This is a genomic window from Flavobacterium phycosphaerae (assembly GCF_010119235.1).
GTDB lineage: Bacteria > Bacteroidota > Bacteroidia > Flavobacteriales > Flavobacteriaceae > Flavobacterium > Flavobacterium phycosphaerae.
The window spans coordinates 2226347-2341689 of the sequence record NZ_JAAATZ010000001.1 but is presented as its reverse complement, the minus strand read 5'-3'; the positions used below and the strand labels follow the sequence as shown (position 1 = coordinate 2341689).

At 37.7% G+C, this 115343-nt stretch carries 93 protein-coding genes, 1 other RNA gene and 8 pseudogenes (2 of these 102 running past the window's edge); 61 read left to right on the top strand and 41 right to left on the bottom strand.

The features are described from left to right. From ccoN to GUU89_RS10355, 3 genes are all read right to left on the bottom strand, one after another. Positions 1-1276, bottom strand: the 5' portion of a protein-coding gene (gene ccoN / locus GUU89_RS10365) for a cytochrome-c oxidase, cbb3-type subunit I (RefSeq protein ID WP_162127838.1). It extends 908 nt beyond the left edge of the window; only the first 1276 of its 2184 coding nucleotides appear in the window; it begins with the start codon at positions 1274-1276; the stop codon falls past the left edge of the window. Positions 1277-1279: 3 nt separating this feature from the next. Then, a complete protein-coding gene (ccoS, locus tag GUU89_RS10360) occupies positions 1280-1501 on the bottom strand; it encodes a cbb3-type cytochrome oxidase assembly protein CcoS (protein WP_162127837.1) in 222 nt (73 codons plus the stop codon). 371 nt (positions 1502-1872) lie between these two features. Beyond that, positions 1873-4242, bottom strand: coding sequence for a heavy metal translocating P-type ATPase (locus GUU89_RS10355; protein ID WP_162127836.1), 2370 nt, complete (start codon positions 4240-4242; stop codon positions 1873-1875). Positions 4243-4350: 108 nt separating this feature from the next. Between GUU89_RS10355 and GUU89_RS10350 the strand changes: the two genes are divergently transcribed. The 3 genes from GUU89_RS10350 to GUU89_RS15135 all read left to right on the top strand — a co-directional run bounded on the left by GUU89_RS10350 (position 4351) and on the right by GUU89_RS15135 (position 7277). Next, positions 4351-5031, top strand: coding sequence for a Crp/Fnr family transcriptional regulator (locus GUU89_RS10350; protein ID WP_162128667.1), 681 nt, complete (start codon positions 4351-4353; stop codon positions 5029-5031). A gap of 108 nt (positions 5032-5139) precedes the next feature. After that, entirely contained in the window at positions 5140-5937 is a 798-nt protein-coding gene (locus GUU89_RS15140) for a DPP IV N-terminal domain-containing protein (RefSeq protein ID WP_262886110.1), read from the top strand. Further along, a complete protein-coding gene (locus tag GUU89_RS15135; RefSeq protein WP_262886109.1) occupies positions 5934-7277 on the top strand; it encodes a S9 family peptidase in 1344 nt (447 codons plus the stop codon). The genes GUU89_RS15140 and GUU89_RS15135 overlap by 4 nt, the downstream gene beginning before the upstream one ends. Before the next feature lie 142 nt (positions 7278-7419). On the opposite strand, the gene GUU89_RS10340 is transcribed toward GUU89_RS15135, so the two are convergent. The 9 genes and pseudogenes from GUU89_RS10340 to tgt all read right to left on the bottom strand — a co-directional run bounded on the left by GUU89_RS10340 (position 7420) and on the right by tgt (position 17709). Next, entirely contained in the window at positions 7420-7560 is a 141-nt protein-coding gene (locus GUU89_RS10340; RefSeq protein ID WP_162127835.1) for a hypothetical protein, read from the bottom strand. A gap of 196 nt (positions 7561-7756) precedes the next feature. Further along, positions 7757-8488, bottom strand: coding sequence for a LytR/AlgR family response regulator transcription factor (locus GUU89_RS10335; RefSeq protein ID WP_162127834.1), 732 nt, complete (start codon positions 8486-8488; stop codon positions 7757-7759). A 13-nt stretch (positions 8489-8501) separates the two neighbouring features. Continuing rightward, positions 8502-10517, bottom strand: coding sequence for a histidine kinase dimerization/phosphoacceptor domain -containing protein (locus tag GUU89_RS10330; RefSeq protein ID WP_162127833.1), 2016 nt, complete (start codon positions 10515-10517; stop codon positions 8502-8504). 9 nt (positions 10518-10526) lie between these two features. Further along, positions 10527-11786 (bottom strand): asparagine synthetase B, encoded by a 1260-nt coding sequence (locus GUU89_RS10325; RefSeq protein ID WP_162127832.1) that lies wholly within the window; start codon positions 11784-11786, stop codon positions 10527-10529. 86 nt (positions 11787-11872) lie between these two features. After that, positions 11873-13419: pseudogene (gene dnaB / locus GUU89_RS10320) on the bottom strand (replicative DNA helicase). A 140-nt stretch (positions 13420-13559) separates the two neighbouring features. Next, positions 13560-14512, bottom strand: a pseudogene (locus GUU89_RS10315) (acetyl-CoA carboxylase carboxyltransferase subunit alpha). Positions 14513-14619: 107 nt separating this feature from the next. After that, a complete protein-coding gene (locus GUU89_RS10310) occupies positions 14620-15504 on the bottom strand; it encodes a DMT family transporter (RefSeq protein WP_162127831.1) in 885 nt (294 codons plus the stop codon). Beyond that, a pseudogene (locus GUU89_RS10305) lies at positions 15491-16575 on the bottom strand (LptF/LptG family permease). Before GUU89_RS10305 ends, GUU89_RS10310 begins: the two are co-directional and overlap by 14 nt. A gap of 4 nt (positions 16576-16579) precedes the next feature. Continuing rightward, positions 16580-17709 (bottom strand): annotated as a pseudogene (tgt, locus tag GUU89_RS10300) (tRNA guanosine(34) transglycosylase Tgt). 282 nt (positions 17710-17991) lie between these two features. On the opposite strand from tgt, the gene GUU89_RS10295 reads away from it, so the two are divergent. Then, positions 17992-18519, top strand: a complete 528-nt coding sequence (locus GUU89_RS10295) for a hypothetical protein (protein WP_162127830.1) — start codon at positions 17992-17994, stop codon at positions 18517-18519. Between the two features lie 84 nt (positions 18520-18603). Here the strand turns inward: GUU89_RS10295 and GUU89_RS10290 are convergent, their stop codons facing one another. Then, a complete protein-coding gene (locus GUU89_RS10290) occupies positions 18604-19770 on the bottom strand; it encodes a THUMP domain-containing class I SAM-dependent RNA methyltransferase (protein ID WP_162127829.1) in 1167 nt (388 codons plus the stop codon). 87 nt (positions 19771-19857) lie between these two features. Between GUU89_RS10290 and GUU89_RS10285 the strand changes: the two genes are divergently transcribed. From GUU89_RS10285 to GUU89_RS10255, 7 genes and pseudogenes are all read left to right on the top strand, one after another. Further along, positions 19858-20601, top strand: a complete 744-nt coding sequence (locus GUU89_RS10285) for a class I SAM-dependent methyltransferase (RefSeq protein ID WP_162127828.1) — start codon at positions 19858-19860, stop codon at positions 20599-20601. A gap of 53 nt (positions 20602-20654) precedes the next feature. Continuing rightward, a complete protein-coding gene (locus GUU89_RS10280) occupies positions 20655-21323 on the top strand; it encodes a ZIP family metal transporter (protein WP_162127827.1) in 669 nt (222 codons plus the stop codon). A gap of 51 nt (positions 21324-21374) precedes the next feature. Next, positions 21375-22189, top strand: a pseudogene (murQ, locus tag GUU89_RS10275) (N-acetylmuramic acid 6-phosphate etherase). Positions 22190-22193: 4 nt separating this feature from the next. After that, positions 22194-22418 carry a DUF6095 family protein gene (locus GUU89_RS10270; RefSeq protein ID WP_162127826.1) on the top strand — a complete coding sequence of 75 codons (225 nt, stop codon included), beginning with the start codon at positions 22194-22196 and terminating at the stop codon, positions 22416-22418. Then, positions 22411-22989, top strand: a complete 579-nt coding sequence (locus GUU89_RS10265) for a DUF1572 family protein (RefSeq protein WP_162127825.1) — start codon at positions 22411-22413, stop codon at positions 22987-22989. The genes GUU89_RS10270 and GUU89_RS10265 overlap by 8 nt, the downstream gene beginning before the upstream one ends. 67 nt (positions 22990-23056) lie before the next feature. Continuing rightward, on the top strand, positions 23057-23470 hold the full coding sequence (locus GUU89_RS10260; protein ID WP_394350914.1) for a DNA topoisomerase IV: 414 nt from the start codon (positions 23057-23059) through the stop codon (positions 23468-23470). 31 nt (positions 23471-23501) lie between these two features. Continuing rightward, positions 23502-24359 (top strand): TerC family protein, encoded by an 858-nt coding sequence (locus GUU89_RS10255; protein ID WP_162127824.1) that lies wholly within the window; start codon positions 23502-23504, stop codon positions 24357-24359. 139 nt (positions 24360-24498) lie between these two features. Here GUU89_RS10255 and GUU89_RS10250 read toward each other — a convergent pair whose 3' ends face one another. The 4 genes from GUU89_RS10250 to GUU89_RS10235 form a co-directional block, all read right to left on the bottom strand. After that, a complete protein-coding gene (locus GUU89_RS10250) occupies positions 24499-27219 on the bottom strand; it encodes a DNA gyrase/topoisomerase IV subunit A (RefSeq protein WP_162127823.1) in 2721 nt (906 codons plus the stop codon). 36 nt (positions 27220-27255) lie between these two features. Further along, complete coding sequence (locus GUU89_RS10245) at positions 27256-29115, bottom strand: DNA topoisomerase IV subunit B (protein WP_162127822.1); 1860 nt, start codon at positions 29113-29115, stop codon at positions 27256-27258. 439 nt (positions 29116-29554) lie between these two features. Continuing rightward, complete coding sequence (ychF, locus tag GUU89_RS10240) at positions 29555-30649, bottom strand: redox-regulated ATPase YchF (protein WP_162127821.1); 1095 nt, start codon at positions 30647-30649, stop codon at positions 29555-29557. Between the two features lie 236 nt (positions 30650-30885). Continuing rightward, a complete protein-coding gene (locus tag GUU89_RS10235; RefSeq protein ID WP_235922020.1) occupies positions 30886-31971 on the bottom strand; it encodes a peptidase associated/transthyretin-like domain-containing protein in 1086 nt (361 codons plus the stop codon). Between the two features lie 147 nt (positions 31972-32118). Here GUU89_RS10235 and GUU89_RS10230 point away from each other — a divergent pair. Both GUU89_RS10230 and GUU89_RS10225 read left to right on the top strand, forming a co-directional pair. Further along, a pseudogene (locus tag GUU89_RS10230) lies at positions 32119-34565 on the top strand (TonB-dependent receptor plug domain-containing protein). A gap of 145 nt (positions 34566-34710) precedes the next feature. Continuing rightward, complete coding sequence (locus GUU89_RS10225; protein ID WP_162127820.1) at positions 34711-35247, top strand: hypothetical protein; 537 nt, start codon at positions 34711-34713, stop codon at positions 35245-35247. A gap of 58 nt (positions 35248-35305) precedes the next feature. Here the strand turns inward: GUU89_RS10225 and GUU89_RS10220 are convergent, their stop codons facing one another. Beyond that, positions 35306-35656 carry a 4Fe-4S dicluster domain-containing protein gene (locus GUU89_RS10220; protein ID WP_162127819.1) on the bottom strand — a complete coding sequence of 117 codons (351 nt, stop codon included), beginning with the start codon at positions 35654-35656 and terminating at the stop codon, positions 35306-35308. Between the two features lie 62 nt (positions 35657-35718). Here GUU89_RS10220 and GUU89_RS10215 point away from each other — a divergent pair, with 62 nt between their 5' ends. The 5 genes from GUU89_RS10215 to GUU89_RS10195 all read left to right on the top strand — a co-directional run bounded on the left by GUU89_RS10215 (position 35719) and on the right by GUU89_RS10195 (position 39995). Next, positions 35719-36777 carry an acyl-CoA reductase gene (locus GUU89_RS10215; RefSeq protein WP_162127818.1) on the top strand — a complete coding sequence of 353 codons (1059 nt, stop codon included), beginning with the start codon at positions 35719-35721 and terminating at the stop codon, positions 36775-36777. Positions 36778-36907: 130 nt separating this feature from the next. Continuing rightward, positions 36908-38002 (top strand): 3-phosphoserine/phosphohydroxythreonine transaminase, encoded by a 1095-nt coding sequence (serC, locus tag GUU89_RS10210; RefSeq protein ID WP_162127817.1) that lies wholly within the window; start codon positions 36908-36910, stop codon positions 38000-38002. 135 nt (positions 38003-38137) lie between these two features. Next, positions 38138-39100, top strand: a complete 963-nt coding sequence (locus GUU89_RS10205; RefSeq protein ID WP_162127816.1) for a D-2-hydroxyacid dehydrogenase — start codon at positions 38138-38140, stop codon at positions 39098-39100. A 112-nt stretch (positions 39101-39212) separates the two neighbouring features. Continuing rightward, a complete protein-coding gene (locus tag GUU89_RS10200) occupies positions 39213-39644 on the top strand; it encodes a DUF6146 family protein (protein ID WP_162127815.1) in 432 nt (143 codons plus the stop codon). Positions 39645-39674: 30 nt separating this feature from the next. Then, positions 39675-39995 (top strand): DUF6787 family protein, encoded by a 321-nt coding sequence (locus GUU89_RS10195; RefSeq protein WP_162127814.1) that lies wholly within the window; start codon positions 39675-39677, stop codon positions 39993-39995. Between the two features lie 45 nt (positions 39996-40040). Here the strand turns inward: GUU89_RS10195 and folE (GUU89_RS10190) are convergent, their stop codons facing one another. Further along, positions 40041-40712 carry a GTP cyclohydrolase I FolE gene (folE, locus tag GUU89_RS10190; RefSeq protein WP_162127813.1) on the bottom strand — a complete coding sequence of 224 codons (672 nt, stop codon included), beginning with the start codon at positions 40710-40712 and terminating at the stop codon, positions 40041-40043. 148 nt (positions 40713-40860) lie between these two features. Here folE (GUU89_RS10190) and GUU89_RS10185 point away from each other — a divergent pair, with 148 nt between their 5' ends. From GUU89_RS10185 to GUU89_RS10175, 3 genes are read left to right on the top strand one after another with little or no spacing between them, the layout of a single operon-like run. After that, positions 40861-41520 (top strand): ABC transporter ATP-binding protein, encoded by a 660-nt coding sequence (locus tag GUU89_RS10185; protein WP_162127812.1) that lies wholly within the window; start codon positions 40861-40863, stop codon positions 41518-41520. Between the two features lie 4 nt (positions 41521-41524). Then, the gene (locus tag GUU89_RS10180) at positions 41525-43225 is read left to right on the top strand and encodes an LIC_10190 family membrane protein (protein ID WP_162127811.1); all 1701 of its coding nucleotides are present in this window, start codon (positions 41525-41527) and stop codon (positions 43223-43225) included. Then, positions 43218-43982, top strand: coding sequence for a TIGR02757 family protein (locus tag GUU89_RS10175; protein WP_162127810.1), 765 nt, complete (start codon positions 43218-43220; stop codon positions 43980-43982). The genes GUU89_RS10180 and GUU89_RS10175 overlap by 8 nt, the downstream gene beginning before the upstream one ends. 236 nt (positions 43983-44218) lie before the next feature. Here GUU89_RS10175 and GUU89_RS10170 read toward each other — a convergent pair whose 3' ends face one another. Then, positions 44219-44806: an RNA polymerase sigma factor gene (locus tag GUU89_RS10170; protein ID WP_162127809.1), complete on the bottom strand. Its 588-nt coding sequence runs from the start codon at positions 44804-44806 to the stop codon at positions 44219-44221. Between the two features lie 257 nt (positions 44807-45063). On the opposite strand from GUU89_RS10170, the gene uvrA reads away from it, so the two are divergent. Further along, the gene (gene uvrA / locus GUU89_RS10165) at positions 45064-47853 is read left to right on the top strand and encodes an excinuclease ABC subunit UvrA (RefSeq protein WP_162127808.1); all 2790 of its coding nucleotides are present in this window, start codon (positions 45064-45066) and stop codon (positions 47851-47853) included. 51 nt (positions 47854-47904) lie between these two features. Here the strand turns inward: uvrA and GUU89_RS10160 are convergent, their stop codons facing one another. Further along, positions 47905-49092 carry a M28 family peptidase gene (locus tag GUU89_RS10160; RefSeq protein ID WP_162127807.1) on the bottom strand — a complete coding sequence of 396 codons (1188 nt, stop codon included), beginning with the start codon at positions 49090-49092 and terminating at the stop codon, positions 47905-47907. A gap of 285 nt (positions 49093-49377) precedes the next feature. On the opposite strand from GUU89_RS10160, the gene GUU89_RS10155 reads away from it, so the two are divergent. Next, positions 49378-49986 (top strand): hypothetical protein, encoded by a 609-nt coding sequence (locus GUU89_RS10155; protein ID WP_162127806.1) that lies wholly within the window; start codon positions 49378-49380, stop codon positions 49984-49986. Between the two features lie 92 nt (positions 49987-50078). Here GUU89_RS10155 and GUU89_RS10150 read toward each other — a convergent pair whose 3' ends face one another. From GUU89_RS10150 to GUU89_RS10140, 3 genes are all read right to left on the bottom strand, one after another. Then, entirely contained in the window at positions 50079-51737 is a 1659-nt protein-coding gene (locus GUU89_RS10150) for an MFS transporter (protein WP_162127805.1), read from the bottom strand. Positions 51738-51759: 22 nt separating this feature from the next. Further along, positions 51760-53859, bottom strand: a complete 2100-nt coding sequence (locus tag GUU89_RS10145) for a glycoside hydrolase family 97 protein (RefSeq protein ID WP_162127804.1) — start codon at positions 53857-53859, stop codon at positions 51760-51762. A 212-nt stretch (positions 53860-54071) separates the two neighbouring features. Further along, positions 54072-55274: an NAD(P)-dependent oxidoreductase gene (locus GUU89_RS10140; RefSeq protein WP_162127803.1), complete on the bottom strand. Its 1203-nt coding sequence runs from the start codon at positions 55272-55274 to the stop codon at positions 54072-54074. Positions 55275-55491: 217 nt separating this feature from the next. Between GUU89_RS10140 and GUU89_RS10135 the strand changes: the two genes are divergently transcribed. Together GUU89_RS10135 and ssrA are read left to right on the top strand one after the other, a co-directional pair. Further along, the gene (locus GUU89_RS10135; RefSeq protein ID WP_162127802.1) at positions 55492-56694 is read left to right on the top strand and encodes a serine hydrolase domain-containing protein; all 1203 of its coding nucleotides are present in this window, start codon (positions 55492-55494) and stop codon (positions 56692-56694) included. A gap of 99 nt (positions 56695-56793) precedes the next feature. Further along, positions 56794-57191, top strand: a transfer-messenger RNA (tmRNA) gene (gene ssrA / locus GUU89_RS10130). A gap of 302 nt (positions 57192-57493) precedes the next feature. On the opposite strand, the gene GUU89_RS10125 is transcribed toward ssrA, so the two are convergent. After that, complete coding sequence (locus tag GUU89_RS10125; RefSeq protein ID WP_162127801.1) at positions 57494-66988, bottom strand: T9SS type B sorting domain-containing protein; 9495 nt, start codon at positions 66986-66988, stop codon at positions 57494-57496. A gap of 162 nt (positions 66989-67150) precedes the next feature. Here GUU89_RS10125 and folE (GUU89_RS10120) point away from each other — a divergent pair, with 162 nt between their 5' ends. From folE (GUU89_RS10120) to lgt, 4 genes and pseudogenes are all read left to right on the top strand, one after another. Then, on the top strand, positions 67151-67822 hold the full coding sequence (folE, locus tag GUU89_RS10120) for a GTP cyclohydrolase I FolE (RefSeq protein WP_162127800.1): 672 nt from the start codon (positions 67151-67153) through the stop codon (positions 67820-67822). A gap of 78 nt (positions 67823-67900) precedes the next feature. After that, a pseudogene (gene cysS, locus GUU89_RS10115) lies at positions 67901-69381 on the top strand (cysteine--tRNA ligase). A 20-nt stretch (positions 69382-69401) separates the two neighbouring features. Beyond that, the gene (gene yidD, locus GUU89_RS10110; protein WP_162127799.1) at positions 69402-69647 is read left to right on the top strand and encodes a membrane protein insertion efficiency factor YidD; all 246 of its coding nucleotides are present in this window, start codon (positions 69402-69404) and stop codon (positions 69645-69647) included. 66 nt (positions 69648-69713) lie between these two features. Next, positions 69714-70628 (top strand): prolipoprotein diacylglyceryl transferase, encoded by a 915-nt coding sequence (gene lgt / locus GUU89_RS10105; RefSeq protein WP_162127798.1) that lies wholly within the window; start codon positions 69714-69716, stop codon positions 70626-70628. A 35-nt stretch (positions 70629-70663) separates the two neighbouring features. On the opposite strand, the gene GUU89_RS10100 is transcribed toward lgt, so the two are convergent. Both GUU89_RS10100 and GUU89_RS10095 read right to left on the bottom strand, forming a co-directional pair. Then, positions 70664-71707: an RluA family pseudouridine synthase gene (locus GUU89_RS10100; RefSeq protein ID WP_162127797.1), complete on the bottom strand. Its 1044-nt coding sequence runs from the start codon at positions 71705-71707 to the stop codon at positions 70664-70666. After that, the gene (locus tag GUU89_RS10095; protein WP_162127796.1) at positions 71700-72314 is read right to left on the bottom strand and encodes a PASTA domain-containing protein; all 615 of its coding nucleotides are present in this window, start codon (positions 72312-72314) and stop codon (positions 71700-71702) included. Before GUU89_RS10095 ends, GUU89_RS10100 begins: the two co-directional genes overlap by 8 nt. A gap of 196 nt (positions 72315-72510) precedes the next feature. Here GUU89_RS10095 and GUU89_RS10090 point away from each other — a divergent pair, with 196 nt between their 5' ends. Beyond that, positions 72511-73485, top strand: coding sequence for a D-alanine--D-alanine ligase (locus tag GUU89_RS10090; protein WP_162127795.1), 975 nt, complete (start codon positions 72511-72513; stop codon positions 73483-73485). Between the two features lie 4 nt (positions 73486-73489). After that, positions 73490-73957 (top strand): pantetheine-phosphate adenylyltransferase, encoded by a 468-nt coding sequence (gene coaD / locus GUU89_RS10085; protein ID WP_162127794.1) that lies wholly within the window; start codon positions 73490-73492, stop codon positions 73955-73957. Between the two features lie 11 nt (positions 73958-73968). On the opposite strand, the gene GUU89_RS10080 is transcribed toward coaD, so the two are convergent. The 8 genes from GUU89_RS10080 to GUU89_RS10045 form a co-directional block, all read right to left on the bottom strand. Further along, positions 73969-74691: a YoaK family protein gene (locus tag GUU89_RS10080; RefSeq protein ID WP_162127793.1), complete on the bottom strand. Its 723-nt coding sequence runs from the start codon at positions 74689-74691 to the stop codon at positions 73969-73971. A 43-nt stretch (positions 74692-74734) separates the two neighbouring features. Continuing rightward, on the bottom strand, positions 74735-75118 hold the full coding sequence (locus GUU89_RS10075; protein ID WP_162127792.1) for a hypothetical protein: 384 nt from the start codon (positions 75116-75118) through the stop codon (positions 74735-74737). Between the two features lie 125 nt (positions 75119-75243). Continuing rightward, the gene (locus GUU89_RS15425) at positions 75244-75495 is read right to left on the bottom strand and encodes a hypothetical protein (protein ID WP_394350913.1); all 252 of its coding nucleotides are present in this window, start codon (positions 75493-75495) and stop codon (positions 75244-75246) included. A gap of 458 nt (positions 75496-75953) precedes the next feature. Next, positions 75954-76184, bottom strand: coding sequence for a hypothetical protein (locus tag GUU89_RS10065; protein ID WP_162127791.1), 231 nt, complete (start codon positions 76182-76184; stop codon positions 75954-75956). Positions 76185-76343: 159 nt separating this feature from the next. Beyond that, positions 76344-76556, bottom strand: coding sequence for a hypothetical protein (locus tag GUU89_RS10060; protein ID WP_162127790.1), 213 nt, complete (start codon positions 76554-76556; stop codon positions 76344-76346). A gap of 344 nt (positions 76557-76900) precedes the next feature. Next, positions 76901-77707 carry a hypothetical protein gene (locus GUU89_RS10055; protein ID WP_162127789.1) on the bottom strand — a complete coding sequence of 269 codons (807 nt, stop codon included), beginning with the start codon at positions 77705-77707 and terminating at the stop codon, positions 76901-76903. A 507-nt stretch (positions 77708-78214) separates the two neighbouring features. Continuing rightward, entirely contained in the window at positions 78215-80791 is a 2577-nt protein-coding gene (locus GUU89_RS10050) for a T9SS type A sorting domain-containing protein (protein WP_162127788.1), read from the bottom strand. A gap of 30 nt (positions 80792-80821) precedes the next feature. Next, positions 80822-81424 carry an NUDIX hydrolase gene (locus GUU89_RS10045; protein ID WP_162127787.1) on the bottom strand — a complete coding sequence of 201 codons (603 nt, stop codon included), beginning with the start codon at positions 81422-81424 and terminating at the stop codon, positions 80822-80824. 7 nt (positions 81425-81431) lie between these two features. On the opposite strand from GUU89_RS10045, the gene pyrE reads away from it, so the two are divergent. Then, positions 81432-82073, top strand: a complete 642-nt coding sequence (pyrE, locus tag GUU89_RS10040) for an orotate phosphoribosyltransferase (RefSeq protein ID WP_162127786.1) — start codon at positions 81432-81434, stop codon at positions 82071-82073. Positions 82074-82122: 49 nt separating this feature from the next. Then, a complete protein-coding gene (locus GUU89_RS10035; protein ID WP_162127785.1) occupies positions 82123-82515 on the top strand; it encodes an SRPBCC family protein in 393 nt (130 codons plus the stop codon). Between the two features lie 54 nt (positions 82516-82569). Here the strand turns inward: GUU89_RS10035 and GUU89_RS10030 are convergent, their stop codons facing one another. Both GUU89_RS10030 and GUU89_RS10025 read right to left on the bottom strand, forming a co-directional pair. After that, complete coding sequence (locus GUU89_RS10030; protein ID WP_162127784.1) at positions 82570-83163, bottom strand: dual specificity protein phosphatase family protein; 594 nt, start codon at positions 83161-83163, stop codon at positions 82570-82572. 5 nt (positions 83164-83168) lie between these two features. Then, positions 83169-85094, bottom strand: a complete 1926-nt coding sequence (locus GUU89_RS10025; RefSeq protein ID WP_162127783.1) for an LTA synthase family protein — start codon at positions 85092-85094, stop codon at positions 83169-83171. A gap of 117 nt (positions 85095-85211) precedes the next feature. On the opposite strand from GUU89_RS10025, the gene GUU89_RS10020 reads away from it, so the two are divergent. The 16 genes from GUU89_RS10020 (at position 85212) to GUU89_RS09945 (ending at position 100456) form a co-directional block, all read left to right on the top strand. Then, positions 85212-86984 carry an AMP-dependent synthetase/ligase gene (locus GUU89_RS10020; protein ID WP_162127782.1) on the top strand — a complete coding sequence of 591 codons (1773 nt, stop codon included), beginning with the start codon at positions 85212-85214 and terminating at the stop codon, positions 86982-86984. 18 nt (positions 86985-87002) lie between these two features. After that, on the top strand, positions 87003-88073 hold the full coding sequence (locus tag GUU89_RS10015; protein ID WP_162127781.1) for a proline iminopeptidase-family hydrolase: 1071 nt from the start codon (positions 87003-87005) through the stop codon (positions 88071-88073). A gap of 111 nt (positions 88074-88184) precedes the next feature. Further along, positions 88185-88580 carry a hypothetical protein gene (locus GUU89_RS10010; RefSeq protein ID WP_162127780.1) on the top strand — a complete coding sequence of 132 codons (396 nt, stop codon included), beginning with the start codon at positions 88185-88187 and terminating at the stop codon, positions 88578-88580. Positions 88581-88902: 322 nt separating this feature from the next. Beyond that, entirely contained in the window at positions 88903-89223 is a 321-nt protein-coding gene (locus tag GUU89_RS10005; RefSeq protein ID WP_162127779.1) for a hypothetical protein, read from the top strand. Positions 89224-89325: 102 nt separating this feature from the next. Next, complete coding sequence (locus GUU89_RS10000; RefSeq protein ID WP_162127778.1) at positions 89326-90096, top strand: DUF4382 domain-containing protein; 771 nt, start codon at positions 89326-89328, stop codon at positions 90094-90096. 296 nt (positions 90097-90392) lie between these two features. Further along, positions 90393-90809, top strand: coding sequence for a low affinity iron permease family protein (locus GUU89_RS09995; protein WP_162127777.1), 417 nt, complete (start codon positions 90393-90395; stop codon positions 90807-90809). Between the two features lie 102 nt (positions 90810-90911). Continuing rightward, positions 90912-91064 (top strand): lmo0937 family membrane protein, encoded by a 153-nt coding sequence (locus tag GUU89_RS09990; protein ID WP_162127776.1) that lies wholly within the window; start codon positions 90912-90914, stop codon positions 91062-91064. Between the two features lie 121 nt (positions 91065-91185). Then, entirely contained in the window at positions 91186-91617 is a 432-nt protein-coding gene (locus tag GUU89_RS09985) for a MarR family winged helix-turn-helix transcriptional regulator (protein WP_162127775.1), read from the top strand. Positions 91618-91690: 73 nt separating this feature from the next. Further along, entirely contained in the window at positions 91691-94081 is a 2391-nt protein-coding gene (locus GUU89_RS09980) for a 3-hydroxyacyl-CoA dehydrogenase/enoyl-CoA hydratase family protein (RefSeq protein WP_162127774.1), read from the top strand. A 4-nt stretch (positions 94082-94085) separates the two neighbouring features. Continuing rightward, positions 94086-95267 (top strand): acetyl-CoA C-acyltransferase, encoded by a 1182-nt coding sequence (locus GUU89_RS09975; RefSeq protein ID WP_162127773.1) that lies wholly within the window; start codon positions 94086-94088, stop codon positions 95265-95267. 27 nt (positions 95268-95294) lie between these two features. Then, positions 95295-97085 (top strand): acyl-CoA dehydrogenase family protein, encoded by a 1791-nt coding sequence (locus tag GUU89_RS09970; protein WP_162127772.1) that lies wholly within the window; start codon positions 95295-95297, stop codon positions 97083-97085. Between the two features lie 222 nt (positions 97086-97307). Beyond that, positions 97308-98603 carry a PAS domain-containing sensor histidine kinase gene (locus GUU89_RS09965; protein ID WP_162127771.1) on the top strand — a complete coding sequence of 432 codons (1296 nt, stop codon included), beginning with the start codon at positions 97308-97310 and terminating at the stop codon, positions 98601-98603. A 29-nt stretch (positions 98604-98632) separates the two neighbouring features. Beyond that, the gene (locus GUU89_RS15420; protein WP_394350912.1) at positions 98633-98803 is read left to right on the top strand and encodes an ATP-binding protein; all 171 of its coding nucleotides are present in this window, start codon (positions 98633-98635) and stop codon (positions 98801-98803) included. Positions 98804-98808: 5 nt separating this feature from the next. Next, positions 98809-99207 (top strand): response regulator, encoded by a 399-nt coding sequence (locus tag GUU89_RS09955; protein ID WP_162127770.1) that lies wholly within the window; start codon positions 98809-98811, stop codon positions 99205-99207. 185 nt (positions 99208-99392) lie between these two features. Then, on the top strand, positions 99393-99914 hold the full coding sequence (locus GUU89_RS09950) for a toxin-antitoxin system YwqK family antitoxin (protein WP_162127769.1): 522 nt from the start codon (positions 99393-99395) through the stop codon (positions 99912-99914). Between the two features lie 143 nt (positions 99915-100057). Further along, entirely contained in the window at positions 100058-100456 is a 399-nt protein-coding gene (locus tag GUU89_RS09945; RefSeq protein ID WP_162127768.1) for a glycine zipper family protein, read from the top strand. A 70-nt stretch (positions 100457-100526) separates the two neighbouring features. On the opposite strand, the gene GUU89_RS09940 is transcribed toward GUU89_RS09945, so the two are convergent. Continuing rightward, entirely contained in the window at positions 100527-102503 is a 1977-nt protein-coding gene (locus GUU89_RS09940; protein WP_162127767.1) for an alpha-ketoacid dehydrogenase subunit alpha/beta, read from the bottom strand. Positions 102504-102755: 252 nt separating this feature from the next. Between GUU89_RS09940 and GUU89_RS09935 the strand changes: the two genes are divergently transcribed. From GUU89_RS09935 to GUU89_RS09895, 9 genes are all read left to right on the top strand, one after another. Further along, on the top strand, positions 102756-103706 hold the full coding sequence (locus GUU89_RS09935) for an isopenicillin N synthase family dioxygenase (protein WP_162127766.1): 951 nt from the start codon (positions 102756-102758) through the stop codon (positions 103704-103706). 72 nt (positions 103707-103778) lie between these two features. Continuing rightward, entirely contained in the window at positions 103779-104111 is a 333-nt protein-coding gene (locus GUU89_RS09930) for a translation initiation factor (protein WP_162127765.1), read from the top strand. A 40-nt stretch (positions 104112-104151) separates the two neighbouring features. Continuing rightward, positions 104152-105018: a nucleoside phosphorylase gene (locus GUU89_RS09925; RefSeq protein WP_162127764.1), complete on the top strand. Its 867-nt coding sequence runs from the start codon at positions 104152-104154 to the stop codon at positions 105016-105018. Positions 105019-105108: 90 nt separating this feature from the next. Next, positions 105109-105636 (top strand): GNAT family N-acetyltransferase, encoded by a 528-nt coding sequence (locus GUU89_RS09920; protein WP_162127763.1) that lies wholly within the window; start codon positions 105109-105111, stop codon positions 105634-105636. Further along, positions 105636-106169 carry a GNAT family N-acetyltransferase gene (locus tag GUU89_RS09915; RefSeq protein WP_162127762.1) on the top strand — a complete coding sequence of 178 codons (534 nt, stop codon included), beginning with the start codon at positions 105636-105638 and terminating at the stop codon, positions 106167-106169. Before GUU89_RS09920 ends, GUU89_RS09915 begins: the two co-directional genes overlap by 1 nt. Next, positions 106166-107017, top strand: coding sequence for a substrate-binding domain-containing protein (locus GUU89_RS09910; protein WP_162127761.1), 852 nt, complete (start codon positions 106166-106168; stop codon positions 107015-107017). The genes GUU89_RS09915 and GUU89_RS09910 overlap by 4 nt, the downstream gene beginning before the upstream one ends. Before the next feature lie 17 nt (positions 107018-107034). After that, positions 107035-107967 carry a transglutaminase domain-containing protein gene (locus tag GUU89_RS09905; RefSeq protein ID WP_162127760.1) on the top strand — a complete coding sequence of 311 codons (933 nt, stop codon included), beginning with the start codon at positions 107035-107037 and terminating at the stop codon, positions 107965-107967. 72 nt (positions 107968-108039) lie between these two features. Then, complete coding sequence (locus tag GUU89_RS09900) at positions 108040-108609, top strand: DUF3575 domain-containing protein (RefSeq protein ID WP_162127759.1); 570 nt, start codon at positions 108040-108042, stop codon at positions 108607-108609. Positions 108610-108620: 11 nt separating this feature from the next. Further along, a complete protein-coding gene (locus GUU89_RS09895; protein ID WP_162127758.1) occupies positions 108621-109202 on the top strand; it encodes a hypothetical protein in 582 nt (193 codons plus the stop codon). A 44-nt stretch (positions 109203-109246) separates the two neighbouring features. On the opposite strand, the gene GUU89_RS09890 is transcribed toward GUU89_RS09895, so the two are convergent. Beyond that, entirely contained in the window at positions 109247-109912 is a 666-nt protein-coding gene (locus GUU89_RS09890; RefSeq protein WP_162127757.1) for a uracil-DNA glycosylase, read from the bottom strand. Positions 109913-109995: 83 nt separating this feature from the next. Between GUU89_RS09890 and GUU89_RS09885 the strand changes: the two are divergent. From GUU89_RS09885 to GUU89_RS14790, 3 genes and pseudogenes are all read left to right on the top strand, one after another. Further along, positions 109996-112163: pseudogene (locus GUU89_RS09885) on the top strand (endonuclease MutS2). Positions 112164-112171: 8 nt separating this feature from the next. Next, positions 112172-112594 (top strand): thiol-disulfide oxidoreductase DCC family protein, encoded by a 423-nt coding sequence (locus GUU89_RS09880; RefSeq protein WP_394350911.1) that lies wholly within the window; start codon positions 112172-112174, stop codon positions 112592-112594. Between the two features lie 62 nt (positions 112595-112656). Then, entirely contained in the window at positions 112657-112794 is a 138-nt protein-coding gene (locus tag GUU89_RS14790) for a hypothetical protein (RefSeq protein WP_202924445.1), read from the top strand. 38 nt (positions 112795-112832) lie between these two features. On the opposite strand, the gene GUU89_RS09875 is transcribed toward GUU89_RS14790, so the two are convergent. Further along, the gene (locus tag GUU89_RS09875) at positions 112833-114377 is read right to left on the bottom strand and encodes a T9SS type A sorting domain-containing protein (protein ID WP_162127756.1); all 1545 of its coding nucleotides are present in this window, start codon (positions 114375-114377) and stop codon (positions 112833-112835) included. 173 nt (positions 114378-114550) lie between these two features. Next, positions 114551-115343, bottom strand: partial view of a T9SS-dependent choice-of-anchor J family protein gene (locus GUU89_RS09870; protein ID WP_162127755.1) — the 3' portion only. It continues 680 nt past the right edge of the window; the window shows 793 of its 1473 coding nt (coding positions 681-1473); its start codon lies beyond the right edge, outside the window; it ends in the stop codon at positions 114551-114553.

Genomic DNA, 115343 nt, shown 5'->3' with positions numbered 1-115343 from the left:
CGGTTTCTAAGAAGTTACCATATTGTAACGTTCCGTCCGGTTTGAATTGTTTCCACATAGAAGCCTGTGTAAATCCGGCCACATACATTGGTAAAGCATACAATACAATTCCTAAAGTTCCAATCCAGAAATGGAAATTGGCTAGTTTTTCAGAATATAGCGTAGTTTTTGTCAAACGTGGAATCAACCAGTAAATCATACCGAAGATTAAGAATCCGTTCCAAGCTAAAGCCCCAACGTGCACGTGAGCAATAATCCAATCGGTAAAGTGAGCAATAGCATTTACATTTTTAAGAGATAACATAGGGCCTTCAAAAGTGGCCATACCATAACCGGTAATTGCTACTACGAAGAATTTTAATACTGAATCCGTACGCACTTTGTCCCAAACCCCTCTTAAGGTTAATAGTCCATTAATCATACCTCCCCAAGATGGTGCAATCAACATAATAGAGAATACTACTCCTAAGTTTTGTGCCCAATCCGGTAAACAAGAATACAATAAGTGGTGTGGTCCTGCCCAGATGTAAAGGAAAATCAATGACCAGAAGTGGATGATGGATAATCTATAAGAATAAACAGGACGGTTAGCCGCTTTGGGTACAAAATAGTACATCATTCCCAAGAACGGAGTGGTTAAGAAGAAGGCCACCGCGTTGTGTCCGTACCACCATTGTACTAAGGCATCTTGTACTCCGGCATAAACCGAATAACTTTTTAAAGCCGAAACCGGTAATTCTAAACTATTGAAAATATGCAATACGGCTACGGTAACAAAAGTGGCTATGTAAAACCAAATTGCCACATATAAATGACGCTCTCTTCTTTTAATAATGGTACCAATCATGTTAATACCAAAAGCTACCCAAATTAAAGCGATGGCAATATCAATAGGCCATTCTAATTCGGCGTACTCTTTAGAGGTAGTGTAACCTAAAGGCAGCGTAATAGCCGCCGCAACGATAATTAACTGCCATCCCCAGAAGTGAAGATTACTTAAAAAATTACTGTACATTCTGGCCTTTAGTAAACGTTGCAAAGAGTAATACACTCCGGCAAACATAGCGTTACCTACAAAGGCAAAAATTACCGCATTGGTATGTAAAGGTCTCAATCGACCGAAGCTTAAAAACGATACACCGTCAGTTAAGTTCGGGAAAAGAAAAAATACGGCTAATAATAGCCCTACCAGCATTCCTACTAAGCCAAAAATGATACTGGCGTAGAGAAACTTCTTTACAATTTTGTTGTCGTAATAAAATTGTTGCATTTCCATTGTTTAAATTATTTTGGTTTTTATTCTAGTTTTGATATTCTCTGTTTCTGAATTTGGAAGCTCCGGTTTGGTACTTCCTTTAACCAACTCATCGTCAAAAAGCATTCGAACCGATGGGGTGTAATCATCGTCATACTGACCCGTTTTCACGGCTCTTAAAAAAGCGTATAAAAACACTCCTGCTACGATAATACTGATGGATATTAATAAATAAATGACACTCATACCTCTAATTTGTGTAAGCAAAGTTACTGTTGGGGTTATTCTTAAAATATGATATTTATCATACTGTTGAAATTAAAACAGGAATTGTAAAACGACGTCTGACTTGGTCTATTTTCCTTGCGGTTTTGTTCGGGTTTTGTTCGGTATTGTACTACCCCTTTGCGAACCAACATCGAACAAAAGTCGAAGCGTAACAGGAAAATAATATACCGATACCTTATGCTATTTTTGTAATGGATTATTCAAGTAAACCATCTTTTATAAATTAGGTTTTGTTTTATGTCGCAAGAAAATAAAGCGACTCTAATTTTAAATGAGTACCCGTGAAAGTACTTCCATAAAAAAGCGATAAGCTGAGTTCCCTTTTCTTATTATTTTCGGGCGAAATAGTTACTCATCACAGTTACAAAACCGACAATAGTAATCGTACTCAATGGCATAATGATAGCCGCCACTATGGGCAATAAATTTCCGGACACGGCAAAACTCAATCCAACCACATTATACAATAACGACAACCCAAAACTCATGTAAATAGTGCGCATCGCATTTTTAGAATAGCCTAAAAAGAAATCAATTTTCTTAAACTGAGACGCGTCAAGGATACCATCACAAGCCGGTGAAAAGACATTCACATTTTCGGATATAGAAATCCCGACATTACTTTGTGCTAAGGCTCCGGCATCGTTTAAACCGTCACCAATCATCAAGACGTTCTTGCCTTGTTTTTGCAGGTTTTCGATAAAAGCCAGTTTCTGCTCCGGTTTTTGGTTGAAAACTAACTCGGTGTTTTTAGGCAGTAATTGTTCCAGCGCTTCTTTTTCGCCTTCATTATCTCCGGAAAGGACTTTGATTTCGTATTGCTTGCTGAGTTGCGCAAACAGTCCTTCTAAACCATCGCGGTATTGGTTATCAAAAATGAACTTTCCTTTATAAATGCCATCGATACTCACATATACATTGGTTTGTTTCAGTACGTTTTCGTCAGCATCGCCCACAAATGAAGCGGAACCAATCTTAATGGTTTTACCATCAACAAGGGCCTGAATTCCTTTTCCGGTGAGTTCTTCAAAATCATGAACCGTGGCTTTTGGATATTCGGGTAAATAATCATACAACCTTCTGCTTAATGGGTGGTTAGACCCTCGGAGGGCATTTTTTAGTATAGCCAAATCAGCTTCCTCAAAAACGCCATGCTGAACTATAGCCGATTTTTTATGGGTAGTTATCGTTCCGGTTTTATCAAAAACGATGGTATCCACTTTGGCTAATTGCTCGACCACTATGGCGTTTTTTAAATACAATTTTCGATTGCCCATAATGCGCAACACATTACCTAAAGTGAAAGGGGCCGTCAGGGCCAAAGCACACGGACAGGCGACAATCAGTATGGCAGTAAATACATTAAATGCTGTAGTAACATCTATAAAAACCCAATACATAAAAGACACAACAGCTAATACCAGCAAGGCCGGGGTGAAGTAGCGACTGATTTTATCGGTGATGGATTTATGCTTCTGCTCTACCCTTTTTTGAAACACATCGTTGCTCCACAATTGTGTTAAGTAACTCTGAGAAACGGAGAACAACACTTCCATTTCAATCACTTTTCCCAGTTGTTTTCCTCCGGCAAATATTTTGTCTCCCGATTGTTTGGCAATAGGAACCGCCTCTCCGGTAACAAAACTGTAATCAATAGAGGCCGATTCAGAAATCAAGATACCGTCAACAGGAATCAACTCCTGGTTTCTGATTAACAATCGATCGCCTTTTTCAATATCATATACCTGAACCGCTACTTCCTTTCCGTTAGGCAGAATTTTGGTAATAGCAATAGGGAAATAGGATTTATAATCGCGTTCAAAAGAGAGAAAGTCATAGGTTTTTTGCTGGAACAGTTTGCCCAACAACATAAAGAAAATCAGCCCGCACATGCTGTCAAAGAACCCTTGTCCGTAGTTGAACACTATATCTACCGTACTACGAATAAACATTACCACTATCCCTAAAGCAATCGGTATTTCAATATTGAGCATGCCTTGTCTGATGCTTTTCCAAGCGGCTACATAATATCCTGAGGCCGAGTAAATAAAAGCCGGTAAGGAAAGGGCAAAAATCAGCCAACGGAAGAAATCTTTGTATTGGTCTATCCAAAATTCATTGACTTCAAAATATTCGGGAAACGACAGCAGCATGATATTGCCGAAACAAAAGAATGCCACCCCTATTTTATAAATAAGGGAGCGGTCCACTTTCTTTTTGCCTTCGTCAAAGTTTTCTAAACTGATATATGGTTCGTACCCAATAGAACAAAGCATCTCCACAATGTCCTGCAGCGATGTCTTTTCGGGGTGGTAAGTAATGCGTACTTTTTTTTCAGGGAAGTTTACCTGCGAGGTGCTTATTCCTGCTTGAAGTTTTTGTAGATTTTCCAGAATCCAAATACACGAACTACAGTGTATATGAGGAATGTAGAGTGAAACAATATGTGTTGTATTCTCCTTGAATTCCAATAATTTGTCAACAATACTTTCATTGGCTAAAAAATCATATTTTCCTTTAATATCCTGTGGTGTAGCGCCCGGCGCTGCTTGGAAATCATAGTAACAAGATAAATCGTTTTGGCTGAAAATTTCGTAGACGGTTTTACACCCATTGCAACAAAATTGTTTAGCATCAAAAAGAATTTCTTCATTCTTCTGGATTTCATTACCACAATGGAAACACTGTGATGTAGTCATAATTTGCTCATTTTTACCTGTGACAAAGGTCAAATTATGTTTCCCTTCAAAAAATGATATTTGTCATACTTTTGAATATATTTGTAACGACAAAACCCGAACATGAATATGAATAAGTGTGAGCAATGTATCGTAAGACAGTTTAGTTCGCTCAAAGCATTGAGCAAAGAAGAACTGCTCAAAATGGCGGACTGCAAAACTTCCTATACTATCAAAAAAGGCGAACCTATTTTTGAGGAAGGCGAAATGACCAACGGTATTTATTGCGTAAAAGACGGGGTTTGTAAACTTTCTAAACTAAGTTCTAACGGTAAAGACCAAATTGTAAAATTGGTTAAACCCGGCGAATTATTAGGGCAGCGTTCCATGATAAGCGATGAACCGGCTAACTTAACAGCCGTAGCTTTAGAAGATATGGAAGTTTGTTTTATTCCGAAAACGGAAATCATGCAGTTCTTCAATCAGAATAACAATTTTTCGATGAATGTGATGAAAAGCATTTGCGGTGATTTAAAAGAAGCTGACGTACACATGGTTGATATGGCTCAAAAAAGTGTGAAGGAACGTTTGGCCGGAACGCTGATTTATTTGGAAGAAACCTTTGGCAATGAAACCGATGGCACCTTGCGCCTGCAACTATCCCGCGAAGAATTGGCCGGAATGATTGGTACCGCCACCGAAAGTTGTATTCGTTTATTATCTGAACTCAACAAAAGTAACCTGATTGAATTGGTAGGCAAACGTATCAAAATTGTTGACAAAAATAAACTACGCCGTTTGGCCGATTAAATTTTCGCTTGTCTTAAAAAGAAATCAGAACCAACTGTAACGCCGGATACTTTTTCAATACTAAAGAGTATCCTTTTTTTATACATTTACCGCAACAAACAAATCCTTATGATGAACAAAAAAATACTTTTGACTTTCGCTTTCTTTATAGCTGTCGTTTCTATGCAGGCACAGCTGAAGAAAATCTCTTTAGACGAAGCTGTAATGCAGCAAAACAGGGCTTTCAGAGCAGATAAACTGTTAGGATTTCAATGGATTCCAAATACCAATCGCTATGTTTATTTTGCGGATACTTTCACCAAAATGATGACGGCTAACACCAAAGACAGCAAAGCCTCAGAACTAATTACGTTAACGGATATCAACAAAGAGTTAGGAACCAAACTTAAAAACTTTGCGGGAGTAACCTTCATTGATGCCAATACCCTTCTTATTACAGATGCGGCTAATTATTACACTTACAATGTGGCTACCAAAACAGGGAAGCTGATTCAAACCACTAGTGAAATTGGGGAAAACCCAACGTTTGACGCCAACCATGCCAATTTAGCCTTTACTGAAAAAAACAATTTATACTACTACAATAGCAGCAAAGAAAAGATAGCGGTTACCAATGAAACAAATGAAGCTATCGTTTCAGGACAATTTATCGCTCGTAATGAATTTGGTATTAACAACGGCATATTCTGGTCGCCAAAAGCCACTTTTTTAGCCTTTTACCAAAAAGACCAAACTGATGTAGCCGATTATCCTTTGTTGGATATCAACGAAACTCCGGGTAAATTAGAGAATATCAAATATCCTATGATTGGCCAAAAATCGGAAAGACCGAGAGTGGGCATTTACAATTTAGCCACCAAAAAACAGCTTTTATTACCCCAAGAGGCAATGTTGATGATTATTTGACCAACCTTTCTTGGTCGCCCGATGAAAAATATGTGTTGATAGCAGAGTTAAACCGAGGACAAAATGATATGTCTTTGAATGTATATGATGCCGCTACGGGAGCTTATGTCAGAAGTATTTTGAACGAAAAAAATCCGAATTGGGTGGAACCAGAGCACGAAGCTTTCTTTCCGAATTCAAAATCGAATAACTTTGTTTGGTTTAGTGAAAAAGACGGTTTTCAGAACCTATACTACTACTCTATTGACGGAAAGTTGATTAAACAACTGACATCGAATAAATTCCCAACCCGAGAAATTTTGGGCAGCAATCCTACCGGAACCGAAATTTATTTCACCGCTACCGGAGCTAATCCAATCAATATGTTGGCGTATAAAGTAGATTTAAAAGGAAAACAAACCCTGATCACTAAAGAGGAAGGCGTACATGCAGTTTCTGTTTCTACCGATGGCAATTGGTTTTTTGACGAATTTTCCAATCATTCAACACCATCAAAATCAGTGTTGTATGATAAGAATTTGAAAGCTACGACTTTATTAGTAAGCAAAAACAAATACGATGGTTACGTAATGGGAACGGCCGAAATCAAAACGATTAAAGCAGCCGACGGCACCACCGATTTGTACACCCGTTTAATCAAACCGAGTAATTTTGACCCAACTAAAAAATACCCTGTTTTAGTTTATGTATACGGCGGACCGCATGCACAAATGATTACCAATTCTTATTTGGATGGCGCTAATCTTTGGATGTATTGGATGGCAGAACAAGGGTATTTAGTATTTACTGTTGACAATCGCGGTTCAGACAACAGAGGATTTGCTTTTGAAAGTGTGATTCACGGAAGATTGGGCGTTAACGAGATTGATGACCAAATGAAAGGAGTGGATTATTTGAAATCACTGCCTTATGTTGACGGGAATCGTTTAGCCGTTCATGGCTGGAGTTTTGGAGGTTTCATGACAACTTCCATCATGTTGAGAAAGCCCGATGTATTTAAAGTAGGGGTTGCCGGCGGACCGGTTACGGATTGGAAATATTATGAAGTAATGTACGGAGAGCGTTATATGGATACGCCTGCCGAAAACCAAAAAGGGTTTGACGAAGCCAGTACTTTAAACTATGTAAAAGATTTAAAAGGTAAATTACTTTTAATTCACGGTACCAGCGATGATGTGGTGGTTATGCAAAACAACTTCTCATTGATTAAGAAGTTTGTAGAAGCACAAAAACAAGTTGACTTCTTTGCGTATCCTATGCACAAACACAATGTTTTGGGCAAAGACCGCGTGCATTTGATGACCAAGGTCCTGAACTATGTGATTGATAACAATAAGTAACATCAGGATGTAACTATAAAAAGAGAACCACCCCAAAGGGTGGTTCTTCGTTTTGGTAAAGGAGTCTCTCAAACCTTTTTAACCAAACCTAACTATTACCTATTGTTTCCCCCAGGTAAACAACAGACGAATAGTTTACTCGTTATCTTTCGGAAGTGTATTCTGCAATGAGGACTATGTAAGTGAGTAAACATCCTGCCAGAGCAATCATTCCCAAAATTTTCAAATAATGTAAGCCGTTTTTAGATAAATCTTTTTTGCTGAAGGATAATAATGATTTCATAATCTTTAGCTTTAGGATTAACAGTCCTAAAATAACTGATAGTGTCGCAGTTATAAAAATAAATGTGATGAAGTACTAGGAAGTTGTGATGAAACACACGCTGTTTGTGATATCATTTTACGCCAACAAATGACAAAGCGCCCATAATACCCTGCGGTTGGTTATTTAGTAAAGATGAAAGTACTAAAAAGAAAGACTAAACGATATTCAGTTTTTTGAGCAGTTCTTCGTAATAGTTTTTAGAGATAGGTACCTGCTTATCGACAATAGTAACACTATGGGTTTCCAGTTTGGTCAGGTAATCCAGATTCACTATATAGGATTTATGTGTTTTAAAGAAAGTGTCGCTGTTTAGTTTTTCAATGAAATTAGTGAGTGTCGCTCTTATAAGTTCTTCCTTGTTGGTGGTTTGAATTTCAAGATAATTGCCATCTGATTTTATCCAAAGAATATCATTGATGTTAAGCTTGGTGTATTTGAATTTGTCTTTAATAAACAAGGCATCTTTAATAATTAAGGCCTCATCATTCTTAGGCTCGTTTATGGTTTTTTCATGGGTTTCAGCCAATTTGTACAACGCTAATTCTATGGCTGTAAACAATTGCTCTTCTTTAAAAGGCTTTACTAAATAATTGATAGGATTGGTAGCTTTGGCTCGGGCTAAAGTGGCTGAATCAGAGTAAGAAGTCGTATAAACAAAGGGGATTTTGTATTTAGCATTAATGGTATTAGCCAAATCAATGCCGTCCTTTTTGCCGTTTAAATTAATATCCAACAGTATCAAATCAGGCGTTTCTTGTTCCAAAATTGTAAGCGCTTCATCATAATCCATGGCAGTACCTATAATATGATACCCCATTTTAGCGAGCATTCGTTTCACATCTTCGGCAATTATTAACTCGTCTTCAATAAGTAGAATTTTAACCATTTCTTGTTTTATATTACACCGATTGATATTTTTTTAAATCTTTAAACAACACTATAAAAGTAGTCTTTCCCTCTTTACCTTCAACCGTAAAATTACCTCTTAATTGTTTGCTCAATAGGGTTACCAATTTCAGTCCGAGTGATTTGGAGTTGGTAATATCTAAATCTTCCGGAAGCGCATTGCCATCATCTTCTACTTTTAATTCATAATCTATTTCGTTTATAGCCTTTATTTTGATGGAAATCGTACCGTTTTCTTTGGTTTGAAAAGCATACTTGAAAGCATTAGAAACCAATTCATTTACAATTAATCCCAACGGAATGGCCGTTTCAAAGTCAAATCGAATGTTGGACGTTTCAATTTGTACAGCAATATTTTTAGCGTTACCGACAAACATTTGAGCAAGATAATCTACCAATTGATGCAGGTAATTTTCAACATCTACCTTGTCTATTTCCTCTGATTGATACAAATTTTGATGTATTAAACTCATGGCCTGCACCCTGCTCTGCCCTTCTTGTATGGAAGCCAACACCTGTTCATCCTGAATTTCTTCGGATTGCATGTTGAGCAAACTCGATATAATTTGAAGATTATTTTTGACCCGATGGTGAATCTCGCGCAACAACGTTTCTTTTTCCAGCAAAGAATCCTGTATTTGTTCCTTTTGTTGTTCTACGACTTCTTTCTGTGATTCAATAATCTCTTTTTGTTTCTTGTAACGTTTTAAATTCATGTAAACGCCCAAGGCAATGACACTCACAAACAATAAAGTCAGTAATACAATTGATTTTATTCTTTTTTGCCGAAGGGCTTCTTTTTTAAGAATGGCATCTTTCTTTTCTTGTTCCGCTTTTAAAACGGCCTGTTTTCGTTCAAATTCATGCGTCATTTGAATCTGAGTCAGCTTCGAACTGATTTGCTCATTAAACATAGCGTCACTGACTTTTTTAAAGAGAACCTGGTTTTCATAAGCCTGCTTATACTTTCCGCTTTTGCTGTATATATCCGCCAAAATCTCATAAGCAAATTTAACCGATTCTAATTCCCCGATTTGTTTTGAAAGCTCCAACCCTTGTAACGTGTAAGTCTCAGCTTTGGTCAACTGGTTCATAGCATAATACGTTTTCCCGATACCCCGCAAAGCATCTCCCTCTCCCGATTTGTTGGAAATTTTTCGGAAACAATCTAAAGCTTTATTCAAATAGGCTAATGATTTATCAAACTGTTTTAGCCCGAGGTAGTTGGCTCCCATTCTCAAGTAAATCAAACCCAAACCATTGACTTTATTCTGCTTAATAACGTATTCAATATTCTTTTCCAAAATGGCATTGGATTTACTGTACTCCTTATTCCCGGAATACACATTGCCAATATTAGTGCTGACAACGTTTTTTAAATTTTGGCCATACGCTGTATGATCATTTTGCAGCATCTTCAGGGCCATATTATAATACCGTAATTCTTCTTTGGCATTGTCTAATTTGCCGTAAAGAATGGCCATATTATTGTAAATCCGGGCTGCTTTAGCTTTTTTATGTAATTTTTCAAAACCACTTAAAGCCAGATTGAGATTTTTTAAAGAAGAGGTATAATTGTTTAAAAACAAGTACGATTGTCCCAGTGTAAAGTAACTGTCAGCCAGATTTTCAGGAACCTGGAGTGTTTTGTTTATAGCAATGGCTTTAGTGATGTGTGTAATGGCCACATTGAAATCCCCTTTGCCGTTATAAATTTTTCCGAAAGTGGTATGAGCTAATGCTACTCCTTTTTGAAAGTTGATTTTGCTGCTGAGTACCAAGGCTTCTTTAGCATAAGCAAAGGCTTTATCCGGATTGGATTCGTTATAAGCGTTAGCAATATCAAGCAGTAAGTTACACCGTGTTGAATCGCGTAAAGTGAAGGGTGCAGCATTTTTCTTTTTGAATCGAAGTAATTCTTTTTGTAAACTATCGATAACTTTTTCATTTTGGGCATACGAAAATGAAAAGCCAAACAGCAGCAATAAAAGAAGTACTTTTTTACTCATACGCAAGGATTATGTTTTCTGTGGTTTCTTTCTGGCTGCAGGAAACAAAACGTTGTTAAGTATCAAACGGAAACCCGGTGAGTTGGGATGCAAATCTAATACTGTTGGCTCATCACCTACTCGGTGCTGGTAATCTTCGGGGTCGTGTCCGCCATAGAATGTAAAGAAACCTTTTCCTTTTTGCCCGTGTATGTATCGCGCTTCATCGTTGATTTCGTTTTTTCCTAAAACTAGTACACTTGATTTTATCAAACTGCTGTCAAACGAAGTCGTTTGTCCCATGAAACCTTTGATAAGTTGGGTGTGATTTTGACAAAGCATACTTGGAATCACATCCCATTTGGCAGAGAATTCCATTAAAGTGAAATAATCTTTTTCAAACGGAATCTTGCGTTTTTCGGTCATATCAATATCTGAAAACTCATAGTGGTCAGGTCTTCGGTCTAAAATAAAATCTTTAAAGGCAAACGTTTTACTATAATCGATTTTGGATTGGTAATTGGGTTCGCTGTCGTCGCCATCAAACATAGGTTCACAAATATCAGCTCCTTCTGCGGAAAGTGCAATATCAAAGCTATCTGTTGCAGAACACATCGCAAACATAAAACCACCGCCAATAACAAAATCGCGAATCTTTTTGGCTACGGCCAATTTCTCCTGAGAGACTTTGGCAAAACCTAATTTAGCAGCCAACGCTTCGGCGTCTTTCTTTTGTTCGATATACCAAGGAGCATTCCTGTAAGCACCGTAGAACTTTCCGTACTGTCCGGTAAAATCTTCGTGATGCAAGTGCAACCAATCGTATAAAAGTAACTGATCGCTTAATACTTCTTCATCATAAACCACTTTAAACGGAATTTCCGCATACGTTAAAACCATCGTCACCGCATCGTCCCATGGTTGTTTCCCTGGTGGCGAATACACGGCAATCTTAGGAGCTTTTTCTAAAACTACCGTTTCCATATTTTGTGACGGACTTGAAATTTCATCCAAAACAGACTGCATTTCACCATCAGACATGACTTCAAAACTTACGCCTCTGATTTGACACTCTTTTCGAATTTCAGGAACATCCGGTAACAGGAATGAACCTCCACGATAATTTAACAACCAACTGGCCTTATAGTGTTTGTCCAGAGCCCAATAAGTAATACCATAGGCTTTGAGATGATTCTTTTGAGTGGTCTCATCCATAGGCAGCAAAATAAAGTTGGCCTTTATGGAAAAGGAAATCAATAAAAGGAAAATATAGAGTGATTTTTTAAACATTGCTATTAAAAATTACAAACCAAAGATAACAGATTTACTGTGAAGAAAAACATAAAAAAATCCCGAGTGAATCGGGATTGTATTATTTAGAATGGAACATCGCTATCGTCGTCATCTCTGTTGATATTACTACCAAAAGCTTCATGAGCTGAAGGCAGGTTCTTAGTGATAAACGGATTGTCATCGTGATTCATTTTAGATGGTAAATCATCAAACGCACTGCCATATTCTTCTAAGTTGTCAAACTTACCAAGGTTACCGATGAACTTCAAACGAATATTTTCCAAGGAACCGTTACGGTGTTTCGCAATGATAAATTCCGCTTGCCCGGCTGTTGGTGTTTGCTCATCGTCATCCCATTCGTCAATTTTATAATATTCCGGACGGTAGATGAAAGATACGATATCGGCATCCTGCTCAATAGCTCCCGATTCACGCAAGTCAGACAGCAAAGGTCGTTTGCTCGAACCACGAGTTTCCACAGCACGCGATAACTGTGACAAGGCGATTACCGGTACTTCTAATTCTTTAGCTAAGGCCTTTAAGTTTCTGGAGATGGTCGAGATTTCCTGTTCACGGTTTCCGCCGCCTTTACCATTGCTTCCGCCGGCCGTCATTAATTGAAGATAATCGACGATGATTAACTTAATCCCATGTTGGGATGACAAACGTCTTGCTTTGGCTCTTAAATCAAAAATAGAAAGCGATGGCGTATCATCAATATACAATGGCGCTTTTTCCAAATCTTTAACTTTGGTAGAAAGCTGCTCCCATTCGTGTTTTTCTAGTTTTCCGGTTCTTAGTTTTTCAGAAGACAACGTGGTTTCCGAAGAAATTAGTCGAGTAATCAACTGTACCGAAGACATCTCCAGCGAGAACAATGCTACCGGATGACCAAAATCAATAGCAATATTACGCGCCATCGACAATACGAAAGCTGTTTTACCCATACCCGGACGAGCCGCGATAATAATCAAATCGGATGGTTGCCAACCGGAAGTTACTTTATCCAATTTTTCAAAGCCTGTGGCTATACCGCTCAACCCTTCTTTATTGGCAATTTCTTCGATACGTTTTTTCGCCTGGATTACTAAACTTTGCGCGGTTTCCGAACTACGTTTAATATTACCTTGGGTTACTTCGTAAAGTTTAGATTCGGCTTTATCCAATAAATCAAATACATCAGTAGATTCATCATACGACTCTTCAATGATTTCGGATGAAATTTTGATTAAACTTCGTTGGATGTATTTTTGAAGAATAATTCTGGAGTGAAATTCAATATGCGCTGAAGAGGATATTTTTTGCGTTAGCTGAATTAAGTAAAAATCACCGCCAGCTAAATCCAACTTACCGCTCTTTTTAATTGAGCCGAAACGGTTAATAAGTCGATAGGCTGAGAATCTGTGAATAACTGAAAAATAGCTTCAAAAATATGTTTGTGGGCGTCTTTATAAAAAGCATCAGGTTGCAAAATATCAATTACCTCATCTACTCCCTTTTTATCAATCATCATCGCACCCAACACCGCTTCTTCCAAATCCATGGCTTGTGGCGGGAGCTTTCCTTTTTCTAAGTTGATAATGGTAGTTTTATCTACTTTGATAGGGTTAATATTTCTGAGGTTTTCCATGAGACGAAAGTAGCTATTTTGTAAAAAGTATCGGAATCGAGTTATTCAAAACCAATGTTTATAAGTTTGTATTTTTTGTTAACAACCAAAAAAAAATCCGAAACCATTGGGCTTCGGATTAAGATATATTTTATAAGAAATTACTCTTTGTATTCGCCCATTTTGCTGTATTTATCCATCCTTTGCGCCACTAATTCTTCTGTTGATAAATCTTTCAATTCGTTAAACGCTTTGATAATATATTGCTCTACGGTTTTAAATGTTGTTTCTTTATCGTAGTGGGCTCCGCCAAGTGGTTCCGGAATAACATCATCTACCAATTTCATTTTTTTCATATCGGAAGAAGTCAATTTCAACGCTTCGGCCGCTTGCTCTTTATACTCCCAACTTTTCCAAAGGATAGACGAACAAGACTCAGGAGAAATAACCGAATACCAAGTGTTTTCCATCATCAATACTCTGTCTCCAACCCCTATTCCTAAAGCACCACCTGAAGCACCTTCTCCAATGATAACACAGATGATTGGCACTTTCAAACGTACCATTTCCAAAATGTTTCGGGCAATGGCTTCACCTTGACCTCTTTCTTCGGCTTCTAAACCAGGGAAAGCTCCCGGGGTGTCAATTAAAGTTACCACAGGAACATTGAATTTTTCAGCCATTTTCATCAAACGCAATGCTTTGCGATAACCTTCCGGACTGGCCATACCGAAATTACGCAACTGACGCATTTTGGTATTGATTCCTTTTTGTTGTCCGATAAGCATAAACGACTGTCCGTCAATTTTACCTAAACCACCAACCATGGCTTTGTCATCTTTGAAATTTCTGTCGCCAAACATTTCTAAAAAAGTGCCTTTGGTTAGGTTCGTAATGTGTTCTAAAGTATAAGGACGATTAGGATGACGTGATAATTGTACACGTTGCCAAGCGGTTAAATTTTTGTAGATTTTACGTTTGGTTTCCTCTAATTTTTTTCAATTTGTTTACAAGTAGCGGTGACATCTACATTAGATTCGGCACCGATTAACTGGCATTTATCGAGTTGTTCTTCTAATTCTTTGATAGGAAGTTCAAAATCTAAATATTCCATAGGGTTGTTAGTTTTGTTTAATCGAACAGCAAATATAAAATTTTATATTGTGATAAAAAGCACTTTTTGAAGATTAGTTTTAAATAAAAATTAACGACCAGCTAACCTTAATTTAAACGTTTCTTTCGGCTTTTAATGAAAGCATTTAAAAGTACTGTGGCTAAGATAATAACGGCTCCAATGTAGAATTCAACGCTCATTTTTTCTTTATCGTTAAAGACAATTACGGCTAAAATTATTCCGTAAATAGGCTCTAAATTGATGGTCAGCATGACCGTATACGGACTCAAAAACTTCATTACCGAAGTTGAGGCAATAAAAGCATAAGCGGTACAAACCGAACTCAGTATCAATAAATAAATCAAATCTTTAACCGAAAGCACGAAGAAGTCCGGCGAAAAACTATGGGTGAATAACAATAGAAAAGTAAAGAAAATTACGCCGCCGCTAAGTTCGTAAAACGAGATAATCGTAGCATCGTATGACTTAACCAATTTACTGTTAATTACAGCAAACAAAGCCGAAAGAAAAGCGGAAGTCAAGGCGGTAATCATTCCCAAAAAGTAACTGCCTTCTACATTAAAAATGATATACAATCCCACTACGACCAGCAATCCGAAAAATACTTCGTACCAAACAATTTTTTTGCCATATAAAATAGGTTCCAACAAAGAGGCGAATAAAGCACCGGTTGAAAGACAAGCTAAAGTGATGGAAATGTTCGAAATTTTAATCGCGTGAAAGAATGTAAACCAATGCAGGGCGATAATCAATCCGGAAAACAAAAACTGTAGTAACGCTTTACCGGATACTTTTAACGGCAGTTTTTTGAAATAAATATAAATGGCTATAAATCCGACGGCAAACAGCATACGGAACCAAACTAACGGCAAAGCATCAAGTGTGATTAAGGCGCCCAACACTGCCGTAAATCCCCAAATAAAAACTATTAAATGGAGGTGCAGGTAGCTTTTTACATTATCGCTTGGCATTGCGTAGCAGATAAATGGCTAAAATTCCGAAAACAATATTAGGAATCCAAACCGCTATGATGGGCGGCATGGTTGATTTTTCGGCTAGTACGCCAAATATTTTATCAAAAAAGACAAATGAAAACGCCAAAATGATACCTATGGCGAGGTTAGTTCCCATTCCACCTCTTCGTTTCATGGACGAAACCGCAACCGCAATAATTGTCAGTATAAAAGCTGAAACCGGGATACTGTATTTTTATATAACACCACCAAATACACATTGATATTAGAAGATCCTCGTGCTTTTTCTTTATCGATAAACTTGTTTAAATCTCTAAGATTCAAGGTTTCCGCGATATAAACCACCGGAGCTAAATCTTCTAAATCGAAATTAAAAACAGTATCTTTCTTCTCGCCGGATTCAATAATATCACCAAACTCCCCTATTTTTCTTTTGTTATAATTATAGAGGGTATAGGTGCTGTCTTTAGGATTCCATTTGATTCTGCCAGCCGTTAATTTGTATTGGAGTTTATCGTCTTTGAATTTCTCCATCGAAAAATTGAACGCTATTTTAGAAATATCCTGAAAGTTACTCACAAAAATATACTCGTCTTTACTAACCTGACGGAAGACATCGGAGTTGTCTCGCATTTCGCTGACGCCGTTACCAATGAGGTATCGGTACCTGAAATCTTTAAAGCCGGCGCTGGCATTGGGCACTAAAAAGATACTCATCACCAAGGCAAACAAGGAAACAATAGTGGCACCAATAATATAAGGCCGAAGGAATCTGGAGAACGAAATCCCCGAACTCAATATGGCAATAATCTCTGTATTGTTCGCTAATTTAGAGGTAAACCAAATCACGGATAAGAATAAAAATATAGGGAACAGTAAATTAGCGAAATAAATGGTAAAATCGAGATAATATTTGGCAATAGCACTGAATGGCACCTTGTTTTCTATCATCTTATTGACCTTTTCCGAAACATCAATCACGATTCCGATAGGAATAAACATCAGCAACATTACAGAGAATGTTACTAAATATCGCTTGAGTATGTACTTGTCAATAATTTTTAACATGAGCTTATAGTCTTTGACTCATTTGTTTTACCATCATGTCTTTCCAGGTTCTGAAATCTCCTGCTAAGATATGTTTTCTTGCTTCACGAACCAACCACATATAGAACCCTAAATTGTGAATCGTAGCAATTTGTTTGCCCAAATATTCGTTGGCCGCAAATAAGTGGCGTAAGTAAGCTTTTGTATACTCAGTGTCCACAAAAGTATGCCCCATTTCATCAATCGGCGAAAAATCAGCTTCCCACTTTTTATTTTTAATATTGATGGTACCGTTAGCGGTAAATAACATTCCGTTTCGGGCGTTACGTGTTGGCATTACACAGTCAAACATGTCAATCCCTAAGGCAATGTTTTCTAAAATATTGATTGGCGTTCCTACTCCCATTAAATAACGGGGTTTGTCTTGCGGTAAAATGGCCGTAACCACTTCGGTCATAGCGTACATTTCTTCAGCTGGTTCACCTACGGATAAGCCTCCGATGGCATTTCCTTCGGCTCCGGCATTGGCAATATATTCGGCTGATTGCTGGCGTAAGTCTTTATATGTACTTCCTTGAACGATTGGGAAAAAGTTTGGTCGTACCCATATTTTGTTGGTGTTTTTTCCAAATGAGCAATACATCGATTTAACCAACGGTGCGTCATGTGCATCGAACGTTGAGCATAGCGATAATCACACGGATAAGGCGTACATTCATCAAAAGCCATGATAATATCGGCACCAATGGTACGTTGGATTTCCATTACATTTTCGGGTGTAAACACGTGGTAAGAACCGTCGATATGCGATTTGAATTTTACACCTTCCTCTTTAATTTTTCTATTGGCAGAGAGCGAATATACTTGATAGCCACCACTGTCGGTTAAGATATTTCTATCCCAATTCATGAATTTGTGCAAACCACCGGCTTTTTCAAGAATATCGGTTTGCGGACGAAGGTATAAATGGTAGGTATTTCCCAAAATAATATCGGGATTGATTTCTTCTTTTAATTCGCGTTGGTGTACTCCTTTTACAGAAGCAACGGTACCAACAGGCATAAATATTGGGGTTTCAATTACGCCGTGATCGGTAGTGATGCTTCCGGCACGGGCTTTTGAATCGGGGTCATTCGCAAGTAAATCAAATTTCATTCTCGGTATTTTACAGTCGGCAAAGATAAAAGAATTAGGATTTAGGAATTAGGATTTAGGATTTTATTTAACAAATGAAACCGAATATCTTGTCAATGAGTTTAGTAAGTAATTTATAAAAAGTTTTTTAGTAGCTTAGCAATTGATTTATTTTAAATTAAAAAGACTAACCTCTAAACCACCCTTTATGAAAACATTTTACTGTTTATTTTTTGCTTCACCTGTTTACAAAGTTTTACTCCAAAGGTCTCCGGAGGCAAAGATATCCCTTGCACTGTATATATGGAAGATGGCAGTACCAAAGTAGGCCTGATTGAGTTTCCTTTAAAATCAGGAGCCAAATCGATAACCTTGAAAATGGGTGATAGCAAGGAGAAAATTGATTTGGAGGATGTCAAAAAATTAGCTTTTAAAGCTACTGTTTTCAGCCTCCCTGCCGAATATTACAACATGCCGGTTTATAACTTTAGCGGAAAAAAAATCCAAAAAAAGAAGCAAATGCTGAAATTGGTCGTTACCGGCACTAAAGTAAGTTTGTACACCGGTACTTATGATTGGAGTGGCTTTGCCAATTCCGGGAGCGGTTTTCAGAGTTTTAGTTACAGTGGTGCCACTTATTACGCTATAAGACCCGGAGAGCCTGCGGCTACTTTACTTCACGAAGATTTTGGTGTGAATGATAATGCCGATTTCAAGCTGTATGCCGGACGCTACTTTGCCGACTATCCGGAATTAGCCCAAAAAATCAAAGAAAAAGTTTATAAGTCTGGTGATATTTATCAAGTAATTGATGATTACAACAAGCACTAAACAGTCAAATTATACTGCATACAAAAAGGCAACCCTCAATTGTAAAGGTTGCCTTTTATTTTTACTATGTTAGCCAACTAGTGCCTATTCTTCTGAACTTTGCTGAAACTTAGTTCGCTTGCTGCCGGCATACATTTCGTATTTCACTAAACGGGCTTCCAAACTTCCGTTGAAAAGCTTGATTTTGCGCGATGGTCGCAGTCCGACAAATTTTAAAGCTTCTAAATTTCCTGTAATAAACCAAGCATTGGTATTAGGATAATTGTTCTTCAAAGTATCACCCAATTCACGGTAAAAACGTTCTAATTCAATATCCAAACGTTCTCCATACGGCGGATTGAAAACCATGTGCAACGGGCCTGCCGATTCTTTCTTAGTTTCAAAAAAATTAGCTTGACTAATGGTTACATACTCATCCAAATTGGCATTTTGAATATTGTCTTTGGCTTTTTGCACAGCACTTGGGGCTTTGTCATACCCAATGATATTGTGATGGAATTCCTTAGTACGTTTCATCAACGCATCGATAATTTGGTCAAACAAATCATTGTCCCAATCGTTCCATTTTTCGAAAGCAAATTCCTTGCGGTTAATGTTGGCCGGAATATTACAAGCAATCATAGCGGCTTCCGCCAAAATAGTCCCTGAACCACACATTGGATCTAAGAAATCTGTGCTGCCGTCCCAACCTGATAATAACAACATTCCTGCAGCTAAGACTTCGTTTATCGGAGCAATATTGGTTGCCGTTCTATATCCTCTATGATGTAAAGAAGCTCCCGATGTATCGAGTGCTACTGAACATTGATCTCTGTCGATATGAATATTGATTCGCAAATCGGGGAAGTCTTTGTCTATGCTTGGACGCATACCTAACTTATCGCGGAACTGGTCTACAATTGCATCTTTCGCTTTTTGGGAAACAAACTGAGAGTGCTTGAAATTATCCGAATGAATCGTGGTGTCAATTACAAAAGTTTGGTTGGCATTCAAGTATTTAGACCAATCTATTCCTTGAATTCCTTTATATAAATTCTGGTCATTGGTAGCCCGAAAATAATAGATGGGTTTAAGAATTTTCAAAGCCGTTCGCAACGACAAATTGGCTTTGTACATAAACCCTTTATCGCCTTTAAAACTAACGGCACGCGTTCCGATTTCAACATCCTGTGCGCCCAGCTGTTGTAATTCTTTTAATAATATTTCTTCAAAACCAAAAAAGGTCTTGGCAATCATTTTAAAATTCTCCATGGTCAATTTAATTCCAACTCAAAATTTGAAATTCATCGGCAAAAATACACTAAATTTGCCTGTTCAGAATTCATTTGAAAAGAATAAATGTCAGATACTGCAAATTGTAAATCCGAAAATTGGTACGCCTCTTGGTTTGATACCCCTTATTACCACATTTTATACAAAGACCGAAACTACCGTGAAGCCCAAATCTTCATGGACAATCTTACCCATTATCTAAACTTACCTGAGAAGGCAAAAGTGCTTGATTTAGCTTGTGGCAAGGGACGTCATTCCATTTATTTGAACCAATTGGGTTATGATGTTATTGGTGCCGATTTATCTGAAAACAGTATCGCTGAGGCCAACAAAAACGCCAATGAAACACTGCATTTTGTAGTGCATGACAAACGCGAACCCTTTGACCAAAAGTTTGATGCCATCTTCAATTTGTTTACCAGTTTTGGTTATTTCGAAAAAGAAGAAGACGATAGTAAAACCTTACTGGCCATTAAAGACAGTCTTTCGGAATATGGTTTTGCCGTAATTGATTTTATGAATGCCCAACAGGTAATTGATAATTTAATTCCGGAAGAAACCAAAGAAGTAGATGGCATTATATTTCACATCAAACGCAATGTTGCTGAAGGTTTTGTTATCAAAGAAATTAATTTTGAAGACAACGGCTGTTCCTATCATTTTACCGAAAAAGTGAGAGCCTACACTTTAGAAGATTTTCAACGGATGATGACCGAAGCCGGGATTTACTTGTTGGATACCTTTGGCGATTATAAACTGAAAAAGTTTCATAAAAATACCAGCGAACGATTAATCATGATATTTAAATAAGAAGACCGATTTGAGCACGCAGCACTCAGTTTAAATACAAGCTACCACAAAACATGAACTACATTCTTCCTTTATTATCAGTACTGTTAGGTTATTTTATTGCGATTGGAGTGAAGCCAAAAGACAAAAAAAATCTAAAGTTGTTATTGGCTTTCAGCGGTTCGTTTTTGCTATCCTTAACCGTAATGCACCTCTTGCCGGATGTTTATGAGAATCATTCTGTTTCGGTGGGTATTTATATTATGGTCGGGATATTATTTCAAATCATCCTGGAGTTTTTTTCCAAAGGAGCCGAACACGGTCATGTACACGGTCATGACAAAATCACCCAAATGCCCTGGTTACTTTTCATCAGTTTGTGTTTGCATGCTTTGCTTGAAGGTTTTCCGGTGGGGCATCACCACGATTTGGCTTACGGCATTGCCATTCACCACTTACCGATTGCTATTATCTTAACTACATTTTTCCTTAACGCCCAACTCAACAAAACGGCTTTGTTTTTGTTCATGCTGACCTTTGCGGTTATGACGCCGTTAGGGACATTGGTTTCAGATAGTTTCCCGATTTTAAATCAATATTACACCCAAATTACGGCTATCGTGATTGGAATTTTATTTCATATTTCCTCAACCATCATCTTTGAAAGCAGTGAAGGCCATAAATTCAATATTGCCAAAATTTCAATGATTATTCTGGGGATTTTGTTGGCGTGTTTTTTATAAATTTACATCAGGTACGGACAAGTCGCAACTTGTCCCTTCAAATAAAAAAATATGAATTTTACCAAAACTACCGAACAATCCTCGCACTACGAACAGCTGGAACAAATGTCGGTTCACGACTTGTTAACCAACATCAACAAAGAAGACAAAACGGTACCTTTGGCTGTAGAAAAAGCGTTGCCTCAAATTGAAGCTTTAGTCGCTAAAGTGGTAACCCAAATGAAACTCGGTGGCCGGTTATTTATATTGGTGCCGGCACTTCGGGGAGATTAGGAATTGTTGATGCTTCCGAATGTCCGCCCACGTTTGGGGTTCCTTTTGACTTGGTTAATGGCATCATTGCCGGTGGTGACAAAGCCATTCGCAAAGCGGTAGAAAACGCCGAAGATGACAAACTACAAGCCTGGATTGATTTACAGGAACACGGTATCAATGAAAACGATGTGGTTATTGGAATAGCTGCATCGGGCACTACCCCTTATGTTATTGGCGGCTTGGAAAAATGCAATGCTAAAAATATTACAACAGGCGGTATTACTTGTAACGAAGGTAGCCCGTTAGCGTTAACCGCTCAGTTTCCAGTTGTAGCAGTTGTGGGTCCTGAATTCGTTACGGGAAGTTCCCGCATGAAAGCCGGTACCGCTCAGAAATTAATATTAAATATGATTTCTACAGCCACTATGATACAATTGGGCCGAGTAAAAGGCAATAAAATGGTTGACATGCAATTGAGCAACGATAAGCTTGTTGACCGCGGGGTCAAAATGATAATGGGAGAAATTCCGGTAAGTTATGAAGAGGCTTCCGCATTATTGCAAAAACACGGTAGCGTACGAAAAGCGGTAGATTTTTACAATTCAAAATAAAAATATGGCAGCCAAAAAAGAACTACTCGACAAAGGAATCAAATACTTGCTTTATGCTTTGCCTATGATGTTTATAGGGCCGAGTGTGATTTACAATGCCTTTATTAATAAACAAAACGGGTGGCATTATTTGGTGTTAGCCATTGGCATTAGTATTTGTTTGACTGCTGTTTACTTTATGTTCAAAGGAATCAAAACTATAACTGACGCACTATTTCATCATGACTGATAATCACTACTTAGAAAGCGTAAAAAAGCAATTTCTCTATTATAAAACATTGGGAGAAAAAGCCATGGAGCAACTTGAACCGGAGCAATTGTTTGTTTCGGTAAATGAAGACACCAATTCGATTGCCGTTATTATAAAACACCTTTCCGGAAATATGTTATCGCGTTGGACGGATTTCTTAACCACCGATGGTGAAAAGGAATGGCGCAACCGTGATGGCGAATTTGATTCCCATTTTCATGAGAATGACAAAGCGGAACTAATGGCACTTTGGGACAAAGGTTGGGAATGTTTTTTTAAAGCGGTAAATCCGTTGACTGAGGAACAGCTTTCTACAATTATTTACATTCGCAATGAAGGACACACGGTAATGGAAGCTATTAATCGGCAGTTGGCGCATTATCCTTACCACATTGGGCAGATTGTTTTTTATGCTAAAATGCTGAAACAAGGTGAATGGGATTCGCTTTCCATTCCGAAAAACAAGTCGAACAGTTACAATGCCGATAAGTTTGCTAAAGAAAAAAGCATCCGAAATTTTACCGACGACGAACTGGATAAATTGAAATAGCCCTAGCCCCGATAGTAGCAAGCTACCATGTAGCGCGGATAGCGGGAAACAGCTTCAAAAAATAACTATGAAATCGAAGATTCACGAATACCATAAAATAATTTGCATGAGTAAAAAACTAACACTACTCCTATTTGCTTTAGCCTTTATTGCTTGTTCTGATAAAGAGCGAAAGTGCCAAGATTTTAAAACCGGGAAATTTGAGTTCACTCAGGAAATTGATGGTAAAAAACTAACCTCAACGTTCATACGTACCGATAGTTTGCAAATCGAAACCTTCAATGGAAAAACCGATACGGCGACGGTTCGTTGGGTAAATGATTGCGAATTTGTGTTGCGTAAACTGCATCCGAAAACGATGAACGAGCGCAAAGCCATTAGCATGACAATTTTGGCAACCGAAAAAAATAGTTATACTTTTGATTATTGCTTTGTGGGCGATACCAAAAAACACCGCGGCACTGTAACAAAATTAGAGTAATGCCGTTTAACCGTTAAACTAAACACATACCATGGATATTTTATTTACGCCTAACGCCTTGATGGCCCTATTGACCTTAACTTTTTTAGAAATCATTCTCGGAATTGACAACATTGTTTTCCTTTCTATAGTGTCCGGAAAATTGAAAGCCCAAGACCAACCCAAAGCCCGACGCATTGGATTGTTATTGGCCATGGTTTTCAGAATTATATTGTTGTTTGGTATTACTTGGGTATTGAGTTTACAGGATACGCTCTTGCATATTGACTGGGGTTTCTTTGAAGCCAGCGTTACCGGACAAAGTTTAATTATTTTTGGTGGAGGGTTGTTCCTATTATACAAGTCCGTTTCTGAGATTCACCACAAACTGGAAGGCGAAGAAGAAGGCGAAAAAGGAAAAGCTAGTGGTTCTCTTAGTCAGGCCATTATTCAGATTGCGTTGCTGAATATTGTTTTCTCGTTTGACAGTATTTTGACTGCCGTTGGTATGGTGAGCATGAAAGAACCGCATGAAGGTGGTTTTGGTTACGAAGGTGCTTTACTTATTATGATACTTTCGGTAGTGATTTCAATTGTTATTATGATGATTTTTGCCGGACCGGTTTCTAAATTCGTTAACGAACACCCAACGATACAAATTCTTGGATTGTCTTTCTTAATCTTAATTGGGGTAATGCTATTGGCCGAAGGGTCTCACTTGGCTCATTTCCGTTTTGGAAATGATGTGGAAGTCAACAGCATACCAAAAGGCTATTTGTACTTCTCTATTTTCTTCTCGCTGTTTGTTGAATTCTTAAACTTACGCATGAAGAAAAGCAGAAATACTGTCAAACTGCACAACAGTGAAATTATGGATAAAGAGCTAAAAGACACCGATATAACAAATTAGAACATCCGATTAAATTTGGAGAGCCAACGCTTTGTTTTAATCGTTATGATCCGCTGAACTTATAGCAAAAAAGCTTCCGATTGGGAAGCTTTTTTGCTGTAGTACCTACCTATTAGAAATGAATTTAGGAAATGGTCATTTATTCCAAACTTAACGTAATTTGACCATCGTCATCGGTTTCGGTTTGAATGTCTTCGGAAACATTGCCCTCGCCGGTTACTTCAACCTCTTCGGGTTGCTCTTCTTCCGGTTCTTCGTAAGGCAATGGATCTAACAGATTCACTTGTTTCAGCTTGTCTGTCGTTAATTGATTACCAATCGCTTTGATGCCTTTTACAGTAATAAATTGTTCTAAATCTACCGTAATAGTATCTTTTTGTACGCCTTTGACTTTAGCAAAAACTACTTCCGCCACAGGACGCCAATCTGTGGAAACAATTTCCAACTGTGATTTTTCGTGCTCGGTGATAAAGGTTTCCTCTTTGTTTTCGTTTTCTACCAAGAAGCGTTTCACAAAATAACGGTCTTTCTCTCCGTCGTAATAAATGGCCGAAATCGGTTTGTTTGGATTCCATTTTTCCAAAACAATCATTCCTTCATCAAAGTGTGTAGTCAGTTCCGGAATAATGGTTTTCAATTTCCCGTTTTGATTGATAATCAGCAAGCGATCGTTAGGTCTGAATTCACCTAACAACTCCCCTCTTCCGTCAACATTCAATCGTTGTACGGTATCATCAAACCACACTTTGCGCGGACGCAACGTGGAAATTCCTTTTTCTTTAAGTTCAATTTTCTTAATCGGGTATTTGGTCACGGTGTTGCCTCTCGAAGCTCTTCCTTTGATGGCAATATCGGAGAAATCCACATCCCATTTGAGTTTCTTAACGCTACCAATTTGACGCAACAAAATCGTAACAGTTTCCGCTTCTCCATTAGGATTAGCCGAAAAATACAAGACCTGGCTTCCGGCTTTTTCCTGAGTCAAATCGTAGAACTTGTCACGGGTAATTCCGGAAACATTGAATCGCTTGATAAACGTAGAACCGTTCTTCCCATCGCGATACATCATATTGTAAATCGTACGCTTATCATTCTTGTCAAAAACTGCAATGTGGATAATGTCTTTGCCCACGAACTTTTTATCATCCACTTTGGCCACCATCATTTTTCCGTCACGCAGGAAGACAATTACATCGTCAATATCAGAACAATCGGCAACGTATTCGTCTTTCTTTAAACCGGTACCGAAGAAACCTTCTTCCTTGTTTACATAGAGTTTGGTATTTCTTAAAACCACTTTGGTGGCTTCAATGGTATCAAAACTTCTGAGTTCGGTTTGACGTTCGCGGCCTTTACCGTATTTGTCTTTTAGTTTTTGGAAAAAGTCAATAGCAAAATCAATGATATGATCTAAATGGTGCTTAACCTGTTCCATCTCTGCTTCCAACTTGGCGATGGCGTCATCGGCTTTGTCAGAGTCAAAACGCGTGATACGAATCATTGGAATCTGCGTTAGTTTTTGCAAATCATCATCATTGATTTCACGTACAAACGACTTTAAGAAAGGTTTGAAACGCTCGTACATGTAAACATAAAGCGATTCTCTGTCGGAGTACAACTTGAAGTCGATGTACATTTCTTCGCGGATGAAAATCTTTTCCAAAGTAGAGAAATGCCATTTGTTTTCTAATTCGTCCAACTGAATTTCCAGCTCCCGTTTAAGCAAATCGACGGTTCGGTGCGTTGAGATTTTCAACATATCGGAAACACCAATGAACAACGGTTTGTGGTTTTCAATCACACAGCCTAATGGGGCTACCGATGTTTCGCAAGCCGTGAATGCATACAAAGCATCAATGGTTTTATCCGGAGAAACACCCGGCGGGAGATGGATTAAAATCTCAACCTCAGCAGCGGTATTGTCTTCTATTTTTTTGACTTTTATTTTCCCTTTTTCATTAGCCTTTAAAATACTGTCAATCAAGGTTGACGTATTGGTTGAAAACGGAATTTGGGTAATGACCAACGTTTGTTTGTCTAACTGACCAATCTTGGCACGCACTCTCACACGCCCGCCACGCATACCGTCATTATAGTTTGATACATCAGCAATTCCGGCTGTTGGGAAATCCGGAAATAGCGTAAACGGTTTATTTTTTAAGACTTTTATCGAACAATCTATCAGTTCGTTGAAGTTGTGTGGTAATATTTTAGTGGATAACCCTACTGCAATTCCTTCGGCACCTTGGGCCAAAAGCAAAGGAAACTTAACCGGAAGATTTATAGGTTCAGCTCTTCTACCATCATAGGACATACCCCATTCGGTAATTTTGGGCGAATACAAAACATCGTGGCCAAACTTGGAGATACGAGCCTCAATATAACGGGAAGCTGCCGCACTGTCGCCGGTGAGGATGTTCCCCCAGTTTCCCTGCATGTCGATAATCAAATCCTTTTGCCCAATTTGCACCATGGCGTCACCAATACTGGCATCACCGTGCGGGTGGTACTGCATGGTATGTCCCACGATATTCGCCACTTTGTTGTAACGACCGTCATCCAACTCTTTCATGGAGTGCATGATACGACGTTGTACCGGTTTGAATCCGTCCTCAATAGCCGGAACCGCTCGTTCCAAAATTACATAAGAAGCATAATCGAGGAACCAATCCTTGTACATACCGGTTACTTTGGTAATGGTATCTTCCGGGTTTTCGTCGTTTTCATAGAAATGGCTTCCGGTGGAAGGACGTATTACGTCTTCAAAACCTTCTTCCGCGGCTTCCTCATTCAAAGACTCGTTCAACTCATCGTTGTTTTCGTCTTCGTTTGGGATGATATCATCTTCTTCGTCTTTCATTTATGCTGCCCCGAAGTTTCGGGATTATTTAGTGTTTTATACCTGTTTTTCTACTACGTCTAATTCTACTTTCAAATTATTGATGATAAAATCTTGACGGTCCGGCGTATTCTTACCCATATAGAACTCCAGCAACGTTTCAATAGAAGTGGCTTTGTCTAACATTACCGGATCTAAGCGAATGTCTTGTCCGATAAAGTGTTTGAACTCATCGGGTGATATTTCTCCTAATCCTTTGAATCGGGTAATTTCCGGTTTTGGTTTTAGTTTTTCAATGGCGTTCACTCGTTCCTCTTCGCTGTAGCAATAGATGGTTTCTTTTTTATTTCGCACCCGGAATAAAGGCGTTTGCAAAATGTACAAATGGCCGTCTTTAATCAACTCAGGGAAAAACTGCAGGAAGAACGTAATCAACAGCAAGCGAATGTGCATCCCATCGACATCGGCATCGGTAGCGATTACGATATTGTTGTACCGCAAATCGCCCATGTCTTCTTCAATGTCTAAGGCCGCTTGGAGTAAGTTGAATTCTTCGTTTTCATACACAATCTTTTTGGTCATGCCATAGGAATTCAAAGGCTTCCCACGCAAACTGAATACCGCTTGTGTATTCACGTCACGCGATTTGGTAATGGAACCCGAAGCCGAATCTCCCTCGGTAATAAACAAGGTACTTTCTAAACTGCGTGGGTTTTTAGCATCGGTTAAATGCACTCGGCAATCGCGTAGTTTTTTATTGTGTAAACTCGCTTTCTTAGCACGGTCTTTGGCCAACTTACGAATACCGGATAACTCTTTACGCTCGCGTTCAGCTTGGAGAATCTTTCGCAAGAGCAAATCAGCAACTTCTGGATTTTTGTGCAAGAAGTTATCGAGTTTGGTTTTGATAAAATCATTGACAAAAGTACGTACAGAAGGACCTTTGGGACCAATTTCGGTGGAACCTAATTTGGTTTTGGTTTGCGACTCAAATACCGGCTCCTCTACTTTGACAGCAATGGCAGATACTATAGATTTACGGATATCTGAAGCTTCAAAAGGCTTGTTATAAAACTCTTTGATGGTTTTGACAATCGCCTCACGGAAAGCCCCTAAATGCGTTCCACCTTGTGTCGTATTTTGTCCGTTGACAAACGAATGATATTCTTCGGAATATTGAGACTTACTGTGTGTTAAAGCCACCTCAATATCGTCACCCAAGAGATGGATGATAGGATATTGCATGTCTTCCTCAGTAATGGTTTCTTCTAATAAATCTTTTAAACCGTTATCAGAATAAAACTTTTCACCATTGTAATAAATGGTCAAACCCGTATTCAGATAGCAGTAATTTTTGAGCATGCGGATGACATACTCGTTACGGTACTTGTAATTTTTGAATATAGTTTCATCGGCTACGAAAGAAACTTTAGTCCCTCTTCGTTTGGTTGATTCGGCTATATCTTCTTCAATCGTTAGGTTACCGGCTGAGAATTCAGCGGCTTTTTGCTGGTTATCTCTAACCGATTCCACCCGAAAATAGTTGGATAACGCATTTACTGCTTTGGTACCGACACCATTTAAACCAACCGATTTCTTGAAAGCTTTAGAGTCGTATTTTCCACCGGTATTCATTTTGGAAACTACGTCGACCACTTTTCCTAACGGAATACCACGGCCGTAATCGCGTACGGAAACCATTTTGTCTTTGATGGTTACTTCGATTACTTTTCCGGCGCCCATGACAAACTCATCAATACAATTGTCGATGGTTTCTTTGAGCAGGATATAGATACCGTCGTCGGGCGAAGAACCGTCTCCCAGCTTCCCGATGTACATTCCGGGACGCATACGAATGTGTTCCTTCCAGTCTAACGAGCGGATATTATCTTCGGTATATTGATTTTGTTCGGACATTTTGAAACTAATGATTTTAACTGCGCTTTACAAGGTCATTACAAAGTACCTCCAGTCAGCTAATTTAGGGAAATCGAGGGATTTATTAAATGATAAAAATCAAAGTTATTAAGAATGATATTGACAAAAAAGAGAAAACAAAAAGTAGTAAATCAAAGACTGTTAAAGTAGATAAAAGGTATCCAGATTTGTAAAGCTTATGTCCTCTTGTAATCGCTTCGTAGTTTGCTCTGTTTTCATTCGGAAAAAGGTCCTTTTTTTGAAAAGTAGTCTTTTTTCACTCTTACTCGGGGTAGCACAGGTACGAACCAATACCGAACAAAACCCGACTAAAACACGAATAAGACCTTACTAAAAGCAGGAGGTTTTTCAATGGAATATTTCATAAAAAAACCACTTAATTTATTAAGCGGTTTGTCTTTATTTCTTTTCCTTCAAGTTACACATTAAAACGAAAATGCATCACATCGCCATCTTTAACGATGTATTCTTTTCCTTCTACACGAAGTTTACCGGCTTCTTTTACTTTGGCTTCTGAACCATAATGAGCAAAATCCTCATAGGCAATTACTTCGGCACGGATGAATCCTTTTTCAAAATCGGTATGAATAACCCCGGCTGCTTTTGGAGCGGTATCACCGATGTTGATGGTCCAAGCACGAACTTCTTTAACTCCGGCTGTGAAATAGGTTTGTTGCTTTAATAATTTGTAGGCTGCACGAATTAATACAGAAGAACCCGGTTCTTTTAAGCCTAAATCTTCTAAGAACATTTGACGTTCTTCGTAAGTTTCTAATTCGGTGATATCGGCTTCTGTTCCTACGGCAAGTACTATTACTTCAGCGTTTTCGTCTTTTACTAGGTCACGAACTTGATCTACATATTTATTTCCGGTAGCGGCTGATTCTTCATCCACATTACAAACGTATAAAACCGGTTTGGTAGTGATTAACTGAAAGTCTTCCATCAACGCCTCTTCATCAGCATTTTGCGGCACTACCGTTCTGGCTGATTTGGCTTGTAATAAGGCTTCACGGATTCGGTCTAAAAAAGCTTTTTCTACTTGAGCTTCTTTGTTACCGGTTTTAGCCGCGCGGTTTACCTTTTCCAACCGTTTTTCAACCGTTTCCAAGTCTTTTAACTGCAATTCGATATCAATGGTTTCTTTATCACGGATTGGGTTTACGTTACCGTCAACGTGAATAATATTATCGTTATCAAAGCAACGCAACACGTGAATGATAGCATTACACTCTCTTATGTTGGCTAAGAATTGATTACCTAACCCTTCTCCTTTGCTGGCTCCTTTAACCAATCCGGCAATATCAACGATATCCACCGTAGCCATTTGAACGCGTTCCGGTTTTACCAATTCTTCCAGTTTGTTGATTCTCGGATCGGGTACATTTACTACCCCTATATTAGGCTCAATAGTACAAAACGGAAAGTTCGCGCTTTGGGCTTTGGCATTTGATAAACAATTGAATAAGGTTGATTTCCCTACGTTTGGCAATCCTACAATTCCTGCTTTCATATTTCTTTGATATTTCTTTTTATCGGTATTAAGGAACGCCGGAGCGTTTCATGAATTTTTATTTTAAAAGTGTGCAAATATAGTGGAATAAAACCAAGTTACAAAGGACTGAACTTGTGCCTTTTTGGGAAAAAGATAAAGTGGTGAAAATTATTGGCGGTCAGCCATTTTGAGTACGATTTCCTGTTCTTCGTCGGTAGCCGTTAAACCGGAGACATTCCAGTAATCGGTAAGGACTACATTTTTTTATTGTAGAGTGTTTTGTCTTTAAAGACTTCGCTTTCTTTGTAGGTGTAATTGTGGTTACTGAAATTGGTAGTCACAAAGTAATTCCGCACTTCAATTTCTGTTTTTTTATCTTTGTCAACGCGCTCAAAACCAATCTCTTCTTTAGAGCTAACTAAATAATAGTTCTCGTTATCCGTTCGGTAAATGGTTTTAAAAATCGACTTGTAAATATTCTTGGAACCCACAGCTGTTTTTTCTTTTACATTGGACAAGCTCATGGGTGAAATTGAAGAACTTACCTCGATGATTATCTTTTTCTTACTGTCGTAAATGATTTTAAAATCGTCTCGCAAATCATTATCATCTAAGTTGGTGTCTGTTGGGGTAACCAGCATCACATTATAATTGGTATTGGTGGTGTAGCCTTTGATGACAAAATCGTATTTCTTTTTGGCATTGGCTTCTAAAATAGGATTTAAGTATTTGAAATTGTAATAATTCTGCATGATATCATTTAGGTTATAGCCTAGGACATCGGCAGAAATTTCTTCATTAACCAATCCGAAGGAACGATTTTGCTCTACCAAAATATTGCTTTTGAAGTTTTTATCATTGCCAAACAACTGAAAATTCATCAGGCCGTCATTGTAATACGAATAATTGCCGTTCATTTTAAAAAACTCCCTGCTGTATACCTTCAATCGAGCCGGTACTGTTAATCGCTTTATCGAATTAGCAACCAATGATTTCAGGATTTTATACGGAGGCTGTTTGGTTACTATGATTTCATCTAAGTCGTTGACATTGCTTTTCAAATAAATCACATTATCGGTTTTTGTCAAAGCCGAGGAACGAACCGTAACACTAACATAGGAAGAATGCGTCACCTGAATATTTGAAGAACCGGTCAACTGAAAAGTCACATTACCTTCGGCATTGCTGAGAAAAGTTTGTTTAGTTTTTAAAACAAAAACCGTCGCGTCTTCAATAGGGAGATTGGTTTCGGCATCTTTTAGGGTAATTGATTTTTGACCATTTTGAGACAAAACAGTGAGGTTAATAATCAAAAACAATAAGACGAAACTTTTTTTCATTTTGAATTGGGTTCGGGCAAATTTAATAAAAAATACAAACGGTTTAAATTGTTTGTTAAATTGTTAAAATTGTTTTATAAAAAGCGTTAAATCAATATATAAAAAACATTAAATTGCATTTAATTAACAACTAAACCAACCTTTTTTATGAAAAAAATTACTCTTTTGTTATTTTTATTTCAGCTCGGATTTACTTTCGCACAAACGAAACCCGAAGCAACTAAAAGCGACTCCACTAAAGTTGAAGCTTTACAAGAAGTTCAAATTGTAGGTTCCAGAAACACCAAGCGAACCGTGGTCAATTCGGCCGTTCCCATTGATGTTATTGATGTAAAAAGTGTCACTACCCAAAGCGGAAAACTCGAGATTAATGAATTATTGCAATACGTTGCTCCATCGTTCAATGCCAATAAACAATCAGGTTCAGATGGTGCTGATCATGTTGACCCTGCTTCTTTAAGAGGTATGGGACCCGATCAAACTTTGGTTTTAATCAATGGTAAAAGAAGACACCAATCGTCATTGGTTAATTTATTCGGAACGCGCGGACGCGGAAACACCGGAACCGATTTGAATGCCATTCCTGCCAGTGCCATTAAAAGAATTGAGATTCTACGTGATGGTGCAGCAGCACAATACGGTTCTGACGCTATTGCCGGTGTTATTAATATTGTTTTAAATGATAATGTGGAGGAGTTTAACGGCGCCATCAGTTATGGTGCTTATGACACCAATGCCAAAGGCGATTTTCTTAGCGGAACTCCCAACACAGAAGGCTATATGCTAGATCAAGATGGCAACGGAAACTCTTATGGAAAAAACAGAAAATATGATGGACAATCATTGAAATTGGCTGGTAATTATGGTTTCAAGCTGGGCAAAAAAGGTGGTTATGTAAACTTGACGTCTGAATATTTTTCGAAAGAAAAAACCTTACGCCCCGGATTTGATTTCAGAAAAGGATTTGGTGAAGCTGAAATTAAAAGTTTTAATGTGATGGCCAATCTGGAAATTCCAGTAACGGATAAAATTGACTTCTATGCTTTTGGCGGCAGAAACGACCGAAATACAGACGCTTATGCATTTACCCGAAATGACGGTCCAAGAGTGGTAGAATCTATTTATCCCGGCGGCTATACTCCCCGAATTACTTCAAAAATTGTAGATAATTCATTAGCCTTCGGATTTAAAACAGAAACAAACAACGGTTGGAAAATTGATTTGAGTAATGCTTTTGGACACAATAAATTTGATTATACCATAAAAGGAACTCTCAATGCCAGTCTGGAAGGAAATTCACCAACATCATTTGATGCCGGAGGATTTAGTTTAAGTCAAAACACTACTAATCTTGATTTTTCGAGAAATTTTAAATCGGTTTTAAATGGTTTGAACTTTGCCTTTGGAGCAGAATCACGTATTGAAAATTATAAAATTTTGCCGGTGAAGAAGGTTCTTATGCCACTTATGATACCAATGGTGACCCTATTACCAACCCCGCAACACAGTCTGCACCAATTGATGCTGTTTCCGGCGAACCAAGACCCGGAGGTTCACAAGGTTTCCCGGGTTTCAGCCCTAAAAACGTAGTGGATGAAGTACGCAACAGCATGGCTATGTATGTGGATACGGAATTAGATGTTTCTGATGCCTTTTTAGTTAGTGGCGCTTTGCGTTATGAAAATTACAGTGATTTTGGCAACACTTTAAATCTGAAATATGCTTACCGTTTGAAACTATCTGACAAAATCAGCATGAGAGGTTCTTGGAGTACCGGATTCAGAGCACCATCATTGGCGCAAATTTATTTCAACACCAATTTCACTAACTTCAATTCTGAAGGTGCTTCAGAGATATTACTTTCAGCCAATGACAGTCCGGTAACTAAAGCATTTGGTATTGAAAAATTAAAAGAAGAAAAATCGAAAAATGCTTCGATTGGATTTACAGGAAGCTTTGGCGCTTTTACCGCCACTGTTGACGGTTATTTAATTAATGTAAAAGACCGAATTGTGTTGACCGGTTATTTTGATGCTAAGGCATTGAATCTTGGCGTAGATTCGGCTCAGTTTTTTGTGAACGGTGTGAATACTGAAACTAAAGGAGTTGACTTTGTACTAGCTTGGAAAAAAACAATGGGCAGCTCAAAATTTGGTGCCACTTTAGTGGGTAACATGAACAAGATGGAAGTGACCAAAGTAAAAAACAACAATTTGGAGAAAGAAACCTTTTTTGGAGAAAGAGAAATTGCCTTCTTAAAAGCATCGGCACCAGACAACAAATTCGGTTTAAACCTGAATTATTCTCGAAAAATAGTCGATGCCGGAGTAGCATTTACCCGTTTCAGCAAAGTGGTCTTGGTAGATTATGCCGGAATGGATAATGTTTACACTGCAAAAATTGTAACGGATGTAACCGTGGGTTGTCAAATTACCAAACAAATTAAATTGAGTGTAGGAAGCAACAACCTGTTCAACATTTATCCTGACAAACAAGACGAATCAGGAAATACCGAAGCCGGTGGGTATTGGGACGCTGTTCAAATGGGCTTCAGCGGAGCCTATTATTATGCTCGATTGGGATTCAAATTCTAAACCAAATAAAACCAAAACAAGAAATCCTGAGGCAACCCTCAGGATTTTTTATGAATATAATATAACAATTCGAGAAAATAATGTAACATGTTCGGCTGGGTTTGAAGTTAGCTTTGTCATGTATTCATCTTTAAAATTAATCGTTATGAAAAATCTAATGTTAAGCTTATCCGCCTTACTGTTCGCTATAGGCAGTCAGGGGCAAAATACGAATACGAAAGCAGAGGTTAAAACAGTTACTACCACTATTAAAGATTCGAAAGGAGAAAAAAAGATTGTAAAATCGGAAGAAATCAAAGAGGTTCAGAACATTGAACTAGAAGAAGCCCAACCGAATACTTTAAACATTCCTATGAAGGAAAGTCCGGTAGCCGTTACCACTAAAACCAAAGTGATGGTCGATGGTGAGACCAAATCAGAAGTAGTAAATCATTCGGCTTATTACAGCCTCGGGGGCGCTAACTATCAGATTAAATCGGATAAAATGGGCTATGTAATGACAAGTCCCAATAGTAAAAACTTGTCACTTTTAAGAAAAACTTCCAATAACAATTATATTTTTAAGAACAAGGATAAATTCTCTGTTGGGTATTTTGACGCAAGCGGTAATCTGATTTTAGAGACCTATGATGAAAAAACAGACTCGGTAATTCTTGAGAAATATACTGTTGTGAAGCCTTAATATATTCATGTTTTGTTTTGTTAAAAAAGCCCAAGCAATTTAATTACGTGGGCTTTTTTTATTCGTTATGTAAAAACGATTGTCTGTTGAGCAAGGTTTCTTCACTCTCCACATGATTATCATCCGGAATACAACAATCTACCGGACAAACCGCGGCACATTGCGGTTCTTCATGAAACCCTTTACATTCGGTACATTTACTTGGTACGATATAATAAATATCGTCTGATATAGGATTTTGTGCTGCATCAGCATCTACTTCGGTACCATCCGGTAAAATAACTTTGCCGTGTAATTTGGTCCCGTCTTTATAGCGCCAATCGTCAGCTCCTTCATAAATAGCCGTATTTGGACATTCCGGCTCGCATGCACCGCAATTGATACATTCGTCTGTTATAATGATTGCCATAGCTTATTTTTAATTAATTTTGCGCAAAATTACAATCAAAACCATTCATAAACAAGCTACTCATGACACAAATCGATAAAAAAAAATGTTTTGCCGAATTAGGGAAGTTTTTGCGCCAATTTTCGTTGGATCAAAACACCCGAGACGAAGCAGTACTGCACAATGATTTGTATTTTGATGCCTTTGTGGATTTGATTCATTTGTCGCAATCGCACAATGGTTGGTTTACGCCAGAGCAGGTCTATTTTGCAGTTCAATCGTGGGCTGAAGGGTTGCAGGAAGACCAATTAAACCAATGGCTCTCCCGTTATGATTTAGCGAACGTAAAACCTAAAACGGTGGGGTTGATTCTCGCGGGCAACATCCCCTTGGTGGGCTTTCACGATTTTCTTTCTGTGTTGATTTCAGGACATAATGTCTTGGTTAAGACCTCATCTAACGATCAGCATTTGATTAAATTCTTAGCTAAGTATTTAATTTCTGTGAATCCAGAAATGGAAAAAGCGATAACCTTTACGGATGGGAAGTTGGAAAACTTTGATGCAGTCATTGCTACCGGCAGTAATAATACGGCGCGTTATTTTGAGTTTTATTTTAAAGACAAACCCAGCATAATTCGCAAAAACCGGAACTCGGTAGCCGTTTTAACCGGGAAAGAAACGCAGGAAGAATTGGTTCGTCTTGGCGAGGACATCTTCCGTTATTTCGGATTGGGTTGTCGCAATGTTTCCAAACTATTTGTGCCAAAGGACTATGATTTTCAACCTTTCTTTCAAGCCATTTACGAATACAAAGACGTTATTTTTTACGAAAAATATTCTAACAATTACGATTATAACAAAGCGGTTTTCCTGATGAGTAATTTTAAACTACTGGATAATGAATTCCTGACTTTGAAAGAAGACAGCAGCTACGCCTCTCCTATTTCTTCGGTCTTTTATGAATATTATGAAGAGATTGATGCTTTGAAAAATCGTTTAGAAAATGAAAGCGAACAAATTCAATGCATTGTTTCCAAAGACGTAATCGAAAATTCAATTCCTTTCGGACAAACCCAAAAACCACAACTTTGGGATTACGCGGATAATGTAGATACTCTGCAGTTTTTGAGTCAAATTTGATTAAAAAAAGAAACGGAATTTTATAAACTATAACGTTTTCGTTAATAACATCGTTTAATTAGAACTGAATTCCAATCACTTATTCAACAGCAGTTTCCGAAATTTGCCTCACTATTTTCAATCACACACCATGAAAAAACACAATTATAGCGCCGGTCCTTGTATCCTACCGCAAGAAGTATTCGAGAAATCGGCACAAGCCGTTTTGAATTTCAATAATTCCGATTTATCGCTTTTAGAAATTTCGCACCGAAGCAAAGACTTTGTTGCTGTAATGGAGGAAGCCCGTGCCTTGGTTTTAGAACTTTTAGGATTGGAAGGCAAAGGTTATCAGGCGTTATTTTTGCAAGGCGGTGCCAGTTTAGAATTTTTAATGGTTCCTTACAACCTAATGAAAGTTGACGGTAAAGCGGCATATTTAGACACAGGAACTTGGGCCAACAACGCTATCAAAGAAGCTAAATTGTTTGGTGAAACTGTGGTGGTGGCCTCTTCTAAAGAACAAAATTACAATCACATACCGACTGAGTATACTATACCTGCTGACGCCAGTTATTTTCACTGCACCAGCAACAATACTATTTTCGGGACGCAAATGAAAACATTCCCAAAAACGACCGTTCCTGTGGTTTGCGATATGAGTTCGGATATCTTTTCGAGAAGTATGGATTTCTCTCAATTTGATTTAATTTATGCCGGAGCTCAGAAAAATATGGGTGCTGCAGGAACTACCTTGGTGGTGGTTAAAGAAGAAATACTGGGAAAATCAGGCAGAGCCATTCCGAGCATCTTGGATTATGAAAAACACATCAAAGCGGAGAGCATGTACAACACGCCGGCGGTTTTTGCGGTGTATACCTGTTTGCTAACGTTACAATGGTTAAAAAAACAAGGCGGTATTGCGGCAATTGAAAAAGTAAACGAAGCCAAAGCGGCCTTGCTTTATAACGAAATTGACAACAACAGTATGTTTAAAGGAACTGCTGCAGTGGCCGACAGAAGTAGCATGAATGCAACCTTTTTGTTGGAAAACCCGGAGCTACAGGAATCCTTTGACAAGATGTGGAAAGAAGCGGGGATTTCGGGGATCACCGGTCACCGTTCTGTAGGAGGCTACCGTGCTTCGATGTACAATGCGTTGCCCTTGGAAAGCGTTCAGGCCTTGGTAGATGTGATGAAGGAATTTGAGACCTTATACAGCACTCAGTCTCAGTTAGCCGAATAAACTAGCCCGGATTGCAGTGGAAATCCTTTTTGTTTTCGGACAAAAAGATTGTAACGGAAAGCCGGAAACAGCTCCTAAAAAAATAAAATTTAAAACGATCAGCATCGAGAGGTGTTGACATAAATAAAGCATAAAATGAAAGTATTAGCCAACGACGGAATTTCAAAAAGTGGTATCGTAGCCCTGGAAAAAGGTGGATTTGAAGTGATTACTACCAAAGTAGCTCAAGAGCAAGTTGCCAATTATATCAATGCCAACAACGTTTCCGTAATTCTGGTAAGAAGCGCCACCAAAGTGCGTAAAGATATTATTGATGCCTGTCCGGGACTAAAAATCATTGGTCGTGGCGGTGTCGGGATGGACAACATTGATGTGGATTATGCGCGCAACAAGGGATTGCATGTGATTAATACGCCGGCTTCGTCATCGGAAAGTGTGGCCGAATTGGTATTTGCCCATTTGTTTACCGGAGTTCGATTTTTACACGATTCGAACCGAAATATGCCTTTGGAAGGTGATACTAACTTTGACGGTTTGAAAAAAGCGTATGCTAACGGTATTGAATTGCGTGGGAAAACTTTAGGGGTAATTGGTTTTGGAAGAATTGGACAAGCTGTAGCTAAAATGGCATTGGGCTTGGGCATGAAAGTGATTGCAGCCGATAAATTTGTTGATAAAGCTGAAGTAAAAGTAGATTTTTACAACGGGCAATTCATCAATGTTGAATTTGAGACCGAGCCAATGGAAGATGTTATCAAACATTCTGATTTTATTACGCTACACGTTCCGGCTCAGGAAGGTTATGTGATTGGTAAAGCTGAATTTGACTTGATGAAACAAGACGTCGGAATTGTAAACTGTGCCCGTGGTGGTGTGATTGATGAAGTCGCTTTGGTTGAAGCGTTGGATGCTGATAAAGTATTGTTTGCTGGTTTGGATGTTTTTGAAAACGAGCCTACACCGGAAATTAAAATCTTGATGCACCCAAGAATTTCATTGACACCACATATTGGGGCGGCAACTTTGGAAGCGCAAGATAGAATTGGCACCGAATTAGCCGAGCAAATCATAAGCTTGTTAAAAGTTGAAAATGTATAATAGATTTTTATAATCAAGTACTGTAAAACCACGTTAAGGCGTGGTTTTTTTATTTGTTAAAGTTGTACCAAAGACTTGTTGTTTTTAGTAATTTTACAGGAAATAAAGGGTTATGAAAAAGCTACTTTTCTCTATCTTATTTGTGTTTGCCTTGGCTTCCTGTCATTTTGATAAAAACATAACTTCCAAAGCCAAAACGCCAGATACTAAAGTTTCGGATACCGTTCGGATTGCTAATGATGCTTTAGAATATGAGGTGATAATTATTGATTCGGGCTTTAACAGCTGGTTGCTGGGGCAGGCAAAACCTCGAGGATATTACTCCGAAACCTATTTAGAAAACAGAAATCAGATTTATGTAACCGAATGGAACAGCCGAGCAAGACAGCCCCAACGGTTTAACTCCAACTTATACGAAATGGAGATAAATTACAACCCCAGCATTCATTATGGATACGAAGTAAACTATCTGATATATAATTACTTTATTTATTTTCAAATGGTCAATAAACAACAACTGGCAGGATTTGTGCCAAGACCATAAAATGATTAGATTTGTGGAACTTTACTCTTGATGGCAAATTTTAAACAGCGTTGGCATATCAAATCAAATTGGCAAATGGTTGTCATTATTGTGGTATTTGCTGTTACCGGTTCTTCGGCGGCTTATCTTTCTAAACCCATTTTGGCCTTATTCGGTATTGTAAAAGGAAGTATTTCCGGTTGGATTTATTACCCTTTGTACATACTACTCATTTTTCCGGTTTATCAGGTTTTATTGGTTAGCTATGGTTTTCTGTTTGGGCAATTTACTTTCTTTTGGGCTTTTGAGAAGAAACTCCTGAAAAGTTGTGGTTTAGGTTTCTTGTTTCCGGAAAAAGAAAATCCCGAATAAATCCGGGACCTTCTAACCAAAAATTATATAAACGTAACTAAACCTCTATTTTTCTTGTTGTATTAAATTAAAGAAATCATTGCGCTGTTCTTTCTCGTTGAAAATCCCGCCATACTGAATGGTAGAAGTATAACTGCTTTCATCTTTAATACCTCGACTAGACACACAAAGGTGTTTAGCTTCCATGACCACTATAACACTATCGGTTTCTAATACCGTTTTCAATTCGTTGAAAATTTGCATAATCAATCGCTCTTGCACCTGTGGTCTTCTTGAATAGTAATCGACAATTCGGTTTAGTTTGGATAACCCAATCACTTTTCCGCTGGATACATAGCCAATGTGCGTTTTTCCTATGATAGGTAAAAAGTGATGTTCACAAGTTGAGTTGAAACTGATGTTGGCTTCCACCAGCATTTTATCGTAGTGATAGGAATTTTCAAAAACCGAAATTTTAGGTTTATTGGCCGGGTTGAGTCCGGAGAAAATTTCCTGAATAAACATTTTGGCTACTCTGTGAGGCGTTCCCTTTAGGCTATCATCTGTCATGTCCATTCCCATTTCTTCCATAATAGCATGGAAATGGTTTTCGATATTGAACATTTTTTCTTCATCTGATTTGATAAAAGCATCAGGTCTTAGTGGCGTTTCTGCAGAAGTCATTTGATGATTGTCGCCTATCAGTTCAAATAATTCTTTTTCAATGGTGGTGTTCATAAGAATTAATATTTTGTTCAACAAATATAAGTTTTAATTAAACAAATATTTTTAATTAACACCAATTTATAAACTATTCAACCATAATTAAATCCTATTCTCCCCATTAAAAGAAAATACTTTGTTACTTTGTGAAAAATTGCATCGGATGATAATTGCCAAAAACATTCATAAATATTACGATAGTTTACACGTTTTAAAAGGCGTTGATTTGCATATTCAAAAAGGAGAAATTGTCTCTATTGTAGGTGCTTCGGGGGCTGGAAAAACCACTTTGCTTCAAATACTCGGAACGCTTGACAATGCAGGCAAATCGAATGAAACGTCGCTTGTTATCAATGGCGAAAATGTATTAAAAATGAATGACAAAGCCCTGTCGAAGTTCCGAAACTTACACTTGGGTTTTATATTTCAGTTTCATCAGTTATTACCCGAATTCACTGCTTTAGAAAATGTTTGTATTCCTGCCTTCATAGCCGGAAAAGACAAAAAGGAAACCGAAGCGGAAGCCAAAAAACTGTTAGCTTATTTAGGTTTGGCCGAAAGAAGTCATCACAAACCTAACGAGCTTTCGGGTGGTGAACAGCAACGTGTGGCTGTGGCTCGTGCCTTGATTAATAAACCGGCTGTTATTTTTGCCGATGAACCTTCGGGAAATTTGGATACGGCCTCTGCAGAAAATTTGCATCAATTGTTTTTTAAACTTCGAGAAGAATTTGGACAAACCTTTGTTATTGTGACCCATAATGAAGAATTGGCTAATATGGCCGACCGGAAACTGGTAATGAAAGACGGTTTAATTATATAACGCTATGCTGCTAATTCTGCTCAGTTGGGTTTATATTTTTGGGACCGCCCTCAGTTTGGGAACCTATTTTTCCAAAAGATTGCAAATTCTGCCGACTGATATTGTTTTCACTGTTGTTTCAGGGTTATTGGGTATAACGCTTTTAGCAAGTGTCTGGGCTTTTTGGTTTCCTATAGCTATTGGGTTTCATTTAGTTTTACTGTTTATTTCTTTGCTTTTGGGTTATAGAAATAAAGCACTATTAAGAGCACTTTTGCAAAAGATGTTGTTACAATTGAATTCGTTCAGCAAACCGATTAAACTTATTTTTAGCATTAGTTCTCTACTGATATTGGCACAATGCGCTACTGCTCCCTATATTGTTGATAATGAAACCTATTACATCCAAACCATTAAATGGTTGAATGAGTATGGATTAGTAAAAGGATTGGCCAACCTACATTTATTTTTAGGACAGACCAGTGGCTGGCATATTACTCAAAGTGTGTACAGCTTATCATTTCTGTACGACCGTTTCAATGATTTGAATGGATTTCTTTTGCTCCTACTGAATTTCTTTACCTTTCAAAAATGGCAGGAATTTAGCATTCATAACCGAAAAATTGATTTGCTCTTTGGTTTAATACCACTTACTTATGCTTTCCTTTTTCAATTCATTAGCGCGCCTTCACCTGATTTACCGGTTTATGTTTTCAGCTTTTTATTGTTTTCCTATTATCTTGACAACAATGATGTATCTAAAGCCATTCAACTGAAAAAGATAGCGGTGTTAGCCTTGTTTGCTGTTTATATTAAGATTACTGCCGCAGTCCTTTTGCTCTTTCCATTGTTGTTATTTTTCAAACATTATAAAACCGTAAATAAAGAGTTAACTTCTATTAAGTTGCTTGGCACTTTAACCTTTTTAGTATTCGTTTTAAAAAATATCACACTCACCGGTTATCCCTTATTCCCTTTGCAATTCATGTCTTTTCCCGATTTGAATTATAAAGTCCCGACCGAAATCATGGACTTTTTCTTCAGTAAAAACATGTTGCATTCTTTCTATATTCCTTTTAATTCATATGCTGATGTTTCGGTATTGTTCATGATTAAACAGTATTTTTTTCATAACGGAATTGATGGAATCATCGGTTTAACAACGCTTTTACCTTTATTCCTGTTCCCTTTCATCAGTAAACTATTTGCATCAAGAAAACAATTATGGGTCATTTACGGAAATTTCATCTTACTGCTCATACTACTATGTATTAGTTCTCCGCAATACCGTTTTTATGTTTACTACACACTTTTCTTTGGTTTGTTACTGCTGACCATTTTGCTTAAAAACGCTAAAAATATTATAGCATTACACGGAATCAGCTTAACTCTCGTGACTATATTGGTTTTCATTCCTATTTCTTTTAAAAGTGTTACCACTAACCATTTACTGGCTGACAACAGTTTCTTTCATTTAAAAAACATACTGCAACCGGAGCCGAATACTAAATATTCCTTGAAATACAAAGGTGATAGCAGAGGTAATTTAAAGTTCCATACCCCCATAAACCCGCCTTTATTTTGGATTACCGGTAATGGTGATTTACCGGCGGTCAACTCGGAGCAACTCATCTATTTTGAAACCAATTTTCACTATATGCCGCAACAGCGGAGCTTTAATTTAGCCGATGGTTTCTATGCACAAAAAATAACCGGTCATGACTAAAACAGAGCTCAAAGATTTTCTGGATGAAAAAGTACTGCTCTATAATAATCCGAAATTTATTGAAAGTGATCCGATACAGATTCCGCATCAATTTTCACTGAAAGAAGACATAGAAATTGCCGGTTTCCTAACAGCAACCATAGCTTGGGGGAATCGCAAAATGATTATTAATAATGCCCAAAAACTAATGGAGCTGTTGGGCAATTCGCCTTATGACTTTGTGATGAGTCATCAGGAGCATCATTTAGAATCACTGGAAACTTTTGTACACCGCACTTTTAATGGTCAAGACTGCATCACATTTATGAAAGGATTGCAAAACCTTTACACCAATCATAGTGGTTTAGAAATGGCTTTCGCCAAAAATCAGCAAGCACTTTCAATGCAGGATAGTATTTCCGTATTTAAAAAGTTGTTTTTCGAAGTCAATCACCAGCAGCGAACCACCAAACACATTTCTGATCCCAATAGCGGCTCGGCGGCAAAACGTTTAAACATGTATTTAAGATGGATGGTTAGGAATGACCATAAAGGAGTGGATTTTGGTCTTTGGAAAAGCATTCCTACTGCAGCACTCTCCTGCCCATTGGATGTACATTCAGGCAATGTTGCACGAAAACTCGGGCTGCTCTCTCGAAAGCAAAATGACGGCAAAGCATTGTTGGAATTAGATACTGCATTACGCGAAATGGATGCCAACGATCCGGTCAAATACGATTTTGCACTTTTTGGACTAGGCGTTTTCGAAGGATTTTAAAAACAAACCGCCCAATAAAATTTATTGGGCGGTTTACTAATTAGCAATAGTTTCGAAGTTCATATTCCCCACTTTCATAATACTCAATGCACAAGAATATTGAAGTATTAATCGTATTGTTTCTTTTTTGGGTAACATTGTTGTTTTTGCTAATTTTCGTTTAGAGTAAAGTTTTGCCATAGAAACTATAAATTGGTTTAGTTATATCTATAACGCAAAAAAATCTCCTTTATTGTCTACGAAGGCAAATAAATTTTATTTTTTTCAATTACTTTTCTGAGATTGGTCATGGCATAACGCATTCTGCCTAAGGTAGTGTTAACGCTAACCCCTGTATAATCTGAGATTTCTTTAAAACTCATGTCTAAATAATAGCGCATCATAATCACTTCTTTTTGATCGTGAGGCAATTCTTCGATGATGTTTTTTAAATCAATTTCCACCTGATTTTTTATCATACGGGTTTCAACATTTAAAGCATTGTCTTTAATTCTTGAAAAAACAGATATCTCATCAGTATCACGGTTCAAAGGCATTTTTTTGTCGTTTCTGAATTTGTCAATAATCAAATTACTGGCAATCCGTAAAACCCATGACAAGAACTTGCCTTCTTCGTTGTAGTACTTTTTAGTTTTCAGCGTATGGATAACTTTGAAAAAAGTTTCCTGGAAAATGTCCTCCGTCACATCTCTGTCCGAAACTTTGGAATAGATGTAGCCGTAAATTTTGGATTGGTGTCGGGTTACAAGTATAGCCAAAGCGTTTTCATCGCCGGCAATGTACTTATCCACTAATAAAGCATCAGGAAGTTGTGATTTAGCCATAATATTACCTTTTAGTAAGGGTTAAAAAGAGAGTTTTTAATCTAAAAAGTAATTTTTTGCTATAGGCTAACTATTGTTTGTGAATTAATTATGAACCAAATTTAACATAATTTTAAACAAATAAACAAATTTAAATTGAAAAATTAACAAAAAAACTCAAATTAGACCTTTAAACACTGTTGCTTAAATTCGGTTATCGATATAATTTTAATACCAATACGAATTGATTATCTTTGTGCTCATTCCCTTTTTTTGCTATGAAAAGTACTGATATTGCCACATTAGAACCTAAAAAAAACATCCTCATCAAGGGGGCTCAAATACACAATCTAAAAAATTTGGATGTTGTTATTCCGCGAAATGAATTGGTGGTTATCACCGGTCTTTCGGGATCCGGAAAATCAAGTTTGGCCTTTGATACGCTTTATGCAGAAGGACAACGTCGTTATGTAGAGAGTTTATCTTCTTATGCGCGTCAGTTTTTAGGAAGGTTGGACAAACCCAAAGTAGAATACATCAAAGGCATTGCTCCGGCCATTGCCATTGAGCAGAAAGTGAATACCACCAATGCCCGTTCAACCGTTGGAACCTCTACCGAAATTTATGATTACTTAAAACTGCTTTTTGCCCGAATCGGGAAAACTTTTTCTCCGGTATCCGGCAATGAAGTAAAAAAAGATACCGTTTCCGATGTAGTTAAAACCGTTACAACTTTTGCATTAGACAGCAAATGGTTACTCCTTTCTCCTATTCATTTAGAAGAAGGTCGAAAACTGGAAGACAAGCTTAAAGTGCTTTTACAACAAGGTTTTGCGCGTATTTTGGTCAACAACGAAATGGTCCGTTTGGATGAAATCGACCAACACTCGTTAGATAACAAAGACATTTTACTAATCATCGACCGTATCGTTGTTAAGGACGAAGAAGATTTTTACAATCGATTGGCTGATGCCGTGCAAACCGCTTTCTTTGAAGGTAAAGGTGTTTGCTATTTACAGGAATTAGATAGTAAGAAGCGATTAAAATTCAGTGCCAATTTTGAACTGGACGGCATTACTTTTTTAGAACCTAATATTCACCTGTTCAGTTTCAACAATCCTTATGGTGCTTGCCCAACTTGTGAAGGGTATGGCAATATTATTGGTATTGATGATGAATTAGTAATTCCTAATACAGCGCTTTCCGTGTATGAAAATGCTATTTATCCTTGGCGTGGCGAAAGCATGAGTTGGTACCGCGACCAGTTGGTAAACAATGCCTATAAATTTGATTTCCCCATTCACAAACCATACTTTGAACTAACAGAAGCACAAAAAGACTTGGTTTGGAAAGGCAACAAATTCTTTACCGGCTTAGACGATTTCTTTCAGGAACTAGAGGAGAAAAACTATAAAATTCAGAATCGCGTGATGTTATCGCGTTATCGTGGTAAAACCAAATGCACCACTTGTAAAGGCAAGCGTTTGCGCAAAGAGGCGAATTATATCACCGTTGGAGGCAAAACTATTTCCGAATTGGTAGACCTGTCTATCAAAAGATTGATTCCGTTTTTCAATGAATTAAATTTATCGGAGTATGATGCTAAAGTGGCTAAGCGTCTTTTGATTGAAATCAACAACCGCCTGGCTTTCTTGAGTGATGTAGGTTTGGATTATCTGACATTGAATCGAAACTCAGCCACTCTTTCCGGAGGAGAATCACAGCGAATTAACTTAGCAACTTCTTTGGGAAGCAGTTTGGTAGGTTCGATGTATATTTTAGACGAACCCAGTATTGGTTTACACCCAAAAGATACCGAGCGTTTGATTAAGGTTTTGAAAAATCTACGCGATTTAGGGAACACCGTCATTGTGGTTGAGCATGATGAAGATATTATGAAAGCTGCAGACAGAATTATTGATATAGGTCCGGAAGCCGGAACGTTTGGAGGAGAATTGGTAGCCGAAGGAACCTTTGATGAAATCCTGAAATCGGATTCTTTAACGGCTCAATATTTGAACGGACAATTAGCAATTTCGATTCCGAAGAAAAGACGTAAATCAAACAATTTTATTGAAATAAAAGGAGCCCGCGAAAACAATTTGCAAAATGTAGATGTGGCTTTCCCTTTAGAAAGCTTGACCGTTATTACCGGAGTTTCCGGCAGTGGAAAAAGTACTTTGGTAAAGAAAATTTTATTCCCGGCCATGCAGAAAAAATTGGAAGGTATAGGAGACAAAGCCGGACAGTTTACTGAAATGAAAGGAAGTTTTTCGCATATCAAGCACATTGAATATGTAGATCAAAACCCTATTGGAAGAAGTTCACGTTCCAATCCGGTGACCTATATTAAAGCGTATGATGATATCCGGGATTTATATGCCAAAGAAAAATTGTCTAAACTTCGTGGTTACCAGGCCAAGCATTTCTCTTTTAATGTGGATGGAGGTCGATGTGAAACTTGTAAAGGAGAAGGTTCGATAAACGTAGAGATGGTTTTCATGGCCGATGTTTCCTTACCTTGTGATACTTGTGGCGGAAAACGTTTTAAGAAAGAAGTCTTAGAGGTGGCCTTTGAAGGCAAAAACATTGATGATATCCTAACGATGACCATTGATGATGCCATTGCTTTTTTTGCCGAAAACAAACAAACCAAAATCACACAAAAACTGCAACCTTTACAGGATGTTGGTTTGGGCTATGTACAATTAGGACAATCCTCTTCTACCCTTTCGGGTGGTGAAGCACAGCGAATCAAATTGGCTTCCTTTTTAGTAAAAGGAGTTACCAAAGAAAAAGCACTATTTGTTTTTGACGAACCTACAACCGGCTTACATTTTCATGACATTAAAAAATTATTGGCTTCCTTTGATGCCTTACTTGAAAAAGGACATTCTATTATTGTTATTGAACATAATTTAGATTTAATCAAATGTGCCGACTGGATTATTGATTTGGGTCCGGAAGGTGGTGAAAATGGTGGACAGTTACTGGCTGTAGGAACTCCGGAAGAAATTATAAAAAATAAAAAATCAGTTACCGGTTTTTATTTGAAAGATAAACTGTAAAATAAAAAAGCCTTTTATTTCAGAAGGCTTTTTTTTATCTCTAATTTGAAATTATTCTACAATAATTTTCTTGGTGATTTTCTTAGTATTTGTCTGCAAAATGGCTAAGTACATTCCGCCAGCCAAACCTTGTAATGGAATGGATTCTATTAAATGAGCATTTTCAATTTGTTTATGCAAAACTTCTTTCCCTTGTGCATCAATCAGTGAAAAAGTGTAAGCTGAATCAGTTATAGTTCCGATGTTAATATTCAAAGTATCTTTGGCCGGACTGGGATAAAAACTCACTTGATAATCACTCTGAAAATTTTGATTTACTAAAGCCGAAGTACTGGCTTTGGCAAAATGCATCGTGGCACCAATAGCAGCTTTAGCCACATTATAATTGTATACGGTATCCATATAAATAAGTAAATCGGTATTGGTGTGCTTGTGTGTCGTTTCATTGGTTTCAAAAAAACCGGTGATGATTTCGTTATTGCTTTGAAAAGACATATAATCCGAAGCATAAGCATAAGATAAATAAGCGCTCAAAGGAGAATATAAGGAAACACAAGTCATTAACTCATTAGTCATAGTGCTGGATAGCAAATTGTTGGTTGAAGGAGAATTACTGGTGTCTCTTTCACAAGTGATGGTATCATTTGTCATGCCCGCTACGCCACCCACTTCATCCAAATTAAAGACCAAACGGATATCCATTTTTGGAGTAGTTCCGTTTACAACAGAGGAAACAAAATGCTGACTTCCTTTTAAACCGTCTTCCTCTCCACTAAAATTGATGAATTTTATAGAATACTCGGTTGGTATATTTTGCAATAATCGAGCGATTTCCAGTATAGAAACCAAACCGCTACCATTATCATTGGTTCCTGTGCCCCCGGTAGAGTCATAGTGACCACAAACAATCAAATAAGTATCCGGATATAGTGTTCCAATTTTGGTAACAATCAAATTTTTACAAACAGCGGTAGAACCGGAATAAGTATAGGAGTCTTCCTGAATTTGACTCGTTGTATAACCATAGCTCAAGTATTTATTTTTTAACCAATCGAGTGTGTTTTGCAAAGCAGGTGTGCCACGCTTTTTTAAACCTAAATTTTGGTATTCGGTTAAATTTGTAGTGATGTTGGTTTGTGAACATTGTTCAACTATACTGCCATAATAAGGAATAAACTCTTGGGCAAAACTCGTTGCCGTTAGCAGTAATAAAGAAAATGAAAATAGTAGGTTTTTCATTGTGGCTATCAAATATTTTGTGGTATTCGTTTACTAATTGGTCCCAAATGTACTAAAAAAACAATACCATTTTTGATAGTCGAGTATTTTAATCTGATAAACTCGCACTAGTCTAACCTTTCTAATCATTTGAATTTCTTGCATTTAAATTATATTAATCAAACCTTAAGAATTGAATTTGGTATTGTGGCACACGTATTGAAATACCCTAAACAACAGAAACCTTTTCTGTTCGAAGAAGCTGAAAATCGAAAGAGTAAGCAAAAAACTCAAATACGCATGATTATGAAAAAAATTACACTTTTAGTAGCTGGAATTTTACTGTTAGGAAATGCAGCGAAAGCATCAGAAGCCAAAAACACTTCTGGTGAGGAAAGAAGAAACCGTTATAGTTTCGACGAGCCAATCTCGTTTACAGAAAGAGGCATTGAGTTTTTCGTTTTTCCAAATGGTGACTTTGATTTTAATACCCGTCCACAAGACAGCCAAGGGGACTACTATTATAGAACCGCCGGAAAAAGAGAAGCGAAAACGGCAGCCCGAAGACCAGTAAATTATGGTGTTCTTATAGAGCACGATAGTTTCGGTAGAGTAAGAAGAATTGGTAACACGTTTATCAACTATGATTCAAGAGATAGGGTAAATCGAATTGGCAGTGTTTATATGAAATACAACCGACACGCTTTAACACAAATTGGCGGAATGCGAATTGTGTACAATTACAGAGGCGATATTGTAGACATGGTAGGTAAAATCAAAGGTTGGGGAAGTTACGGTTATTCTTATAACTATGACAACGACCGTGATGATGATGATTACACTTCTTCAAATAATGGTGGTAATTATTACTACAGAGGAGAAGGTTCAAAAGCAAAAACAGCAGATGAAAAATAATAGGTTAGTTTTGATTGGTTAGAGTTTTGATGAAGAAAACCCCGCAAAGTTGCAAGACAATGCGGGGTTTTTGATTTGTATATATTGCACTATTAGTGACTTCCTTCTACTTCTATATCATCCACATCGATGTTTTGTTTTTTCAAAATACCTTTTACCAACACAGCAAATAAAGTCAGGTAAGCAAAACAAATAACCGCTACAAAATAAGATTGGTGAATGCCAATGATATCTGATAATTTTCCTTGAATTGGCGGAATAATACCACCACCCAGAATCATCATAATTAAAAAAGCTGAACCTTGTGAAGTATATTTTCCTAAACCAAGTACCGATAAAGTAAAAATAGCCGGCCACATGATACTACAAGCCAATCCTCCTGCCAAGAATGCATAAATAGCAACTGTTCCCGATGAAAATAACCCGATAAGCATAGCTAACATTCCAAAACTACCAAAAATCATTAAGGTTCTTGCCGGTTTATCTTTACTTAAAAAGAAAGCGCCAATTTGAAGTAACACACAGAAAACATAATAATACAAAGGCTTCATGTCTTTTCCGGAAAGTATGTTCACTCCCAATATAATTCCGAAGGCAATTAACGGGATAATAATCAAGGCTATGGTTTTATTAGTTCCTTTTAAATTAAAAACACTAATGGCACCGGCCCAACGACCAATCATTAAACTTCCCCAATACATGGAAATATAAGGGGCAATATCTGATGATTGCAGACTACCGAATTCTTTAAGGTTCAATAAACTTCCTAAATTACTTCCAATGGCTACTTCTACACCAACATAAGTAAAAATGGCTAACATCCCTAAAACCAACTGCGGATATTGCATGGCACCCCAACCTTCCGCTTTCTTTTGTGCAGAAGCATATGACAATAATAATCCTCCAACCACAACGGCTAAGGCACCGAATAACCAATACATTCGGTATTGTTCCAAGCCTTCCATTTGTACTTGATCATAAGCCGCAGTATCGATTTGGTAGGTTTTAAAAATCGGCACAAAACAAGCAGCCAATAAAATGGTCATAATTACCAACATTCTCAAGGCTTTGTTTGCTTTTTCAATAGGTTCATTCGCTTTACCGTCAGGCACTTTTTTAGAAAAAAAGAATAATGCAGCTGCTGCCAAAAACAACAGTCCAACGCCAACATACAAGAAAATAACTTTGTTTAATTCTAAGTTTTTTATCTGATCTTCCGATACCGAAGCGGCTGTGCCAAATAAAGCCAAAGCCACTACAATAGGGCCAATAGTAGTTCCAAAGGAATTGATTCCACCACCTAAATTTACTCGGCTTGCTCCTGTTTTTGGGTCTCCTAATAAAATAGCAAATGGCTGTGCAGCGGTTTGTTGCAATGAAAAGCCTAAAGCTACAATGAACAATCCTAGCAACATTCCGGCATAAACATTCGCTTCAACAGCTACAATCATGGCTCCGGCACCTAAGGCTGAAAACAACAAACCATAAACAATACTTCGTTTGTAACCCCATTTACCCACTACATCTTTACCACTACTATTGCCAAAAGCAAATAACAAAAGTGCTCCTATGTAATAGGCTGTATAAAAAGCAAAATCGACTAACTGTGATTGAAACTGATCTAACGAAAAATAACTTTTACAAAAAGGAATAAAAATACTGTTTCCGGCAGCAATGAAACCCCAAAAGAAAAATACTGTAATCAAAGTATACAGCGCGGGGTAGTTGGTTTTTACATGATTTGAACTCATAAGTTTGGTTGGTTAATTAAATTTAGTTGATCGGTTTAAAACTGATGGCAGTTCCTCCCCCGTTAGCCAAATGTAATTTAATTTTTGATTTAGAAGTAACTTGTATAGTTTTTATAGCATACGATTTTGGATTTTTTTGCCAATCTGCATCTACTCCATCAGCATAAATAGTGGCTGTGTATTTTTTGTTGGGAGAAAGAAAATCCAATTTAATTTCGGTATCTCTGGCATTTTCATCTGTAATGGCTCCCAAAAACCAATTTTCAGAATGTTTGTCTTTTCGGGCCACTGTTAAATAATCTCCTGGCTCAGCTTCAAGGTATTTACTATCTTGCCAATCAACCGCTACGTCTTTTATAAACTGAAAAGCATCGGGGTATTTTTCATAATTTTCAGGTAAATCAGCAGCCATTTGCAAAGGAGAATACATTGTTAAATACAAAGCCAACTGTTTTGCCAAAGTAGTATGTACTTGCTCTTTTTTAGTAGCATCATAAATATTCATTTTGATTTCAAAAATCCCCGGAGTATAATCCATAGGACCTCCCAGTAATCTGGTAAAAGGTAAAATCGTTTCGTGCATTGGCGGATTCCCATTACTCCAAGCATTAAACTCATTACCGCGGGCCGCTTCCGCAGCTATATAATTGGGATATGTTCTACTGTAACCCGTTGGGCGTGAGCTTTCGTGGGAGTTCACCATCATTTTATAATCGGCAAAACGTCGGGCCACAAAATTAAAATGGTTCACCATTGTTTGACCGTCATGGTATTCACCTCTTGGTATAATTCGGCCTACATACCCCGATTTAGCGGCAGGATAGCCATATTTTTTCATCAATTCCAATGCTCTGTCCAAATGTCTTTCGTAATTAGCTACAGAACCTGAAGTTTCATGATGCATTATCATTTTTATGCCTTTGGATTTTGCATAGTCGTTAACCGCTTTCAAATCAAAATCGGGATAAGGCGTAGTAAAATCAAAGACTTCTTCTTTCCAATTGCCAAACCAATCTTCCCAGCCTACATTCCAGCCTTCTACCAAAACACCATCAAAACCGTTTTTGGCTGCAAAGTCAATATAACGCTTAGTGTTTTCAGTCGTTGCTCCGTGTCTTCCTGAAGGCTTTAATTTTCCGTCGGCAGCATTTTGTGCATTTTGCGAACCGGCATAATCCCAAGTTGATTTACCTAAATGCATTTCCCACCAAATGCCTACGTATTTCATCGGTTTAATCCAGGAAGTATCTTCAAGTTTACAAGGCTCATTTAAATTCAAAATCATTTTAGAACCAACAATATCACGAGCGTCATTGCTTATCATAATCGTTCGCCAAGGCGAAACACACGGTGTTTGCAAATAAGCTTTATCACCAATCGCATTAGGAACCAAGTGAGAAGTCAGTTTATATTCGTTTGGCACTAAATCTAAATGCATTACAGGATAATTCACCACTGCCGCTTCAAAAATATTGATATACAATCCATCCGCTGATTTCATCATTAATGGCGACTGTATCACATATTTTCCGGCGATAGATTTTAAACCAATACCATTATTTCTATCAATATTATCAGTGTTTACTTCTGACAATTTGGTTTCGGTATATGGATATTCCTGACTGTCAAAATCACCCGGAAACCAGAATGCTTTGTGATTTCCGGCCAAATTGAATTGTGAAACTTCATCGGTCACAATAAAATAATTCAGCTTGGGCTGCTTCGGAAACTCATAGCGAAAGGCCACACCTTCATCAAATACGCGAAAGACAATATTCAGTTTTCTCCCCGAAGCTATTTGCGAAAGGTTAATTGTCATTTCGTTGTAGCTGTTTTTGATATTGGATTGTTCTCCCAAAACCGGCTGCCAAGTTTCATTGGCAGTTATCTGTTTGATGCTATCGATAGCAAAATTGGCCACTAAATCACCACTTTCTTTTAGTTTAATACCCAAGCTACTTTCGAAAATAACGGATTTGGTTTTATAAGTAACCGCATAAGTTGGTTTACCATCGGCAGTAAGTTTGAAAGCAACATTGATGGCTTTGGAAGGTGACTGAACATTTTGAGCGTAAATGGCAATCGTAAAAAACAACAGCCCCAGTAATGATAATTTTTTCATGAAAAGTATTTTGCAAAAGTGATTGGCATAGGCTTCTTTTTGATTACAAAAAGAGAACGATCTATAAATCAACCTATAATTTTCATAAAAATACTGTTATCTAAAAGAACACCAAATAGGCTTTTGAATTAGTTATTAACGAAAACGATTTCTTAAAGCATTTTACAGCAAGTAGTAATCAAAAAAAAATCCCGAACGAATCGGGATACTTTTTATTTTTCATCAACATAATCCTGAAGATAAGCAAATCGCGGGGTGAGTTTGCCGTTTTCGGTTATCTTGGCCCGTTGCAGAATACCATCTTTATCGCCATTGAAGAAAGCCGGAATCACATGTTGCATAAACATTTCACCAAATCCTTCGCTGGCATCTTTCGGCAATTCGCAAGGCAAATTATCAACCGACATTACCATTACAGAACCCGGATGGGTATAAGGTACTTCTTTGTTTTCGCTAGGTAAATAGCCAAAAAACGGATCCGCTATAGTCGAGGCTTTAGTAGTACAGGCAATAGGCCCGTCTACATCGCAAGAAATATCAGCCACCACTTTGATTTTACAATCAGCTGCCTGAAGCATTTCACGGGTTAAGATATCCGGTGCGCCGTTTCCATGAAAATGGCCGGCCATAAAAATATCCGCTACTTTAGTAAAACGCTCAAAATCGGAGGTGTATTCTTGTGGATTTTTATAAAAATCTTGGTTGTTCAAAACTGTACCATCCAGTCTTTTGTTATAATCCAAAACATCAATTTGAGTGTAAACCGGTTGGGTGTATATTTTTGTCAAAAAATCTGCAACAGCAACTTGCTTAACTTTCATGCCATCAAGAATTTCCTTTGCTCCCATTCCTACTTTACCGTGACCCGTTAAAACAATCTTGATATTGGGTAGGATTTGTCTTTTCAATCTAACGATTAAATCTTCTTTGCTTGTTAGTGTTTCCGCTTTGGGCAAAGTGAACAAATCGTATTTAATTCCGAAAGCTCTGAAGCCATTGTAAGCTCCCACGATTCCGGCATAACGACCAAAACCTATCAATCGACGGTTAGTAGCATCAACTATAGTTTCGTGGTCAAACAACTCAATATTTTTGGCTAAAATCGCTTGTAAAAGTTTGCGGTTATGCGCTTGTTTTTTGATGGTATGCGAAAAGAAAAAATACTTTTTATTCGGAATCAAATAATCTACCGGAATTTCTTTAACACCAAAAAAAACATCACAATCCGAGATATCTTCTGCCACTTCAATACCTAAATCACGGTATTCTTCATCTTTAAAAACACGAATGTCCGAAGACTCAACTTTTACGATAGCATCAGGGTGTTCTTGTTGAAGACGCAGCAATTCCTGAGGGGTAAAAACCACTCTTCTGTCGGGCGGATTTTTTCTTTCTTTTATAATTCCGAATTTCATATTAGGGACAATTTATTTGCCCCCAAAAGTAGGGGTAACGAAAACGTTTTCAAAACTTTTTAAGAAAAATTACAAACCCTCTTTTTTTGACAGGCATTGATACTTACCACCTTATAAAATACCGAATGTAAATTGTGAAAAACCTGTTAATAGCTTTCTGAAAAAGCCATTTTATCAGTACCTTGAATACTTATATTTGTTATCCAATTATATAAAAATGTCTCAAAAAATTATACGATATACCTCCTTGCTATTTGCCGCTGCTGTACTTTTTACGTCTTGTACCAAACAGGAAAAAAATGACGATGGTATTGTAAAAGTAAATAAAAACGGCATTCCGGTAATGCAGCCTTTGCAGGAAGAATTGCCTGCTTTAAAAACTTCATATATCAATGATAAGAAATATGGAGTGTCGCGTTTCTTTGAAAAAGGGTGGTCTGAAAAAAACGATAACGTAGCTTTTTTGGTTGCCAAAAACGGCCAGATTATTTATGAAAATTACATGGGGTACGCCAATAAAAGAACGGATGAGAACATAACCAAAGATACTCCGTTGCACATTGCTTCAGTGACCAAAGTTTTGACATCAACCGCAATTTTGATGCTAATTGATACTAAGCGAATTACTTTAGATCAAAAGGTAAATACCATTATCAAAAACTTTCCATATCCTGATGTTACTATCCAAACCCTGTTGAATCACAGAAGCGGAATGAAAAATTACGCTTATTTCACCTATGAAAACGGCAATTGGGATAAAAAACAAACACTGACCAACGAAGACATTGTTAAAGTTATGGTAGAGAAACAAATCCCCTTGGAATCAAGAACCGATACCCGCTTCAGCTACTGCAATACCAACTATGCTATGTTGGCATTAATCATCGAAAAAATTACCGGTTTAAAATATCCGGAAGCCATGAAGGAGATGATTTTTGCTCCGCTGGGAATGAACAATACTTTCGTTTTTGATATTACTAAAGACAGAGGAAACGTTGCCCCATCCTATAAAGGGAACAATGTTGAAATTGGTATTGATTATCTGGATGGCGTTTATGGCGATAAAAATATCTACTCCACACCGAGAGATTTGCTGAAATTTGACAAGGCCCGTTATGCACCCTTTTTCCTGAATTCCGACTTATTGAAAAAAGTCTACAAAGGCTATAGCTACGAGAGCAAAGGCCAAAGAAACTACGGACTTGGTGTCAGAATGATGGAATTTGAAAAAGGAGAACCTTTTTACTACCACAACGGTTGGTGGCATGGTAACACTTCTTGTTTTATTACTTTGCGAAAAGAAAAAGTTACGATCATTGTCTTATCCAATAAGTTCACCAAAAAAACCTATCAAACTAAAAAATTAGCGTCCCTTTTTGGCGATTACCCATTCAAATTAAATGATGAAGGCGAAGAATAATATACTTAGTGAGGCGTATTGCTTTAGCCTCTAAAATAACGTATCTTTGCCTCTAGTTTTGAACGAAGAATTCGTAATTCGTAATTCTAAACTAAATCTGGGGTCGACTGGTTTTGACAGCAAGTCGAATTGAACAGTAAGCACGTCGAGCATGGTACCATTTGCTCGTAAATCCAAGGGTACGAACTTATAAACGGCGAAAATAATTACGCTTTAGCTGCATAATCTGAATTATAGTAAGATTAGCCACGTCCCTACAAGGTAGGGAAGCTGGATTCACCTCAAAAGCCTTGGTTTATGGCGGTTGGTTTAGGTGAACCGTAAAAGTAAACCTAGGAAAGGTAATGTTCTGAATCCTTTCTGACACTCATAGAGCTAAGCCTCGGGTCGCTGTCTTTAGCATAGCCTGATGTCGAAAACCTAAGTAAAGACTAAGCGTGTAGAAAGCTCTTTAGTTGCTTGTTTGGACGGGAGTTCGACTCTCCCCGACTCCACTTCAAATCCTGCCTTTTTAGGTGGGATTTTCTTTTTAGCAGCGGCACTCCCTGCATCGGTACAACTCCCCTCCCGCCATCCGCGCTACATGGTAGCCAACTCCTGTCGGGGCTATATGGACGCATGGAGTTTTCATCTTAAGTTGTGGCAATTTTTTTTAAAAAAAATTTTGCCACAAAATCTGTGGCAAAATTTTTAATTCGATTTTTTTGCCACAACTTTTGATTGATTTCTTTTCATCTTGCCATAAAAAAACTCCTCAATTTCTTGAGGAGTTTTTTGGTCTATTTTTTTTCTGTCTGTCTTATCGTTTAAGCGAGAAGTGTGCTTTGAACTGACGCATGTTACTGCCCTCGGCAAAGTCTACCGTAAACCAGTAGTCATCCGACGGTAACAAGTGACCATTGTATGTCCCGTCCCAACCTGGACTAAGCGGACTAAGTTGTTTAAGCAGTTTGCCATAACGGTCAAAGATGTAAATCTTAGCTCTCGGCTGATCATGCAATCCACTAATATTCCAATTGTCATGATACCCATCGCCGTTCGGGGTAAAATAATGAGGGTAATCTATCGTTTGTACGTCTTTGATAAACTCTACTCCACACGAATAACCATTCGGGTCTCTTACATCCCAAACATACACTGTATGGTTCCCTAAGGAAACATTCTCAAAGATTGGGCTGGTTTGTCTCGGGCCGTCATCCAAACTGTATTCATACACTCCATAACCGTCATTGGTGATGGTTATGATTTGATTCTCCGCAAAGGCATTGGTTACTGTAGCAGTGATATTATCCGCAGGGCCCGACTTAATAACATCAAAGGTAGAAAGCGCCGTAATGTCCGAAGTACAACCCAACATTGGAGATAAACTAACCGCCTCAACCGTATACACCACATGGGTATCGGTAAGGGCCATATTGTTTATATTTAGTGTACTGGCGTGCTCTCCAACCACCGGTTGATTATTGGCATACCAGTTAAAGGTGTAGCCCGGTGCCGTGATGCCACTGTTCAAGATTAAATTGTTGTTCACTGTCGTCTGGTTCCATCGTACACAAGCAATATTGCTGCCCGTGTTGCTGGTAATCACCGGCTCGGCCAGTTTCTCTATAACTACATCAAATGAATCCAGTTCATAACAACCCGTTAGAGTATTCTCAACACGTACCCAATAGGTACCTGTTTGTACTTCATACGTATCTAAATTAGTCAAAGCACTACCCGAGTTCCCTGCCTCAGCATCTGCCTGACTGTTGTAATAGAACTCTACGATATACGTCGGCGCTGTTTGTGTTGCCCCTAAGATGTCGGCTTCATAACCCGCTAAACTAGCTAGTGGGCTTGTTGGGTTCTGTGTATACAGCATCGTGCCGTTGTTATTCCCGTCATAATCACACTCTTTCATGTCGGCCATGGTGTAGTTAATCGTTGGTTTTGGATTAACCAAAATATTGAAACTGCCCATACCGCTCTTACAACCTGTGGTGGTATTGGTAATCTCCACATAAATCGTCTGAGGGTTAGTCAGGTTAGTATACGCATTTGGCGTTGTTATCGGTATTGTTAAGGCGGCATCTTCATAAAACGCAACACTGTAAGCGGATACCGGTGTGGTTTGATTCCCTTGCAGTAAAGCAGCACTTTGAGTCGTTAAATCAAAAACCTCTATACCGTCATTCACTCCCGATGGGTCGGCCTCACAGATTTGATAATCCGCTATGGCACTGATACTCGGTAATGGATTAACTATAAAGCCTTGTTGTACTTCTTTGTAACATTTTCTACCGGTGTAATCCGTAGAGACATCACTGGTCACTGCTACATAGACATACTGCACCTGATTGATGGTCGTTCCGGCTATACTTGGGTCGCCCACTATGGCCGTAGTCGGATTTAAAATCTCACTAGTATTGGCTTCCAAATCAGCATGACTTGGGAAGTAATGGAAATCAACATGGGTATCGCCATTGGCTATATAAGCCTCATTCAGGGTTAAATCAAACTGAGCCACACCACTACCCGGAGCATCCTCACACTGCGCGGCCAATACCGGAATATTGTTGCTCTGTGGCGTAGGTACCGGAAGTACTCTGATGTCTAAGGTGGTGATGCTTTTACATCCTGCTGTGGTGGTGACCAAAACGCCAAGGGTTTGTACTGCCGCAGAGGTATTGGTATACGCACTCGGGGTAGTAATCACATTGGTATTGTTCTGAGCATCCACAAGGCTTGGGTAATACGTAACCGTATAGCCTGTATTTTGATTAATCTCGGTGTTTTTTACCGTTAAATCAAAAGTGTAATACAAATTGTTCGATGCCGTATCATTATCACATTTGCTCAGTGGTTGCGGTGTGATTAACAATAATGGTTTGTTGATAACCAATTGGAAGGAACCTAAAGCGTAACAACCCGTTGCATTATCCTCTATTCTAACCCAAATAACTTGGGTGTCACTACCAAAATACGTAGCGGCATTAATAATCGGGGAAGTGCCGGCATCGGCCAAGCCTTGGCTGAGATAATACGTAACGGTGTAATTGCTTGCCGGGTTTGGTGCCTGAAGCAGCAGGATAGCGGCCGTTTTGCTGGTTAAATCAACAATAGTACTGCCGCTCTGTGGGTTGTTGTCTTGGTCGCAAGTCACCAAATCCGGGATAGTAACCGGTTTAACAGGGCTTGGATTTACGTTAAGCTCTATTGGAATAACACTGTAACAGCCTGTGATTGGGTCTTCTGCACGCACATAAATAATCTGCACAAAGTTAGTGATGTTGCAGTAACTTGACGGATTAGGAATGGTAGTACCTCCAATCTCGGCATCAGTCTGGGTCTCATGGTAGGTTATATCATAATCCGCTCCTTGTAAGATATCCGGAGTTAGGCTTGTTAAATCGATATCACAGGTTATACCATTTTGGTTATCGTCACAAACCGTTAACGGCTCTGTTGGTGGAACCGGTGTCGGTAGTGGGTTCACGCGGATATCCATCGTGGAGATAACATAACAAGTGGTGGCTTGGTTGGTAATGCGAATACCTAAGGTCTGAACACAAGGCAATACATTCTCATACAACAAAGTGCTGATGGCATTGGTATTGTTCTGAGCATCGGTTAAACTCGGGTAGAACGTAACGCTCATTCCCGTTTGTCCGTTCAAGATATCGGCTACCTTAGAGCCTAAATCAAATACCTCTTTACAATTGCCCGAATTGTTATCATCACAAAGCGAATACTGAGGATAACTAATCGGAGGAACAATCGGTAGCGGATCAACCACTAAAGTTAAGGTCACAATATCAAAACAACCCGTAGCAATCGTCTCTACTCGAACATACAACGTTTGAGTATCTATCGTACCATTGATGTAATTGGTCACATTCGAGATAGCACCCGTAGCGGTTTCAGCCGCTGTTTGTGAGGTATAAAAGGTTACCGAAGTCAAAGCAGGGTTAATACTGCCTAAAATCTCAGGAACTTTGGTCGTTAAATCAAAGGCCTCATACCCTACGGCTCCCGTGTAATCACACAAATGGTAATCCGTTGGACTTACGGCCTCAGGCGTTGGGTTGACAATTAGTTGAAGTTGAACATAATTCGCACAGCCTGTTAAGGTGTAAAATACTCTAACATAAATGGTTTGTGTCCAGTTAAAGATATTACTATAAGGAATCAATATCGGATTGGCGCCTGTTATGGCATCCGTTGGGGTTTCGTGATACGTTACCGTCACTCCTAAGCTCGAAGGATTTGGTGTACCGGCAATAAAAGCAGTAGCATCTTCTAAATTGAAAACTACAATACCGTCATTGTTCGGATCACACAGTTGTAATGCCGGTGGTGTATTGGCCACAGGACCCTGGGTAACACGTAACAATTGAGTAGTGGTAACATAACAACCCGTGGCTGTATTTTCTACTCTAATGTAAATCGTTTGGTTGTCGGTTCCTAAATAATTGGCCGGCGAACCAATAGCGCTCACTTCATTTTGAGCATTGGCCAAAGTAGTATAATAAGTAAAGGTCACTAAGCCTGTAGCATTAACATTACCTTCATTTAGTGTTAAATCAAATAACGCCTGATTGGTAGCTCCATTGCTACATACATAAAGCGTTGGTGGTGTCGCAGCAATCGGCAGTGGATTCACAATCAGATTAAACGAACTAACCGCATTACAACCCGTAGCCGTATAACGGATGTTAATCCATATTTGTTGCGTGCCTGATGTATATAAATTAGGTAGCGGACTCGTTTGACTTAACGCATCGGCCTGAGTAAGATAATAACTTACCACTACGCCACTCTGTCCATTAGCAATCTCTAAATCTTTACTGTGAAGCACAAACTGCTCTACGTTATCGCCAGAAGTTGTGTAATCACACAATACATAATCCGCAATAACAGGATTTGGAATTGGAGGCACATTTACAACTAGTTGTAATGTGGTAGTTGTATAACAATCCGGGAAACCTGAAAAATAAACTTTAACATATAAAGTTTGAGCATTTGCCGTAGTATTACAATAAGGACTCGTAAGTGGTGTGGCTGTTCCTGACTCTGCATCGGCTAAGGTCGTATAGTATTCAATAACAACAGGACCAGTAGCAATTTCTGCATCCTTAGTTGTTAAATCAAATAAACAGTAAATGCCATCTTGATTATCATCACAAACTACATAAGGGGTTGGTGTGGTGATTGTAGGTCTTGCTGTAACAGTTATAGTTGCTGATCCAGATTGATTTTGAGAACAAGTTGTTGCACTGGAATCTTCTACACTTACTAATGTATAAGTATAAGTACCAACAGCAGAAGCGGGAACAACTAGTGTAACAGTATCATTACCGGCAAGCGTTGATATAGTTTGTGAAACATTATTACTATCTAAATAGGTAAATGTATAAGGTGAAACACCATCAGCTCCTGTAAAAGTAATTTGAGGATCTGGCGTAGTATTCAAACAAATTGAAGAAGTTCCTGATATTGTGGCCGTTGGTAACGGATTAATTATTACAGTAGCAGTACCCGATTGGTTTTGCGAACAAGCAGGTGTTGATGAACTCGCAACGCTCACTAATGTATAAACATAGGTGCCTGCGGCTGTAGGAACAGTAATCGTTGCTGTATTACCAACTCCTGAAGAAGGAATAGTCTGTTGTATTCCGTCAGGGTCGAGATAGGTAAATAAATAAGGAACATCTCCATTTGCACCGGTAAAAGTTACTGTAGCAGCAGGATCACTTTCACATTGAGTAATATCACCGGCTATAGTAGCTGTTGGCATTTTATTCACTGTAACTGTGGCGGAACCTGTTTGATTTTGATAACATCCCAGAGCACTTCCTACACCCACCAAAGTATAAGTATAAGTTCCAAAAGTTCCCGTAGGAACATTAACCGTTACACTATCAGACGTACTAGGTGAAGCTATAGACTGTAACACGCCATTATAATCAAGATAATCGAAGGTGTAAGGAGCTAAACCATCAGCACCGGTAAAGGTTATTGCAGCAGACTCCCCTTCACAAACTGTGGTTGTTCCGGAAATAGTAGCGGTTGAAGAAACACCCACGGTAACTGTAAAGTGCTTAACAATTTTACAATTAAAAGCGGCTAATTCAATACCTACATATATATCATAAACCCCAGGTCCCGGAGGGCAAAAATTAGTAGCAGGAGTGATTGGATTAATACCGGCTTCAGCATTAACAGCTGAAGTGTAATAATTAATTTCATAATCATTAGGATCTAAAGTTCCTAATATTTCGGCGTCATTCAATGTTAAATCAAAACAGCTTGGAAAACATCCTGCCATATCGATAGGTTCTCCTGTGGAATCAGGATGCACATACATATTAAAGTCTTGCGTTGCTGTTTGAGGAACCCCACAAACAGTATAATTAGCTTGTAATGTATAAGTGGTATCCGCTGTAGGGCATACTGTTACACTACCATCAGGATTTGATGCAATAGGTGTTGTCCCTTCGAACCATTTTACAACTACAGGTACATTAGGTCCAGTTGGTGTAAAACGCCAAGCTTCCTGATGTGCCGTCCAGTTACCAACATCTCTGTTAGGAGCAACTTTAAATGGTGGATTGGCTCCTCCTCCTTTTATTCCAATAACTCCTCTTCCTGAATTCCAACCATTACAAGGAGTCCTATCTTGTACATAAACTTCAATAATATTAGATACTTCATACAAAACAATTTGTGAAGTTTGTGAGCCAGAACCATAGCCACAACTAAACTGAGCTAAATTATCAAAATTTACTACTAATTTTCTACAAGGGTAAGTTCCTATTAATTTGTAATTAACACTTTTATCAGTAGGTAACTGAGGTAACGGGGGATTTATCAAGGTATTTGTATCTTGATAAACACCACAAATCTTATTTCGGAAAGGATTATCTGCGTAAGTAGCTCCAGGAAAATTTGGGTTCGCAAATGTAGTGACGGTCTGTTGCCATGAATTCGATGTGGCAGGAGTTGCAGGATAATTGGTCCCAAAACTTATTACTCCATTGTCTCCAATTTGAACATTATTGTAATTTGTTCCATAAAAACAAAAATCAAATGGTAAAGTAAAGGGAAGAGAATAAACATCATCCGCACCTACCGGGAACCTGGTAAACGTTGGATCATCAAATGAAGCCTGAGGACAAAAAGGAATACTGGTAACTGCATAATCAGTAGTTGAAGGTATAGGCGAAATATTAGCCATTAATGTTCTACACTCTCCAGTGGTACAAAAAGTAGTATCAACCGGTAAATTATCTGGTGCCGGTACTGGCTCTACTGTTGCACATCCGTTAGGCACAACAGTTATAGTTACTATTTGTCCTGTAATAGTTGATTCACAAAAGGTGAAAAATCCTCTTACTTTGGTAATTTCATAAACAGTGGTACTATTTAAAGGTGGAGTGGTAAACAAATAAACTCCTGTAGGACCAACGTTAACTGTATAAGGAACCGGCTCACCGGTAGCTGTAATAGTTACTAAAGAGTTAGGAGTTGCTGTTATAGAAAAAGTAGCCGTATTGCCTGGACATATTGTTTGGTTACCCGACATCGATGCCGTTGGAACAGAAACATTTACAGTAACATTGCTTGTAGCATTACATCCTACAGCATTAGTACCCGTTACGGTATAAGTTGCACCGGTAAGTGGTACGTTTGTAGCATAAACCACATCTCTTGAATCGCCTGTATAAGGTGTAGTTGCTGTTGCATCTGTAAATAAATTTGTAGTTGGAGACCAAATAAGTGAAGTCAATGGCGTATAGGTGAACGTTGTTCCTGAAGCAGGCACCGTATTATTAGTATCGTAAGGTGTAGTGGTACTGGCCGAATTAGTAGCAAAATTAATACTACTGTAGTTTGTTGCATTTACGGTATATCCGGCAGAAATACTATTGGAAGTTTGTGCTCCCATAGTACCATAGTGATACTCTACCACATTAGTTCCTTCATAGAGCCACATTTGGAAAGTTGAATTAGCCGGAGCAGCAGTATTTTTGGGAATAGTAACATTCCATTCCACTATAAAAATACGGTTTGGTGCTGTACCGGTAACTAACGTCTTCACACTACCGGTTGTTCCTGTAGCTAAATCATCCCAATAAGGATAGAGCTTAGGTGTGTTTTGTGCACTGGTAGTAACATTGACCGGTTGGCCATTAGCCGTAGTGCCTCCTAAAAGTAACCATCCATCAGGAGAAATAAAACAAGAGGTATAACTGATGCCTCCAAAATCAAAGGTAAACCCAAGATTAGTAGAGGTTGTAGGCGTATTATCGCTTGCGCTATTAATAACTGTTGTAGCCCCCACCATAGGATCTAATGGTACTGCCGAAGTAGTACTGAAAGTATTCGCAATAGCTTTCAGCGTGCTAATACCATTCAAACAAATTGGGTTTGGTGTTGCCGCAATGGTTAATTGAAGTGGATTATATCTGACTACCGTTTGAGTTGCAGTCGATACATTTCCGTTCACATCAGTAGCTGTCCATGTTACAGTAGTAGTTCCTACTGGAAAACAAGCCGGGGCATTACTGGTAAGCGAGGCGATGCCACAATTATCCGTAGCAGTTACTCCCAAAGCAATGGCACAACCAAAACTATCTGCTTCATAACATCTAGTAATATTCAAAGCAGTTATTACAGGATTTTCAGTATCATTAACTTGCACTATAAACTGACAAGAGGCTGAGCCATTACTATTAGTTGCCGTAGCAGTAACGGTGGTTGACCCTACCGGGAAGAAACTACCCGACGCTTGTGAATAGGTTACAGTAGGAGTCGGACTTCCCGAAGCTACTGCCGCCGCATAAGAAACATTAGCACCACATAAACCTGCTGTAGCAGTAACCGTAACGTTTGCCGGGCATACAATAGTTGGCACTAATGCTGAAATAACCCATTGAAACGAAAGTATATTAGAACAAGTTACTTGACTTAGACTATCCGTAAAGCAAGCCACAATAGTATCAATACCTACGCCTGCAGTCCCTGTGTAAGTAAAAGTTGCTTGCCCGTTGGCATCCGTTGTAACGGTAAAAGGCGCAAGCCCGGCATTTGGTCCGGAAGTGATAGTAAAGGTAACAGCTGTATTTACTATCGGTAATCCGTTAGTATCTTTAACAACAGCTGTAACTGTATGACTGGTTCCTACATTCCCTGAAGTAGTAGTTTGTGACAATAAAATACCTTCACCCACAATAGCTGAACCTGACAAGGTAAAATAAGCCAAGAAAATATTATCATCTCCTGAAGGATTAACCGTATTGATATTCAAACTGGTGGTGGTATTAGTAATGAACGGCAAAATGGAATACACTTCATCATCCGTATATTGATCGGTTGGTCCGGCATTAGGATTTGCCGGATTTGTATTGGTATCACCAATTCCTCCAACAGTTATCAAACCTCCATTGGCAGATTCTCCATCATCTTCTCCACCGGCTGAACTGGATAGCATTTGTGAATTAACCGATACTTGTGACGTTTGACTTCCTCCACCATTCTGATAACTGAAACCAATTCCCAATCCCATATTCAACAATGCTCCGGGAGCCGCCGGGTCTATAGGTTGAGCAAGTGTAAGCGAAAAATTATCTCCGGAGGGTGTTGAAGCCCCAAACATTATTATTATGGTCTTTTCAGTAGCAGTAGCATCATTAAAAACAACTAAAAGTGCTTCTCCTTCAATACCGGACGAGCTACACTCTGTAATATTCAATGTTGAAATTCCGGCTGGAAAAGCATTGATTTGAGCAGCAACTAGACTAGTTACATCAGCCCAATAGTTATTAAAAGTTGTGCTGCTAGCGTTTGTTGCTGAACCATTCCAATTTATTGGAGACCCTGACAATGTTACACAACCGTCAGGAACAGTTGTAGCAGTGGCAGAAGACATTAAAATTGCTTTTAGCACAGTGGCTCCGGCATTAGGCTTATTTACCCTTATCGCCATTGCAGATGAGGACGAACCAATACCGTCAGCAGAAAGTGTATACTGCCCGGTTACACTATAAATTTCAGACAATGCTCCGGCAAGAGTACTATTCAAACTTGGTCCGTTTGAACTTGACTGTCTTGACATGGTATTGCCTAAACTTTCAAACGTACCCGGGAGAGCAGCTTGATTAATTCCTTTTGCGTTGGTTTTATTAGTTGCATTTTTTTGTTGTTGAGACATCCCTGTAGTGGGTACAAGAAACACCGCGAGGAACGTTACAAAAATTACAGCTAAATTTAGTTTATTTAATGAAAAATTTAAAAAGTAACTCTTTTTCATAATTTATTTGCTTTTTTTTGGAGCGAAATTTACACTTTTTTAAGAGATAATTAACTTAAAAATTTAAATATTTTCAAATATTAACACTTCCGGATTGAGTTTAAATATTATTATTTATCTTTGCTTTCTTATTCAAAAACCCCAATTAACTCTTTTATTTTAATGATAAATAACGAAGATTTTCAGGACGAATTAGGTAATAACCATATAGCGACCAGTGCCCAAAATCCTGTACGAAAAGATGCTTTTGACAGTAGCGACGAAGAAAAAATAAATTCGATTAAAAAAGATGTCGAAAATATATTGAGAACATTAGGAATGGATTTGACCGATGATAGTATCAAAGGAACTCCGAATCGCGTGGCCAAAATGTTTGTGAAAGAGATTTTTGGCGGATTAAATCCTAATAAAAAACCAAGCTCTTCAACATTTCAAAATAATTATAAATATGGTGAAATGCTGGTAGAAAAAAACATCACCCTCTACTCTACTTGCGAACATCATTTACTTCCGATAGTGGGTCGCGCTCACGTAGCTTATATTTCAAACGGAACAGTAGTCGGCCTTTCGAAAATGAACCGAATTGTAGATTATTTTGCCAAAAGACCTCAAGTACAAGAGCGTTTAACGATGCAAATTGTACAGGAATTACAAAAAGTTTTAGGAACCGATGACGTGGCTTGTGTGATTGATGCCAAACATTTGTGCGTCAATTCACGTGGGATTCGCGACATTGAAAGCAGTACGGTAACTTCTGAATTTGGCGGCAAATTTAAAGACGAACAAACCCGTAGAGAATTTTTAGATTACATTCGATTAGACACCAATTTTTAATAGCCCGGATAGCAGCGGCATCCTTTTTCTTGTCAAAGAAAAAGATAGAGCGGAAAGCCGGAAATAGCTCCTAACAAAATGCAACTTTATAAAAACCATACCCTCAAAATATACAATTCTCTTTCAGGAGATAAAGAACTTTTCAAACCCATACACGATGGCAATGTAGGCATGTATGTTTGCGGACCAACGGTCTACAGCAATGTACACCTAGGAAACGTGCGTACTTTTATGTCGTTTGATATGATTTTCAGGTATTTTTTGCATTTGGGTTACAAAGTGCGTTATGTGCGTAACATTACCGATGTAGGTCATATCGTGGACGATGTGGATGACGGGGAAGATAAAATTGCCAAAAAAGCCAGAGTAGAACAGTTAGAGCCAATGGAAATCGTGCAACGCTATACCGTTGATTTTCACGATGTATTAAAACAATTCAATTTTTTACCGCCAAGCATTGAACCTACGGCAACCGGTCATATCATTGAACAAATTGAAATCGTAAGTCAGATTATTGAAAAAGGGTTTGCTTATGAAACCAATGGTTCAGTTTATTTTGATGTGGTCAAATTCAACGAAACTAACCATTACGGAAAATTAAGCGGTCGTAACATTGACGAAATGTTGGCCAATACCCGAGATACTGACGGACAAAGCGACAAGAAAAACCCTCAGGACTTTGCTCTTTGGAAAAAAGCAGAACCGGAACACATCATGCGTTGGCCTTCGCCTTGGGAGTTGGCTTTCCGGGTTGGCATTTAGAGTGTACTGCCATGAGCACCAAATACCTTGGTGAAACTTTTGACATACATGGTGGCGGAATGGATTTGAAATTCCCGCACCACGAATGTGAAATTGCTCAAAATGAAGCTTGTACCGGTCACAGCCCTGTGAACTATTGGATGCACGCTAATATGTTGACGCTAAATGGCAAAAAAATGTCGAAGTCAACCGGAAACAATATATTGCCGGACGAAATATACAATGGCGGAAGTCCGTTTTTGAGTAAAGCCTTCTCGGCCAATGTGGCTCGATTTTTTATGATGCAGGCGCATTACCGCAGCATTTTAGACTTCACCAACGATGGAATTATTGCTTCTGAAAAAGGATTCAACCGATTGATGGAAGGCTTAGCTATTTTAAAAGAATTGCAACCAAGTGCTGCTTCAACGGTAGACATTACAACATGGAAACAGAGTTGTTATGATGCCATGAATGATGATTTCAATACACCTATTTTGATTGCTAATTTATTTGAAGGAATCAAAGTGGTGAATTTGGTTAAAGACGGCAAAGAAACCCTGACCGCCGAAGATTTAAAAACACTGGCGGATACCTTGAACACCTTTACGTTTGACGTTATCGGAATCAAAGATGAAAAGACAGCGGCCAACAATTCGGATAAATTGGAAGGTGTGGTTGAAATGCTAATCGACATGCGATTGGAAGCTCGTGCCAATAAAAACTTTGCCTTGTCAGACCAAATCAGAGACCAATTATCAGCACTCGGCATTCAGTTAAAAGACGGAAAAGAAGGCACTACCTTTAGCATACAATAAACCGTAACGATTTTAGAATTATGCTAAAGAAAATTGTTATTGCACCTTTCCTTTTCTTAATTCGGTTTTACCAGCTGGCCATTTCCCCTTTCACTCCGGCTACTTGCCGTTTTGAACCCACCTGCTCTTCTTATTTTGCCGAAGCCCTCAAAATCCATGGTCTTTTCTATGGCACTTATCTTGGTATCAAACGTATTTTGAGCTGTCATCCCTGGGGAAAAAGTGGTTACGATCCCGTACCCGAAAAAAAATGCAGTCATAAATAAAAGCTAATGCTTTTCTGTTTTTACGTTTTATATTTATAAATTTGAAATTGTTAAAACCCCATAATCATGATTTGGAATCCCTCAGAAGGAATTAATATCGGCTTTTTTACCATTCGTTATTACAGTTTAATGTTCGTAGTGGCTTTTGCCTTAGGCTGGTACATTATGAAACGTATTTATGACAAAGAAAACATTCCCATTGACAAACTTGATACTCTTTTTATCTGGACAGTGGTAGCCACACTGCTTGGTGCCCGTTTGGGTCATGTGTTTTTCTATGATTGGGAATATTTTCGCAACCATCTTTCCGAAATCTTGTTGCCTTTTAAATTTGAAAACGGATTCGAATTTACCGGTTTCCGAGGATTAGCAAGTCATGGGGCCGCTATTGCCATCATCATTGCCATGTATTTTTACAGCAAAAAAGTAATTCACAGACCTATGCTGTGGGTGCTTGACCGCGTAGTGATTCCGGTTTCCTGCGGTGCCATCTTTGTCCGAATTGGGAATTTTTTCAATTCTGAAATTGTGGGTAAAGTAACTGACTCTGCTTTTGGGATAAAATTTATCAGAGACTATTATACCCCAAATGCGGCTGTAAATGCCACCAAAATTTCAGATGTCAATGAAGCTTATAAAGCTATAGCCACCAATCCGCAATATGCTGCGCTTTTAGAAAAAGTACCGGCTAAACACCCGGCTCAGTTGTATGAAGCCATTTTATATGTCTTTGTATTCCTGACTTTGTTTTTCTTATACTGGAGAACCAATGCCAAACAAAAACACGGTTTGATTTTTGGGTATTTCTTAATTTTATTATGGTCTGTGCGATTTGTAGTCGAATATGTCAAAGAAAGTCAGGGAGGTATTGAAGACACCTTTGGTTTATTAACCACAGGACAATGGCTTAGCATCCCATTTATTCTCATCGGTGTCTACTATTTATTTGTAGCCGAAAGACCGGTAGAAGACGATATTTAAAAAACAAAAAGTCCCGATAATTCGGGACTTTTTTATTACTCTTCTTCATTGACTTCGGTATGCGACTTAGCATAGTTACGCCATTTTTCAATACACTCCTGCATGTCTTGCGGCAGCTCGGTATCAAAACGCATAAACTCTTTAGTAGTCGGATGTTCAAAGCCCAATGTTTTAGCATGTAGGGCTTGTCTTGGCAAAGTTTTAAAACAATTATCGATAAATTGTTTGTATTTGGTAAACGTAGTTCCTTTCAAAATCAAATCGCCTCCGTAACGCGCATCGTTGAACAAAGTATGTCCAATGTATTTCATATGCACACGAATTTGATGCGTTCTACCGGTTTCCAATTGGCAGGAAACCAAAGTAACATACCCAAAACGTTCTAATACCTTATAATGCGTTACGGCATGCTTGCCATGATCGCCTTCCGGAAAAACAGCCATTTGCATGCGGTCTTTCACATGGCGGGCAATATTACCTTCTATCGTTCCTTCATCTTCTTTTACATTTCCCCAAACCAACGCTATATATTCGCGCTCAGAAGTTTTGTCTTCAAACTGTTTGGCCAAATGAGTCATAGCCGCTTCGGTTTTGGCCACTACTAAAAGTCCGGTAGTGTTTTTATCAATACGATGCACCAAACCGGGTCTTTCGCTTGAATTCATCGGTAAATTATCAAAATGAAAAGCCAAGGCATTAACCAAAGTTCCGGTATAATTACCATGACCCGGATGCACTACTAAACCTGCCGGTTTATTGATAACCAACAAGGCATCGTCTTCATAAACGATATCCAGTGGGATGTCTTCGGGAATAATATGATTTTCAAAGGGCGGATGAGTCAGCATCACACGCACTACATCAAACGGCTTTACACGGTAATTGGATTTTACGGGAATATCATTAACCCAAATATTACCATCCTCTGCCGCTTTCTGAATTTTATTTCGAGTAGCGTTTTCTATTAGCTGCATCAGGAATTTATCCACACGCAACAACGATTGTCCTTTAGGAGAAACAAAGCGGTGGTGTTCGAATAATTCGTCTTCCAAATCAAGAGCTTCAGTATTGTTATTCATCTCCGGTAGGAATTTGCATAGTGTCAACAGCGGTAGAATCAATAGCTTCAACAAAACCTACTTTTCCGTCTCCAAGCACCAAATCAATTTTAGAGGACTTTAATACCTTATCCCCTGCTTTTAATTTCTTGCCGTTCATTCGCATTTCCAAGACCATATCTTTTCCTAAATAAGGTTTGTAGGTAATCGTTCCCTCTAGCAATCCGACAGCTTCCAACGTTGGAACTGCCTGACGGTATGTTTTTTCAACTAAATCAGGCAAAGACACCATAGTATACTTTGACGCATTGATTTTGATGTAAATTTTTCGACCTTCTTTTACTTTAGAACCGGCTTTAGGCTCTTGTTCTACTATAGTCAATTTTGGAAACTCAGGTCTGAAATCAACCGTATCCAAGATGATATAATCCAAATCAAGGGCGTCTAGTTTCTCTTCGGCCTGTTCGGCGGAGAGTTTACTCAAATCGGGAACCGTGATTTCCTGTCCGTGACGAGTGGTGTAGGTTATCCAATGAAAAAACAAATACGAAATGATAGCGACTATAGTCATAGCGGCCAAAATTTGAGCAAAGAAAACGCGGCTGGTAAGATACTTTCGTAAACTCATAAAGAAATTTAATTTGAGCAAAGATATAAAAAACATAAAGGTATTTCGTTTGAAATTATCATGATTTGCATGTGCCAAAACAACCTCATTTATTTTTATGCCCCTTACCCCTCATCAAAAAAACAATAAACGCTATCATGTGAAAAAAAATGATAATTTTGTTACTCATTAAACGTACACTTAACTCCAACTACCAATGAAAAAAGTTGCCATCATCATGGGCGGGTATTCCAGTGAATATCAAATATCGCTTAAAAGCGGAAATGTGGTTTACCAGTTTTTGGACACTTCAAAATACACCGGCTATCGCATTCACATCTTCAAAGAAAAATGGGTGTATGTTGACGCCAATGACCAAGAGTTCCCTATAGATAAAAACGATTTTTCGGTTACGGTACAAGGAGAGAAAATTACGTTTGACGTAGTCTTCAATGCCATTCACGGTACGCCGGGTGAAGACGGATTGATGCAAGCCTACTTTGAATTGTTGGGCATTCCGCAAAGTTCCTGCGATTATTATCAAGCGGCCTTGACCTTCAACAAAAGAGATTTATTATCAGTTTTAAAACCTTACGGCATCAAGACGGCGACTTCTTATTATTTGAATTTAGGAGATACTATCGACCAAGACGCTATATTGGATACTGTGGGCTTGCCTTGCTTTGTCAAACCTAACAAATCAGGATCCAGTTTCGGAATTACCAAAGTAAAAACCAAAGACGAACTGTTGTTGGCCATTGCCAATGCCTATAAAGAAGATAACGAAATCATCATTGAAAGTTTCTTGGATGGTACCGAAGTTTCCGTTGGGGTTATCAATTATAAAGGAACAATCACCGTTTTGCCTATTACCGAAATTGTTTCGGAGAATGACTTCTTTGATTACGAAGCCAAATATTTGGGCAAATCACAGGAAATCACTCCGGCCCGTATCTCTGCTGAAATGACGGCCAAAGTTTCGGCTGTTGCCAAAAAAGCCTACGAAGTTTTAAAAATGACCGGCTTTTCCCGAAGCGAATTCATCATCGTTAACGGCGAACCTCACATGTTAGAAATGAATACCATACCGGGATTGACGACCGAAAGTTTGATTCCGCAACAAGCCAAAGAAGCGGGTATCTCGCTAACCGATTTATTTACTAATGCGCTTGAATTGGCACTAAACAAGTAATCTTATGAAAAGAAAAGCAGTATTTCCCGGTTCCTTTGATCCTATTACCTTGGGTCATTATGATATCATCAAAAGAGGTGTATCGCTGTTTGATGAAGTGATTGTGGCTATTGGTATCAATGCCGATAAGAAATACATGTTTACTTTAGAAGACCGCAAAAAATTCATTGAAGACGCGTTTAAAGACGAGCCCAAAGTTTCGGTGATTACTTATGAAGGCTTAACGATTGATTTGTGCCGAAAATTGGATGCCGATTTTATTCTTCGCGGCTTGCGTAACCCGGCCGATTTTGAATTCGAGAAAGCTATTGCGCACACCAACAGAAAACTATCGCAAATAGAAACGGTCTTTTTACTGACCGCCTCCAAAACCTCTTACATCAGTTCCAGTATAGTGCGCGATGTTATCAGAAATGGTGGCGATTATACCGTTTTGGTTCCGGATAGCGTTGTGGTAAAAAAAGAGAAATAAACCGGGTGTTTTTAATGATGCAACTTTCGATTCAGTAATAGTATTTTGAGTTTCAAGTGGTCATAAATCAAGCCGAACACCAGGGCGATGGCTGCTATGCACAATACTTTTAGTGCCAGTTTTCCGTAAAATATACCGCCCACTATACCGCCGATAAAAAAGAAACTGATAATCGTTAACCGCAATTTAATTGACGAATACAATTGCTTTTTCTGAGCGGCTTCTTTATAAAAAAACAATTGCGACAACTCTATGCCTAAATCGGTGAAAAGTCCGGTTAGGTGCGTCGTTCTTACCGTGGCATTGGATATTTTGGTCACCAACGAATTCTGCAATCCCATGGCAAACAACAAACTGCAAGCAATGATGTTGGGATTTTCAGCGATTAAATCACTGCCGAAAATGGCAATACCAAATAAAATCACAATTTCAATAGAAGCCGGAAAAACATAGCGGTTTCTTTCTGTTTTTTGGGAAATAAGCTCCACTAAATAACTTGACGTAAACGACCCCAGAAAAAAGAAAAAGATATACAAAAAGTACACAAAGCCATCCCAAAAATGCAACTTAAAGAGCTCGTCTACAAAAAAAGCAAAATGACCCGTTACGTTGGTAGTCAATTTTTGCACCGCCAAAAACCCGGCCACATTGACAATACCGGCTACAAAAGACAGTAAAGAGGCAATTCGCAAATTGTGGCTTAAGGTTCGGGCTTTGCCTTGATGGGTAAACATTGTAAGTTAGTTTGTTTTGTGGCTGTGGCGTTGTACCAAGCCGTTATTTCACGATAAATTTAAACATTATATACGGAGCAAGAGCCACTCCTATCGGAATAAGAATCCAAAGTTGGCCTTCGGCTACATTATAAGCCCGGAATAACTGCTCCCAAGTGTTGCCTCTCAGTTTTCCGAAACCAAACTCAAACAGTAACGTTAGCACAGCCCATATAATTCCGATAAACAAAGCCTGTTTTTCATCACTCGGCGGCCACCATTTTACAATTAAACCACTATAAATAAAGATTAGAATAAGTAACGAAAACGTAGAAATTTGATGCGCGGCTAATTCGCCCACATATTTTTTATAGCCCAAGTCTCTCGCCGCCCCGTTTACAACGGCCATTAACACCATGGGAAACCAACATAATAGATACTTTATCATTTGCTGCTACCGTGTCGAGGCTTTTTAATGATTATTAGTAAAGATAAGCAAAATTTCAACTTAGTACTATTGGCTATGCTTAAGTAAACCGGTTATTGGGTGAAAGAGTTGTTGTGTGAGCTTTTTTAAATTACCCTAAATGCTTCCTTCCAACTAATTCCGCCAGTTTCTTTATCAATATTTTCATTTTCTGCAATTAATAAAGTATGAAATTTAGGAATGGTTGAATTGAAGTCTATATTTGCACACATTACTTTAAAAGTATTTTTGAGTTCTATTTTAGAACTTAAGCTTTTATCAAATAGGCATAAGTTAGCTCCTGAGAAATTAGCAACAACACTATGATAAAATATGCCATCGTAGTTTAAAGTTTGCATATCGTTGAGAATTTGACTGTAATAAGCACTAATTTTGTAGTCATGATGAGATTTAATATCTTTTTTTGCAAATTGATCACTAAAAAATTTAATAATTATATCATGAATTTCGATTGATTCATCACTATACTTAGTTTTCAGGTATTTTTTGTTTGAACTGACATATTTTTCTACGTCTTCTCTGACACCAGTTACCTTGTCGCTATAAAATAATGGAGCAAGTATAATAGGCCTTTTAATAATCCATTCACCAACAGTAACAAAAGGTAATTCTTTGTCTGGTTTAAAAGAATGTTTAACATTTTGTATTACTTCAGCACACGCTAATTTAAGGCTAGAAGAACAATAAAATGATGATGTCCCTGGTACATTTGCTCTGCCAAATTCTTTAATATCTTCAGCTTTCTTATTACTGATTTGTGATATATTACTAAAACTTTCTATTTCATTTTTTATAATTATTTTATCAAAAAAATTAGAATAATCATAATTAATACGTGCTCTATATATTTTTGTCCTGCTGGTATAATATGTTGATGAAATGGTATTAGTTTAAACGTACTTTGAATGATTTTTTTTAAATCATCTATTTCAACTTTCTCTAAATCTAATGAGTTTAAACTTTCTATAGCTTCTGCTACAGATTTCTTGTCAAGTTTTAAATCTTCAAAAGGATTTTTTTCTTTCATATAAGTATTGTTGGAGCAAAATCTCACATAGTGTAACGCCGCTTCACGAAGTAGCGAAGTTCGTGACTTTATATTTTCCACTAATATAAATTTCTTGCGAAAGAAAAACGTGGTTTTACCACATTCTTCGGCATTTCTTGAAACGGCTGTTAGCAGCTGTTAGAGTTTTTTCATTAAATTATTTAATAATTCCTTTAAAATTCCACTCTCTTCTTTTGATAAATTTAAGTCAGAATCAGAATTGTTTTCTTTATTAAAAATTTGTAAAAAATTCTGTATCACCAACTTTCTTTCATCTTGATTCTTATCTGTATTTTTTAATGCCACATAAAATTTTCGAATTGCTAAATCTTCATTTTCTGCTTGAATCATTAGATTATAATTGTTTAGATATAGTCTAGCTGTATATCTTAATATTGCTAGAAAGAACGAGATGATTACGATACTTAATATTAGCCGTTTTAAAAGTTCATGAAGTTCATTTTGTGGTTTCTCAATTTCACTTTCTACTCTTGGAATTAATGCTGTCAAATTTTTTGTTGCAAACGAATAGTTTGAGAATGCAAGATTTTTGGACGAATTATATTCATCTAACTTTTTATCTATTTGTTCATAAAAACTCTGAACATTGTCTTTGCTATCATATACAATAGAATCTTTTAATTTTTTGAAATCTGAATTAAAATCCTCAAAATTTTTGTCCTTTGAAAATTTTTCTATGTTTTTTTTATAGAGTTTATTACTTTTTGATTCTTACCATTTTTACTTGACATTTTATTTATTGTATAGAAATCTACTCTGTATGTATTCAAAAGGTTATCATAAGCATCTCCATCCTGGATTGTAGCCATGTTAGAGTTTGCAATACTCAATTCTTTTTTTAGATCTACTATATTTTTGGCTAAGCCAATAGAACTATCATCAAGTAATATATAACCAAAAAATATAACAATAATTATAAAAAAAACACCTAATGTCAATGTTGCTGTAAGAAAGCGTTCAGAATATATTTTAAATCGTTTCCTTTTATTTTCAATACTTTGTAGCATAAAAGGAATATAGTCTAAGCCATATTCATCATCATTTTTCCCTTTAGGTAGATTTGTTAAGAAAGCTGTATGAAATTTTTCATTTGCAAATACTTTTTGAACAAAATCCTCTACTTGACTTTCAGTTTGACTGTTATTTACATTTTTAAATGATTTAATTAGTATAAATAAAATCGCTATTAATGGTGTTAAAACTTGGATAACATGAATGATTCCTGTAATTACACCTGCATCAATCCATAAATTATCAGTTATATATAATTGTTCTCTATTGAAGCGATATAAAAATTCTTCATCAAATGTATTAACCCAAATACTCAGAAAAAGTAGAAAAATTGATAAATAAAAATCTTTAGAAGCTATTTTTTTATTTTTTTTTAATTTATATAGCCAATAAGAAAAAGTGATTATACAGACAATTACTCCAATTGCGGTTATAATTGACTTAATTAATAGATAGTTATAATTTATCATATGTCTTGATTAGGTTAATTTTCTAATTGCTGCTAACTAGTTGATAGCCCTACTACCCCCCAATTTATCAACAGCTAATATATAAATTTAACACAACTTATACTTACATTTTTTAAGTAAACCCTGCCTAACAGCTACTTAGTTACAGTCAGGGAATCGCTTTGGCAACATTTTGTAAATGAAAATAAAGTGTAGCATTAAATCATGTAGCAAATTATTTTGCTACAACAAGTTTTGCTACAAAGTGTAGAATACCAGTTAAAAATAAGAAATCATGGCAAAAAAAGGCCATGCCAAAATGAATGAGGTATAGCGAAATACCGAAAACTCCTCAACTTAGATTTCTTATATCAGCTCCGGTATAGTAGGCGATATTATCATAATGGAAGTGAGTATACCGTTTTGGTTCCGGATAGCGTTGTTGTAAAAAAATAAAAAGCTCCTATTTTAGGAGCTTTTCTTCTTCAAACAATAACTTGATATTTTCGAACCGGTCTTTTTAGTTTTTTATTCCTTTATTATTTTGGCTGTAATTACTTTTTTATCGGTATGGGCTTTTATTAAATAGACGCCCTTTGATAAACTGCTTACATTTATTTTTTTCTCATTTGATAGTATTGTTTCTAATAATCTCCCATTAACATCAAATATTTCTGTTGAATTTATGTTGTCTTCGGTATCAATATTCAATATGTTTTTTACCGGATTTGGATAAACTAAAACTTTCGTCAGGATATTTTCATTCAATCCCAGAGTATCGGTAATGAGTGTTTGAGCATTATTGGTATTGGTTGGAGAATCATAATTAAAATAAATACTGGCTGAGTTATTAATTACATCGCCAGCTACTAATGTTGGTTTAGTTTTGATTTTGAAGGCTACATAAACGCGATTATCAACTGATGCAACTGTATTGCGGTTTGTATTATTCGCAGCAGGTAAATTAATGTTTTCAAACATAAATTCTACTTTATTCGACGCTGTAATTTTGGTTACACAGGGATATGAACTATCTGTAATCTGCAAGGTTGAAATATCAAATTTTGAAGTATCTATTAAATCTTTTATAAAAATATTTTGAGCGGTATCAGTACCTGTATTCTCCGCGCTAACCATATAATGAGTATACCTCCCTACCATATCGGATGGTAAGGTATTTCCCTGAATTGGACTTACATAAGTATAAATACAGAATACATCGCCGGTTTGTCGAATTGACATCGTATTATTATCGGGTGCTTCGTCAATAGCGGGACTCGAAATAGTAGCGGTGTAATCTAAATATCCTCCAGCATATAAGGGAGGATTAAAAGTATTGAATTCTAAATCAATTGAACGGGTTTCAAAAGGATGCAAATCACTGAAATTCCAAGTCAGATTATTGGTGTTTTGGGAGTTGATTGACGGAACGGAAAATATCAAATCTAAAGCAGGATCATTGAAAAGTAAATTTACAGAACCGGATTGGGTTGTATTTCCCTTATTTTTATAAATAATTTTATATCGAACCGTACCACTGATATAAATAATAGGATCCATTGGTAAAATAATTACTTCCAAATCAGGGTGTGTGCCATTTGGTAAAAAACAAAAATCCTGATTAAAAGGGCTTGATGTTGTCGGGAAACTTACTGTAGCAGATGGCGGGGTAATTGTGTAATAAGATGGATTTTCCAAGGCAGGGCTAAATGTATAGGTCCCCGCCTGTACCGGGAAATTGGTACTCCCCGAACTGTCATTGATAAAACTTCCTGAAACAGAACCACTGCTAATATTAAATTTAAGGTTTGGCATGATAGGATCTGAAGCATCGCAGCCATCTCCATCTTCGTCGTATTTATTGTTGCCTGTTATCCTGTAAAAAGTTCCCTCGGGTGTAAAGGAGCAATAGGAGTTTACCTGACAATTGGTTATTCCATATTGAAATAACTTATTCATAATCATATTATATTCGTTATTGTAAATAGAAAAATCATTATAGTCACAACAGATGTATTGCAGATTTGGGTTGTTAGCAAAACTTTCATTATCGGTAACCCACCCATTTTTAACAAACATTGAAATCAAATGGTTGTTGTCAAAATAAAAATTTGATCCACCTCCACCCGCAGATTGCAAATCGACTTCTGTGAGCAGATTGTCATTGCAATATAACAGATCAAGCTCTGTTAATCCCTGGAAATTTACTGTTGTAAGCTGATTGTGGGAACAATCTACGGTTCCAAGAGCAGCTAATCCGTGCAGGTCTAATTCACTCAATTGATTATAACTACAAAAAAGAGCATGTAAGTTAGTCATTCCCAATACGTTTATTTGAGAAATTGAATTATGGGTAAATGCCAATGTGTTTAAATTCAGGTTTTGTAAATCTAATGAGGTGAGCAGGTTATTATCACAAAATAATTCATAAAGAAGAGTCAATCCCTGTAGATTTAAGGATGTAAGCTGATTGCTGCCACAGTAAAAAGTACGAAGTGTGGTTAATCCCTGAAGGTTAATTGCGCCGAGCTGATTATAGCTGCAGTCTAAATAATTTATTATTGTTCCTTGGATATTCAACGACGAAAGTTGATTGTTTTTGCATTTCAAAATCTGTAAGCTAGTCAGTCCTTGTACATTCAAGTTCGGAAGTTGGTTGTATTCACATTCAAAATTGTAGAGGTTGGTAAGGCCTGATACATTAATGGAAGTCAGTAGGTTATGATTACAAAAGAGCCACTTTAAACTAGTTAAGGCGCTCACGTCTAAGCTTGACACTTGATTGTCTTTCAAGGACAAAGACTGCAAATTGGTAAAACTGCTAATACCTTCAAGACTTGTAATATTGGAACTATCTACATTAAGATATCTTATAAGAGCTGCTTCGCTTACCTGTATTTCACCGTCGTTATTAGTATCTATCTTGCTGGTTACCGTTACTGAAGGGAAGCCTCCAGAGTTATACGGAATTTGGCCGGAAGCAACAGCATTGGTTGTTGTGGCACTTAGCAATTTTGCTTTAAAATTGGCATCGGGTATAGTTACTATCTGTGCATTACAATAGATAGTAAAAACTATAAGTATGGATAATATCTTTGTTCTCATTTTTATAGTTTATGTTATTTAATAAAATTCCTATTTCAATAATTTTTCCTCTTCAAAAAGCAACTTGATATTTTCGTATGAGTTCTTCAACGCCTCTTTCACCTGCTCCGGGTTGAGCCACACCGCTCTTTCAATACCTTCATTGGCTTGCGGGAAAGGGGTTCCGTCAAAAGTGGATTGCATTTCAAACCAATGGGTGACTTTTAGTTTGTATTTACCATTGCGTCTGAAGATATGATAAGTCTTTTGTAGTTTTTTGGTAATCGTAAGTTGGTTGACTCCCGTCTCCTCCTCTATTTCGCGCATGGCGGTATCTTCTATTTCTTCATTTTTTTCGATGCCGCCTTTGGGTAAATCCCATTTGCCGTTTCTGAAAATAAATAAAACGTCGCCGTTTGTATTATACACCAATCCGCCGCCGGCTTTACACACCGGAATTTTCTCCTTCATTTTTTTCAGAATCGCTTTTTCATCCGGATAGTACAAATAGGCTTTCTGAATTTTGTTCTGAAACATTTTGATGATGAGTTGCTCAATATCAATACTTTCCAACAAAAACAACTGAAAATCGGTCTCTTTGGCGATTTCGTTGGTTAAAAAAAGTGGTTTATCGTTGACAAAAACTTTATACATTTGTACTATGATTTTTAATAAAGACACAGCCGAAAAAACAGCCGAATTGCTTTTACAAATAAATGCAATTAAATTGAATCCGAAAAATCCTTTTACATGGGCTTCGGGTTGGCACTCTCCGATTTACTGTGACAACCGACTGGTACTGTCCTTCCCGCCGATAAGAAATTTTATTCGCGAAGAATTTTCCAAACATATCGAAAAAGAATTCGGCAAGCCCGATGTCATTGCCGGAGTAGCTACAGGAGCTATCGGTATTGGTATGTTAGTAGCGGAATACATGGGACTTCCCTTCGTTTATGTGCGTCCGGAACCGAAAAAACACGGCAGACAAAACCAAGTGGAAGGCTTTTTGCAAAAAGGACAAAACGTGGTGGTGGTGGAAGATTTAATCAGTACCGGCACTAGTAGTTTACTGGCGGTAGAAGCCTTAAAAGAAGCCGGAGCGCATGTCAAAGGCATGGTAGCTATCTTTACGTATGGTTTTGATGTGGCCGTAGAAAATTTCAAAAATGCCAATATAGAGTTAAATACACTGGCCGATTACAATCATTTATTAGCTTTGGCTGTTGCCAAAAATTATATCACCGAAAAAGAACTGAAAACCTTGCAAGAATGGCGTGAGAGTCCCTCAACTTGGAATGTTTAAAAAGAATTACGAATTGTAAATTACGAATTACGAAATAACTACATAAAATATGAACCTGGAAAGCCCTAAAGTTACTGTAGATAAATCAGCCGAATATCTTTATAACGCGCTGTCAGATGTCAAAAATTTTGAAAAATTAATGCCTGAGAATATTGCCAAATTTGAAGTGTTGGGTGATGATATTTTCAACTTCGGTTTGAAAGGCATGCCCGAAATCAAATTACGATTAAAAGAAGGGGTACCGCACTCTAAAGTAAATCTTGCCGCAGCCAGCGATAAATTGCCGTTTACGTTAACCGCTAATTTAGATGCCGTTTCTGATACGGCTACTGCTGTTCAATTGGTCTTTGAAGGCGAATTCAACCCGATGATGGCCATGATGATTAAAGGGCCAATCTCAAAGTTTATTGAGACCTTGGCACAGAACATGAACAAACTGTAAGTTTGATAACAACCATAAAAAAAGAGGAGCAGTTGCTCCTCTTTTTTTGTTTTATTATTTTGCGGCTTTGGCTTTTTCTTCGGCCAATTGTTTGCGGGTCTTATACTTTTTTAAATATTCCCCTTTGGGTTTCCCGTCATCAAACGAACTAAACATTACCGGGAAAGCGGCATGATTACGAGCGTCTTCGTTTGACCAACCTTCATATTCTATGCGGTAAATGGCTGAGTAGATTTGGGCACGCCCAATTCCATGATAACAGTGAATCAATACCGGATAATTGTCCTGATTGTCCATGATTTTAAAAAATGAATCCAAGTTCTTTTGCTCCGGCACTTGGTCTGAACCATTGTTAAAATAATTCACGCCCGGAATTTTAGCTACCGCTTCTTTCTCTGCGGTCAACTCCGCGGGAATTTCAGGGTTATTCACATCATCTCCCGTACCCGGAAAACGCAAATCCACTATCGATTTGATATGGTATTTTTTCACATAATCGGCAATCTCATCCGGTGGAATCACCCCTGACTTGTATACTTTACCTTCAGTAATGGTCATAAAATTATGGTTGATGTGACGGTCATACAAATATTTCCCGGTACCTATCAACACCAATACTAAAACCACTATTCCAATTTTCTTTTTCATATTTTTTATTTTACCGTCGTTAGACGTTTATCTATTATTCGTTCCATGTAATCCTGAACAAAAGCCTTGCATCGCTGAGCAATCGCATCCATCTCCGGCGTTTTATGCTGGATCAAATTATGCTCCATGCCTTTATCTTCTTTAGCATAAAAACCAACTACATTTTTACCGTCAAAACAGCAAATGTAATTGCCTTCCATAAACTGATACACATTCTGCGAATACTTTACCACATAAGGAGGTACTTGTTTGTCGCTAATCAAACTCCTGCCCCAACTTCTGAATGGTTTTGGATAGCCTATCATATCCAACAGTGTCGGATAAATATCAATTTGCTGTGCCCAATCGGTATTCACTCCTTTGTATTTTTCATCCGGTGAAAAGAACAAAATCGGCACCGTATTGCGATTAAACTCTTTCAAGTATTCATCATAAGCCACGGTATTTCCGTGATCGGCAACCAATACAAAAATAGTGTTTTTATACCACGATTGCTTTTTGGCTTCGTTAAAAAAACGTTTTAAAGCATAATCGGTATAGCCGATACACTCGTTGATATTTACTTTTCCTTTCGGGAACTTCCCTGCATATTTGGCCGGTACTTTATAAGGTTCATGCGAAGAAACCGAAAACAAAGTAGCCATAAACGGCTGTTTCTTTTCCGTCAATGTTTTATTGAAATACTGAAAGAACGGTTCGTCCCAAATGCCCCAAACGCCGTCAAAATCAGCATCGTTATTATATTCGGTTTTACCGTAATAATGGTCGTAACCCAAAATGTTTCCAAACCCTAAGAAACCCATCGAACCATTAGGAGCCCCGTGAAAAAAGGAAGTATCATAGCCTTCACTTTTTAAAGTTGAAACCAGTGATTCTATTTTTTGTTTGGGATAAGGCGAAGAGGTAAAGGCATCTTTAAACGATGGAATTCCGGCAATAATTGAGGAAACCCCGTGTATCGATTTCCATCCGTTAGCATAGCCATTGGTAAAAATTAAACTGTGTTGCGCCAACGAATCCACAAACGGTGTGTAGCCTTCATAGTCCGGAATTTTGGTTCCTTTGTTAAACACACCACTATACTCGCGTCCAAAACTTTCCAGAATAAAAATCACTACATTCGGCTTAGTCTGCGGATTGTTTTTGTATTGCTTTATCGGAATCAACAACTTATCCACTTCCGCTTTAGGCATGTAATTTTCTTTTTTAAACGAATTGGTATTCCAAGTTCGGATAATGGCAAAAGGTGTATTCAATACTAAGTCTGCCTGAGACGAATTAGTCACATAACGGCTGGCATCCAAAATATTAATCGGTCGTGTACTTTTTTTGAAATCACCGCGAATACCGCCAATGCAAAGCGTTACTATCAATAAGAAATTGGCAATCGAAAAAGCGAAGTATTTAAAGTTAGTTTGTTCTTTTACCGGGTGGATTTTTGTTTTCTTATACAACAAAATCCAAATGTAACTCAATACAAAAAACAACAAGAACACATGCCAGTAATTTTGCAAGAAATTCAAGAACAATAATGATTTATTGCTTTCATTTTGTAACGTATCTAACGAGGCTCGCGTGCTTCGGTTGAAGGAATAGCGGTAGTAGATAAAATCAATAAAATTGGTCGCATACGCCAATAAATTGGTCGCAAAATAAAGCCAAAACAAAAACTTTTGGAATTTCTTTTTAGTATTCGAAACCAACGGCAGCACAGAAAGCAGGATGAACAATCCGTTGATGTAGAGTATGGTTGTGGTATCAAAAACCAATCCGTGGTAACACAATCTCAGGAAATCATAAACGCCGTCAACTTTGATTAAATTTTGGTTGTAAACAAAAAACAGTATCCGGGCAATAAAATAGAAAACATAGACTAATAAAATCCTGATGGCCAAAATTTTATACTCCGAAAACCTAGGGAATTTTTTCATACTGCTTCTAAAAATTACAGCTGCAAAACTACATATTTCGGGAATATGTTTTTTATATTTTGTGGTAATAATTGTGAATGCAACGAATATTATTTAATTTGCATTAAAATTTACGCCATGGCTCCAATTACCCGTCTTTTTGACTTTCCTTACCACCAACTTTCCAAAAACAATCTCGAAGGTTGTTTGGTCACAAAACACGATGGCGTTTGGGTCAAAACTTCTACTCAGGAGTACATTAACAAAGCCAACACTATTTCGAGAGCTTTAGTGCGATTGGGCGTTCAAAAGAATGACAAGATTGCCGTCATTTCTTCCAATAACCGAACCGAATGGCATATCATGGATATTGGAATTTTACAAGTTGGCGCGCAAAACGTACCGATTTATCCAACGATATCCGAAGACGATTACGAATACATCCTCAACCACAGTGAAGTCAAATATTGCATCGTTTCTGATGAAGAGGTATTGCAAAAAGTAAACCGCATCAAGGCTAAAGTTCCTTATCTTAAAGAAGTTTACTGCTTTAATGCCATAGAAAACTGCACCAATTGGAACACTTTGCTCGAATTGGGAAAAGACGAAAGCAATCAAGCTGAAGTAGAAGGAAGAAAACAAGCAGTTCAAGGTTCCGATTTAGCCACTATCATTTATACATCGGGTACTACCGGAAGACCAAAGGGTGTAATGTTGTCACACAACAATATCGTTTCGAATGTGCTGGACAGTGCCAATCGCATTCCGTTTGATGAAGGCAAAAGTATCGCGTTGAGTTTCTTACCGATTTGTCATATATATGAGCGCATGGTAACTTACATTTATCAATTCTATAGTTGCTCTGTTTATTTTGGGGAATCAATAGAAAAGATTGGCGACAACGTTAAGGAAGTAAGACCAACCGTAATGACCGGAGTACCGCGATTAACGGAAAAAGTATATGAAAAAATTATTGCCAAAGGCTCAGAGCTTACCGGACTAAAAAAGAAACTATTCTTTTGGGCGGTTCAGGTTGGAGAGCGTTACGAACCTTATGGTGTCAACGGCTGGTGGTATGAACTGCAGTTAAAAATAGCTCGTAAATTGATTTTCAGTAAATGGAAAGAAGGCTTAGGCGGACGATTGGATTTGATTGTTAACGGAAGTGCCGCCATGCAACCTCGATTGCTGCGAATTTTTGCTGCGGCCGAAATTTATATCATGGAAGGCTACGGCTTATCCGAAACCTCACCGGTGATTGCTGTAAATGATATGCGAAATCATGGTTTTAAGATTGGAACCGTCGGGCGTATCATTGACAATGTGGAAGTAAAAATTGCTGCCGATGGCGAAATTCTGTGCAAAGGTCCTAATGTGATGATGGGCTATTATAAAGATGAAAAACTAACCAATGAAGCTATCGTTGACGGTTATTTTCATACCGGTGATATTGGTGAAATTGACAGCGAAGGATTCTTAAAAATTACCGACCGTAAAAAAGAGATGTTCAAAACCTCGGGAGGTAAGTACATTGCTCCTCAACTACTTGAAAATGCCATGAAGCAATCCCGTTTTGTTGAGCAAATCATGGTCATAGGTGATGGCGAAAAAATGCCGGCTGCTTTTATCCAACCCAATTTTGCCTTTGTAAAAGAATGGGCTGCTTTACATAAAATGAATGTTGGTCAAACGAATGCCGAAATCAGTGCCAACCCAAAAGTTAAGGAACGTATTGAGCAGGAAGTAAATGAAATCAACAAAAAATTCGGGCATTGGGAACAAATCAAACGCATCGAACTCACCCCAGATGTTTGGTCAGTTGATGGCGGCCACCTCACGCCTACTATGAAACTGAAACGAAAAGCCGTAATGGAACTCTATAAAGATTTGTATCAAAAAATATACAACTAACCCATAAACCTTTGAGCCATGAGAATAAAACTAGTAATCAGCAGCATGTTAGTATTCATTTTATTTTCGAGCTGCAAAGAAAACAAGCAAGAGGACTCCATCAAAGCCAATTATCTTGATTATTCCAAAAGGGACGACCAAGCCACCGGAGGCATTAAGATGATTCCCATTACCACACCCATCGGTAAATTCAATGTTTGGACAAAACGGGTGGGCAACAATCCCAAAATAAAAGTGCTTTTACTACATGGCGGTCCGGGCGGTACCCATGAATTTTTTGAAAGCTTTGACGGTTTTTTTCCTAACGAAAGCATCGAATACATTTATTATGACCAGCTTGGTTCCTATTACAGCGACCAGCCTGATGACAAACGGCTTTGGACCAACGAACGTTTTGTGGAAGAAGTGGAGCAGGTTCGTAAAGCTTTGCATTTGGATAACACCAATTTTTATTTGATGGGGCAATCCTGGGGAGGGATTTTGGCGATGGAATATGCTTTGAAATACCAAAAAAACTTAAAAGGCTTAGTCATTGCTAACATGATGGCAAGTGCACCGGCCTATAACAAATATGCTGAGGAAGTATTAGGACCAATGTTGCCCAAAGCCGTATTTGACCAAATCAAAACCTTTGAAATGAATAAAGAGTATACCAATCCAAAGTATACCGAACTGCTGTTTAAGTATTACTATTCCGAACACATTTTAAGAAAACCGGTTGACCAATGGCCGGAATCCATCACTCGAGCTTTCAAGCATTTGAATCCGAATGTATACGTATACATGCAAGGCCCAAGTGAGTTTGGTATTACAGGAGATGCCACTTTAAAAAATTGGGATATTACTTCAAGATTAAAAACACTAACCATTCCCACCTTAGTCATTGGTGCCAAGTATGATACCATGGATCCAAAACACATGGAGTGGATTTCGAATGAAGTACAAAACGGTAACTTTTTATATTGTCCTAACGGCAGCCATTGCTCTCAATACGATGATCAGGAACATTATTTCCCAGGAGTGATTCGTTTCTTAAAAGAGGTTGATGCCGGAACATTTAAAGGCACAAAAAGTCACTTATTGCGATAAACGTTATTAACAATTCTATTTTTTAAATAGTTAACAATTAAACAGTTGTTAAATTATTACATTCTCAATATTTTAATACTTTTATTGCACTAACCAATAAAAACAGTTATTATGAATGTAAAAAACTTTATCGTCGGCGGAATTGTCGGTGGGATTGCAGACTTCTTAATGGGATGGCTTATCTATGGCATTTTACTTAAAGACACTTTTCCTAAACCGGAAGGAGCCGGCGCGGAAAATATGATGTTTATTTTCTTGGGTTGTATGTCTTTTGGTTTCTTAATTTCCTATGTATTTTCACGTGGTGAAGGAATAACCAGTTGTGTTCCCGGAATTAAAATGGCTCTGGGTATTGCTCTATTCATGGGGTTGTGCAATACTTTCTTTATGAATATGTATAAGGAAGCTATTGATTATAAACTAATGGGAATCGATATAGTAGCTTCGTTAGTATTAGCTACCGTTGTTGGGGCTTGCGTGGCCGTAGTCAATGGAAAAATGAAATAAACTCAATAACCAATTTTCATAGTGAAAAAACGCTCGGGATTAAGTTCTTGAGCGTTATTTGTTTGAGTACTAAAGTAATCATCTTACTACTTGTTTAGTACTCAATAATTATAATAATAGTAATAAGACTGTCTTTGAAAACGGTCTTTTTGTATAACAATCTGAATATTAAGTTCAAAAGTGGTAATAATAGAACATATTCAAATAGTTGTATAACAACTATACCTGTAAATATTATGACATTTATCCCTACAAATAAATCCTTCTTTCTAACCTCAAAAAAAGCAGAAGGGAATCTAATTAACTCTTAAAATTATAAATTATGAAAACAATTTCAAAACTTAGAATTGGTGCCTTGGTACTAACATTGGCTTGTACAACACCAACATTGGCCAGCGCCGTAACACCGGTAGCTACAGAAATTAGCAACTCACCATCAGAAGATGCTAAAACAGAAGTTTTGCTTAACCGTTTAAACGAAATCAAAGAGATGGACAAATCCAATTTATCCAGAACTGAGAGAAAAGCGTTGCGCAAAGAAGTTAAGGAAATCAAAGCCACTATGAAAGCTTCCGGTGGGGGTGTTTATCTTTCTGTTGGGGCAATTATTATAATCATTTTATTGTTGATTCTGATCTTATAAAATGTGAATCTTGAAACTTTCAAACTATATTTTGTAACAAAGTAACGCTGAAGATTTTTGAACTTTGTAATGTAATACTTTAACAACTTAAATACTTTAAAAATGAAAAAGATAGTCTTAATGCTCGCAGCCTTTTCGGCATTCGCAATTACATTCTATTCTTGTAGTAGCGATGACAGCTCCTCTTCAGGAAATTACACCTATAAAGTTCGTATGACTGATGCTCCGGGACCTTACAGTGAAGTAAATGTAGATATACAAAGTGTTCAAGTTATTGGCACTAACGGGCAAGCCGTAACGCTCAATACGAATGCCGGAATTTATAATTTATTAGATTTCACAAACGGTGTCGATACCCTAATTGCTTCCAGTACATTAAGCAGTGCCGAAGTAAGTCAGATAAGATTGATTTTAGGTTCCAACAACACGGTAGTTCTTGACGGGGTTAGTTATCCGCTTAGCACTCCCAGTGCTGAACAATCAGGGCTGAAATTATTGGTAAACCAAACCTTAGAAGCTGATGTTGACAACAGTATACTTATTGATTTTGATGCTAACACCTCTGTGATACAAACCGGAAACGGTACCTATAAACTAAAACCGGTATTGAGAACTGTGGTTACAGCAATCACCGGAAACATTGAAGGAAATATTACCCCGGTCGGTACTTTAGCCATGGTGAGCGCTACGTCAACTGCTAATATTGAGTATACCTCGAATGTAGATGCTAACGGTGATTTCAAAATTACCGGTTTACCTCCCGGAACTTATACTGTTACCATAACACCGCTATTACCTTTACTACCGGTAGTACAAACCAATGTTGTAGTACAAGCCGGGGTTAGCACCGATATTGGTTTAGTCACTTTTTAGAGTTTAACAAACTCATACGATAATAATTTTTGTTCTTGAATGTTGAAAAGAGATTGTCAGATATAATGGGTACTAAGAGTAAAAGTGGGGTATAGCTGAATGTATTGTCCTCAAAGATTAAACTAGTTATATCCGGATTATAAAATTAGCTGCCAACTATTACTGAACAATCTCTTTTCTTTTCAAAAACGTTCATGACAAAAAAAGAAACGCTGTTTGCCTCAAAAACAAAAGCGGTAAAAGCACCTATACGCTGGTGCTTTTTTTAATCTATAAACTATATAGTGCCTTATATTATGAAAAGAGCATACCTCCATATTGAGCGAAATTTTGAAAAACTGTCTTCCATAGCCACTAAAGTTTTAGGAAATTCAATTACGTTCCTCTTAGCATTGTTCTTGGTTCTTTTTTGGTGGACAACCGGTTTATTTAAAACAAACGATTGGCATGAAAATATTGGCGACTTTATTTTTGGTACTACCTTCCTGAGTTTATTTATCATCCAAAAATCATTCAATCGATATTCAGCCCTTGTACATTTAAAAATGAACGAATTAATTTCCTCCCACGAAACGGCCAACAATGCTGTTATAGACGACTCAGAAAAGACAGAACACGAAATAAGAAAGCTTTCTAAAGAATATATTGAATCTGAGCCAATTAATGGTAGTGTTGAAAATCATGATATTGATTTAAGCGAAAGGAAAGTGTGAATCGTATAATTCCTATTTTTAATTATGTAAGAAAGAATAGTGTACAAAAATGTACCTTTAGTTGACGTTAAATTAATTCAGTAACCACTAAAAAAATATGCTATGAACAACTTACTTTATACTATTGCCGTAATACTAATTATTTTATGGGCCATTGGCTATTTTGCCTACAGCGCAGGTCAACTTATCCACATTTTATTGATAATAGCCATTATAGCTATCATACTCCGATTGATTCAAGGAAAGAAACTATAATCAACAAATCCATCAAATGCAAAACGTCTCCTAACAGAGGCGTTTTTTTTATAAAAAAATTTAAATTTATTATGCGTGCATAATATTTATTTTGTATCTTTGGTTTTCTTATTCATTAGGTATGAAAGATAAAACAATTGATTATATACTCCGTGCTACCTGGCAAGCCGTTGCCCGAATGTACAACGAAGAAGCTTCTAAATTTGAAGGTTCGATGGCCATCGGTTTTTCTTTGCTCAGTATCGACAAAGAAGACGGCACCCCATCCACGGCTATTAGCAATCGCATGGGAATGGAACCAACCAGCTTAACCCGAACCTTAAAAACTTTAGAAGAAAAAGGGTTAATCCTAAGAAAGAAAAACCCTGATGACGGTCGCGGTGTTTTAATTTACTTAACCGATTTAGGCAAGGAAAAAAGAGAACTCTCTAAAACAACAGTAATCAAATTTAATGAAATCATCAAACAAAATGTTCCTGATGAAAAACTCCAACACTTCATCGAAGTAGCCGAAATCATCAACGAATTAATTTCGGAGAAAAAGATATTTTAAAAAAAACTGAGAAAAGATACTGACCAAACTGTAACAAATAAGTCAATCCTCTTTTCACTTTAAAAAACAACATATGAAACGAATAATCAAAAAAGTGGCTGTCGTAGGTTCAGGAATCATGGGTTCAGGGATTGCGTGTCATTTTGCTAACATTGGGGCAGAAGTTTTGCTTTTAGACATTGTGCCCAATGCACTGACGGAAGCCGAAGAAAAAAAAGGGCTCACTCTCGAAAGTAAAATCGTTCGCAACCGCATCGTTAATGACCACCTTGCCAATGCGCTGAAATCAAACCCCTCTCCTATTTACAGTCAAAAATTTGCCAGCAGAATTACCACAGGAAATACTACGGATGACATGGCCAAAATAGCCAATTACGATTGGATTATTGAAGTCGTAGTAGAACGTTTAGATATTAAAAAATTAGTCTTTGAACAAATAGATCAATACCGTAAACCCGGTTCATTGGTTACTTCTAATACTTCGGGTATTCCAATAAAATTTATGAGCGAAGGAAGAAGCGATGATTTCCAAAAACATTTTTGTGGGACTCATTTCTTCAATCCTGCCCGTTACCTAAAGTTGTTTGAAATCATTCCTGGTCCCCAAACAGCGGCCGAAGTATTAGATTTTTTATTTGATTATGGTTCAAAATATTTAGGTAAAACCTCAGTCGTTGCTAAAGACACGCCGGCGTTCATCGGCAACCGTATTGGTATTTTCGGCATTCAAAGTTTATTCCATTTGGTAAAAGAAATGGACTTAACCATTGAAGAAGTAGATAAACTTACCGGTCCGGTAATAGGTCGCCCAAAATCGGCTACATTCAGAACGGTAGATGTCGTTGGTTTAGACACTTTGGTACACGTTGCCAATGGTTTGTATGAAGGTTGCCCAAATGATGAGGCGCATAACTTATTCAAGTTACCGGATTTCATAACCAAAATGCTCGAAAATAAATGGCTCGGCAGCAAAACCGGTCAGGGCTTCTATAAAAAAGTAGATAAAGATATTTTGTCTTTAGACTTAAATACGTTGGAATACCGTCCGGCTAAGAAAGCGTCTTTCGCTACACTAGAGTTAACCAAAACCATCGACAAACCTATTGATCGTTTCAAAATTTTAGTCAAAGGAAAAGACAAAGCCGGTGATTTTTACAGAAAGAATTTCTCAGCCATGTTTGCCTATTGCTCTAATCGTGTTCCTGAAATCACTGACGACTTCTACAAAATTGATGACGCCATGAAAGCCGGCTTCGGTTGGGAAAATGGTCCGTTCGAAATTTGGGACGCTATCGGCGTGGCCAAAGGAATCGAATTAATGCAGGCCGAAGGATATCAACCGGCAGCTTGGGTAAACGAAATGTTCGCTTCGGGAAGTACCAGTTTCTATACTGTGAAAGAAGGAGCTACTTACTATTATAACATTCAAACCAAATCACAAACCAAAGTTCCGGGACAAGACAGTTTTATCATTCTGAATAATATTCGCGAAAGCAAAAAAGTTTGGAGCAACAGCGGAACGGTACTCCACGACTTAGGTGATGGCATTTTAAACTTAGAATTCCAATCCAAAATGAATACCATTGGTGGTGATGTTTTGGCCGGAATCAACAAAGCCATCGACTTAGCCGAAAGAGAATACAACGGTTTAGTTATTGGAAATCAAGGGGCTAATTTTTCAGTCGGTGCCAATATTGGTATGATTTTCATGATGGCGGTCGAACAAGAATATGACGAATTAAACATGGCTATCAAAATGTTCCAGGATACTATGATGCGGGTACGCTATTCGGCTATTCCGGTCATTGTTGCTCCTCATGGAATGACATTAGGTGGTGGTTGTGAAATGACGCTTCACGCCGATCGAGTTGTAGCCGCTGCTGAGAGTTATATTGGCTTAGTAGAATTTGGTGTAGGTGTAATTCCGGGTGGTGGTGGTTCCAAAGAAATGGCTCTCCGCGCTTCCGATTTATTCCATAAAAATGACGTTGAATTAAATGTATTGCAAGAATATTTTCTGGCTGTAGCCATGGCAAAAGTTTCTACTTCTGCTTATGAAGCTTTTGATACCGGAGTATTGCAAAAAGGGAAAGATATAGTTGTGGTTAACAAAGACCGACAAATTGCAGTAGCCAAACAAGTCGCGCTACAAATGGCCGAACAAGGCTACACCCAACCTATTCGCAGAACTGATGTTAAAGTACTGGGTAAGCAAGCTTTGGGTATGTTCTTAGTGGGTACTGACCAAATGGTGGCCGGTCAATACATTTCGGAACACGATCAAAAAATTGCCAACAAACTGGCCTATGTAATGGCGGGTGGCGATTTATCCGAACCTACATTGGTAAGTGAACAGTATTTATTGGACATCGAAAGAGAAGCCTTTTTATCACTTTGTACCGAAAGAAAAACATTGGAGCGCATCCAATTTATGTTAACCAAAGGGAAACCTTTAAGAAACTAAAATTATGAAAACAGCCTATATAGTAAAAGCATACCGAACTGCCGTGGGCAAAGCGCCCAAAGGAGTTTATCGTTTCAAAAGACCCGATGAGCTGGCCGCCGAAACCATACAGTTTATGATGAATGAACTGCCTGATTTTGATAAAACCCGCATCGATGACGTGATGGTAGGCAATGCCATGCCTGAAGCCGAACAAGGATTAAATGTGGCCCGTTTAATCTCGTTAATGGGATTAAAAGTGACCGATGTTCCCGGGGTAACGGTGAATCGTTATTGCGCTTCCGGATTGGAAACCATCGCTATGGCCACAGCTAAAATTCAAAGTGGTATGGCCGATTGTATCATTGCCGGTGGAGCCGAAAGCATGTCATTCATTCCGATGGGTGGCTATAAACCAACACCTGATTATGGTGTGGCGGCAGAAGGTCACGAAGATTATTATTGGGGCATGGGATTAACCGCAGAAGCTGTGGCCAAACAATTTAATGTATCCCGTGAAGACCAAGATGAATTTGCCTTCAATTCGCATAAAAAAGCATTACAAGCGCAAGCCGACGGAAAGTTTGACAAACAAATCGTTCCGATTACTATTGAACAAACTTTTATTAATGAAAACGGGAAAAAAGAAACCAAATCATATGTTGTTTCCAAAGACGAAGGGCCGAGAGCCGGAACTTCTACAGAAGCTTTGGCAGGATTAAAACCTGTCTTTGCGGCCGGAGGAAGTGTGACTGCCGGAAATTCATCCCAAATGAGTGACGGTGCCGCTTTTGTTTTAGTGATGAGCGAGGCCATGGTAAAAGAATTAAATCTCACCCCTATCGCCCGAATGGTGAGCTATGCCGCTGCCGGGGTTGAACCTAGAATCATGGGTATAGGTCCTGTGAAAGCCATTCCGAAAGCCTTAGCACAAGCCGGTTTAAAATTAAATGGCATCAACCTTATCGAATTAAACGAAGCTTTTGCTTCACAAGCTTTAGCAGTAACACGTGAATTAGGAATCAATCCTGACATTATTAATGTTAATGGCGGTGCGATTGCTTTAGGACATCCACTAGGTTGCACCGGAGCTAAATTATCGGTCCAATTATTTGACGAAATGAAAAGACGCGGCGACAAATACGGCATAGTATCCATGTGCGTCGGAACCGGACAAGGAGCGGCAGGAGTATACGAATTAATATAATCAACCAACTATAAAAAAAATAAAGCCATGAGCGATATCACCAGAGGAGGACAATTCCTCGTAAAAGAAACTAAGTGCGAAGACATCTTCACTCCGGAAGATTTCTCAGAAGAACAAATCATGATGCGCGATTCGGTTAAAGAATTCGTAGACAAAGAAATATGGCCTAATAAAAATCGCTTCGAAAGCAAAGACTATGCATTCACTGAAGAGTGTATGAAGAAAGCCGGAGAAATGGGCTTCCTTAGTGTAGCCGTTCCCGAAGCTTATGGCGGTATGGGAATGGGATTCGTTGACACTTGCTTGGTCTGCGATTATATTTCGGGCGCAACCGGCTCGTTTTCTACTGCTTTTGGGGCGCATACCGGAATCGGAACTATGCCTATTACACTTTACGGAACCGAAGAGCAAAAACAAAAATACGTACCCAAATTAGCTTCCGGCGAATGGTTTGGGGCTTATTGTTTGACCGAACCGGGCGCTGGCTCTGATGCCAACTCGGGAAAAACTAAGGCTGTTTTATCAGAAGACGGAAAATATTATAAAATCACCGGAGGTAAAATGTGGATATCCAATGCCGGGTTTTGCTCGCTTTTTATAGTATTTGCCCGAATAGAAGATGATAAAAATATTACCGGATTCATTGTAGAAAATGATCCGAGTAATGGTATCACCATGAATGAAGAAGAACACAAATTAGGGATTCGTGCCTCGTCTACCCGTCAGGTTTTCTTTGCCGACACTAAAGTTCCGGTTGAAAACATGTTAGCGGGACGTGGTGAAGGATTCAAAATTGCTATGAATGCCTTGAATGTGGGACGAATCAAATTAGCCGCGGCTTGTTTGGATGCCCAACGTCGAGTGACCACCAATGCAGTTCATTATGCCAATGAAAGAATACAATTCAATACACCGATTGCTAATTTTGGTGCTATCCGTTATAAATTAGCTGAAATGGCTACTTCTGCGTATGCCGGAGAAAGTGCAACATACAGAGCCGCCAAAGACATTGAAACCCGTATAAAATTACGCGAAGCAGAAGGAGCTACGCATCAGGAAGCAGAATTAAAAGGCGTGGAAGAATTTGCCATAGAATGTTCTATTCTAAAAGTAGCCGTTTCCGAAGACGTTCAAGACTGTGCCGATGAAGGCATTCAAATTTATGGCGGAATGGGATTTTCGGAAGATACTCCTATGGAAAGCGCTTGGCGTGACGCCCGAATTGCTAGAATTTACGAAGGAACAAACGAAATCAATAGAATGTTATCGGTAGGAATGCTGATTAAAAAAGCCATGAAAGGGCATGTTGATTTGTTAGGTCCGGCCATGAAAGTTCAGGAAGAACTGATGGGAATTCCATCTTTTGACACTCCTGATTATTCAGAATTATTTTCAGAAGAAAAAGAAATGATCGCTAAATTGAAAAAAGCGTTCCTTATGGTAGCCGGTGCTGCTGTTCAAAAATTCGGAATGGATTTAGATGCACACCAACAGCTATTAATGGCTGCTGCCGATATGCTGATAGAAATTTACATTGCGGAAAGTACCCTTTTAAGAACTGAAAAATTAGCCAAAAAAGAAGGGCAAGACAAAGTACAAGAACAAATTGCCATGGCTAAACTATACTTATACAAAGCGGTAGATGTAGTGACATTAAAAGGAAAGGAAAGTATTATCTCTTTTGCCGAAGGCGACGAACAACGCATGATGTTAATGGGATTGCGTCGTTTTACCAAATATACTAATATGCCTAATATAGTAGGTTTAAGAGAAACGATTACCACTAAACTGGTAGCGAAAAATAGTTATTGCTTCTAAATTTTTAGTTATTTTAATTGTTGAAAAACCATTCATAAATCATGGATGGTTTTTTTTTTACAATAACAAATCTTTATAAAGTTAAAGAACTGTTAAAACTTTAACAGTTTTAACACCTTCTTATAAAAAACATTTTTCTACATTTGATATAAATACCTCCTCTATCTTACCCCCGATAGTTAGTTGATAAATAAAATTTAGTTAAAACTATATAGGACAAGTATGACATCAAAGGAAATGGAAGAACTGGAGCTCTTAAAAAAAATTAAAGAAATCTCCGATTACAAATATGCTCTGGACGAATCTTCAATTCTAGCCATTACAGATCAAAAAGGAACCATAACCCATGTTAATGACAATTTTTGTAAAATCTCAAAGTATACGCGTAAAGAACTTTTAGGTCAGGATCACCGTATCATCAATTCGGGCTATCATACCAAGAAATTTATTCAGGAACTTTGGAGAACAATTGCTCAGGGAAAAGTTTGGAAAGGTGAATTAAAAAACAGAGCTAAAGACGGTACACCGTATTGGGTAGATACCACTATTGTCCCTTTTTTGAATGAACAAGGAAAGCCTTATCAATATGTTGCCATACGCTCCGATATAACCGAAAGAAAAAATGGTGAAGAAGAATTACTAAAAAGATTAAAAGAAATATCCGATTATAAATATGCTCTAGATGAATCTTCAATCGTAGCTATTACTAATCAAAAGGGGATTATTACCCATGTAAATGATAATTTTTGTAAAATATCAAAATATTCTAGAGCAGAGTTGTTAGGACATGACCATCGCATTATCAATTCCAGTTATCATCCCAAAGAATTTATTAAAACTCTATGGACCACTATTGCTAAAGGAAAAGTATGGAAAGGAGAATTAAAAAACAAGGCAAAAGATGGTACCTATTACTGGGTTGACACCACTATAGTTCCGTTTTTGAATGAAAACGGAAAACCATATCAATATGTAGCCATCCGCTCTGATATAACAGAACGCAAAAAGGGAGAGGAAAAAATAGCCAAAATGCTAATCAATGCGGAACATCAAAACAAACAATTGGTAGATTTTTGCAACATTGTTTCTCACAATCTTAGAGCTCCATTAGTCAATATTTCTATGCTGCTTGATTATGTGGAAGAAAGTGACGATGAGCAAGAAAAAAGTGAAGTATTGGCCAAAATAAAACCGGTTGTCAATCATCTGAACGGTATATTTGATGAACTGGTAGAATCACTTCAAGTTCGGCAAGATCTTGATGTAGAATCAACTAAAATTAATTTAAAAGACAACCTAAATAAAATCTTAATAGGGTTTGCTACACAAATTAATTCCTGTAAAGCGGCTATTACCTTCAATTTTGATGAAGCCCCTTATGTTTTTTATCCTCAACGTTATATCAACAGTATACTAACCAATCTGGTTAGCAATGCTTTAAAATACAAATCCCCTGAAAGAGATCTTATCTTAAAAATTGAATCAAAAAAACAAATAACAGTATTATACTCTCGGTAAAAGACAATGGTCTCGGTATAGATTTGGAAATGCACAAAGACAACATTTTCAAAATCCGAAAAGTATTTCACAAGCATCCTGATGCCCGAGGATTTGGACTATTTATGACCAAAACCCAAGTGGAATCTATGGGAGGCAGAATATGGATAGAAAGCATTCCTAATAAAGGTAGCACATTTTTTATTGAATTTAACAACTGAATCATATGAGAAATATTGAAATTTTAGCATTGGTAGACGACGATGATACTTTCATTTTTGTTACCAAAAAAATTATTGAAAAAACCAATCACGTAAAAGAAGTGAAAGTCTTTAATAACGGGCTGGATGCTTTAGATTTTTTAAAAGAAAATTTAAAACATTCAAGCCGTTTACCAGAGGTTATTTTTTTAGATCTGTCAATGCCTATCATGGATGGCTGGCAATTCCTTAATGAGTTTGTAAAAATGGAAACTGAATACACTAAAAAAATCACTATTTATGTATGCTCTTCTTCTATTTCACCACACGATATCAGTAGAGCCAAAAGTATTAGCGCTGTGAGTGACTTTATTATAAAGCCGATTACAAAAGATAAATTTTCCGAAATTATACTTCAATTATAAAGGTAACTTAAAATTAGTTTTTTAACACTAAAAAATAGCGTAAGAAAAATACATTATTTTATTTAATTCATTCATTATTAAAAGGGTAAAGCTTACAATTTTAATCACTTTATTAACATTTTTAAAATAATTGTTAATAAAATATAGTAGTTTAGTCACCGCTATAATTCTTACTATCCTACTATATGAAAAAATTAGCACTACTCTCGTTTTTATTATTTTCCATTTTTAGTATTGGCAAAACAAGGTATTCTGTTTCGACGGACACTATTTGGTATGATTGTGATTATAAAATTACAACCAAAGAAAATGCGGCAATCTACAAGATACGCCCCTATATTATAAAAGACCGCTACATTCATGTCTATTATAATAAATTAACCCACAAAAACAGTTTGATATCCTACAGTTTAGATTTATACGATTCAAAGCTGGAAGGCAAAAGAACCTACTACTTTGATAATGGCAATGTGAACTATGTGATTAATTACAAAAACAATGTAAAAGAAGGACCTTATATCGAATACTATGATAATGCCAAAGTATACGTGCAAGGAGAATTCCGTCAGGATAAAAAAGAAGGGCCGTTTATCATAAAAAACAAAGACGGTTCCATTTTTGGCAAAGAATATTGGACCAATGGGGTAAAAACCAACAAACCCACTAAAGCAAAACCCTTATCGAACAAGGCAGTTGCGAATCGATAATAAGTAAAACAGTTTATTCATAAGAGAAACCATCCAAGAACATTGGGTGGTTTTTTTCTAAATTTAGTATCAGTAAAAATAGCTTACTACTGATTTACTTTTTTTTTGTAACTTTCATTACTAATCTATTAAAACACATTATCATGAAAAAGATAATCTTATTACTTGTTGTTACCTTTGGGGTAGCTTCGTGTAAAGATGTAGCCGCCGAAAAGGCCGCTCAGGAAAAAGCAAAGCAAGCTACTGTCGACTCGATGAAATTGGTTATGGAAAAACAAAGAGCCATAGATTCGATGAAAACAGTAATGGCAGAACAGGAGGCCCGACAACAGCAAGCTTCTTTAAGTAGTACTGCAACTACCCCTCAAAAAAAAGGAATGAGTAATACCGCCAAAGGCGCTTTGATTGGTGCCGGTGTAGGCGCTGTAACCGGTGCAGTTGTTTCTAAAAAGAAAGGGGAAGGAGCAATAATTGGTGGTTTGGCCGGAGCCGCTGTAGGTGCTGGTACAGGGGCAGTCATCGACTCGAAAAAGAAAAAATAAAACTATAGTAAACAAAAAAGGCGCTCATTAAAGCGCCTTTTTTTATTTAATCATCTAAGTAATTTAAAAGCTAATAAGCCAGCAAGTCCAGCAAGGTACTTTCAAAACGTTCTTTAGGCAAATACTGATCTTCCAATGCTTTTACAAATGGAATAGCCGTTTCCAAACTACCAACTCTACGTACCGGTGCATCCAGATGTTCAAAGCATTGCTCCATAATCATCGAAGCAATATCACTGGCTACTCCGCCAAACAAAGAATCTTCTTGAAGAATAATCACTTTATTGGTTTTCTTAACCGAAGCAAAAATAGTCTCCGTATCGAGCGGTTGCAAGCTGCGCAAATCAATTAAATCGGCGCTGATGTTCGTATGTTTCGCTAAAGTTTCCAAAGTCCAGTGTACTCCGGCTCCAAAAGAAATAATCGTTACATCGTTTCCTTCTTTCAACAAAGCCGCTTTTCCAAAAGGAATGGTATAATAATCAGCCGGCACATCTTGGTAAACACTTCTGTATAACTGTTTGTGTTCAAAATACATTACCGGATTTGGATCGTTAATGGCGGTATTCAACAAACCCTTCGCATCATACGGAAATGCCGGATAAACCACTTTTAACCCCGGAGTTTTAGTAAACCAAGCTTCATTAGTTTGCGAGTGAAACGGTCCGGCCTGAGTACCACCACCGCAAGGCATACGCACTACTACATCGGCTTTCTCGTTCCAACGATAATGTTGTTTGGCCAGCAAGTTCACAATTGGATTAAAACCCGAAGAAACAAAATCAGCAAACTGCATTTCTACAATTGCTTTATGTCCATTTATCGATAAGCCGTTAGCGGCAGAAACCACCGCGCTTTCACAGATGGGTGTATTGCGAACTCGGTCTTTACCAAATTGGGCTACAAAACCATCCGTAATTTTAAAGGCGCCGCCATATTCGGCTATATCTTGCCCCATGATTACCAAGTTATCGTGTCGTTCCATGGATTGGCGTAAAGCATTAGAAATTGCATCAACCATACGGATATTTTCAACAGCTTCACCATGAGGTATAGCTTCAAAATCATACGGTTCATACATATCGTTGAGTTCTTCCGCTAAATCCGCTTCACATTCCGGTTCTGCTTGGGTAATAGCCCAGTGTTCGTCTATTTCGGCTTTAATAGCGGTCTTTAGTTTTTCATCTTCTTCCTCAGACAGCACACTTATTTCCAACAAGTACTTTCTGTAATTTGAAATAGGGTCTTTGACAGCCCACATATCCATCAATTCCTGCGGAACATATTTAGTACCACTCGCCTCTTCGTGCCCACGCATACGGAACGTTTTAAATTCTAATAAAACCGGGCGAGGATTCTCAAACATAGAAGCTTTCAACTCAGCAATCTTGGTAAAAACATCTAATATATTGTTTCCGTCAATGATATGACTTTCCATACCATACCCTTTGCCTTTATCGGCTAAGTTTTCACAACGGTATTGCTCATTGGTTGGGGTAGATAATCCATAACCATTATTTTCGATAACAAATAATACCGGTAAATCCCATACAGCTGCAATATTCAACGCTTCGTGAAAATCTCCTTCTGAAGTAGCTCCTTCTCCGGTAAATACAGCGGTTACTTTACCGTTCTTTTTTAATTTATTAGCCAAAGCAATTCCATCGGCTACACCCATTTGTGGACCCAGATGCGATATCATGCCTATGATTTTGAATTCTTGTGTACCAAAGTGAAATGAACGGTCACGCCCTTTAGTGAAACCGGTTTTCTTACCTTGCCATTGCGAGAACAAACGGTGCAACGGAATGTCTCTTCCGGTAAATACGCCCAAGTTTCTGTGCATGGGTAAAATGTATTCGTCTTTGTCTAAAGCCGCAGTAATCCCTACCGATATAGCTTCCTGCCCAATACCTGAGAACCATTTAGACACTTTCCCCTGACGTAGCAGGATAAGCATTTTTTCTTCTATCAGTCTGGGTTTAAGCAGTCTTTTATATAAATCTACTAGTTGAACATTGGATAATTCTTTTCTGTCGAAATTCATCTTGTTTGCTGTATTATAAAGTCGCCCAAAAGTACTAAAAAGTGTTTAGTTATTTGACAAGAGTTTTAAAAATAGCGACCGAAAAATAAAGCTAAGAAAACAGAAATCAGTCAACTCACTATCAGTCACTTTACTAATCCAAAAGATAGCCGAATTGTTAATAACTTTGATTTTTTATATTTAAATAATCGTTACATTTGTAGTTATGGTTGGCATTTTTCCAACTTAAGTTATTAACAAAAAAGTTTTAGTATGCAACAAATTCCAAGTGTTGACTTACGTGATTTCCTGTCGGATGATCCGGCACGTAAACAAAAATTTGTAAATGAAATCGGAAGAGCTTATGAAGACATTGGCTTCGTGGCGTTAAAAGGTCATTTTTTAGATGACAAATTGGTAGGAGACTTATATTCAGAAGTGCGCAACTTCTTCGCTCTCCCTCTGGAAACCAAAGCAAAATACGAAATTCCAGGCATTGGCGGACAACGTGGTTATGTTTCTTTTGGTAAAGAACATGCCAAAGGACGTTCGGCCGGTGATTTGAAAGAGTTTTGGCATTTTGGACAATACGTTAGCGAAGGGTCGAAGTACGCTCATGAGTATCCTGACAATGTAACCGTATCAGAACTACCTCATTTCAACGAAGTAGGTAAAGAAGCCTACAGAATGCTTGAAAAAACAGGTATTTATGTATTGAGAGCTTTAGCGCTTTACATAGGTTTGGACGAGTTTTATTTTGATAACTACATCAAAGACGGTAACAGCATCCTGAGACCTATCCACTACCCACCTATCACTGATGAACCAAAAGACGGAGCCGTACGTGCTGCCGCTCATGGCGATATCAATTTGATTACTTTATTGATGGGAGCGCAAGGCAAAGGATTACAGGTGCAAAATCACAACGGCGACTGGATTGATGCTATGGCACAACCTGATGAGTTGATGATTAATGTAGGTGACATGCTTTCACGCCACACCAACAACAAATTGAAATCTACTATTCACCAAGTGGTGAATCCCCCAAGAGAATTATGGGGCACTTCCCGTTTTTCTATTCCGTTCTTTATGCACCCGGTGAGCGACATGCCACTAAATTGTTTAGAAAAATGTATTGATGCTGATCATCCGAAAGGATTTGAAGACATTACTGCAGGCGAATACCTTGACGAAAGATTAGTAGAACTAGGACTTAAAAAGTAAAGGTTAATTCAATAATTTTATTAAAGACATTGAGTTTGCGCTCAATGTCTTTTTGATTTTTTATAAATTATAATGGACTTACAGGAACAATTAAAAAAACTCTTTCCGGACCACGAACCAATTCAGGAACAAGAAGAAGCGGTTGCCGAAAATCATGAGCTCTTTATTCAAAAAGAACCCATGATTTGCAAATATGAAAAACGAAAAGGCAAACCCACCACCATCATCGAAGGCTATGAAGGCAGCGATGAAGATTTCAAAGTTTTAGCCAAAGAAATAAAGACTAAGCTCAGTGTAGGCGGTACTTTTAAAGACGGTGCCATCATCATTCAAGGAGATTACCGCGATAAAATAATGAATATATTATCCGCTAAAGGATTTAAAACAAAACGCGTTGGCGGCTGATTATCAAACAGAACATAAAACCAATAATTAAAATAGAACAATGATACAATCATCAGAATTAATATTAAACCCTGACGGCAGCGTCTATCACTTAAATTTAAAACCCGAACATATTGCTCACGACATCATTTTTGTGGGAGATCAAAACCGAGTAGAAAAAATTACACAGTTCTTTGACAGCGTAGAATTTTCTACACAAAAACGCGAATTCAAAACCCAAACCGGTTATTTCAAAGGCAAAAAAATGACCGTAATGTCAACCGGAATCGGACCGGATAATATCGACATCGTGATGAACGAATTGGATGCCTTAGTTAATATCGACTTAGCAACCCGTAAACCAAAAGAAAATCTAACCAAACTAAACATCGTTCGTATAGGAACTTCGGGTTCTTTACAAGCCGGCATTCCTTGTGACAGCATGGTAATGAGTAAATATGGTTTAGGACTTGACAACATGCTTCGCTCCTACTTAATTGAGGATATTTCAGAAAAAGCAATGGAAGATGCCTTCATAGCCCAAACCAATTGGGACTTAAGAAAAGGACGTCCATACGTAATTACTTGCTCTGAAACTTTAGAAAAAAGACTGGAAAGCGATAAAATATTCAAAGGGTTTACCGGAACGGCCGGAGGTTTTTACGGACCACAAGGAAGAGTACTTCGCTTAGAAATTCAAGATCCGGGGTTAAATGCTAAAATGGACAGCTTTGAATTTGAAGGCATCAAAATGACCAATTTGGAAATGGAAACCGGTGCTATTTATGGCTTGGGTAAACTATTAGGCCATGAATGTTTATCGCTGAATGCCATCATTGCCAACCGTGCTAGCGGAACTTTCAGTGAAGACCCATACAAAGCTGTTGATGCTTTAATCGCGTATGCTTTAGATAAATTGGCGGAATAATTTTAGAAGCTATTTCCCGCTATACGTTGCAATCTTTGTCCTGAAAAAGTTCAGCACAAAGGATTTCCACTGCTATCGGGGCTAAAAAAAATGAACTTACAACTGGAAACCAACCGTTTGTTACTTCGCCCGTTAGAGCTGTCTGATGTGGACGCTTTTTTTGCTATGAACAACAATCCAGATGTCAATGCCTATTTAAGAAATCCATTAACAACAAGAGTCGAAGTCGAACAGTATGTTCAGAAAATCATCAACGAGTATCAAAAAAATGGAATGGGCAGGTTTGCTGTTATTTTGAAAGAAACAAATAAACTTATTGGATTTTCAGGTTTAAAATTCAGAGCTACAGCTGAAAACAACCATATTGATTTTTATGATTTAGGCTATCGGTTTGGGAAAGAATATTGGCGAAAAGGTTTTGCCACTGAAGCGGCACGGGCTTGGCTAGATTACGGGTTTAACACTATGAAACTATCCACTATTTATGCCTGCGCCGTGAGCGACAATAGTGGTTCTAATATCGTTTTAAAAAAACTTGGCTTTGAATTTATGAATGACTATATCACTTATAATTCATTGCACAGTTGGTATAAATTTGACAAACAAAAATTTAGTTAATGAACTTAATCATTGAAACTGAACGTCTCCTGCTTCGCCCTTTTAAACACTCCGATGCCGAAGCTATGTTTGCTTTAGATAGCAACCCTAAAGTACATTTATACTTAGGAAATAACCCTGTGACTGCTATAGAACAGTGTTATGGGTATATCGAGAGCATTCGAAATCAATACAGCAGCAACGGTATTGGCCGTTTTGTTGTTGAGTTAAAAGACACCCAAGAAGTAATCGGCTGGGCCGGATTGAAATTCATCACCGAAGAAGAAAACAATCATGTCAACTTTTATGATATCGGGTACCGTCTACAGGAAAAACACTGGGGTAATGGCTATGCCTTTGAAGCGGCTCAGGCATGGTTAAAGTATGCATTTCAGGAAATGAAAATCCCTATGCTATACGCCATGGCTCATGTTGACAATACCGGTTCCAATCGCATCTTGCAAAAACTGGGGATGCAACAAAAAAATCAATATACCGATGATGGTATTACGTGTTATTGGTATGAATTAAAAAATAATACACTATCCACATGAAAACCGTAAAAATAGCGGGCGTTCCCGAACATTTCAATTTACCTTGGCATCTTTGCATAGAGGGAGGCGAATTTGAGCAAGCAGGCATCGATTTACAATGGACCAATATTCCCGAAGGAACCGGCAAAATGTGCCAAATGCTTCGCAATGGTGAAACTGATATGGCAGTTATCCTAACCGAAGGTATAGTAAAAGATATTGTTGGCGGCAATCCGAGCTCCATTGTTCAGGTGTATGTGGAAAGTCCTTTGATATGGGGAATTCACGTTGCAGCTGCGTCTAATTATAAAACTATAACCGATTTAGAACACACCAAAGTAGCCATTTCACGCTATGGCTCAGGTTCGCATTTGATGGCCTATGTTAACGCCCGAAACCAAAACTGGAATACGGAACAATTGCAGTTTGAAACCGTAAATACAATTGACGGCGCTGTTGAGGCCTTGACCCATGGAGTTGCTGATTATTTTATGTGGGAACGTTTTATGACCAAACCGTTGGTAGACAAAGGTGTTTTCCGACGTGTGGCCGATTGTCCTACTCCTTGGCCTTGTTTCGTAATTGCCGTTCGAAATACTTTTTTAGAAGAAAACTTTCAAACCGTTGATCTTATTCTCGATATCATCAACAATACAACAGTGGATTTTAAAGACATTCCCAGTATTGACAGAACATTGGCCTCAAAATACCATCAAAAATCAGAAGACATTCAAGAGTGGTTATCCTTAACCAAATGGTCGCAAAAACCATTGGAGGAAAATGTGTTAAACAAAATTCAAAATCAGCTGTTTGACCTCAAAATTATCGATAAAAAAGGTACTTTTGCTACCATAGTAAAAGCCGTTTAGCTTTTATTGTCAGCACTATGATAAAATTAGGAAAGGGTACTTATCAGCAACTGAAAGAAAAATTCAGGATAAAAAGTCCTTGGGATTTGATTATCATTTTTGCACTGAATATCCTGATTACCATTCCGGTTTTTATCATTGCCCATCAAAATCTCATCACACTGGATTGGGCACATCATATTGACCGAATCTTATTGTTCTTGCTCATTCTTTTTATATTCCAAGTGATATTAAGAGCCATGAGAAGAATAACACTCATTTCGGTTATTCTGTATCTAATCATCCTTGTCATTGGTACTTTATTCGGCGATTACACTTTTCAAACCGTTTTTGAAGATTATCGCTCTATGATTTATACGATGAATGATGACCCTTACCCACAGGATATTATCATTTCAAAATTATTACCGTTCCCCAACAAATCAAAGATTATCGACGCCGTTGAATATCAAAACCCCAAAGTGCGTGACTTTGCAATTATGGCTATCAATAAACATTTCAAACATGTGAAAGGCTACAATGAAGATTGGACCCTTATTCAATCGTTTGCTATTTTTAAGGAAATCAACAGCCGGTGGAATTATGTGAGTGATCCAAAAGGACATGATTACATTGCCAAAGCTACTGAGTCTTTAAAATACCTTTCAGGCGATTGTGATGATCATTCGGTATTAATGGCTGCCTGCATCAAAGCTATTGGTGGCACCACAAGATTAATTCATACCAAAGGACATATCTATCCTGAGCTGTACATTGGAACCAAAAAAGATTTAGAACGCATTAATTATGCTATCAAAAAAGAGTTATTCCCAACAGAGAGCAAAGGAAAAAAAATCCACTATCATATTGATGAACGGGGCAAAATTTGGCTAAACTTAGACTACACAGCCAAATATCCGGGTGGCCCGTTTATGCATGAAGAAATATTGGGAGCATTGACTTTGGACTAATTTCTTCGATTAAATTAACTACTGACAATAGTTTTATTTACTATATTCGTTTCAAATTAAAATACTCTTTTGATGAAAAAACTATTCAGCCTATTGCTGCTGTTTTCGTTGCTGTCGCAAGCCCAACAAAACTCAGTTATTGCCGGTAAAAAGAATGAATTTCGCGTAGATATACTGTCGGCTATTGTTTCGGCTAAAGCCAGTTTGAGCTATGAACGTTTCTTTGATGGAGATTTTTCTACCGGATTTAATGTGAATTTTTCCAACAGCAGTAAACTCAATGACGACTTTGACAACGGGTACCGAAATAACGTTCCTAAGTTTGAATTCAACCCGTATGTGCGTTATGCCCTTTCCAAAAGTAAATCGAGATATTATTTTGCCGAAATTTTTGGTTCCTATAACGGAGGAGATTATAAAGAAATCATTCGTTTAGAAGACACAAACGGTATTGGATATTATACCACTCAAAAAACGAAATACACCGATTTTGCTTTGGGTGGAAGTTTAGGATACAAAATGTATTTTAAAGACAGTATTGCGCTTGAATTTTTAGTCGGATTTGGCTCCAACCTTACCAATAAAGCTAAAAGTCCGGATGTAATTTCAAGAGTAGGTCTTAATTTAGGGTACCGATTTTAACACAGCAACACATGAAAAAAATTAATTATATACTCCTGGCACTGATGGCTTTATTGCTGTCAAATTGTGATACCAATGACGATGGATTTTACAATACCGTTTATGTAGACATCCCGCATTTAGTAACTATTGACCCTCATAGCACTACTTATACTGTTGGCGAAAAGTTATATGTTAACGCTGATTTTTCTAAATATCAGGACGAAAATGGAAAACCGTTGGATTTACAAAAAACTACCGGTGCCGATGCATTCAATTTTTCATACGTCATAGAAAAACAATTTGACGCTGAAACTTGGGAAATCATTTATGTAAATAAAAATCAACTGGACATTGTAAAAGGCGATGCCGAAAACGGATCATTTGTTGAAGGAACTTGTATTTACAATCCTGCTGATGAAACTTATGAATACCGTGTTGGTTTTCCTCTGCTAACAGCCGGTACTTACCGTTTGAGCTATGGTTACAATAGCGATTCTACTACCGATGTTGAAATACGTTCTGTAAGTCCGTCCAAGCGACTGATTATAAAAATTAATTCGTTAGTGGCGGGTATTGATGCTAATGGTTATTACAATTTTACGGTAAACTAATCTAAAACGTTCTAAAATCCATTGTCAACCGCAGTGGATTTTTTTTACCATTCAATTTCCTGTTTTCCTAAACTTTTGAGGTATGTATTTGTCTTACTGAAATGTTTATTGCCAAACCATAACCCGCGATTAGCACTCAACGGCGACGGATGTCCGGTTTCCAATATATGGTGCTTGGCGCGGTCAATTTTGGCTCCCTTCTTTTTGGCAAATCCTCCCCAAAGCAGAAATACTACATTCTCTTTTTCGTCCGAAATTTTCTGAATCACGGCATCGGTAAAGGTTTCCCATCCTTTATTTTGGTGGCTCCCTGCTTCACTTTCGCGAACCGTTAAGGTTGCATTCAGTAATAAAACGCCTTGTTCGGCCCAGCGTTCTAAATTTCCGGTGCTGGGAAAATCATGCTTCAAATCGGTTTGAATTTCTTTAAAAATATTAATCAACGAAGGCGGAAAAGCAATGCCGTCATTTACCGAAAAACACAACCCATTGGCCTGTCCAAAACCGTGGTATGGATCCTGACCAATAATAACCACCTTAACATCATCAAAGGTACAATGGTCAAAAGCCGAGAAAATTTGGGTTCCTTTAGGAAAGCAGGTTTTAGTGGTGTATTCGTTTTTTACAAAGGTTATGAGTTGCTCAAAATAGGGTTTTTCAAACTCAGCGGACAGCACCTCATGCCAGGAAGAATGTATTTTGACAAACATGGCTAAAATTTTATCAAAAATAACATTTTCTGTTGCAATATGGATTTTATCCTTTGTAACTTTGAGCCAAAGACACTGATTTAATGATTTCGATTACAGATAAAACACTACAGGATTTAGAATTTAATACCGTTTTGCAAACCATTTCAGACCGATGCAATACTGAAATCGGAAAACAAAAGGCTTTGGAAATTGTTCCTTTTAAAGACAAGGAAACTCTTATGGAGGCTTTGGTACAAACTTCAGAGTATCTGTCCTCATTTACCAATAACAACGCCATTCCCAATCATGGATTTGATTCGGTTTCAAACGATATAAAATTTCTGGCCATTGAGGACAGTTTTTTAGAAGTAGGTAGCTTTAGAAAAATAGCGACTCTTTCGGAAACGGTTAATGTATTGTTGCTGTTTCTGAAAAAATTTCATGACTACTATCCGAAACTAAATACCAAAGCGGCTCAGGTGGAATACACTAAATTCATCATTCAGAAAATTGATGAAGTGGTGGATAAATATGGCGAAATCAAAGACAATGCTTCACCCGATTTAATCAATATTCGACGCGATATGAACTTGGTTCGCGGAAAAGTCAATCAGAGTTTTGGACAAGCCTTGAGCCAATACAACTCGCTGGGCTATTTAGATGAAATTAAAGAGAGTATTGTTGAAAATCGAAGAGTGTTGGCTGTTATGGCAATGTACCGACGAAAGGTCAAAGGCTCCATTTTGGGCAGCTCAAAAACGGGAAGCATTGCTTATATTGAACCCGAGGCCACCTTACGCTATTCTCGTGAATTGAATAATTTGGAGTATGAAGAACGGGAAGAAATTACTAAAATCCTGAAGAAACTCTCCAACGATATAAGACCTTACATTGAATTATTAAGACAATATCAAGATTTTCTGAGCGATATAGATGTTATTGCCGCTAAAGCCAAATATGCCAATAAAATCAACGCCATTTTACCCAACATCATCGAAGAAAAGCGATTGTACTTCAGAGATGCTTTCCATCCTATTCTACTTTTAAATAATAACGAAAAGAAAGAAAAAACATTTCCTCAGACTATTGAGTTAAATAACAAAAGTAGAATTATTGTCATTTCGGGCCCTAACGCCGGTGGAAAAACTATATCGTTAAAAACAGTTGGCTTATTGCAGTTGATGTTGCAATGCGGCATTCTGATTCCGGTGCATGAGCGAAGTGAGACTTTTTGTTTGACCGAATCCTGACCGACATTGGCGATAATCAGTCGATTGAAAACCATTTGAGCACCTACAGTTATCGGTTAAAGAACATGAATTACTTTTTGAAAAAATGCAATGCCAAAACATTGTTCTTGATTGATGAGTTTGGAACCGGTTCTGATCCTGAACTGGGTGGGGCTTTGGCAGAAACTTTCTTGGAAGAATTCTATCATCGAGAAGCTTTTGGTATCATTACCACTCATTATTCTAATTTGAAGATTTTGGCCAATGAACTGCCGTTTGCCAGCAATGCCAATATGCTTTTTGATGAGAAATCATTGGAACCTATGTATAAACTGATTTTGGGACAAGCCGGAAGTTCCTTCACGTTTGAAGTGGCACAAAAAAACGGAATCCCCTACGGTTTGATTAATAGAGCCAAAAAGAAAATAGAAGGCGGTAAGGTTCGCTTTGACAAAACGATAGCCACTTTACAAAAAGAGCGTTCTAAGTTGGAGAAAACCTCCCAAATACTAAAAGAGGAAGAAAGCAAAGCCCGTGAAGAAGGCAAGAAAATGGAAACCATCAATGTGAAAATTCAGGAAAAACTGGAACGGTATCAGGAATTATATGATGCGAATCAACGTTTGATTTATATGGGGCAAAAGGTTGATGATATTTCGGAAAAGTACTTTAATAATAAAGACAAAAAAGTACTGATTGGCGAGTTTTTGAAAATGGTTGAAATCGAAAATTCTAAGCGAAAAAAAGCTACCGTAAAAGAGAAAAAAGAAAAAGAAATTATTCAGAAAAAAGTCGTTGAAGAAGTTAAAGTCAAAGTAGAAGAAATTCGAAAAGAAAAGAAAGAGAAAAAAATAAAAGCCCAAAAACTGGAAACTGAAAGACCAAAAGTTACCTTGAAAATTGGTGACCGTGTTCGCATGATTGACGGTAAATCGGTTGGAACGATTGATAAAATTGAGAAGAATAAAGCGGTTGTTAACTATGGCGTTTTTACTTCTAAAGTAAGCCTGGAAGCCTTAGAATTTGTACAGGCAAAATAATAGGAAATATGGAAATAGAAGCCTTACCGAAAGATAAAAAGATTATTCTGTTTGACGGTGTTTGTAATCTTTGTGATTCTTCGGTGCAGTTTCTGATAAAGCATGATAAAAATGATAGTTTTCGATTTGTGTCCTTACAATCCGACTTAGGAAAAAAAATCATCACTCATATCGGTATTGACCTTACTAAAATTGACAGCCTTGTTTTGTATGAACCCGGAAAAGCTTATTACTGTAAATCACAAGCGGTTTTGAGAACAGCCAATGAATTAGGAGGAATTTATAGATTATTAAATTTAGTTGCCATTTTTCCCACTCCTTTTTTAAACTTAGTATATGATTATATAGCTAAAAACCGTTATCGATGGTTTGGAAAAAAAGAATCTTGTAGGCTTCCATCACCTGAACTCCTTGCTAAGTTTTTAGCATGATATTTATCATTAGAGTTATCGTTTAAACAAAGTAACTTTGATAAACTTTAAACCTTAACAATATGACTTTTTTAAACATCCCTTTGTATTCTTGGGAGAACGGTGCCTTCATTATGATAGGTATTTTTGCCTTAGTAATCTTTGCTCTAGTGAGCACCATCTTCTTGATGATGAATGGTAAAAACAAAAAAAACGACTAAGTTTCCTTAGTCGTTTTTCTATATCAGTTAGAAACTAATTATTGTTTAATTAATTTTTTAACATCTTTAGCAGTACCATCAGTTACCGTTAAGAAGTAAACACCACTTTGTAAAGATGAAGCATCATATGAATCAGCTTTAGTGTATTGTTTAACCACTTTACCATTGATATCTGTTACTGTTAATGATACTTTAGAAGCATCTAATTTATCGTTTAATTTCACTTCGAAAGTGTTAACAACTGGGTTTGGAGATACGATTGACATGTTATCGTATAAATCAAACTGATTGTTGCTTAAGTTAGAAGTAACACTGATTCCGTCTAACAAAATAGCTCCTGAATTAGCTGTAGTTTGAATTGGAGAATAGCAGTTGAATCCTAAATAATAAATGTTTGTTGTAGGAACAGTATAGTTACTAGTTTGTAGGGTCATAACAACCGGAGCAACAGTTCCGTTATCTGTTACTGTTACGAATGTAGTTGCAGCAGTAGCTCTTGTAGTACCGATAGCTGATTTTAATTTGTTAGTTCCACCTGTACCGGCAGCAATGTATTTTCTGTAGTAATATTTAATAGTAAGGATTTCACCAGCAGTTAAATTCATACCTCTTGAGAATAACCAAGAGTTTGTTGCTACAGTACTACCAAAACAACCCGCAAGGTTAGTTCCTTCTTGTGCTAATGTAGCAGCAGTATATACATCCCAATCACCTGTACTTCTTGTCCAACCGGCAGAACCTAATGTTGGTGATTCAAAACCAAAGCTATATGGAAGATTGGTTGGTGTAGATAAAGTAGTGTAGAAAGTGAAAGGTCCTTGCCATGGAGATTGAGAATCACCACAGTTAGCTCTTACATAATAAGAATAACCGGTAGCTGGAGTCAATGTTGGGAAAACAAAAGTTAATTCTGTTTGGTTAGACATTGTTCCTGTACCTTGAGTAAACCCTACAGTACCCCATTCGAAATCATAACTAGGTGCATCACTTGTCCAAGCAGCTGTAGCTCCTGTATCAGATAAAGCTGTTAAACCGATATCATCAACTGGTTTACAAGCTGTAACACTAACATCGTCAATTTTTACAGTATCAGCATCGTTAGCGATATATTCGAATTTAACTTGAAGACCTGACTGACCTACATAAGAAGACAAATCTAAGTGGATATATAAATATTCATAATCAGTGTAAATACCGTAATCTTCCTCAACCCATAATGGAGCCCAAGTAGCACCAGCATCATTTGAAATAGATACTTCTAAGTTTCCAGCTGGAAACGGGTCAACCATATATTCGTAACCTAATGAAGCGGTAAAGTTCAAATAAGCAGAAGTGTAAGTGGTTAAATCAAAAGCTGGAGATATTAAAGACTCATCCTGATCTTCAGCAATCCATTGTACATAAGCAGACCCAGCTCCTGTTATAGAGTTTGTTGTTCTTGCCCAATTGTTGGTAGCATGAGTGTTAGTAGTTGTCCATCCAGTCGGAGGAAATGTAGTTGATTCAAAACCTTCTGTCAACGCTACTTGAGCTACAGATAAGTTTACTACACCTAATAAAAATAATAGTAAAAGTTTTTTCATAAGAATATTGTTTTTTAGATTTTAAAAGCCAAATTTAGTAAACTTCTTTTAATACAAAAGAATTTTAACTAACTTTTTATATTTTATGAGCAAATTATATCTCCCCATAAAAAATTTAGTTTGAATTTATACTGTATGATTGTCAAACAGTTAAATAACAAAAGACCCTAACCTCAGTCTTTACTGATTTTTTTAACCACAGTCCCCTGATTAGTACTGATTCTTAAAAAGTAAATTCCATTGGCTAAATCGGCAACTGAAACAGACTCTTGGGCTGTACCTTCCGTTTTTATCTGTTTGATAAATCTGCCATTAATGTCAATGATTTCAATTGAGTTAATTTCATTAGCAGTATCACCGGATATATTCAAAATAGCCTCAACCGGATTAGGGTATACCAGTAGTTTTACAGATGAATTATTCTTTACATCAAGTATCGTTGATGAAAAAGTAACCGTATCTAAACGAAGCGTCGCTGTTGCAGCAGCGGCTGATTTATCATTAAAAGCAAAGTAATAAACCCCTGCCTGTGGTGCTGTCCATACTGGTGCTGATGTTTGGGTATAAGTAGTATTTAACAATGAGGTGTTAGACCAAATAGTACTGGTTTGCGCAACTGCCGTATTATCCGTTCCAACAGTTAGTCTCAAATTTCTTGTAGTTAAACAACGGGTCCAAAATGATACGGTAACCGCTTCACCCGCTTGCAATACGAGAGGCGGAGAGTACAACCAATTATCCGCATCACCAGTGGTTCCCGTGTTAAAAATCCAAAATTTTGAGGGTGACTGGGCTTGGGAAGATATAGTTCCTTGACCATAAGCTCCATTCCCATTTCCGCTGGTGGTCCAACCGGCAAATTCAGCATCCGAATCAAATCCACTGTAATAAGGACAACTTTTAGCCATGGTTAATGTATTGACAGCTGACCAATCACTAAAAGTGCTCGCATCACAGGCTGTTCTG

Excerpts from the sequence above, each read along its gene's own strand:
- ccoS (WP_162127837.1), bottom strand. The coding sequence starts at position 1,501 with ATGAGTGTCATTTATTTATTAATATCCATCAGTATTATCGTAGCAGGA.
- GUU89_RS10355 (WP_162127836.1), bottom strand. The coding sequence starts at position 4,242 with ATGACTACATCACAGTGTTTCCATTGTGGTAATGAAATCCAGAAGAAT.
- GUU89_RS10350 (WP_162128667.1), top strand. The coding sequence starts at position 4,351 with ATGAATAAGTGTGAGCAATGTATCGTAAGACAGTTTAGTTCGCTCAAA.
- GUU89_RS15140 (WP_262886110.1), top strand. The coding sequence starts at position 5,140 with ATGATGAACAAAAAAATACTTTTGACTTTCGCTTTCTTTATAGCTGTC.
- GUU89_RS10340 (WP_162127835.1), bottom strand. The coding sequence starts at position 7,560 with ATGAAATCATTATTATCCTTCAGCAAAAAAGATTTATCTAAAAACGGC.
- GUU89_RS10335 (WP_162127834.1), bottom strand. The coding sequence starts at position 8,488 with ATGGTTAAAATTCTACTTATTGAAGACGAGTTAATAATTGCCGAAGAT.
- GUU89_RS10330 (WP_162127833.1), bottom strand. The coding sequence starts at position 10,517 with ATGAGTAAAAAAGTACTTCTTTTATTGCTGCTGTTTGGCTTTTCATTT.
- GUU89_RS10325 (WP_162127832.1), bottom strand. The coding sequence starts at position 11,786 with ATGTTTAAAAAATCACTCTATATTTTCCTTTTATTGATTTCCTTTTCC.
- GUU89_RS10310 (WP_162127831.1), bottom strand. The coding sequence starts at position 15,504 with ATGCCAAGCGATAATGTAAAAAGCTACCTGCACCTCCATTTAATAGTT.
- GUU89_RS10295 (WP_162127830.1), top strand. The coding sequence starts at position 17,992 with ATGGAAGATGGCAGTACCAAAGTAGGCCTGATTGAGTTTCCTTTAAAA.
- GUU89_RS10290 (WP_162127829.1), bottom strand. The coding sequence starts at position 19,770 with ATGGAGAATTTTAAAATGATTGCCAAGACCTTTTTTGGTTTTGAAGAA.
- GUU89_RS10285 (WP_162127828.1), top strand. The coding sequence starts at position 19,858 with ATGTCAGATACTGCAAATTGTAAATCCGAAAATTGGTACGCCTCTTGG.
- GUU89_RS10280 (WP_162127827.1), top strand. The coding sequence starts at position 20,655 with ATGAACTACATTCTTCCTTTATTATCAGTACTGTTAGGTTATTTTATT.
- GUU89_RS10270 (WP_162127826.1), top strand. The coding sequence starts at position 22,194 with ATGGCAGCCAAAAAAGAACTACTCGACAAAGGAATCAAATACTTGCTT.
- GUU89_RS10265 (WP_162127825.1), top strand. The coding sequence starts at position 22,411 with ATGACTGATAATCACTACTTAGAAAGCGTAAAAAAGCAATTTCTCTAT.
- GUU89_RS10260 (WP_394350914.1), top strand. The coding sequence starts at position 23,057 with ATGAAATCGAAGATTCACGAATACCATAAAATAATTTGCATGAGTAAA.
- GUU89_RS10255 (WP_162127824.1), top strand. The coding sequence starts at position 23,502 with ATGGATATTTTATTTACGCCTAACGCCTTGATGGCCCTATTGACCTTA.
- GUU89_RS10250 (WP_162127823.1), bottom strand. The coding sequence starts at position 27,219 with ATGAAAGACGAAGAAGATGATATCATCCCAAACGAAGACGAAAACAAC.
- GUU89_RS10245 (WP_162127822.1), bottom strand. The coding sequence starts at position 29,115 with ATGTCCGAACAAAATCAATATACCGAAGATAATATCCGCTCGTTAGAC.
- ychF (WP_162127821.1), bottom strand. The coding sequence starts at position 30,649 with ATGAAAGCAGGAATTGTAGGATTGCCAAACGTAGGGAAATCAACCTTA.
- GUU89_RS10235 (WP_235922020.1), bottom strand. The coding sequence starts at position 31,971 with ATGAAAAAAAGTTTCGTCTTATTGTTTTTGATTATTAACCTCACTGTT.
- GUU89_RS10225 (WP_162127820.1), top strand. The coding sequence starts at position 34,711 with ATGAAAAATCTAATGTTAAGCTTATCCGCCTTACTGTTCGCTATAGGC.
- GUU89_RS10220 (WP_162127819.1), bottom strand. The coding sequence starts at position 35,656 with ATGGCAATCATTATAACAGACGAATGTATCAATTGCGGTGCATGCGAG.
- GUU89_RS10215 (WP_162127818.1), top strand. The coding sequence starts at position 35,719 with ATGACACAAATCGATAAAAAAAAATGTTTTGCCGAATTAGGGAAGTTT.
- serC (WP_162127817.1), top strand. The coding sequence starts at position 36,908 with ATGAAAAAACACAATTATAGCGCCGGTCCTTGTATCCTACCGCAAGAA.
- GUU89_RS10205 (WP_162127816.1), top strand. The coding sequence starts at position 38,138 with ATGAAAGTATTAGCCAACGACGGAATTTCAAAAAGTGGTATCGTAGCC.
- GUU89_RS10200 (WP_162127815.1), top strand. The coding sequence starts at position 39,213 with ATGAAAAAGCTACTTTTCTCTATCTTATTTGTGTTTGCCTTGGCTTCC.
- GUU89_RS10195 (WP_162127814.1), top strand. The coding sequence starts at position 39,675 with ATGGCAAATTTTAAACAGCGTTGGCATATCAAATCAAATTGGCAAATG.
- folE (WP_162127813.1), bottom strand. The coding sequence starts at position 40,712 with ATGAACACCACCATTGAAAAAGAATTATTTGAACTGATAGGCGACAAT.
- GUU89_RS10185 (WP_162127812.1), top strand. The coding sequence starts at position 40,861 with ATGATAATTGCCAAAAACATTCATAAATATTACGATAGTTTACACGTT.
- GUU89_RS10180 (WP_162127811.1), top strand. The coding sequence starts at position 41,525 with ATGCTGCTAATTCTGCTCAGTTGGGTTTATATTTTTGGGACCGCCCTC.
- GUU89_RS10175 (WP_162127810.1), top strand. The coding sequence starts at position 43,218 with ATGACTAAAACAGAGCTCAAAGATTTTCTGGATGAAAAAGTACTGCTC.
- GUU89_RS10170 (WP_162127809.1), bottom strand. The coding sequence starts at position 44,806 with ATGGCTAAATCACAACTTCCTGATGCTTTATTAGTGGATAAGTACATT.
- uvrA (WP_162127808.1), top strand. The coding sequence starts at position 45,064 with ATGAAAAGTACTGATATTGCCACATTAGAACCTAAAAAAAACATCCTC.
- GUU89_RS10160 (WP_162127807.1), bottom strand. The coding sequence starts at position 49,092 with ATGAAAAACCTACTATTTTCATTTTCTTTATTACTGCTAACGGCAACG.
- GUU89_RS10155 (WP_162127806.1), top strand. The coding sequence starts at position 49,378 with ATGAAAAAAATTACACTTTTAGTAGCTGGAATTTTACTGTTAGGAAAT.
- GUU89_RS10150 (WP_162127805.1), bottom strand. The coding sequence starts at position 51,737 with ATGAGTTCAAATCATGTAAAAACCAACTACCCCGCGCTGTATACTTTG.
- GUU89_RS10145 (WP_162127804.1), bottom strand. The coding sequence starts at position 53,859 with ATGAAAAAATTATCATTACTGGGGCTGTTGTTTTTTACGATTGCCATT.
- GUU89_RS10140 (WP_162127803.1), bottom strand. The coding sequence starts at position 55,274 with ATGAAATTCGGAATTATAAAAGAAAGAAAAAATCCGCCCGACAGAAGA.
- GUU89_RS10135 (WP_162127802.1), top strand. The coding sequence starts at position 55,492 with ATGTCTCAAAAAATTATACGATATACCTCCTTGCTATTTGCCGCTGCT.
- GUU89_RS10125 (WP_162127801.1), bottom strand. The coding sequence starts at position 66,988 with ATGAAAAAGAGTTACTTTTTAAATTTTTCATTAAATAAACTAAATTTA.
- folE (WP_162127800.1), top strand. The coding sequence starts at position 67,151 with ATGATAAATAACGAAGATTTTCAGGACGAATTAGGTAATAACCATATA.
- yidD (WP_162127799.1), top strand. The coding sequence starts at position 69,402 with ATGCTAAAGAAAATTGTTATTGCACCTTTCCTTTTCTTAATTCGGTTT.
- lgt (WP_162127798.1), top strand. The coding sequence starts at position 69,714 with ATGATTTGGAATCCCTCAGAAGGAATTAATATCGGCTTTTTTACCATT.
- GUU89_RS10100 (WP_162127797.1), bottom strand. The coding sequence starts at position 71,707 with ATGAATAACAATACTGAAGCTCTTGATTTGGAAGACGAATTATTCGAA.
- GUU89_RS10095 (WP_162127796.1), bottom strand. The coding sequence starts at position 72,314 with ATGAGTTTACGAAAGTATCTTACCAGCCGCGTTTTCTTTGCTCAAATT.
- GUU89_RS10090 (WP_162127795.1), top strand. The coding sequence starts at position 72,511 with ATGAAAAAAGTTGCCATCATCATGGGCGGGTATTCCAGTGAATATCAA.
- coaD (WP_162127794.1), top strand. The coding sequence starts at position 73,490 with ATGAAAAGAAAAGCAGTATTTCCCGGTTCCTTTGATCCTATTACCTTG.
- GUU89_RS10080 (WP_162127793.1), bottom strand. The coding sequence starts at position 74,691 with ATGTTTACCCATCAAGGCAAAGCCCGAACCTTAAGCCACAATTTGCGA.
- GUU89_RS10075 (WP_162127792.1), bottom strand. The coding sequence starts at position 75,118 with ATGATAAAGTATCTATTATGTTGGTTTCCCATGGTGTTAATGGCCGTT.
- GUU89_RS15425 (WP_394350913.1), bottom strand. The coding sequence starts at position 75,495 with ATGCAAACTTTAAACTACGATGGCATATTTTATCATAGTGTTGTTGCT.
- GUU89_RS10065 (WP_162127791.1), bottom strand. The coding sequence starts at position 76,184 with ATGAAAGAAAAAAATCCTTTTGAAGATTTAAAACTTGACAAGAAATCT.
- GUU89_RS10060 (WP_162127790.1), bottom strand. The coding sequence starts at position 76,556 with ATGATTCAAGCAGAAAATGAAGATTTAGCAATTCGAAAATTTTATGTG.
- GUU89_RS10055 (WP_162127789.1), bottom strand. The coding sequence starts at position 77,707 with ATGATAAATTATAACTATCTATTAATTAAGTCAATTATAACCGCAATT.
- GUU89_RS10050 (WP_162127788.1), bottom strand. The coding sequence starts at position 80,791 with ATGAGAACAAAGATATTATCCATACTTATAGTTTTTACTATCTATTGT.
- GUU89_RS10045 (WP_162127787.1), bottom strand. The coding sequence starts at position 81,424 with ATGTATAAAGTTTTTGTCAACGATAAACCACTTTTTTTAACCAACGAA.
- pyrE (WP_162127786.1), top strand. The coding sequence starts at position 81,432 with ATGATTTTTAATAAAGACACAGCCGAAAAAACAGCCGAATTGCTTTTA.
- GUU89_RS10035 (WP_162127785.1), top strand. The coding sequence starts at position 82,123 with ATGAACCTGGAAAGCCCTAAAGTTACTGTAGATAAATCAGCCGAATAT.
- GUU89_RS10030 (WP_162127784.1), bottom strand. The coding sequence starts at position 83,163 with ATGAAAAAGAAAATTGGAATAGTGGTTTTAGTATTGGTGTTGATAGGT.
- GUU89_RS10025 (WP_162127783.1), bottom strand. The coding sequence starts at position 85,094 with ATGAAAAAATTCCCTAGGTTTTCGGAGTATAAAATTTTGGCCATCAGG.
- GUU89_RS10020 (WP_162127782.1), top strand. The coding sequence starts at position 85,212 with ATGGCTCCAATTACCCGTCTTTTTGACTTTCCTTACCACCAACTTTCC.
- GUU89_RS10015 (WP_162127781.1), top strand. The coding sequence starts at position 87,003 with ATGAGAATAAAACTAGTAATCAGCAGCATGTTAGTATTCATTTTATTT.
- GUU89_RS10010 (WP_162127780.1), top strand. The coding sequence starts at position 88,185 with ATGAATGTAAAAAACTTTATCGTCGGCGGAATTGTCGGTGGGATTGCA.
- GUU89_RS10005 (WP_162127779.1), top strand. The coding sequence starts at position 88,903 with ATGAAAACAATTTCAAAACTTAGAATTGGTGCCTTGGTACTAACATTG.
- GUU89_RS10000 (WP_162127778.1), top strand. The coding sequence starts at position 89,326 with ATGAAAAAGATAGTCTTAATGCTCGCAGCCTTTTCGGCATTCGCAATT.
- GUU89_RS09995 (WP_162127777.1), top strand. The coding sequence starts at position 90,393 with ATGAAAAGAGCATACCTCCATATTGAGCGAAATTTTGAAAAACTGTCT.
- GUU89_RS09990 (WP_162127776.1), top strand. The coding sequence starts at position 90,912 with ATGAACAACTTACTTTATACTATTGCCGTAATACTAATTATTTTATGG.
- GUU89_RS09985 (WP_162127775.1), top strand. The coding sequence starts at position 91,186 with ATGAAAGATAAAACAATTGATTATATACTCCGTGCTACCTGGCAAGCC.
- GUU89_RS09980 (WP_162127774.1), top strand. The coding sequence starts at position 91,691 with ATGAAACGAATAATCAAAAAAGTGGCTGTCGTAGGTTCAGGAATCATG.
- GUU89_RS09975 (WP_162127773.1), top strand. The coding sequence starts at position 94,086 with ATGAAAACAGCCTATATAGTAAAAGCATACCGAACTGCCGTGGGCAAA.
- GUU89_RS09970 (WP_162127772.1), top strand. The coding sequence starts at position 95,295 with ATGAGCGATATCACCAGAGGAGGACAATTCCTCGTAAAAGAAACTAAG.
- GUU89_RS09965 (WP_162127771.1), top strand. The coding sequence starts at position 97,308 with ATGACATCAAAGGAAATGGAAGAACTGGAGCTCTTAAAAAAAATTAAA.
- GUU89_RS15420 (WP_394350912.1), top strand. The coding sequence starts at position 98,633 with ATGCACAAAGACAACATTTTCAAAATCCGAAAAGTATTTCACAAGCAT.
- GUU89_RS09955 (WP_162127770.1), top strand. The coding sequence starts at position 98,809 with ATGAGAAATATTGAAATTTTAGCATTGGTAGACGACGATGATACTTTC.
- GUU89_RS09950 (WP_162127769.1), top strand. The coding sequence starts at position 99,393 with ATGAAAAAATTAGCACTACTCTCGTTTTTATTATTTTCCATTTTTAGT.
- GUU89_RS09945 (WP_162127768.1), top strand. The coding sequence starts at position 100,058 with ATGAAAAAGATAATCTTATTACTTGTTGTTACCTTTGGGGTAGCTTCG.
- GUU89_RS09940 (WP_162127767.1), bottom strand. The coding sequence starts at position 102,503 with ATGAATTTCGACAGAAAAGAATTATCCAATGTTCAACTAGTAGATTTA.
- GUU89_RS09935 (WP_162127766.1), top strand. The coding sequence starts at position 102,756 with ATGCAACAAATTCCAAGTGTTGACTTACGTGATTTCCTGTCGGATGAT.
- GUU89_RS09930 (WP_162127765.1), top strand. The coding sequence starts at position 103,779 with ATGGACTTACAGGAACAATTAAAAAAACTCTTTCCGGACCACGAACCA.
- GUU89_RS09925 (WP_162127764.1), top strand. The coding sequence starts at position 104,152 with ATGATACAATCATCAGAATTAATATTAAACCCTGACGGCAGCGTCTAT.
- GUU89_RS09920 (WP_162127763.1), top strand. The coding sequence starts at position 105,109 with ATGAACTTACAACTGGAAACCAACCGTTTGTTACTTCGCCCGTTAGAG.
- GUU89_RS09915 (WP_162127762.1), top strand. The coding sequence starts at position 105,636 with ATGAACTTAATCATTGAAACTGAACGTCTCCTGCTTCGCCCTTTTAAA.
- GUU89_RS09910 (WP_162127761.1), top strand. The coding sequence starts at position 106,166 with ATGAAAACCGTAAAAATAGCGGGCGTTCCCGAACATTTCAATTTACCT.
- GUU89_RS09905 (WP_162127760.1), top strand. The coding sequence starts at position 107,035 with ATGATAAAATTAGGAAAGGGTACTTATCAGCAACTGAAAGAAAAATTC.
- GUU89_RS09900 (WP_162127759.1), top strand. The coding sequence starts at position 108,040 with ATGAAAAAACTATTCAGCCTATTGCTGCTGTTTTCGTTGCTGTCGCAA.
- GUU89_RS09895 (WP_162127758.1), top strand. The coding sequence starts at position 108,621 with ATGAAAAAAATTAATTATATACTCCTGGCACTGATGGCTTTATTGCTG.
- GUU89_RS09890 (WP_162127757.1), bottom strand. The coding sequence starts at position 109,912 with ATGTTTGTCAAAATACATTCTTCCTGGCATGAGGTGCTGTCCGCTGAG.
- GUU89_RS09880 (WP_394350911.1), top strand. The coding sequence starts at position 112,172 with ATGGAAATAGAAGCCTTACCGAAAGATAAAAAGATTATTCTGTTTGAC.
- GUU89_RS14790 (WP_202924445.1), top strand. The coding sequence starts at position 112,657 with ATGACTTTTTTAAACATCCCTTTGTATTCTTGGGAGAACGGTGCCTTC.
- GUU89_RS09875 (WP_162127756.1), bottom strand. The coding sequence starts at position 114,377 with ATGAAAAAACTTTTACTATTATTTTTATTAGGTGTAGTAAACTTATCT.